The sequence below is a fragment of the Micromonospora kangleipakensis genome (genome assembly GCF_004217615.1).
In the GTDB taxonomy this organism is placed as follows: domain Bacteria; phylum Actinomycetota; class Actinomycetes; order Mycobacteriales; family Micromonosporaceae; genus Micromonospora; species Micromonospora kangleipakensis.
This window is the reverse complement of sequence record NZ_SHLD01000001.1, coordinates 6,529,841-6,642,517: the sequence shown is the minus strand read 5'-3', so window position 1 is coordinate 6,642,517 and position 112,677 is coordinate 6,529,841. Positions and strand designations below refer to the sequence as shown.

At 72.3% G+C, this 112,677-nt stretch carries 115 protein-coding genes, 2 pseudogenes and 1 riboswitch (2 of these 118 only partly in view); of the genes and pseudogenes, 78 read left to right on the top strand and 39 right to left on the bottom strand.

Going from position 1 to position 112,677, the window contains the following annotated elements; all coding sequences use genetic code 11:
• The 8 genes from EV384_RS31625 to EV384_RS31595 form a co-directional block, all read left to right on the top strand.
• Positions 1-1,540, top strand: the 3' portion of a protein-coding gene (locus tag EV384_RS31625) for a TIGR03960 family B12-binding radical SAM protein (protein WP_130339158.1). It extends 452 nt beyond the left edge of the window; the window shows 1,540 of its 1,992 coding nt (coding positions 453-1,992); the start codon falls outside the window, past its left edge; its stop codon occupies positions 1,538-1,540.
• A gap of 194 nt (positions 1,541-1,734) precedes the next feature.
• Positions 1,735-2,454 (top strand): TIGR03936 family radical SAM-associated protein, encoded by a 720-nt coding sequence (locus EV384_RS31620; RefSeq protein ID WP_130339157.1) that lies wholly within the window; start codon positions 1,735-1,737, stop codon positions 2,452-2,454.
• A gap of 132 nt (positions 2,455-2,586) precedes the next feature.
• Positions 2,587-5,640 (top strand): Rne/Rng family ribonuclease, encoded by a 3,054-nt coding sequence (locus tag EV384_RS31615; protein ID WP_130339155.1) that lies wholly within the window; start codon positions 2,587-2,589, stop codon positions 5,638-5,640.
• 118 nt (positions 5,641-5,758) lie between these two features.
• Complete coding sequence (locus EV384_RS35215; protein WP_165440123.1) at positions 5,759-5,908, top strand: hypothetical protein; 150 nt, start codon at positions 5,759-5,761, stop codon at positions 5,906-5,908.
• Between the two features lie 165 nt (positions 5,909-6,073).
• On the top strand, positions 6,074-6,388 hold the full coding sequence (gene rplU / locus EV384_RS31610; RefSeq protein WP_067312477.1) for a 50S ribosomal protein L21: 315 nt from the start codon (positions 6,074-6,076) through the stop codon (positions 6,386-6,388).
• Positions 6,389-6,399: 11 nt separating this feature from the next.
• The gene (rpmA, locus tag EV384_RS31605; protein ID WP_130339153.1) at positions 6,400-6,657 is read left to right on the top strand and encodes a 50S ribosomal protein L27; all 258 of its coding nucleotides are present in this window, start codon (positions 6,400-6,402) and stop codon (positions 6,655-6,657) included.
• Between the two features lie 90 nt (positions 6,658-6,747).
• Positions 6,748-8,235, top strand: coding sequence for a GTPase ObgE (gene obgE, locus EV384_RS31600; protein ID WP_130339151.1), 1,488 nt, complete (start codon positions 6,748-6,750; stop codon positions 8,233-8,235).
• Between the two features lie 70 nt (positions 8,236-8,305).
• Positions 8,306-8,755, top strand: a complete 450-nt coding sequence (locus EV384_RS31595; RefSeq protein ID WP_130339149.1) for a GNAT family N-acetyltransferase — start codon at positions 8,306-8,308, stop codon at positions 8,753-8,755.
• 34 nt (positions 8,756-8,789) lie between these two features.
• Here the strand turns inward: EV384_RS31595 and EV384_RS31590 are convergent, their stop codons facing one another.
• Both EV384_RS31590 and EV384_RS31585 read right to left on the bottom strand, forming a co-directional pair.
• A complete protein-coding gene (locus tag EV384_RS31590; RefSeq protein ID WP_130339147.1) occupies positions 8,790-9,449 on the bottom strand; it encodes a DUF6766 family protein in 660 nt (219 codons plus the stop codon).
• Between the two features lie 125 nt (positions 9,450-9,574).
• Positions 9,575-10,057 (bottom strand): DUF4383 domain-containing protein, encoded by a 483-nt coding sequence (locus EV384_RS31585; protein ID WP_130339145.1) that lies wholly within the window; start codon positions 10,055-10,057, stop codon positions 9,575-9,577.
• A 199-nt stretch (positions 10,058-10,256) separates the two neighbouring features.
• Between EV384_RS31585 and EV384_RS31580 the strand changes: the two genes are divergently transcribed.
• The 3 genes from EV384_RS31580 to EV384_RS31570 are packed head-to-tail and all read left to right on the top strand — an operon-like array spanning position 10,257 to position 12,194.
• A complete protein-coding gene (locus EV384_RS31580) occupies positions 10,257-11,048 on the top strand; it encodes a hypothetical protein (protein WP_130339143.1) in 792 nt (263 codons plus the stop codon).
• Positions 11,049-11,079: 31 nt separating this feature from the next.
• Positions 11,080-11,547, top strand: a complete 468-nt coding sequence (locus tag EV384_RS31575; RefSeq protein WP_130339141.1) for a phage holin family protein — start codon at positions 11,080-11,082, stop codon at positions 11,545-11,547.
• Entirely contained in the window at positions 11,544-12,194 is a 651-nt protein-coding gene (locus EV384_RS31570; protein ID WP_130339139.1) for a DUF3618 domain-containing protein, read from the top strand. The genes EV384_RS31575 and EV384_RS31570 overlap by 4 nt, the downstream gene beginning before the upstream one ends.
• Positions 12,195-12,223: 29 nt before the next feature.
• Here EV384_RS31570 and EV384_RS31565 read toward each other — a convergent pair whose 3' ends face one another.
• Positions 12,224-13,375 (bottom strand): glycosyltransferase family 2 protein, encoded by a 1,152-nt coding sequence (locus EV384_RS31565; protein WP_242624385.1) that lies wholly within the window; start codon positions 13,373-13,375, stop codon positions 12,224-12,226.
• A 216-nt stretch (positions 13,376-13,591) separates the two neighbouring features.
• Here EV384_RS31565 and EV384_RS31560 point away from each other — a divergent pair, with 216 nt between their 5' ends.
• The 4 genes from EV384_RS31560 to EV384_RS31545 are packed head-to-tail and all read left to right on the top strand — an operon-like array spanning position 13,592 to position 17,643.
• A complete protein-coding gene (locus tag EV384_RS31560) occupies positions 13,592-14,131 on the top strand; it encodes an SRPBCC family protein (RefSeq protein WP_207232522.1) in 540 nt (179 codons plus the stop codon).
• A 43-nt stretch (positions 14,132-14,174) separates the two neighbouring features.
• Positions 14,175-14,717, top strand: coding sequence for an HPP family protein (locus EV384_RS31555; protein WP_130339137.1), 543 nt, complete (start codon positions 14,175-14,177; stop codon positions 14,715-14,717).
• Positions 14,718-14,720: 3 nt separating this feature from the next.
• Complete coding sequence (locus EV384_RS31550; protein ID WP_130339135.1) at positions 14,721-17,183, top strand: molybdopterin oxidoreductase family protein; 2,463 nt, start codon at positions 14,721-14,723, stop codon at positions 17,181-17,183.
• Between the two features lies 1 nt (position 17,184).
• Complete coding sequence (locus EV384_RS31545) at positions 17,185-17,643, top strand: hypothetical protein (protein ID WP_130339133.1); 459 nt, start codon at positions 17,185-17,187, stop codon at positions 17,641-17,643.
• A gap of 7 nt (positions 17,644-17,650) precedes the next feature.
• Here EV384_RS31545 and EV384_RS31540 read toward each other — a convergent pair whose 3' ends face one another.
• Positions 17,651-18,898, bottom strand: coding sequence for a cytochrome P450 (locus EV384_RS31540; protein ID WP_130339131.1), 1,248 nt, complete (start codon positions 18,896-18,898; stop codon positions 17,651-17,653).
• A gap of 208 nt (positions 18,899-19,106) precedes the next feature.
• On the opposite strand from EV384_RS31540, the gene EV384_RS31535 reads away from it, so the two are divergent.
• Complete coding sequence (locus tag EV384_RS31535; protein WP_242624384.1) at positions 19,107-19,514, top strand: hypothetical protein; 408 nt, start codon at positions 19,107-19,109, stop codon at positions 19,512-19,514.
• 47 nt (positions 19,515-19,561) lie between these two features.
• On the opposite strand, the gene EV384_RS31530 is transcribed toward EV384_RS31535, so the two are convergent.
• Positions 19,562-19,780 carry a DUF397 domain-containing protein gene (locus EV384_RS31530; protein WP_130339129.1) on the bottom strand — a complete coding sequence of 73 codons (219 nt, stop codon included), beginning with the start codon at positions 19,778-19,780 and terminating at the stop codon, positions 19,562-19,564.
• Between the two features lie 66 nt (positions 19,781-19,846).
• On the opposite strand from EV384_RS31530, the gene pepN reads away from it, so the two are divergent.
• The 11 genes and pseudogenes from pepN (at position 19,847) to EV384_RS31480 (ending at position 36,107) form a co-directional block, all read left to right on the top strand.
• Positions 19,847-22,363 (top strand): aminopeptidase N, encoded by a 2,517-nt coding sequence (pepN, locus tag EV384_RS31525; RefSeq protein WP_130339127.1) that lies wholly within the window; start codon positions 19,847-19,849, stop codon positions 22,361-22,363.
• Positions 22,364-22,483: 120 nt separating this feature from the next.
• Entirely contained in the window at positions 22,484-23,080 is a 597-nt protein-coding gene (nadD, locus tag EV384_RS31520) for a nicotinate-nucleotide adenylyltransferase (protein WP_130339125.1), read from the top strand.
• Positions 23,081-23,190: 110 nt separating this feature from the next.
• Complete coding sequence (gene rsfS, locus EV384_RS31515; RefSeq protein WP_130339123.1) at positions 23,191-23,595, top strand: ribosome silencing factor; 405 nt, start codon at positions 23,191-23,193, stop codon at positions 23,593-23,595.
• Positions 23,592-24,221, top strand: a complete 630-nt coding sequence (locus EV384_RS31510; RefSeq protein WP_130339121.1) for a histidine phosphatase family protein — start codon at positions 23,592-23,594, stop codon at positions 24,219-24,221. Before rsfS ends, EV384_RS31510 begins: the two co-directional genes overlap by 4 nt.
• A 47-nt stretch (positions 24,222-24,268) precedes the next feature.
• On the top strand, positions 24,269-25,147 hold the full coding sequence (locus tag EV384_RS31505; protein WP_130339119.1) for a DegV family protein: 879 nt from the start codon (positions 24,269-24,271) through the stop codon (positions 25,145-25,147).
• Between the two features lie 484 nt (positions 25,148-25,631).
• Complete coding sequence (locus EV384_RS31500) at positions 25,632-26,426, top strand: ComEA family DNA-binding protein (RefSeq protein WP_130340927.1); 795 nt, start codon at positions 25,632-25,634, stop codon at positions 26,424-26,426.
• Positions 26,423-28,876: a ComEC/Rec2 family competence protein gene (locus EV384_RS31495; RefSeq protein WP_242624383.1), complete on the top strand. Its 2,454-nt coding sequence runs from the start codon at positions 26,423-26,425 to the stop codon at positions 28,874-28,876. The genes EV384_RS31500 and EV384_RS31495 overlap by 4 nt, the downstream gene beginning before the upstream one ends.
• A pseudogene (locus EV384_RS36595) lies at positions 28,792-29,118 on the top strand (recombinase family protein); the annotation flags it as partial. The gene EV384_RS31495 and the pseudogene EV384_RS36595, both read left to right, overlap by 85 nt.
• The gene (locus EV384_RS36590; RefSeq protein WP_341273661.1) at positions 29,092-30,234 is read left to right on the top strand and encodes a recombinase family protein; all 1,143 of its coding nucleotides are present in this window, start codon (positions 29,092-29,094) and stop codon (positions 30,232-30,234) included. The pseudogene EV384_RS36595 and the gene EV384_RS36590, both read left to right, overlap by 27 nt.
• Before the next feature lie 118 nt (positions 30,235-30,352).
• The gene (locus EV384_RS31485) at positions 30,353-33,370 is read left to right on the top strand and encodes a BPTD_3080 family restriction endonuclease (protein ID WP_130339115.1); all 3,018 of its coding nucleotides are present in this window, start codon (positions 30,353-30,355) and stop codon (positions 33,368-33,370) included.
• A 7-nt stretch (positions 33,371-33,377) separates the two neighbouring features.
• A complete protein-coding gene (locus EV384_RS31480; RefSeq protein ID WP_130339113.1) occupies positions 33,378-36,107 on the top strand; it encodes a site-specific DNA-methyltransferase in 2,730 nt (909 codons plus the stop codon).
• 117 nt (positions 36,108-36,224) lie between these two features.
• On the opposite strand, the gene EV384_RS31475 is transcribed toward EV384_RS31480, so the two are convergent.
• The gene (locus EV384_RS31475) at positions 36,225-37,274 is read right to left on the bottom strand and encodes a restriction endonuclease (protein ID WP_130339111.1); all 1,050 of its coding nucleotides are present in this window, start codon (positions 37,272-37,274) and stop codon (positions 36,225-36,227) included.
• Positions 37,275-37,472: 198 nt separating this feature from the next.
• A complete protein-coding gene (locus EV384_RS31470; RefSeq protein ID WP_130339109.1) occupies positions 37,473-37,985 on the bottom strand; it encodes a hypothetical protein in 513 nt (170 codons plus the stop codon).
• Positions 37,986-38,369: 384 nt separating this feature from the next.
• On the opposite strand from EV384_RS31470, the gene EV384_RS31465 reads away from it, so the two are divergent.
• From EV384_RS31465 to EV384_RS31445, 4 genes are all read left to right on the top strand, one after another.
• Positions 38,370-38,591 carry a hypothetical protein gene (locus EV384_RS31465; RefSeq protein ID WP_130339107.1) on the top strand — a complete coding sequence of 74 codons (222 nt, stop codon included), beginning with the start codon at positions 38,370-38,372 and terminating at the stop codon, positions 38,589-38,591.
• A 738-nt stretch (positions 38,592-39,329) separates the two neighbouring features.
• Positions 39,330-39,983: a hypothetical protein gene (locus EV384_RS31455; protein ID WP_130339105.1), complete on the top strand. Its 654-nt coding sequence runs from the start codon at positions 39,330-39,332 to the stop codon at positions 39,981-39,983.
• Between the two features lie 47 nt (positions 39,984-40,030).
• A complete protein-coding gene (locus EV384_RS31450) occupies positions 40,031-40,795 on the top strand; it encodes a hypothetical protein (RefSeq protein ID WP_130339103.1) in 765 nt (254 codons plus the stop codon).
• Between the two features lie 439 nt (positions 40,796-41,234).
• Positions 41,235-41,759, top strand: coding sequence for a hypothetical protein (locus EV384_RS31445; protein WP_130339101.1), 525 nt, complete (start codon positions 41,235-41,237; stop codon positions 41,757-41,759).
• Between the two features lie 193 nt (positions 41,760-41,952).
• On the opposite strand, the gene EV384_RS35210 is transcribed toward EV384_RS31445, so the two are convergent.
• On the bottom strand, positions 41,953-43,314 hold the full coding sequence (locus EV384_RS35210) for a pentapeptide repeat-containing protein (protein WP_165440122.1): 1,362 nt from the start codon (positions 43,312-43,314) through the stop codon (positions 41,953-41,955).
• A gap of 84 nt (positions 43,315-43,398) precedes the next feature.
• Between EV384_RS35210 and EV384_RS31435 the strand changes: the two genes are divergently transcribed.
• On the top strand, positions 43,399-44,217 hold the full coding sequence (locus tag EV384_RS31435; protein ID WP_130339099.1) for a hypothetical protein: 819 nt from the start codon (positions 43,399-43,401) through the stop codon (positions 44,215-44,217).
• Positions 44,218-44,277: 60 nt separating this feature from the next.
• Here the strand turns inward: EV384_RS31435 and EV384_RS31430 are convergent, their stop codons facing one another.
• The 6 genes from EV384_RS31430 to EV384_RS37490 all read right to left on the bottom strand — a co-directional run bounded on the left by EV384_RS31430 (position 44,278) and on the right by EV384_RS37490 (position 47,119).
• Complete coding sequence (locus tag EV384_RS31430) at positions 44,278-44,685, bottom strand: hypothetical protein (RefSeq protein WP_130339097.1); 408 nt, start codon at positions 44,683-44,685, stop codon at positions 44,278-44,280.
• Positions 44,682-44,819, bottom strand: coding sequence for a hypothetical protein (locus EV384_RS35205; RefSeq protein WP_165440121.1), 138 nt, complete (start codon positions 44,817-44,819; stop codon positions 44,682-44,684). The genes EV384_RS31430 and EV384_RS35205 overlap by 4 nt, the downstream gene beginning before the upstream one ends.
• 218 nt (positions 44,820-45,037) lie before the next feature.
• A complete protein-coding gene (locus EV384_RS31425; RefSeq protein ID WP_130339095.1) occupies positions 45,038-45,259 on the bottom strand; it encodes a hypothetical protein in 222 nt (73 codons plus the stop codon).
• Positions 45,260-45,666: 407 nt separating this feature from the next.
• Positions 45,667-45,843 (bottom strand): hypothetical protein, encoded by a 177-nt coding sequence (locus EV384_RS35200; protein ID WP_165440120.1) that lies wholly within the window; start codon positions 45,841-45,843, stop codon positions 45,667-45,669.
• The gene (locus tag EV384_RS36585; protein ID WP_242624382.1) at positions 45,840-46,550 is read right to left on the bottom strand and encodes a DUF2637 domain-containing protein; all 711 of its coding nucleotides are present in this window, start codon (positions 46,548-46,550) and stop codon (positions 45,840-45,842) included. Before EV384_RS36585 ends, EV384_RS35200 begins: the two co-directional genes overlap by 4 nt.
• Positions 46,547-47,119: a helix-turn-helix domain-containing protein gene (locus EV384_RS37490; RefSeq protein WP_423202977.1), complete on the bottom strand. Its 573-nt coding sequence runs from the start codon at positions 47,117-47,119 to the stop codon at positions 46,547-46,549. Before EV384_RS37490 ends, EV384_RS36585 begins: the two co-directional genes overlap by 4 nt.
• Before the next feature lie 269 nt (positions 47,120-47,388).
• On the opposite strand from EV384_RS37490, the pseudogene EV384_RS31410 reads away from it, so the two are divergent.
• Both EV384_RS31410 and EV384_RS31405 read left to right on the top strand, forming a co-directional pair.
• Positions 47,389-47,625: pseudogene (locus EV384_RS31410) on the top strand (hypothetical protein); the annotation flags it as partial.
• A 23-nt stretch (positions 47,626-47,648) separates the two neighbouring features.
• Positions 47,649-47,858 carry a helix-turn-helix transcriptional regulator gene (locus EV384_RS31405; RefSeq protein ID WP_130339089.1) on the top strand — a complete coding sequence of 70 codons (210 nt, stop codon included), beginning with the start codon at positions 47,649-47,651 and terminating at the stop codon, positions 47,856-47,858.
• Between the two features lie 44 nt (positions 47,859-47,902).
• Here the strand turns inward: EV384_RS31405 and EV384_RS31400 are convergent, their stop codons facing one another.
• The gene (locus tag EV384_RS31400) at positions 47,903-49,000 is read right to left on the bottom strand and encodes a hypothetical protein (RefSeq protein WP_130339087.1); all 1,098 of its coding nucleotides are present in this window, start codon (positions 48,998-49,000) and stop codon (positions 47,903-47,905) included.
• 544 nt (positions 49,001-49,544) lie between these two features.
• On the opposite strand from EV384_RS31400, the gene holA reads away from it, so the two are divergent.
• Positions 49,545-50,525, top strand: coding sequence for a DNA polymerase III subunit delta (gene holA / locus EV384_RS31395; RefSeq protein WP_130339085.1), 981 nt, complete (start codon positions 49,545-49,547; stop codon positions 50,523-50,525).
• Complete coding sequence (locus tag EV384_RS31390) at positions 50,522-51,001, top strand: hypothetical protein (RefSeq protein ID WP_242624380.1); 480 nt, start codon at positions 50,522-50,524, stop codon at positions 50,999-51,001. The genes holA and EV384_RS31390 overlap by 4 nt, the downstream gene beginning before the upstream one ends.
• 132 nt (positions 51,002-51,133) lie before the next feature.
• Here EV384_RS31390 and rpsT read toward each other — a convergent pair whose 3' ends face one another.
• Together rpsT and EV384_RS31380 are read right to left on the bottom strand one after the other, a co-directional pair.
• Positions 51,134-51,400, bottom strand: coding sequence for a 30S ribosomal protein S20 (gene rpsT / locus EV384_RS31385; protein ID WP_130339083.1), 267 nt, complete (start codon positions 51,398-51,400; stop codon positions 51,134-51,136).
• A gap of 112 nt (positions 51,401-51,512) precedes the next feature.
• Positions 51,513-52,505: a phosphotransferase gene (locus EV384_RS31380; protein WP_130339081.1), complete on the bottom strand. Its 993-nt coding sequence runs from the start codon at positions 52,503-52,505 to the stop codon at positions 51,513-51,515.
• Positions 52,506-52,583: 78 nt separating this feature from the next.
• Here EV384_RS31380 and EV384_RS31375 point away from each other — a divergent pair, with 78 nt between their 5' ends.
• The 7 genes from EV384_RS31375 to EV384_RS31345 all read left to right on the top strand — a co-directional run bounded on the left by EV384_RS31375 (position 52,584) and on the right by EV384_RS31345 (position 59,640).
• Positions 52,584-53,120 (top strand): DUF4240 domain-containing protein, encoded by a 537-nt coding sequence (locus EV384_RS31375; protein ID WP_130339079.1) that lies wholly within the window; start codon positions 52,584-52,586, stop codon positions 53,118-53,120.
• Positions 53,121-53,239: 119 nt separating this feature from the next.
• The gene (gene lepA / locus EV384_RS31370) at positions 53,240-55,117 is read left to right on the top strand and encodes a translation elongation factor 4 (RefSeq protein ID WP_130339077.1); all 1,878 of its coding nucleotides are present in this window, start codon (positions 53,240-53,242) and stop codon (positions 55,115-55,117) included.
• A 318-nt stretch (positions 55,118-55,435) separates the two neighbouring features.
• Positions 55,436-55,723: a GlsB/YeaQ/YmgE family stress response membrane protein gene (locus EV384_RS31365; protein ID WP_130339075.1), complete on the top strand. Its 288-nt coding sequence runs from the start codon at positions 55,436-55,438 to the stop codon at positions 55,721-55,723.
• A 296-nt stretch (positions 55,724-56,019) separates the two neighbouring features.
• A complete protein-coding gene (locus tag EV384_RS31360; RefSeq protein WP_130339073.1) occupies positions 56,020-56,304 on the top strand; it encodes a GlsB/YeaQ/YmgE family stress response membrane protein in 285 nt (94 codons plus the stop codon).
• Positions 56,305-56,537: 233 nt separating this feature from the next.
• Positions 56,538-57,830, top strand: a complete 1,293-nt coding sequence (locus tag EV384_RS31355; RefSeq protein WP_130339071.1) for a sugar ABC transporter substrate-binding protein — start codon at positions 56,538-56,540, stop codon at positions 57,828-57,830.
• Positions 57,827-58,813, top strand: a complete 987-nt coding sequence (locus tag EV384_RS31350; protein WP_130339069.1) for a carbohydrate ABC transporter permease — start codon at positions 57,827-57,829, stop codon at positions 58,811-58,813. Before EV384_RS31355 ends, EV384_RS31350 begins: the two co-directional genes overlap by 4 nt.
• Positions 58,810-59,640: a carbohydrate ABC transporter permease gene (locus tag EV384_RS31345; RefSeq protein WP_130339067.1), complete on the top strand. Its 831-nt coding sequence runs from the start codon at positions 58,810-58,812 to the stop codon at positions 59,638-59,640. The genes EV384_RS31350 and EV384_RS31345 overlap by 4 nt, the downstream gene beginning before the upstream one ends.
• Positions 59,641-59,668: 28 nt before the next feature.
• On the opposite strand, the gene EV384_RS31340 is transcribed toward EV384_RS31345, so the two are convergent.
• Complete coding sequence (locus tag EV384_RS31340) at positions 59,669-59,983, bottom strand: winged helix-turn-helix domain-containing protein (protein ID WP_130339065.1); 315 nt, start codon at positions 59,981-59,983, stop codon at positions 59,669-59,671.
• Complete coding sequence (locus EV384_RS31335; protein ID WP_130339063.1) at positions 59,980-60,459, bottom strand: hypothetical protein; 480 nt, start codon at positions 60,457-60,459, stop codon at positions 59,980-59,982. Before EV384_RS31335 ends, EV384_RS31340 begins: the two co-directional genes overlap by 4 nt.
• 121 nt (positions 60,460-60,580) lie before the next feature.
• Between EV384_RS31335 and EV384_RS31330 the strand changes: the two genes are divergently transcribed.
• On the top strand, positions 60,581-61,225 hold the full coding sequence (locus tag EV384_RS31330) for an MOSC domain-containing protein (RefSeq protein ID WP_130339061.1): 645 nt from the start codon (positions 60,581-60,583) through the stop codon (positions 61,223-61,225).
• Positions 61,226-61,255: 30 nt separating this feature from the next.
• On the opposite strand, the gene EV384_RS31325 is transcribed toward EV384_RS31330, so the two are convergent.
• On the bottom strand, positions 61,256-62,119 hold the full coding sequence (locus tag EV384_RS31325; RefSeq protein ID WP_207232521.1) for a hypothetical protein: 864 nt from the start codon (positions 62,117-62,119) through the stop codon (positions 61,256-61,258).
• A 117-nt stretch (positions 62,120-62,236) separates the two neighbouring features.
• On the bottom strand, positions 62,237-63,046 hold the full coding sequence (locus EV384_RS31320) for an enoyl-CoA hydratase-related protein (RefSeq protein WP_130339057.1): 810 nt from the start codon (positions 63,044-63,046) through the stop codon (positions 62,237-62,239).
• A 19-nt stretch (positions 63,047-63,065) separates the two neighbouring features.
• On the opposite strand from EV384_RS31320, the gene hemW reads away from it, so the two are divergent.
• Positions 63,066-64,289: a radical SAM family heme chaperone HemW gene (hemW, locus tag EV384_RS31315; protein ID WP_207232520.1), complete on the top strand. Its 1,224-nt coding sequence runs from the start codon at positions 63,066-63,068 to the stop codon at positions 64,287-64,289.
• 43 nt (positions 64,290-64,332) lie between these two features.
• Here hemW and EV384_RS31310 read toward each other — a convergent pair whose 3' ends face one another.
• Positions 64,333-64,950, bottom strand: a complete 618-nt coding sequence (locus EV384_RS31310) for a DUF4870 domain-containing protein (protein WP_130339053.1) — start codon at positions 64,948-64,950, stop codon at positions 64,333-64,335.
• Positions 64,951-65,182: 232 nt separating this feature from the next.
• Between EV384_RS31310 and hrcA the strand changes: the two genes are divergently transcribed.
• The 3 genes from hrcA to EV384_RS31295 all read left to right on the top strand — a co-directional run bounded on the left by hrcA (position 65,183) and on the right by EV384_RS31295 (position 68,160).
• On the top strand, positions 65,183-66,205 hold the full coding sequence (gene hrcA / locus EV384_RS31305; protein WP_130339051.1) for a heat-inducible transcriptional repressor HrcA: 1,023 nt from the start codon (positions 65,183-65,185) through the stop codon (positions 66,203-66,205).
• A 73-nt stretch (positions 66,206-66,278) separates the two neighbouring features.
• Positions 66,279-67,424: a molecular chaperone DnaJ gene (gene dnaJ / locus EV384_RS31300; RefSeq protein WP_207232699.1), complete on the top strand. Its 1,146-nt coding sequence runs from the start codon at positions 66,279-66,281 to the stop codon at positions 67,422-67,424.
• A 1-nt stretch (position 67,425) separates the two neighbouring features.
• On the top strand, positions 67,426-68,160 hold the full coding sequence (locus tag EV384_RS31295) for a 16S rRNA (uracil(1498)-N(3))-methyltransferase (protein ID WP_130339048.1): 735 nt from the start codon (positions 67,426-67,428) through the stop codon (positions 68,158-68,160).
• Between the two features lie 37 nt (positions 68,161-68,197).
• Here the strand turns inward: EV384_RS31295 and EV384_RS31290 are convergent, their stop codons facing one another.
• Positions 68,198-68,959: an SDR family oxidoreductase gene (locus EV384_RS31290; RefSeq protein ID WP_130339046.1), complete on the bottom strand. Its 762-nt coding sequence runs from the start codon at positions 68,957-68,959 to the stop codon at positions 68,198-68,200.
• 69 nt (positions 68,960-69,028) lie between these two features.
• On the opposite strand from EV384_RS31290, the gene EV384_RS31285 reads away from it, so the two are divergent.
• The 8 genes from EV384_RS31285 (at position 69,029) to EV384_RS31250 (ending at position 76,616) form a co-directional block, all read left to right on the top strand.
• Positions 69,029-69,379, top strand: a complete 351-nt coding sequence (locus EV384_RS31285; RefSeq protein ID WP_130339044.1) for a histidine triad nucleotide-binding protein — start codon at positions 69,029-69,031, stop codon at positions 69,377-69,379.
• Between the two features lie 35 nt (positions 69,380-69,414).
• A complete protein-coding gene (locus tag EV384_RS31280) occupies positions 69,415-70,791 on the top strand; it encodes a serine hydrolase domain-containing protein (RefSeq protein ID WP_130339042.1) in 1,377 nt (458 codons plus the stop codon).
• A gap of 135 nt (positions 70,792-70,926) precedes the next feature.
• Positions 70,927-71,985 carry a PhoH family protein gene (locus tag EV384_RS31275; RefSeq protein WP_130339040.1) on the top strand — a complete coding sequence of 353 codons (1,059 nt, stop codon included), beginning with the start codon at positions 70,927-70,929 and terminating at the stop codon, positions 71,983-71,985.
• Positions 71,986-72,002: 17 nt separating this feature from the next.
• Positions 72,003-72,476: an rRNA maturation RNase YbeY gene (gene ybeY / locus EV384_RS31270; protein WP_130339038.1), complete on the top strand. Its 474-nt coding sequence runs from the start codon at positions 72,003-72,005 to the stop codon at positions 72,474-72,476.
• Positions 72,452-73,861, top strand: coding sequence for a hemolysin family protein (locus EV384_RS31265; RefSeq protein ID WP_207232697.1), 1,410 nt, complete (start codon positions 72,452-72,454; stop codon positions 73,859-73,861). The genes ybeY and EV384_RS31265 overlap by 25 nt, the downstream gene beginning before the upstream one ends.
• A complete protein-coding gene (locus EV384_RS31260) occupies positions 73,854-74,240 on the top strand; it encodes a cytidine deaminase (RefSeq protein WP_109804788.1) in 387 nt (128 codons plus the stop codon). Before EV384_RS31265 ends, EV384_RS31260 begins: the two co-directional genes overlap by 8 nt.
• Positions 74,237-75,145, top strand: a complete 909-nt coding sequence (era, locus tag EV384_RS31255) for a GTPase Era (protein WP_130339034.1) — start codon at positions 74,237-74,239, stop codon at positions 75,143-75,145. Before EV384_RS31260 ends, era begins: the two co-directional genes overlap by 4 nt.
• Positions 75,146-75,326: 181 nt before the next feature.
• The gene (locus EV384_RS31250; RefSeq protein WP_242624379.1) at positions 75,327-76,616 is read left to right on the top strand and encodes an acyltransferase family protein; all 1,290 of its coding nucleotides are present in this window, start codon (positions 75,327-75,329) and stop codon (positions 76,614-76,616) included.
• Here EV384_RS31250 and EV384_RS31245 read toward each other — a convergent pair.
• A complete protein-coding gene (locus EV384_RS31245) occupies positions 76,603-77,412 on the bottom strand; it encodes a DUF4097 family beta strand repeat-containing protein (protein WP_130339032.1) in 810 nt (269 codons plus the stop codon). The genes EV384_RS31250 and EV384_RS31245 overlap by 14 nt on opposite strands.
• A 101-nt stretch (positions 77,413-77,513) precedes the next feature.
• On the opposite strand from EV384_RS31245, the gene recO reads away from it, so the two are divergent.
• From recO to EV384_RS31220, 5 genes are all read left to right on the top strand, one after another.
• Positions 77,514-78,356, top strand: coding sequence for a DNA repair protein RecO (gene recO, locus EV384_RS31240; RefSeq protein ID WP_130339030.1), 843 nt, complete (start codon positions 77,514-77,516; stop codon positions 78,354-78,356).
• 32 nt (positions 78,357-78,388) lie between these two features.
• Positions 78,389-79,165 carry an isoprenyl transferase gene (locus EV384_RS31235; protein WP_207232519.1) on the top strand — a complete coding sequence of 259 codons (777 nt, stop codon included), beginning with the start codon at positions 78,389-78,391 and terminating at the stop codon, positions 79,163-79,165.
• A gap of 67 nt (positions 79,166-79,232) precedes the next feature.
• Positions 79,233-79,418, top strand: a complete 186-nt coding sequence (locus EV384_RS31230) for a hypothetical protein (protein ID WP_109943664.1) — start codon at positions 79,233-79,235, stop codon at positions 79,416-79,418.
• Positions 79,419-79,566: 148 nt separating this feature from the next.
• Positions 79,567-79,788, top strand: a complete 222-nt coding sequence (locus tag EV384_RS31225) for a thioredoxin reductase (protein ID WP_130339026.1) — start codon at positions 79,567-79,569, stop codon at positions 79,786-79,788.
• The gene (locus tag EV384_RS31220; protein WP_242624378.1) at positions 79,785-80,552 is read left to right on the top strand and encodes a pirin family protein; all 768 of its coding nucleotides are present in this window, start codon (positions 79,785-79,787) and stop codon (positions 80,550-80,552) included. The genes EV384_RS31225 and EV384_RS31220 overlap by 4 nt, the downstream gene beginning before the upstream one ends.
• Before the next feature lie 60 nt (positions 80,553-80,612).
• Here the strand turns inward: EV384_RS31220 and gndA are convergent, their stop codons facing one another.
• Together gndA and EV384_RS31210 are read right to left on the bottom strand one after the other, a co-directional pair.
• Positions 80,613-82,055, bottom strand: coding sequence for an NADP-dependent phosphogluconate dehydrogenase (gene gndA / locus EV384_RS31215; RefSeq protein ID WP_130339022.1), 1,443 nt, complete (start codon positions 82,053-82,055; stop codon positions 80,613-80,615).
• A 108-nt stretch (positions 82,056-82,163) separates the two neighbouring features.
• The gene (locus tag EV384_RS31210) at positions 82,164-82,460 is read right to left on the bottom strand and encodes an MTH1187 family thiamine-binding protein (protein WP_130339020.1); all 297 of its coding nucleotides are present in this window, start codon (positions 82,458-82,460) and stop codon (positions 82,164-82,166) included.
• 270 nt (positions 82,461-82,730) lie between these two features.
• On the opposite strand from EV384_RS31210, the gene EV384_RS31205 reads away from it, so the two are divergent.
• On the top strand, positions 82,731-82,979 hold the full coding sequence (locus EV384_RS31205; RefSeq protein ID WP_130339018.1) for a hypothetical protein: 249 nt from the start codon (positions 82,731-82,733) through the stop codon (positions 82,977-82,979).
• Between the two features lie 81 nt (positions 82,980-83,060).
• On the opposite strand, the gene EV384_RS31200 is transcribed toward EV384_RS31205, so the two are convergent.
• The 3 genes from EV384_RS31200 to EV384_RS31190 all read right to left on the bottom strand — a co-directional run bounded on the left by EV384_RS31200 (position 83,061) and on the right by EV384_RS31190 (position 86,181).
• On the bottom strand, positions 83,061-83,861 hold the full coding sequence (locus EV384_RS31200; protein WP_130339016.1) for an energy-coupling factor transporter transmembrane component T family protein: 801 nt from the start codon (positions 83,859-83,861) through the stop codon (positions 83,061-83,063).
• A 190-nt stretch (positions 83,862-84,051) separates the two neighbouring features.
• A complete protein-coding gene (locus tag EV384_RS31195; RefSeq protein WP_130339014.1) occupies positions 84,052-85,467 on the bottom strand; it encodes an ABC transporter ATP-binding protein in 1,416 nt (471 codons plus the stop codon).
• Between the two features lie 132 nt (positions 85,468-85,599).
• Entirely contained in the window at positions 85,600-86,181 is a 582-nt protein-coding gene (locus EV384_RS31190) for an ECF transporter S component (protein WP_130339012.1), read from the bottom strand.
• A gap of 72 nt (positions 86,182-86,253) precedes the next feature.
• Positions 86,254-86,359, bottom strand: a riboswitch (TPP riboswitch).
• Between the two features lie 97 nt (positions 86,360-86,456).
• On the opposite strand from EV384_RS31190, the gene EV384_RS31185 reads away from it, so the two are divergent.
• The 5 genes from EV384_RS31185 to EV384_RS31165 all read left to right on the top strand — a co-directional run bounded on the left by EV384_RS31185 (position 86,457) and on the right by EV384_RS31165 (position 91,681).
• Positions 86,457-87,281: an alpha/beta fold hydrolase gene (locus tag EV384_RS31185; RefSeq protein ID WP_130339010.1), complete on the top strand. Its 825-nt coding sequence runs from the start codon at positions 86,457-86,459 to the stop codon at positions 87,279-87,281.
• Positions 87,278-88,090, top strand: a complete 813-nt coding sequence (locus EV384_RS31180; RefSeq protein WP_130339007.1) for an AAC(3) family N-acetyltransferase — start codon at positions 87,278-87,280, stop codon at positions 88,088-88,090. Before EV384_RS31185 ends, EV384_RS31180 begins: the two co-directional genes overlap by 4 nt.
• Positions 88,087-88,836 carry a sugar isomerase domain-containing protein gene (locus EV384_RS31175; RefSeq protein WP_130339005.1) on the top strand — a complete coding sequence of 250 codons (750 nt, stop codon included), beginning with the start codon at positions 88,087-88,089 and terminating at the stop codon, positions 88,834-88,836. The genes EV384_RS31180 and EV384_RS31175 overlap by 4 nt, the downstream gene beginning before the upstream one ends.
• Before the next feature lie 134 nt (positions 88,837-88,970).
• On the top strand, positions 88,971-89,474 hold the full coding sequence (locus EV384_RS31170; RefSeq protein WP_130339003.1) for a DUF6328 family protein: 504 nt from the start codon (positions 88,971-88,973) through the stop codon (positions 89,472-89,474).
• A gap of 257 nt (positions 89,475-89,731) precedes the next feature.
• The gene (locus EV384_RS31165; RefSeq protein ID WP_130340926.1) at positions 89,732-91,681 is read left to right on the top strand and encodes an acyl-CoA dehydrogenase family protein; all 1,950 of its coding nucleotides are present in this window, start codon (positions 89,732-89,734) and stop codon (positions 91,679-91,681) included.
• 162 nt (positions 91,682-91,843) lie between these two features.
• Here the strand turns inward: EV384_RS31165 and EV384_RS35195 are convergent, their stop codons facing one another.
• Genes EV384_RS35195 through EV384_RS31130 form a run of 8 tightly spaced genes read right to left on the bottom strand, consistent with a single transcriptional unit; the run spans position 91,844 to position 96,283 of the window.
• Positions 91,844-92,011, bottom strand: a complete 168-nt coding sequence (locus EV384_RS35195) for a hypothetical protein (RefSeq protein WP_165440119.1) — start codon at positions 92,009-92,011, stop codon at positions 91,844-91,846.
• A 9-nt stretch (positions 92,012-92,020) separates the two neighbouring features.
• On the bottom strand, positions 92,021-92,626 hold the full coding sequence (locus EV384_RS31160) for a hypothetical protein (protein ID WP_130339001.1): 606 nt from the start codon (positions 92,624-92,626) through the stop codon (positions 92,021-92,023).
• Between the two features lie 48 nt (positions 92,627-92,674).
• The gene (locus EV384_RS31155) at positions 92,675-93,067 is read right to left on the bottom strand and encodes a Fur family transcriptional regulator (protein WP_130338999.1); all 393 of its coding nucleotides are present in this window, start codon (positions 93,065-93,067) and stop codon (positions 92,675-92,677) included.
• Positions 93,064-93,363 (bottom strand): ArsR/SmtB family transcription factor, encoded by a 300-nt coding sequence (locus tag EV384_RS31150; protein ID WP_109803252.1) that lies wholly within the window; start codon positions 93,361-93,363, stop codon positions 93,064-93,066. Before EV384_RS31150 ends, EV384_RS31155 begins: the two co-directional genes overlap by 4 nt.
• Before the next feature lie 43 nt (positions 93,364-93,406).
• Positions 93,407-94,273 carry a metal ABC transporter permease gene (locus EV384_RS31145; protein WP_130338997.1) on the bottom strand — a complete coding sequence of 289 codons (867 nt, stop codon included), beginning with the start codon at positions 94,271-94,273 and terminating at the stop codon, positions 93,407-93,409.
• Between the two features lies 1 nt (position 94,274).
• A complete protein-coding gene (locus tag EV384_RS31140; RefSeq protein ID WP_130338995.1) occupies positions 94,275-95,036 on the bottom strand; it encodes a metal ABC transporter ATP-binding protein in 762 nt (253 codons plus the stop codon).
• Positions 95,033-95,971, bottom strand: coding sequence for a metal ABC transporter substrate-binding protein (locus tag EV384_RS31135; protein WP_130338993.1), 939 nt, complete (start codon positions 95,969-95,971; stop codon positions 95,033-95,035). The genes EV384_RS31140 and EV384_RS31135 overlap by 4 nt, the downstream gene beginning before the upstream one ends.
• A gap of 54 nt (positions 95,972-96,025) precedes the next feature.
• Entirely contained in the window at positions 96,026-96,283 is a 258-nt protein-coding gene (locus tag EV384_RS31130; RefSeq protein WP_130338991.1) for a DUF6703 family protein, read from the bottom strand.
• 27 nt (positions 96,284-96,310) lie between these two features.
• Between EV384_RS31130 and EV384_RS31125 the strand changes: the two genes are divergently transcribed.
• The 4 genes from EV384_RS31125 (at position 96,311) to dusB (ending at position 99,967) form a co-directional block, all read left to right on the top strand.
• Positions 96,311-96,652, top strand: a complete 342-nt coding sequence (locus EV384_RS31125; protein ID WP_130338989.1) for an antibiotic biosynthesis monooxygenase family protein — start codon at positions 96,311-96,313, stop codon at positions 96,650-96,652.
• Positions 96,653-96,677: 25 nt separating this feature from the next.
• A complete protein-coding gene (locus tag EV384_RS31120; RefSeq protein ID WP_341273647.1) occupies positions 96,678-97,238 on the top strand; it encodes an Rv0361 family membrane protein in 561 nt (186 codons plus the stop codon).
• A 113-nt stretch (positions 97,239-97,351) separates the two neighbouring features.
• Entirely contained in the window at positions 97,352-98,731 is a 1,380-nt protein-coding gene (locus EV384_RS31115; protein WP_130338987.1) for a glycine--tRNA ligase, read from the top strand.
• A 63-nt stretch (positions 98,732-98,794) separates the two neighbouring features.
• Positions 98,795-99,967 carry a tRNA dihydrouridine synthase DusB gene (gene dusB, locus EV384_RS31110; protein ID WP_130338985.1) on the top strand — a complete coding sequence of 391 codons (1,173 nt, stop codon included), beginning with the start codon at positions 98,795-98,797 and terminating at the stop codon, positions 99,965-99,967.
• Between the two features lie 78 nt (positions 99,968-100,045).
• Here dusB and EV384_RS31105 read toward each other — a convergent pair whose 3' ends face one another.
• Both EV384_RS31105 and EV384_RS31100 read right to left on the bottom strand, forming a co-directional pair.
• On the bottom strand, positions 100,046-100,699 hold the full coding sequence (locus tag EV384_RS31105) for a C39 family peptidase (RefSeq protein ID WP_130338070.1): 654 nt from the start codon (positions 100,697-100,699) through the stop codon (positions 100,046-100,048).
• Between the two features lie 866 nt (positions 100,700-101,565).
• Positions 101,566-103,416 (bottom strand): beta-N-acetylhexosaminidase, encoded by a 1,851-nt coding sequence (locus EV384_RS31100; protein ID WP_423202930.1) that lies wholly within the window; start codon positions 103,414-103,416, stop codon positions 101,566-101,568.
• A gap of 273 nt (positions 103,417-103,689) precedes the next feature.
• On the opposite strand from EV384_RS31100, the gene ppdK reads away from it, so the two are divergent.
• The 7 genes from ppdK to EV384_RS31065 form a co-directional block, all read left to right on the top strand.
• Positions 103,690-106,398, top strand: a complete 2,709-nt coding sequence (gene ppdK / locus EV384_RS31095) for a pyruvate, phosphate dikinase (RefSeq protein WP_130338982.1) — start codon at positions 103,690-103,692, stop codon at positions 106,396-106,398.
• 145 nt (positions 106,399-106,543) lie between these two features.
• Positions 106,544-106,897 carry a VOC family protein gene (locus EV384_RS31090; protein ID WP_130338980.1) on the top strand — a complete coding sequence of 118 codons (354 nt, stop codon included), beginning with the start codon at positions 106,544-106,546 and terminating at the stop codon, positions 106,895-106,897.
• 58 nt (positions 106,898-106,955) lie between these two features.
• Positions 106,956-108,206, top strand: coding sequence for a deoxyguanosinetriphosphate triphosphohydrolase (locus EV384_RS31085; protein WP_130338978.1), 1,251 nt, complete (start codon positions 106,956-106,958; stop codon positions 108,204-108,206).
• 58 nt (positions 108,207-108,264) lie between these two features.
• On the top strand, positions 108,265-109,101 hold the full coding sequence (locus EV384_RS31080) for a siderophore-interacting protein (protein ID WP_130338976.1): 837 nt from the start codon (positions 108,265-108,267) through the stop codon (positions 109,099-109,101).
• Between the two features lie 96 nt (positions 109,102-109,197).
• The gene (locus tag EV384_RS31075; protein WP_130338974.1) at positions 109,198-110,835 is read left to right on the top strand and encodes a BCCT family transporter; all 1,638 of its coding nucleotides are present in this window, start codon (positions 109,198-109,200) and stop codon (positions 110,833-110,835) included.
• 92 nt (positions 110,836-110,927) lie between these two features.
• A complete protein-coding gene (locus EV384_RS31070) occupies positions 110,928-111,902 on the top strand; it encodes an ABC transporter ATP-binding protein (protein ID WP_130338972.1) in 975 nt (324 codons plus the stop codon).
• Positions 111,899-112,677, top strand: partial view of an ABC transporter permease gene (locus EV384_RS31065; protein ID WP_130338970.1) — the 5' portion only. Its footprint extends 73 nt past the window's final position; 779 of the gene's 852 nt are visible here — the first part of the coding sequence; the start codon lies at positions 111,899-111,901; its stop codon lies beyond the right edge, outside the window. The genes EV384_RS31070 and EV384_RS31065 overlap by 4 nt, the downstream gene beginning before the upstream one ends.

Below are 112,677 nucleotides of genomic sequence, written 5' to 3'. Positions count from 1 at the left end.
CGCCGACCCGGTGATCGTGGCCGGCGGGCACGCCGCGTTCAACCCGGAGCCGATCGCCGACTTCATCGACGCCGCCGTGCTCGGCGACGGCGAGGAGGCGGTCCTGGAGATCACCACGATCGTCCGGGAGTGGAAGGCCGAGGGCTCCCCGGGCGGCCGGGACGAGCTGCTGCTGCGGCTGGCCCGCACCGAGAGCGTCTACGTGCCGCGCTTCTACGACGTCGACTATCTGCCCGACGGCCGGATCCAGCGGGTCGTGCCGAACCGGGCGGACGTGCCGTTCCGGGTGCACAAGCGCACCACCATGGACCTGGACGCCTGGCCGTACCCGAAGAAGCCCCTCGTGCCGCTCGCCGAGACGGTCCACGAGCGGTACGCGGTGGAGATCTTCCGGGGCTGCACCCGGGGTTGCCGGTTCTGCCAGGCCGGCATGATCACCCGCCCGGTCCGGGAGCGGTCGATCACCACCGTCGGCCAGATGGTCCGCGACGGCCTGGAGTTCTCCGGCTTCCACGAGGTGGGCCTGCTGTCGCTGTCGTCGGCCGACCACTCCGAGATCGGCGACATGTGCTCCGGCCTCGCCCAGCAGTACGAGGGCACGAACGTCTCGCTCTCGCTGCCGTCGACCCGGGTGGACGCGTTCAACATCGACCTGGCCCAGGAGCTGTCCCGCAACGGCCGGCGGACCGGCCTGACCTTCGCCCCCGAGGGCGGGTCGGAGCGGATCCGCAAGGTGATCAACAAGATGGTGTCCGAGGAGGACCTCATCCGCACCGTGGTCACCGCGTACACCAACGGCTGGCGGCAGGTGAAGCTCTACTTCATGTGCGGCCTGCCCACCGAGACCGACGAGGACGTGCTCCAGATCGCCCGGATGGCCCACGAGGTCATCAAGGCCGGCCGGGCCGCCACCGGCTCGAAGGACATCCGCTGCACGGTCTCCATCGGCGGGTTCGTGCCGAAGCCGCACACCCCGTTCCAGTGGGCGGCGATGGCGCGGCCGGAGGTCATCGACCGCCGGCTCAAGATGCTCAAGCAGGAGATCAACTCGGACCGTTCGCTCGGTCGGGCGATCGGGTTCCGCTACCACGACGGCGAACCGTCGCTGATCGAGGGCCTGCTCAGCCGCGGTGACCGCCGGGTCGGCGCGGTGATCCGCAGGGTCTGGGAGAACGGGGGCCGGTTCGACGGCTGGAGCGAGCACTTCTCGTACCAGCGCTGGGTGGACGCCGCCGCCGAGGTGCTGCCGACCTTCGGCGTGGACCTCGACTGGTACACCACCCGGGAGCGCGACGAGCTGGAGGTCCTGCCCTGGGACCACCTCGACTCGGGTCTGGACAAGGACTGGCTCTGGCAGGACTGGCAGGACTCCCTGTCGGAGTACGAGCAGGACGACTGCCGGTGGACCCCGTGCTTCGACTGCGGCGTCTGCCCGTCCATGGACACCGAGATCCAGATCGGCCCGACCGGGAAGAAGCTCCTCCCGTTGACCCCGATCGGCGGTTCCGGCCTGAGGGTCCCGTCCGGCGCCCAGCAGTGACCGTTTTCCCGCAGTGACCGCGGCGGCCGGCGATCCGACCGCCCGCCAGCGTTGATCATGAAGTTGTTGTCACCGGCACGGCGTGTCGTCGACAATAACTTCATGATCAACCGGTCCTGACCTCGAGGAGCACGACGATCAGCAAGAAACCACAGCCGGAGGGCGGGCAGGCGCCCGTCGTCCAGCGCGTCCGGATCCGGTACGCCAAACGCGGACCGCTGCGGTTCACCTCGCACCGGGACTTCGCCCGAGCCTTCGAGCGCGCGCTGCGCCGGGCCGGCGTACCGATCGCCTTCTCCCAGGGATTCACCCCCCACCCGAAGATCTCGTACGCCAGCGCCGCGCCCACCGGGGTGGCGAGCGAGGCCGAGTACCTGGAGATCGGTCTCCGGGAGCCGGTCGACCCGGACCGGTTGCGCGCCGCGCTGGACGCCGCGCTCTCGCCGGGACTCGACGTGCTCGACGCGGTGGTGGCCGGGCCCGGCAGCCTCGCTGACCGGATCGAGGCCTCGCACTGGCAGATCGAGCTGCCCGAGGTCGACCCGGCGGTGCTGGCGCAGGCGGTCTCCGCCTTCGCCGCCGCCGAGGAGATCCAGGTCGAGCGGATGACCAAGCAGGGCCGGCGGACCTTCGACGCGCGCGCGGCGGTCATCAGCATCGATGCCGTACCCGCGTCCGAGACGCCTTCCGGGGCGTCGGCCGTACCGTGTGCGATACTCGAACTGGTCGTGCGGCAGGTCACCCCGTCCGTACGACCCGATGACGTCCTTTCCGGCCTCCGCGTGGTGGCCGCCCTGGAGCCGCCGGTCTCCCCGAGGGTGATCCGGCTGGCGCAGGGCACGCTGACCGCGCAGGGCGAGATCGTGGATCCGTTGGATGCGGATCGCGACGGGACAGCCATCGGTGAACACTGACCGACGGTCAGTGTTCCAAGCAGGCAGACTTCGGCGGTCGCGCACCTCGCGCGCCCGGCGGAAACACTTTTGCGGCGACCCTGCGTGGCAGCGCTCACCCGCGCCCGGGGCAGCCAGAACTGGAGAACGTCCATGCTCGAGAACGAGCCCGAGGGCGGCGAACGGACCGGTTCACAGCCGGCCGGCGAAACCGCCGACACCAGCACCACCGACAGCACCACCGAGCCCAAGGCGCCGGCCCGCAAGCGGACCAGCCGCCGCCGGGCCGCCCCGCTGAACCAGCCGGAGCAGACCAACGCGCCGGCCGAGGCGCCAGCCGATGCCGGCACGACCACCGGCGAGGCGCCCCAGGCCGAGGTGTTCGCCCCGGTCGCGGGTGAGCTGGAGGCCGCCCCGAAGACCCCCCGGCGCCGCCGCAAGGCGACCACCGCCAAGGAGGCCGAGGAGCCCGTGGTCGCCGCCGCCGCCGAGGAGGCCTCCGAGGAGGTCGTCCCGCCGGTCAAGGTGACCCGCACGCGGCGGAGGAAGGCCGTCCCGCCGGCCGCCGAGCCGGAGGCCGTGGCCCCGGCCGCCGAGCCGACGGTCGAGCCGCACGCCGTCGCCGAGCCGCAGGCGGACACCGCGCCGACCCCGGCCGAGGAGACCGCCGAGGAGGAGGTCACCCCCGAGGGGGAGGCCGAGGAGACCGCGCAGCGGACCCCGGTGGCGGAGAGCGCCGCGGAGCCGACGCCGACCGCCTCGGGTGCCGCCGAGATCCCGCCGGCCGCCGAGGGCGCCACCGCGCCTCGGGCCGAGGACCGCACCGGCGACGTCGCCCCTGGCGCGGCCGTTCCGGGTGAGCAGCCGGCCGAGCAGCCGGAGCCGCGTACCCGCCGGCGGCGGGCCGCGCTCTCCGCGCCGACGGTGCTCTTCATGGCGCCGCAGCCGGAGGAGGCGCCCGTCGTCCGGGCCGCCGCGCCCGCGCCGGCCGCCGAGGAGCCGGTCGAGGAGCCCGTCGAGACCGGACGCCGTCGTCGGCGCGCCCGCCGCGAGGTGGAGCCGGCCGAGGTCGAGGTCGAGGTCGACGAGGAGCCCGCCGTCGAGGCCGAGGAGATCGGCGAGGCGGAGGACGAGGACGAGGAGAGCGCCGCGGCCCGTCGCCGCCGCCGTCGCGGCCGCCGGGGTCGCGGCCGGGGCAAGGGCGGCGCGGAGGACGCCGAGGACGAGGAGGCCGAGGAGGCCATCCAGGCCGAGAGCGCCGAGGCCGAGGCCGAGGAGGCCGAGGAGGCCGAGGAGGAGGGCGAGGGCGACGGGCTGACCCGCCGCCGGCGCCGCCGCCGCCGTCGGGGCGCCGGTGACGTGGAGGGCGGCGCCGAGGACGGCGTGCCCACCGTGGTCAAGATCCGTGAGCCGCGCCGGGCCGTCGACGAGGTGCAGGGCGTCTCCGGCTCGACCCGGCTGGAGGCCAAGCGGCAGCGCCGCCGGGACGGCCGGGAGCAGCGGCGTACCCGGCCGCCGATCCTGAGCGAGTCGGAGTTCCTGGCCCGCCGGGAAGCGGTCGACCGGGTGATGGCGGTCCGTCAGCGCGGCGACCGCACCCAGATCGCGGTCCTCGAGGACGGCGTGCTGGTCGAGCACTACGTCACCCGCAACTCCTCCGGCACCATGGCCGGCAACGTCTACCTGGGCAAGGTGCAGAACGTCCTGCCCAGCATGGAGGCGGCCTTCGTCGACATCGGGCGCGGCCGCAACGCCGTGCTCTACGCGGGCGAGGTCAACTGGGACACCACCGGCCTGGAGGGTCGGGCCCGCTCCATCGAGCACGCGCTCCGCTCCGGCGACTCGGTGCTGGTGCAGGTCACCAAGGACCCGATCGGGCACAAGGGCGCGCGGCTGACCAGCCACATCGCGCTCTCCGGCCGGCACCTGGTGTACGTGCCCAACGGCAACGCCTCCGGCATCAGCCGGAAGCTGCCGGACACCGAGCGCAAGCGGCTGCGCGACGTGCTCAAGAAGCTGGTTCCGGACGGCGCGGGCGTGATCGTGCGGACCGCCGCCGAGGGGGCGAGCGAGGACGAACTGGCCCGCGACGTCAAGCGGCTCCAGGCGCAGTGGGAGGACATCCAGGCCAAGGCGGCCGAGGGTGGCGCCCCGGTGCTGCTCTACGAGGAGCCGGACCTGGTCATCCGGGTCGTGCGGGACCTCTTCAACGAGGACTTCCGCGAGCTGGTGATCGAGGGCGAGCAGTCGTACGACATCGTCGAGTCGTACCTGTCGCACGTCTCGCCGGACCTGGTCGCCCGGCTGCGCCGGCACGCCGGCACCACCGACGTCTTCGCCGAGTACCGGATCGACGAGCAGATCCTCAAGGGGCTCGACCGCAAGGTCTTCCTCCCCTCGGGCGGTTCGCTGGTGATCGACCGGACCGAGGCGATGACGGTCATCGACGTCAACACCGGCAAGTACACCGGCTCCGGGGGCAATCTGGAGGAGACGGTCACCCGGAACAACCTGGAGGCGGCCGAGGAGATCGTCCGCCAGCTCCGGCTGCGCGACCTCGGCGGCATCGTGGTGATCGACTTCATCGACATGGTGCTGGAGTCGAACCGGGAGCTGGTGCTGCGCCGGCTCACCGAGTGCCTGGGCCGGGACCGCACCAAGCACCAGGTCACCGAGATCACGTCGCTCGGCCTGGTGCAGATGACCCGCAAGCGCATCGGCGCGGGCCTGCTCGATTCGTTCAGCGAGACCTGCGAGTGCTGCAAGGGTCGCGGCCTGATCATCCACACCGAGCCGGTGCCGGAGAAGCCGCGGGCCGGCGGCGCGGGGGAGAAGGTCAAGGCGGTCGCCTCGGCCGTCACCACCCCCGCCGCCGAGCAGGGCGGCACCGCCTCGTCGCGGCGCCGAGCCCGCAAGGCCGCCACGCCGGAGAAGACCGTGGCCGAGGTGACCGAGGCCACCGACACCGAGGTGCCGACGGAGCCGGACTACCACGACACGATGGGCTACGACCTGTCCCGGTACGAGAGCGAGACGCCGGCCGCCCCGGCGGTCGCCGACAGCCAGGAGGGCGAGTCGGCCCGGCTGGCCGCGGCGGACGATCCGGACGCGCTGGGCGACGGCGAGGCCGACGAGGAGGGCGCCGAGGGCGGCACCGGCCGGCGGCGCTCCCGTCGCGGCGGCGCCCGTCGGCGTACCCGGCCGTGAGGCGCTGACCTGCGCGAAGTCTGACAGGGCCCCTTCCCCGGCAACAGTGTCCGGTGGGAGGGGCTCTGCCGTCCCCACGGCCCCCGGCCCGACGGCGGCTCCTCGGACAGGAGGAGACATGCGTCGCCCGCTCGCGGCCACGATGGTGGCCGCCGTCCTGCTGACCGGCGCGGGCTGCGCCGACGGGAACGACTCCGACCCCTTCGGAGTGGGCTTCGCCTCGTTCGACCGCCTCCAGCAGCGCCTCGACGAGCTCTGCCCGCGCTGACCAGCGGCCCGGTTTGGGCGGCGGGCCGGGTATGGCGTACGCTTGCCTGCGGCGCACTTTGGTGTGCCGAGTTCCCGCGTGCCCGCGCCGCCGGTGTCACTGCTACCCGGCGAGTTGCCGTGGGAACGACCGCCAGCAGCCTCAACGACAGGGAGTCCGCCTCCGATGTACGCGATCGTCAAGACCGGCGGCAAGCAGTACAAGGTCGCCGAGGGCGACGTGATCGAGGTCGAGAAGCTCACCGGTGCCCCCGGTGACGCGGTGAAGCTCACCGCGGTGCTCCTCGTCGACGGTGACGACCTGGTGACCGACGCGGCGAAGCTTGCCAAGGTCGCGGTGTCCGGCGAGATCGCCGCGCACACCAAGGGCCCGAAGATCCGGATCCACAAGTTCAAGAACAAGACCGGCTACCACAAGCGCCAGGGTCACCGCCAGCCGCTGACCCAGGTCAAGGTGACCGGCATCTCCAGCGGGAAGTAGGTCGTCCTCCAATGGCTCACAAAAAGGGTGCGTCCAGCTCGCGTAACGGCCGTGACTCCGCGGCCCAGCGACTCGGCGTGAAGCGCTTCGGTGGTCAGGTCGTCAGCGCGGGTGAGATCCTCATCCGTCAGCGTGGCACCAAGTTCCACCCCGGTGACCTGGTCGGCCGTGGCGGCGACGACACGCTGTTCGCGCTGGCTGCCGGCTCGGTCCAGTTCGGCACCAAGCGCGGTCGCAAGACCGTCAGCATCGTGGTGCCGCAGCAGTAGTTCTCCGGCGAAGCGGGCCGCGGACCTCGTGTCCCGGCCCGCTTCGTCTTTTCTCACGCGGGGGTGGACCCCGCTGGAAGGATTGGCGTCGTGACGACGTTCGTTGACCGGGTCGTCCTGCACATGCAGGCCGGCGACGGCGGGCACGGCTGTGTCTCCATCCACCGGGAAAAGTTCAAGCCCTTCGGCGGGCCCGACGGCGGCAACGGCGGGCACGGCGGCAGCGTCTCGCTGGTCGTCGACGCGCAGGTGACCACGCTGCTCGACTTCCACTTCCGCCCGCACCTCAAGGCCGAGAACGGCAAGGGTGGCGCCGGCTCGAACCGGGACGGGGCCAACGGCCACGACCTGATCATCAAGGTGCCGAACGGCACCGTGGTGCAGAGCCTCGACGGTGAGGTGCTGGCCGACCTGGTCGGCGCGGGCACCACCTTCGAGGTGGCCCGCGGCGGGCGCGGCGGGCGGGGCAACGCCTCGCTGGCCAACGCCCGGCGCAAGGCCCCCGGCTTCGCCGAGCTGGGTGAGCCCGGTGACCGGCTGGACGTGGTGCTGGAGCTGAAGAGCGTCGCCGACGTCGGCCTGGTCGGTTTTCCGTCGGCCGGCAAGTCCTCGCTGATCTCGGTGATCTCCGCCGCGAAGCCGAAGATCGCCGACTACCCCTTCACCACCCTGGTCCCGAACCTCGGCGTGGTCCGGGTGGACAACCACACCTTCACCGTCGCCGACGTGCCGGGCCTGATCCCGGGCGCGGCGACCGGCAAGGGCCTGGGGCTGGAGTTCCTCCGCCACGTCGAGCGCTGCGCCGTGCTGGTGCACGTGGTCGACACGGCGACGCTGGAGCCCGGCCGGGACCCGCTCGCCGACATCGACACCATCGAGGCGGAGCTGTCCGAGTACGGCGGCCTGGCCGACCGGCCCCGGCTGGTGGCGCTCAACAAGATCGACGTACCGGACGGGCGGGACCTCGCCGAGATCGTCCGGCCGGACCTGGAGGCGCGCGGTTTCCGGGTCTTCGAGGTCTCCACGGCCACCCGCGAGGGGCTCAAGGAGCTGATGTTCGCGATGGCCGAGGTGGTCGAGCAGGCCCGCAGGGCGGCGCCGCCGGCCGAGCCGACCCGGATCGTGATCCGCCCGAAGGCGGTCGACGACACCGGCTTCACCATCGAGGTGGAGGAGGACGGCTCGTTCACCGTCCGGGGCGTCCGGCCGGAGCGCTGGGTGCGGCAGACGAACTTCGACAACGACGAGGCCGTCGGCTTCCTGGCCGACCGGCTGGCCCGCCTGGGCGTCGAGGAGAAGCTGGCCAAGGCCGGCGCCGACCCCGGCGACCTGGTGCGGATCGGCGAGCGGGAGTTCGACTGGCAGCCGACCCTCTACGCCGGGGTGGACTTCGTCCCGGGCAACCGGGGCACCGACATCCGGCTGGAGGAGAAGTCGACCCGCGCCTCGGCGGCGGAGCGGCTGGCCGCCCGCAAGGCCCGCCGGCGGCGTCCCGAGGACGCGCTGGAGGCCGGCGGCCTCGACGCGGACCTCTCCGACGACCTGGACGACGACGACCTGGACGACGACGACGAATAGCTCGGCTCCGTCCGTGTTCGGGTCGTTGGCCGGAAACCTCCGCGAAATCCGCCCGGCTTAACGTGACGTGATGCTGATCGAATCCCGTCCCGCCACCGATCCCGAGATCGCCGCCCTGGTCACGGCGCAGCAGCGCGAGCTGCGGGCGGCCGACGGCGGGCTGGACGGGCAGGCGACGCTGACCCACGACGACATCCACTACCTGGCGGCGGTGGTCGGCGGGCGGGCCGTCGGCTGCGGTGGCCTCCAGGCCCTGGACGGCGACACCGGGGAGCTGAAGCGGATGTACGTCCGCCCGGCGTACCGGGGGCGGGGCATCGCGCGCCAGCTGCTGGCCGCCCTGGAGGAGCTGGCCTTCCAGCGCGGACACGCCGTGGTCTGCCTGGAGACCGGGACGTACCTGCCGGCCGCGATCGGGCTCTACAGCTCCTGCGGGTACGAGCCCATCCCGGTCTACGGCGAGTACGTCGGCAACCCGTACAGCGTCTGCTTCGCCAAGCGGCTGCCCGTCGCCGCCTGACGGCGGCCGACCGGGGCGGCGGTGGCGCCCCCGGTCAGGCGCCGGTCTGGGCGTGGGCGGCGGTGACCGGCTTCGACTCGGGGCTGGCGTGCTGCCGCAGCACGATGCTGAGCAGGATCAGCACGCCGACGGCGAGGAACTCGCTCTGCCAGTTCTGCATGGACTGGAACCAGAAGTCGCTGGTGGAGAGGAACTGCCAGGCGCTGATCGGGGCGGCCCCGCTCTCCAGCGCCTGCTCCTGGTTGTACTCCGCCACGCCGCCGAAGAGGTGGCCGAGGAACGCCCCGGCGAAGATCAGCAGCAGCGCCAGGGAGAGGCTGTTGCGGTAGACGGCGAGGGGGAGCCCGCCGACGCGGACCGGCCAGGGCGAGTCCGGCTTGGCCCGGCGCGCGTCGTCGTCGGGCCGGTCGGTCTGGCCCTCGGGCTTCGACTCGGCCGAGCCCTTCTGCACCAGGTACGCGGTGAGCAGCACGTAGCCGCCCATCTGGAGGAACTCCGACTCCCAGTTCTCGAAGACCGCCTCGGCGAAGTGCCCGGTGCCGAGGTACGCCCACCAGCTCAGCGGGGCCGCGCCGTACTGCGCCAACTCCTCGTTGTGGACCTGCCAGCCGAACACGCTCTGCATCACCAGGAAGATCAGGAACGCGCCGAGCATCGCGGCCGTGAGCGCGTTCTCCCGCAACCACCGTGGCATGGCAGGGCCTCCTCGTCCGTCGGGGTCAACCCCGTGGTGACTCTCCGTTGCCCCAGGCGAGGATTAGGCAAACTCTGTGCCCGGCGTGTCGGGTCATTGATCACCCGGCCGGGTGAAGGCGCAGGTCAGGGGCGGTCGATCGGGGTGTCCAGCCGGCCGCCGGTGCCGACGTCGTTGGAGAGCAGCAGCCCCACCACGAGCATCCCGAAGCCGAGGAACAGGTGCAGCCAGTTGTCCGCGTCGTTGAAGGGCACGAAGTTGGCCGCGGTCTCCCGGTCGATCGCGAAGCCGTACAGCCAGAGGCCCAGGTAGACGGCGCCGCCGCCGGCCAGGAAGAGCCGGGCCCCGGCGATCCGACGGGCGAGCACCAGCCCGACCAGGCCGGAGAGCAGGTGCAGCAGGTTGAGCAGGATCGACACCTGGAACAGGCCGAGCAGCTTCGCCTCCGAGTGGTGCCCGGCGAAGGCCAGGTCACCGTAGTGCGTGGTGACCCCGGGGATGAACCCGAGCACGCCGAGCAGGACGAAGAGGGCAGCCACCGCGGCGGCGACCGCCTGGATCCGGGGCTTCGGGCCGGCCGGGGCGCGTCCGCGCACGTCACGTGCCATCGCTGTCACCTCCGTGGAGCAGCCGCCGCCCGGGACCGGACGACCCTCCATTGTGTGATCGCGGCGGGGCACTTCCGCAGAGAAATGACGAATCAGGCATGGACCCGGCGACCGGGGGTAGGTGAAAGGTCACGCCGACAGCACGTCGGCGTGATCCCCCCAGCACAACCGCTACGACCATCCGAGCGGAAGGGTAGTCATGACTTACGATCTCTCACCCACGTCCTCCACCTACGGGCAGGAGTCGACCAATGGCGGCGTCCGCGACCAGGCCCGCCAGGTCGGCTCGGAGGCCGCGAACGCGGGCGGCGCGGTCGCGCAGACCGCCAAGGAGCAGGGCAGGGAGGTGGTGGGCGAGGCGAAGCGCCAGGCCCGCAACCTCTACGGCGAGGCCCGCAACCAGGTCGCCACCCAGACCAGCCAGCAGCAGCAGCGCGCCGCCGGCGGGCTCCGCTCGCTGGCCGAGGAGATGCGCTCGATGGCGCAGAACAGCGGTCAGCCCGGCCCGGTGACCGAGCTGGCCCACCAGGCCGCCGACCGGGTGCACGGCGTGGCCGGGTGGCTGGAGCAGCGCGAGCCGGGCGACATCCTCAACGAGGTGAAGGGCTACGCCCGCCGCAACCCGGGCACCTTCCTGGTCGGCGCCGCCGTCCTCGGCGTGCTCGCCGGCCGGCTGACCAAGAACATCGCCGCCACCGGCGACAACGACGCGTCCCGCCGGGCGTACGGCCCGGGCTACGACCCGGACCGGACCGCGGTCATCCCGACCTCGCGCGCGGTGCCGGAGGCCGTCCCGCCGGGCGGCTACCTCGACCCCACGCCGGGCAGCTACGCCGACCCGCAGACCGGCTACGCCGAGCCGGGCGGCTACACCGATCCGACCCGGGGTGGCTACGCCGACCCGCAGACCGGCACCGGCCAGCCGCTGCCGCCGGTGAGCCAGACCGACCCGCTGCCGGGTGTGCCGTCGAGCGGCGTCACCCGTCCGTGAGCGGCCGATCCGTCAGAAGGGAGGCGACGGCATGACCATGCCGACGCAGGGGTCCGGACTGGACTCCGGTTACCACGCGGAGACGGGCGCGCCGCACACCGCGGACGAGGTCCGGGGGAGCTCCCTCGGTGAGCTGATGCGCTCCGTCACCACCGATCTCTCCACGCTGATGCGGCAGGAGGTCGAGCTGGCCAAGGCGGAGATCCGCCAGGAGGGCAAAAAGGCGGGCAAGGCCGCCGGGCTCTTCGGCGGCGCGGGCTTCGGCGGTTACATGGTGGCGCTGTTCCTCTCGATCGCGCTCTGGGCCGGGCTGTCCAACGTGATGGACGCCGGCTGGGCCGCGCTGATCGTGGCCGTCATCTGGGCGGTCATCGCCGCGGTCCTCTACTCCATGGCCAAGAAGAACGCCGAGCGGATTCGCGGCCTCAAGCAGACCAACGACAGCGTGCAGCGCATCCCCGACGCGCTCAAGCCGCACCCGGAGGGAGTCACCCGATGAGCACCGACCCCGACCAGATCCGCCGGGAGATCGAGGCCACCCGTAACAGCCTCAGCTCGGACGTGGACGCGCTGGCGTACAAGGTCAGCCCGAGCCGCATCGTCGACGACCGTAAGCAGCGGGCGCGCAACGCGCTCCAGAATGTGAGGGACAAGGTCATGGGAAGCGCCTCGGACTACGGCCACAGCACCGGTCACGCCGCCCACTCGGTGGCCGACCACGCCTCCTCGGCGGCCTCCAACGTCGGCGACAAGGCGCACGCCGCCGCCTCCACCGTCGGCGATGCCGCCCAGCGGGCCCCCCAGGTGCTGCGGGAGAAGTCGGAGGGCAACCCGCTGGCCGCCGGCCTGATCGCGTTCGGCGTCGGCATGCTGGCCTCCTCGCTGATCCCGGCCACCCGCCGCGAGCAGCAGGTGGCGACGCAGGTCAAGGAGAAGGCCGGCGAGCACGCCGGCGCGGTGAAGGAGAAGCTGGGCGAGGTCGCCGGCGAGCTCCGGGACGAGCTGCGCGAGCCGGCCCAGCACGCCACCGAGTCGGTGAAGTCCACCGCCCAGGACGCCGTGCACGCGGTCAAGGACGACACGAAGTCGGCCGCGCAGGACGTCAAGGACACCGCACAGCAGTCCCGCGACCAGGTCCGGTACTGACCAGGCTCCTCGTACGCCGCAGCTCGCGGTCACTCCCGGTCCGCCGGGGAGTGGCCGCGAGCTGTCGCGTGTGCGGGGACATCTCGCCCGCCGGCCTCCACCCACAGCGCCAGGTCACCGGGGCCGTTCCCGGCCAGCCGGCGGCGCAGCGTCCGGCTGGAGTGCGCGGCGTCGCGCAGCCGCGCGTCCGCGTAGGGCACGCCGCCGCGCCACCGCCGGCCCAGCGCGAGCCAGGAGCAGAGCCCGCGCTCCAGCAGCCAGAGCGGGGCGGCCAGCGTGGTGTGCGCCGGGAAGACCCGGGCGCCGCCGGCCCGCCGGCGGCCCAGCTCGGCGACGGCCACCGTGGCGACGGCGGTGCGCAGCAGCAGGCCGGGCCGGCGGGCGGCCAGCGCGGCCACCACGCCCGGCAGCACCGCCAGCGCGGCCACCAGCCGGAGCGGCTGGGCCTGGTCGTCGTACGCCTGCCGGATCCGCTGCGCGCGGAAGTGCCCGGCGGTCGGCGGGAGCCGGCGTACGTGCAGCCAGGCGGGGGTCGCCGTGCCGCCCCCGTACGCCCGCACGGTGCGGACCAGCTCCAGGTTCTCGAAGAGGACGTCCGGGTCGTACCCGCCCATGGCGCGGAAGGTGCTCCGGCGCACCGCCACGGTGCCCGGCCAGTCGCCGCCGAACGCCCGGTTGAGCAGGGTCCGGCCGGTGTCCCACCAGGCGTGCCAGGGCAGCGGGTCGAAGTGGTTCTGCGGCCGGACCAGGTCGACCCGGTCCAGCAGCGCGTGCACCGCGCGCAGCCCGGCCTCGTCGTACCGGACATCGTCGTCGGCGATCACCACGTGTTCGTGCCGGGCCAGGCCGAGCCCGGTCAGCACCCCGAGCGCCTTGCCGTTGGCGCCGCGCAGCGCGGGGTCGGGCGGGACGTGCCGGACCAGGTCCCGCCAGGCGGCGGCGTGCCGGGCGAAGAGCTCCGGCGGGGAGCCGTCGACCACGGTGACGTCCACCAACAGGGCGAGGTCGCGCAGGTGGTCGGTCAGCCCGGTCAGGCCGCTGTCGTCGGACCGCCGCAGCGGCAGGACGTACTCGACGGGGAGCCGACCGGGCCGCGGGCCGCCGCCCGGCGCGGTGGCCGCGGGACCGGCGACCGGGGCCCGCGCGATCCCCGCGTGCTGGTCGCGGGCCGGGGCGCTCACGCCGCACCCGGGGCGGACGGGGCGGTCGCCCGGCGGCCGGCGTGCTGGCCGGGTCCACGGTGATCGAAGGTCATGCTGCCTCCCAGAGGAACGCGGGGACGGGGCCGGCGGATGCCCTAATTTCCGCCAATCAAACCGATTTGTCGTTTCGACGCCTCCGTGCCGGGTAGCGGGGTGCGGGCGGCCATTCCTGGACGTCCGGGTGGAGGAGACGTGATGACCAGCAGAGGAACGAGGTGGGCGCTGGCGGGCGCGGCCGTGGCGGCCGCGGTCGGTGTCGGCCGGATGGTGGCCCGGCGGCGGCGTCCGCTCCAGGCCGAGCGGGCGGACGGCTGGTACGTGGTCCAGCGGGGGATCACCGTGGACCGCCCGATGGACGCCGTGATCGGCTTCTGGACCGACCGGGAACGGCTGGACCGGGCGTTGGCCGAGTGGGCGACCCTGGAGCAGCTCGACGACAACCGGTGGCGCTGCGTGGCGAGCGACCCGGCCGGCGGCGGCACCGAGTGGCGCGCCGAACTCACCGTCGACGGCCCGGGCCGGCTGAGCTGGCGGGTCATCGAGGGGCCGGTGGTCCAGCAGGGGCAGGCCGAGCTGGTCCCCGCCCCGCAGGACCGGGGCACCGAGATCCGGGCCGAGCTGCGCTGGCGGTCCAACCCGGTCCGCCGGGCCCTGGGGCGGACCACCGGCCACGACCCGGAGGTGGGGCTGCGGGACACGCTGCGCCGGATCAAGTCGCTGGTCGAGGCCGCCTGACGCGGTCGATTCGTTCGCGGGCGGCGGGGGTACAGCAGTCGTCATGCCCGCGCAGAACGAGGAGAACCCGTCCCGTGCCGGCACCGCCAGCAGAGCCTTCGCCGGCAGCGGCGTCGCCCTGGTGGTGGCCGGCACGGTCGCCCTGTTGACCCGGCAGCCGTGGCTCTTCCCCAGCCTCGGCCCGGCGGTCATGCTGCACGTCGAGCAGCCCGACAAGCCCGAGTCGTCACCGCGCAACACCGTCATCGGGCACCTGGTGGCGCTGCTCGCCGGGTACGCCCTGCTGGTGCTGACCGGGCTCGCCGACCACCGGTCGGCGCTCCAGGAGGGCGTCTCGGTGCCCCGGATCATCGCGGCCGCGGGCTCCCTCGCGGTCACCGCCGCGGTGCTGGTGCTGCTGAACGCCGCGCACCCGCCGGCCGGCGCCACCACCCTGATCGTCAGCCTGGGGCTGCTGCGTACCCCCACCCAGCTGGTGACCGCGTTCGCCGCCGTGCTGCTGGTGACCCTGGTCGACTGGCTGTTCAACCGGGCCACCGGCCGGCCGGCGCCGCCGTGGCGGGCATCGTCGTTCAAGGAGGGCTGAGCGATGGTGGACCGGATCGCGGACCCGTGGGGGCCACGCACCCCGTACGGGCCGGGTGACCGGTGGCCGGTGCGGGTGGACAGCTTCCTCGCCGACGGCCACACCGAGGCGGACGTGCAGCGCTGGGTGCCGTCCGCGTCGATCCTGCACTCCAACGGCGACGCGATGGACATCGCGGTGGTCGACGACCGGATCGTCGGCGTCCGGGGCCGGGCCGGCGACCGGATCAACCACGGCCGGGTCGACCCGAAGGACCTCTACGGCTGGCAGGCCAACCACAGCCCGGACCGGCTGCGCCGGCCGCTGGTCCGCGAGGGCGACCGCCTGGTGGAGACCGACTGGGACACCGCGATGGGCCGGATCGTGGCCCGGTCGAAGGAGCTGCTGGACGGCCCGGGCGGCTGGGGACACTTCGGGTTCTACACCAGCGGGCAGCTCTTCCTCGAGGAGTACTACACGCTCGGGGTGATCGGGAAGGCGGGGCTCGGCACCCCGCACATGGACGGCAACACCCGGCTCTGCACCGCCACCGCCGCCGCCGCGCTGAAGGCGTCCTTCGGCACCGACGGGCAGCCCGGGTCGTACACCGACGTGGACCACTGCGACGCGATCGCGCTCTGGGGGCACAACGTCGCGGAGACCCAGACCGTGCTCTGGATGCGGATGCTGGACCGGCGGCGCGGGCCGAACCCGCCGGCGATGCTCGCCGTCGACCCGCGCGCCACGCCGGTGGCCCGGGAGGCCGACGTGCACCTGGCGCTGCGCAACGGCACCAACCTGGCGCTGCTCAACGGCCTGCTCCGCGAGCTGATCCGCCGCGGCTGGTACGACGAGGAGTACGTCCGGGCGCACACCGTCGGCTTCGACGAGCTGTGCAAGGTGGTGGAGGACTACCCGGTCGCCAAGGTGGCGGAGATCTGCGACCTGCCGGCACGGCAGATCGAGCAGGCCGCCGAGCTGCTGGGCCAGTCGCAGCGGCTGCTCTCCACCGTGCTCCAGGGCTTCTACCAGTCCAACCAGGCCACCGCCGCGGCCTGCCAGGTGAACAACCTGCACCTGATCCGCGGCATGATCGGCCGGCCCGGGGCCGGGATCTACCAGATGAACGGCCAGCCGACCGCGCAGAACAACCGGGAGTGCGGCGCCGACGGCGACCTGCCCGGCCTGCGCAACTGGGAGAACCCGGAGCACGTCGCGGAGCTGGCCCGGCTCTGGAACGTCGAGGTGGACACCATCCCGCACTGGGCGCCGCCGACCCACGCCATGCAGATCTTCCGGTACGCCGAGCAGGGTTCGATCAAGCTGCTCTGGATCTCCGCCACCAACCCGGCGGTCTCCCTGCCTGACCTGGCCCGGGTCCGCCGGATCCTGACGAAGCCGGAGCTGTTCCTGGTGGTGCAGGACCTCTTCCTGACCGAGACCGCCGAGCTGGCCGACGTGGTCCTGCCGGCGGCCACCTGGGGTGAGAAGACCGGCACCTTCACCAGCGTCGACCGGACCGTGCACATCTCCGACAAGGCCGTCGACCCGCCCGGTGAGGCCCGCCCCGACCTGGACATCTTCCTCGACTACGCGCGCCGGATGGACTTCCGTGACTCCGACGGGGCGCCGCTGATCAAGTGGTCCGATCCGGAGTCCGCGTTCGAGGCGTGGCAGGAGTGCTCGCGGGGTCGGCCCTGCGACTACACCGCGATCACGTACGAGCGGCTGCGCGCCGGCGGCATCCAGTGGCCGTGCACCGAGGAGCGCCCGGACGGCACCGAGCGGCTCTACACCGACGGGGTCTTCAACACCGACCCGGACTACTGCGAGTCGTACGGCCACGACCTGGCCACCGGGGCGGAGCTGCTGCCCGACGAGTACCGGGCCAAGGAGCCGCGCGGGCGGGCGTTCCTGCACGCGACGCCGTACCAGCCGTCGCCGGAGGTGCCGAGCGACGACTACCCGCTGCTGCTCACCACCGGCCGCACCGTCTACCAGTTCCACACCAGGACCAAGACCGGGCGCGCACCGCAGCTCGCGCACGCCGCGCCCGAGGCCTGGGTGGAGCTCAGCCCGGCCGACGCCGGGCCGCTCGGTGTCGGGGAGGGGGACCTGGTCCGGGTCGAGTCACCGCGCGGCGCCGTCCGCGCCCGGGCCCGGATCTGCGGGGTACGCCCCGGCGTGGTCTTCCTCCCCTTCCATTACGGCTACTGGGACGCCGCCGGCCCCGCGGGGCCCGGGCCCGGCGCTGCCGGCGGCGGCCGGCACGACCGGGCCGCGAACGAGTTGACCGTCACCGCCTGGGACCCGGTCTCCAAGCAGCCGATCTTCAAGGTCGCCGCGGTGCGGGTGGTGAAGGAGGCGGACTCCGGGGGCCGCCCCTCGCCCGCGCCCACCGTCGGCGGCTCCGCGCCGCCCGAGGGATCGGGCATCCCGGCCACCGTCGGCGGGCCGGCCGCCGAGGCACCGTCGAGGGGGGAGTGAGATGCACCTGTCGCACTATCTCGGGCTGCTGCACAAGGCCCAGGCCCGCCTCGGCGACGCCTTCACCGAGGTCGGCGCGGCGCACCGGGACGAGCCGGACGTCTTCCACACCTGCGGGCGGCTGGCCGCCCAGTGCCGTGAGCACGCGGAGAAGCTGGCCCCGTTCGCCCGCCGGTACGCCGAGGACGCCCCGGCGGAACCGGACCGGCTGCACTCGGAGCTCTTCTCCGGCACCCGCTCCGGCGGGCTCGGGCTGCTCCGCGACCTGCAGGACCTCTACCTGATGGCGGCGGAGTGCGACATCTGCTGGACGGTGGTCGGCCAGGCCGCGTACGGGGCCCGGGACACCGACCTGCTGGCGGTGGTGAAGTCCTGCGAGCAGGAGACGGCGATCCAGCTCAAGTGGCTGCGTACCCGGATGAAGCAGGCCGCCCCCCAGGCGCTGGTGGTGGCGGAGTGAGCCCGACTCACGCGGTGCGCCGGACGCCGTCGATCAGAAAGCCGCTCGGCGGCAGGGCGGGCATCCGGCTCAGGCTGAGCGCCAGGTCCTGCGGCGGCACCCGGTAGCTCATGGCGGTGGTCAGGTTGGTCACCGCGCGCTTCATCAGCTCGATGGTGATCCACTCCCCGGCGCAGCGGTGGCCGGTGAGGTGGTCCCCGCCGCCCTGCGGGACGAGGCTGAGCGGGTCGCCGCGCCAGCCGGCGAACCGGTCGGGCCGGAACTGCTCCGGCCCCGGCCACAGCTCCGGGTGGTGGTTGGTGCCATAGAGGTCGAGCAGCACCCGCCGTCCCTGGGGGAAGTGGTGCCCCGCCCACTCGAAGGGGCGCCGGACCCGGGCCGCCGCCACCGCGAAGAAGGGGTAGTAGCGGCGTACCTCCTGCACGAAGCTCTCGGTGGCCGCCTCGTCGCCGCGGACCCGCTCCCGCCACCCGGGGTGGTCGTGCAGCGCCAGCGCGGCGAAGACCACGAAGCGGCCCACGGCGACGGTCGGGCGGATGACGTTCAGCAGGTCGACCGCGGCGATCCGGCGGGGCAGCGGGAGGCCCCGGTCGTCCCGGTGCTCGGCGATCACCCGCAGTGCGCTGCCCTCCGGGGCGGGCAGGGTGCCCGCCCGGGCGCGGTCGACGACGTCGCCGGCCCACCGTTCGCCGTGGCGGCGGCCGAGCAGACCCCGCCAGTACCGGGGGCCGACCGCGGCCGGTGCCTCGATCATCGCGTGCAGCTCGGCGGTCCGCCGGGCCACGTCCGAGTCGGCCAGCGGCACCCCGGCCCAGGCGCAGACCGCGCGGGTGAGCATCCGGGCGACCTCGTCGTGGAGCACCACCGGGCCGGAGCGTTCCCAGGCCGGGATCCGGGCCCGCCACTCGTCGTCGATGAGCTGGCCGAGCTGGCGGATCGCGACCGGCGTCATGACCGACATCAGCATCGCCTTCCGCGCCCGGTGCGCGGCGTCGTCCAGCCCCTGCACCCCGCCGACCCCGGTGAGCGTCCGCTGCGCGCGCATCGGCATGGCCCCCCGCCGGCGGAAGCGCTCGTTGTCGTAGAAGAGCTCCGCGGCGGGGCGGCCGCGCAGGCAGATGGTCGGTTCCAGCAGCAGCCGGGTCTGGAAGATGTCGCTGCCGTACCGCTCGCAGCGGTCGCCGATGAACCGGTAGCCCTCCCGGAGGAACGCCAGCGTGCTGTCCGGGCTGCGGTCGACGGGAATGCTGCTCATCTGCTGCTCCTGACCTGGTCGGCAGCGGCTCGGCCGCCTGCGTCTACCCACGCACAGCCGGCTGAACCGCCCATCATCACCGAATTCACAACCCCTGGGAGGGGCCAGTCGGCGCTCGTCGCGCTGGCCCCTCCCAGGGCGACGGAAACCTGTTTGGCTGCCGGAACGAGAGGCCGGCCGCGGGGCCGGACCGACGACGGGAGGACGGATGCGGGAGAACAGGGCGCCGTACCGGCGGCGGCGGATGGTCGACGCGCTCGGTGCCGGGCTGGACCGGGGCGGGGTGGGCGGACCGGACGTGCCGCTGCTCGTGCCGCCGCGCCGCGGGCCGAGGCCGCCCCGGCACTTCACCGTGCACCTCGGCTTCCATGCCGACGACGCCGACCGGGCCCGGGAGCTGGCGGTGGCGTACGCCGAGGCGCTGAGCCTGCTCCGCCCCGAGCTGGCGCTCGGTGCCGCCGCGCTCTCGCCCGCCGATTCCTGGCGGCGGGCCGAGCGGCTGTTCTGCGGCGCGGTCGGGCCGGACGGCGAGCGGTGCGTCGACGTCGCCGGCCACCCGGGCTTCCACCACGCCCCCGGCCCCGGCGGTCTCGGCTGGGGCGGCGGCGATCCGTGAGCGCCGCCGGGATGTGGGCTCACCACCCCGACGGCGGAGCGCCGCGGTCAGTCCAGGTCGAACTCGCCGTCCTGGGCGCCCGCGACGAACGCGTCCCACTCGGCCTGGGTGAAGACCAGCACCGGTCCGTCCGGCTCGGCCGAGTTGCGCATGCCGATCAGGTCGCCGACGAAGGCCACCTCGACCGCGCTGTCGGAGGTGTCGCCCTCGGCCCGCTGCCAGACCGCCCGGGTGAGGTCGAAGTCGCCCTTGGGGTGCTGACCCATCGTTGTGCCTCCATCGCCAAGCGTCACGGGGAGCCGCTCCGGATCCCCATCGGGCAGGATAAGCGGATGCCGAGCCTGAGCCGTGTAGAGGCGACCGCGCGTGGCGCGTTGATCACCGTCGAGTCCTACCAGGTGGACCTCGACCTGACCAGTGCCGGCGAGCGGTTCCGCTCCGCCGTCACGATCCGGTTCCGGGCGACCCCCGGCGCCGAGACCTTCGCCGAGGTCAAACCCGCCAGACTCCTGGCGGTACGCCTCAACGACCGGGACCTCGACCCGGCCGCGCTGGCCGACGACCGGCTGCCGCTGACCGGCCTGGCCGAGGAGAACACGCTGACCGTCGAGGCCGAGATGGCGTACTCGAAAACCGGCGAGGGGATCCACCGCTTCGTCGACCCGGCGGACGGCGAGACGTACCTGTACGCGATGTCCTTCCTCGACGACGTGCAGCGCATCTTCGCCGCGTTCGACCAGCCGGACCTGAAGGCGCCGGTCACGCTCTCGGTCACCGCCCCGCCGGAGTGGACGGTCGCGGCCAACGGCCAGCTCGCCGCCCGCCCCGCGCCCGGGCGCTGGGAGTTCGCCCCGACCGCGCCGCTGGCGACGTACTTCGTCACGCTGATCGCCGGCCCGTGGCACGTCCGGCACGACGAGCACGACGGCATCCCGCTCGGCGTCTACTGCCGGCGTTCCCTCGCCGCCCACCTGGACGCCGACGCGGACGAGATCTTCACCGTCACGAAGCAGTGCCTCGACCGGTTCCACCAGCTCTTCGCCGAGCGCTACCCGTTCGGCAAGTACGACCAGGCGTTCGTGCCCGAGTTCAACGCCGGCGCGATGGAGAACCCGGGCCTGGTCACCCTCCGGGACGACTACGTCTTCCGCTCCGCGGTCACCGACACCCAGCGGGAGCTGCGCGCCACCACCATCGCCCACGAGATGGCGCACATGTGGTTCGGCGACCTGGTGACCATGCGCTGGTGGGACGACCTCTGGCTGAACGAGTCCTTCGCGGAGTACCTGGGCACCCGGGTGACCGCCGAGGCCACCCGCTTCGACCAGGCGTGGACGACCTTCGCCATGCGCCGCAAGGCCTGGGGGTACGCGGCCGACCAGCGGCCCTCCACCCACCCGGTCGCGCCTGAGGAGGTCGCGGACGCCGCGCAGGGGCTGCTCAACTTCGACGGCATCTCGTACGCCAAGGGGGCCAGCGTGCTGCGGCAGCTCGTCGCCTGGCTCGGCGACGACGTCTTCCTCGCCGGGCTGAACGCGCACTTCGCCGCCCACCGGTTCGGCAACGCCACCCTGGCCGACCTGCTCGGCAGCCTCAGCGCCGCGAGCGGGCGGGACCTCGCCGACTGGGCCGAGCGCTGGCTGCGCCGCCCCCAGGTGAACACCCTGCGGATGGAGACGGCGGTGGACGCCGACGGCCGGTGGACCGAGGCGGCGGTGGTGCAGACCGCGCCGGACGAGTACCCGGTGCTGCGGCCGCACCGCATCGGCGTCGGCCGGTACGCCGCCGACGGGACAGCGAGCCGGTTCGAGGTGGACCTCGACCCGGACGTCGACAAGGGTCGTACCGAGCTGACCGGGCTGGTCGGCGAGGCCGCCACCGGCCTGCTGCTGCCCAACGTCGGTGACCTGACCTTCGCCAAGATCCGCCTCGACCCGGCCTCCGCCGACGCGGTGCCGACGGTGCTGCCGGGGCTGGCCGACCCGCTGGCCCGGGCGCTGCTCTGGGGTGAGGCGCTCGACGCGGCCACCGACGGCGAGCGGCCCGTCGCCGCCGTGGTGGCGCTGATCGCGGCGGCGTTGCCCGGCGAGACCGAGGTGATCATCGCGGAGGACGTGCTCACGCTCAGCCGCGGCCTGATCGACCGCTACCTGGACCCACTGGCCCGGGACGCCGCCCTGCTCCGGGTCGCCGGGGCCTGCGCCACGCTGCTCGCCGGGGCGCCGGCCGGCGGGTCGCTCCAGCTCGCCGCGGCCCGGGGCCTGATCTCGTCGACCACCGACGCCGCGCTGCTCACCGGCTGGCTGGCCGGCGACGGCGTGCCGGAGGGGCTCGCCGTGGACGCCGACCTGCGCTGGGCGCTGCTGGTGCGCCTGGTGGTGCTCGGCGCGGCCGGCGAGCCGGAGATTGCCGCCGAGGTCGCCGCCGACCGCAGCGCCACGGGGGCGGAACGGGCCGCCAGCTGCCGCGCCGCGCTGCCCGACCCGGCCGCCAAGCGGGCCGCCTGGGAGATCGTCACGGTCAACGCCGAGCTCTCCAACCGCCTCGTGGAGGCCACCGCGGAGGGCTTCTGGCAGCCGGAGCAGGCCGAGCTGACGGCCCCGTACGTCGAGCGGTACTTCGCCGACATGCCGGCCGCCGCGCGGCTGCGTACCCCCTGGACGGCCGACCGGGTGGCGACCCTGGCCTTCCCCCGCTACGCCGTGGCGCAGCCCACCCGGGAGCTGGCCGCGGCCCTGCTGGCCCGCGACGACCTCACCCCAGGGTTGCGCCGACGGGTCACCGACATGGACGACGACCTGCGCCGCGCGCTGGTCGCCCGGACGGCGGTGGCCGCCGCGGGGGCCTGACCGGGGTCGGGGTCGGGCTCGCCGGGAGCCCGGCCCCGGCGTGGCCCGGATGCGACCGGTGATCGGGACGCTCCGGCGGCCCCGCCTGGCGCCCGCCCGGCACCGGCCTACGATCGCGGGGTGGAGGAAGACATCCGGCGGATCGGGATCATGGGCGGGACGTTCGACCCGATCCACCACGGGCACCTGGTCGCGGCCAGCGAGGTGGCGGACCGGTTCGAGCTGGACGAGGTGGTCTTCGTCCCCACCGGCCAGCCGTGGCAGAAGGCCGACGAGCCGGTCAGCCCGGCCGAGGACCGCTACCTGATGACGGTCATCGCCACCGCCTCCAACCCCCGGTTCCAGGTCAGCCGGGTGGACATCGACCGGGGCGGGCCGACCTACACCGTCGACACGCTGCGCGATCTGTACGCCGAGTACGGCCCGAAGGTGCAGCTCTTCTTCATCACCGGCGCCGACGCGCTGGAGCGGATCCTCTCCTGGAAGGACCTGGACGAGATCTTCGAGCTGGCCCACTTCATCGGGGTGACCCGGCCGGGCTTCGAGCTGTCGGACAAGCACCTGCCCGCCGACACGGTGAGCCTTGTGCAGGTGCCGGCGATGGCGATCTCCTCCACCGACTGCCGCGCCCGGGTCGCCCGGGGCGAGCCGGTCTGGTACCTGGTGCCGGACGGTGTGGTGCAGTACATCGCCAAGCGGCGCCTCTATCAGGAGTGATGCCGCCCGGAATGTGGTCGCATGTCCGCGTAATCGACCAGAACTGACAAGTCGTCGCCCGGCCGGGTGTGAGAGGCTTGGAGGGTCGGACGGTTGATCGAAGGAGAACGGTGACAGTTTCCGAACGCGCTCACGAGCTGGCGATGGCCGCCGCCCAGGCCGCGGCCGACAAGAAGGCGCAGGACATCGTCATCATCGACGTGGGCGACCAACTCGCCATCACCGACGCGTTCGTCCTCGCCGCGGCCCCCAACGAGCGTCAGGTGCTGGCCATCGTCGACGCCATCGAGGAGCGCCTGCTCGAGCTGCCGGAGAAGGCCAAGCCGGTCCGGCGCGAAGGTCAGCGGGGCGGCCGCTGGGTGCTGCTCGACTACGTCGACATCGTGGTGCACGTCCAGCACACCGAGGAGCGCGAGTTCTACGCCCTCGACCGGCTCTGGAAGGACTGCCCGCAGATCCCGTTCGTGGACCGGGACCTGGCCGACTCGGCCGCCGGCACCGCCGCCGCGGAATGACCCGCCTGATCATCTGGCGGCACGGCAACACCGACTGGAACGCCGCCAACCGGGTCCAGGGGCAGACCGACGTACCCCTCAACGACCTCGGCCGGGAGCAGGCCCGGACCGCCGCGCCGCTGCTCGCCGGGCTGCGCCCGGACGCCATCGTGGCCAGCGATCTGTGCCGGGCGGTCGACACCGCCGCGGCGCTCGCCGCGCTGACCGGGCTGCCGGTGCGCACTGACGCCCGGCTGCGCGAGCGGCACTTCGGCGAATGGCAGGGCCTCGCCCTTACCGAGGCCGCCGAGCGGTTCCCCGAGGAGTACGCCCGCTGGCGGGCCGGCGACCCCGACCCGGGCGCCGGGATCGAGAGCCTCCACGACCTCGGCAAGCGGCTCGGCGCCGCCTTCCAGGACGCGGCCGACCTCGCCGTCGGCGGCACCGTGGTGGTGACCACCCACGGCGGCGGCGCCCGGCAGGGCGTCGGGCACCTGCTCGGCTGGGACCACGCGGTGCTGCGCAGCGTCGGCTCCCTCTCCAACTGCCACTGGACCGAGCTGCGCCACGACGACGCCCGGGGCTGGCACCTGCGCGCCCACAATGTCGGCCTGATCACGCAGCCGGCGCTGACCGAGGCGGTCTGACCGAACGGCCCCGGCACGCCGCGACGACATCGGCTAGCGTGCCGGGCATGCCCGTCGCGGTCGTCACCGACTCCACCGCCTACCTCCCGCCCGAGCTGGTGCTGGCGCACCGGCTCACCGTCGTCCCGCTGACCGTCGTGCTCAACGGGGCCGAGGGGCTGGAGGGGGTGGAGACCTTCCCGGCCGACGCCACCCGCGTGCTGGGCGGGCGGCGCGTCTCGGTGAGCACCTCCCGGCCGTCACCCGAGCAGTTCGCCCAGGTCTACCGTTCGCTGCTCGCCGAGGGCGCCGACGGGGTCGTCTCCGTGCACCTCTCCGCCGAGCTCTCCGGCACGGTCGAGGCGGCCGGGCTGGCCGCGGCCGAGATCGGCGACCGGGTCGCGGTGGTCGACAGCCGCTCCACCGGGATGGGCCTCGGCTTCCCGGTGCTCGCCGCCGCGGCGGCCGCTGACCGCGGCGCCGACCTCGCCGCCGTACGGCAGGCCGCGCTGGACACGGTCGACCGGACCACCATCTACTTCTACGTCGACACGCTGGAGTTCCTGCGCCGGGGTGGCCGGATCAACGCCGCCGAGGCGCTGTTCGGCACTGCCCTGTCCGTCAAGCCGATCATGCACATGCCGGACGGCGCGATCGTCGTCAAGGACAAGGTACGCACCGCCAGCCGGGGCGTGGCCCGCCTGGTGGACCTGGCCGTCGAGGCGGCCGGCGACGCCGACGTGGACCTCGGGGTGCATCACCTCGCCGCACCGCAGCGCGCCGAACAACTGGTCGCGGCGCTCACCGACCGGCTCGGCGACCACCTCCACGACACGTACGTCTCCGAGGCCGGCGCGGTGGTCGCCGCGCACGCCGGACCGGGCCTGGCCTGCGTGGTGGTCCACCGCCGGCCCGCGCCGGACGCGCCGCCCGCCGCCGAGGGCTGACCGGCGGGGTCGCGCCCGGCCTGGACCCGGAGGCGAGGTGAGGGAGTCCTTCGCCCCGGTCATCCTCCTGTGCGGCTCCGTCGTGCATCCCGTAGCACATTCGCAGCATGATCAGGTGGTTGTCCACAGGGGACCCCGTCGTCCACAGGAGCCGCGCTCAGGGCCTGAGTGGGACTTGGGTCCGCCCTAGCCTCGCGGCGTGTCAGATGACGAGGAGAGCCGGGTGCGGCGGCGGCTGTCCCGGCTGTTCGAGCCGCCGGCGATGTCGACGGCCGATCGGCCGGCGCCGTCCACCGCCAGTCCGCCGGCCCGTCCGGGTCCGTCCACCGCCGGCCCGCCGACCCGTCCGGGCCCGCCCACGGCTGCGGCCGCCCGGCCTCCGGGCCCGGCGGTCGGAGCCGAGCGCCGTGCGTCCAGCTTCGACCCGGCGGTCGAACCTCGCCGGTGGCCGGATCCGGTCGAGCCCGACTGGCCGACGTTCGACCTGCTTCCGCCCGCGCGGTCCGCCCGCCCGACGCCGGATCCGGCTCCGCGGGCCGAGCCCGCGCAGCCGCCCGGGCCGGCCCGCACGGCTCGGCCCGAACCCTCGGCCCCGGTCGCCACACCGGGCGACGAAGGTCCCGCCCGCCGGATGTCCCGCCTGCCCGGCCCCGGCGCGTTCGACCCCGGTCGGCGCGGGGTGCGGGCGCTGGCCGTCGTCGCCCTGGCCGTGGTGCTCGGCGCCGGGCTCTGGGCCTGGCGGTCACGGCCACATCCCGAGCCGGTCCGACCGGTGTCGACGATCGCCGCGCCGGAGCCGTCCTCCGCCGGCCCGGCCGAGGCGGCGAACGGTCAGCTGGTGGTCGCGGTCGCCGGCAAGGTACGCCGCCCCGGCCTGGTCCGGGTGCCGGCCGGCTCCCGGGTCGCCGACGCCGTCGAGGCGGCCGGTGGCGCGCTGCCCGGCGTGGACGTGGCCCTGCTCAACCCGGCGCGCAAGGTCACCGACGGTGAGCTGATCCTGGTGGGTGTCGCCGCCCCGCCCGGCCCCGCCGGGCAGCCCGGGGCCAACGGGGCGGCGGGGCCGGCGGTCGGTGGGGCGGCGCCGGGCGGGCCCGTCAACCTCAACACCGCCACACTGGCCCAGCTCGATGCCCTGCCCGGGGTCGGCCCGGTGCTCGCCCAGCGGATCCTCACGCATCGCGAGCAGCATGGCGGCTTCCGGTCGGTGGCGGACCTGCGCCAGGTCGAGGGCATCGGCGACGCCCGGTACGAGCAGCTCAAGGACCTGGTGACGGTGTGACCACCCGCCGGAACGCCGCCGCTCCCCGCCTGGGCGGCCTGCCCGCCGGTGACGGCCCGGAGCGGTTGGTCGACGCCGCCCCGGAGCCGCCGGTCGGGGCCGCGACGGGGGAGACGGTCCCGGACCTGCGGTTGGCCGGGCTGGCGGTGGCCGCCTGGCTCGCCGCGCTGGCCGGACTGCACCTCACCGCGGCGGCGACGGCCGCGCTGGCCGCGGTCGCCGCCGGCCTCGCCGCCCTCGTCGCCGTCCACCTGCTCGGTGTGCTCGGGCGTCCGGCCGCCCCGGTCCGCCGGCACGGCTGGGCCGTCGTCGCCGTGCTGATCGGGGTGCTCTGCGGGGCGAGCGCGACCGCCGCCCGCCTGGCGGTCCGCGACGCGGCCCCGGTCCGGGCGCTGGTCCACGAGCGGGCCATGGCCACCGTGGAGCTGGTCGTTCGGGACGACCCGCGGCCCGTCCGGGGCGCCGCCGGCCGGCCGGCGACCCTCCTGGTCCGGGCCGACCTGGAACGCCTCACCGCTCGGGACGGCGGGCGGGTGGCCGGACCCGTCCGCGCCCTGGTGCTGGCCACCGACCCGGCCTGGCGAGGGCTGCTCCCCGGGCAGCGGGTGGGCGCGCAGGGAAGGCTGACCGCGCCGCGCGGCGGTGACCTGACCGCCGCCGTCCTCACCGTGACCGGCCCGCCCACGCCGCACGGTCCGCCGCCGTGGCTCCAGCGTGCGGCCGGCACGCTCCGCGCCGGGCTGCAACGCGCCTGCGAGCCCCTCCCGGACGAGCCGGGCGGACTGCTGCCCGGGCTGGTCGTCGGCGATACCAGCCGGCTGAGCCCCGCCGTCGAGGCGGACTTCCGGGCCACCGGCATGACCCACCTGAACGCGGTCTCCGGCTCGAACGTCGCCATCGTCGTCGGCGCTGTGCTGCTGCTCGCCCGCTGGGCCCGGGCCGGGCCCCGGGCGGCCGCCGTGGCGTGCGCGCTGGCCCTGATCGGCTTCGTCATCCTGGTCCGACCGTCGCCGAGCGTGGTCCGGGCCGCCACCATGGGGGCGATCGGCCTGGCCGCGCTCGCCGCCGGTCGACCCCGGGCCGCGCTGCCCGCCCTCTGCGCCGCGGTCACCGTGCTGGTGCTGGTCGACCCGGAGCTGGCCGGCGACGCCGGCTTCGCCCTCTCCGTGCTCGCCACCGCCGGGCTGCTGCTGCTCGCCCCCGGCTGGCGGGACGCGCTGCGCCGGCGGGGCGTACCGGTGGGGCTGGCCGAGGCCCTGGCGGTGCCGGCGGCCGCCCAGCTCACCTGCGGCCCGGTGGTCGCCGGCATCTCCGGGACGGTCAGCCTGGTCGCCGTGCCCGCCAACCTGCTGGCGGTGCCGGCCATCGCACCGGCCACCGTGCTCGGCGTCGCCGCCGCCGTGGTGTCGCCGGTCTGGCCGGCCGGCGCCGAGTTCGCCGCCTGGCTGGCGAGCTGGCCGGCGCGCTGGCTGGTGACCGTGGCCGGGCACGGCGCGGGGTTGCCGGCCGGGACGCTGCCCTGGCCCGGCGGGGTGACCGGGGCCCTGCTGCTGGCCGGGCTCACCGTGGCGCTGCTGCTCGCCACCCGGCGACCGCTGGTCCGACGGCTCGTCGCGGTCTGCGCCGTCGCGGTGGTGCTCGGCACGCTGCCGGTCCGGCTGCTGGCCGGCGGCTGGCCGCCGCCCGGCTGGGTGGTGGTCGCCTGTGCGGTGGGGCAGGGGGACGCGCTGGTGCTCCCGGTCGCCGCCGGTCGGGCGGTGGTCGTCGACGCCGGCCCCGACCCGGCCGGGGTGGACGGCTGCCTGCGCCGGCTCGGCGTGCGCGAGGTGCCGCTGCTGGTGGTCAGCCACTTCCACGCCGACCACGTCGGCGGGGTCGCCGGGGTGTTCCGGGGCCGGCGGGTGGCGGGTGTGCTGACCCCACAGTGGCCGGAGCCGGCCTTCGGGGCGTACCAGGTACGCGGCGCCGCGCTGGGCGGTGCGGCGGGCCTGCGTACCGCGCCGGTGGGCTGGCGCTGGCGGGCCGGGGGAGTGGAGCTGGTCCTGCTCGGTCCGCCGTACCCGGTGCGGGGCAGCCGGTCGGACCCGAACAACAACTCGCTGGTGCTGGCCGCCACCGTGGCCGGGGTGCGGATCCTGCTGCTCGGCGACGCCGAGACCGAGGAGCAGCGGGCGTTGCGGGAGGCGCTGCCGTCCGGCGCGTTCCGGGCCGACGTGCTGAAGGTCGCCCACCACGGCTCGGCGTGGTGTCGCATGCTACCGTCCTTTTCCACTCATCGGCAACCGGGAGCGGACGGGGCATGCGAGCGGCAATCTACCTGCGAATCTCCAAGGACAGGACCGGCGAGGGTGAGGGGGTCGAGCGCCAGGCGGAAGACTGCCAGGCGCTCGCCGAGGCCAAGGGCTGGACAGTTGTCGAGACCTTCACTGACAACGACACCTCCGCCGTGACCAGCCGCCGCAGGAAGGGTTTCGACGCACTCATTCAGGCGATCGAGCGGCGCACGGTTGACGTGATCGTGACGTGGAACGCTGACCGTCTGTACCGGACGCCCGGGGACAGGCTCCGCGTGGTCGAGGCATGCCGAGCCCACGGCGTCTCACTTCACCCGGTCCGCGGTACGGGTATCGACATGACGACCCCGAATGGCCGGATGGTTGCCGGCATGCTGGGCGAGATGGCCTGGGCTGAGGTCGAGAACAAGTCGGAACGCCAGCGACGGGCCAACCGACAGGCAGCCGAGAAGGGCAAGCCGTGGATGACCGGCCCACGGCCGTTCGGGTATGAGCGTGCAGGTGGCATGCTCGTGCCGCATGAGAAGGAAGCTTCGGCGCTGCGGGATGCCTTCGCCATGTTGACGTCGGGTAGTTCTCTCTACTCGGTTACGAAGATGCTCAACGACTCCGGCTTCACATCCACTCTCGGGAACGAGTGGCGGCACAACAACGTCCGCGTGATGCTGTTGAACCCGCTGTACGCCGGACTGCGGGCGTACGCCGAGATGCCACCGTTGGGATCGAACAGATCCGCCCGTTCCCGTCCCAACTACGAGGATCGGACGTTGGTTGCCGGCAACTGGGAGGCACTGATCTCCGAGGATGTGTGGCGAGCATCCGTCTCGATCCTGCGAGACCCCGGGCGCAAGACGAACGTCGGGAACCTCTCGTCGGTCCGCTGGCTGGGCAGCAACCTCTACGGCTGCCTCCGTTGCGAAGGCGAGCAGGGCACGGAGGCGGACCTCAAGCGAACGGGTGTGCCGTTTATGGCGGTCAACTGGACCAACCCGAGGCGGGACGGCCAGCGAGGTCGGCGAATCTACAAGTGCAAGCGGTGCTTCATGACCCGACGCGCGGACCCCGTAGACGGCCTTGTAGAGGACATGATTGCCGAGCGGCTGAACCGCCAGGACGGTGCCGACGTGCCGCCCACGGACTCCTCTGGCCGTGCCGACCTTGACGTCCTGCGCAGGGAGGCCGGCGAGGTGCGGGCGAGGCTTGACGTTCTCGCGGACAGCCTTGCCGACGGCGAGATGACGAAGGACCAGTTCGCCCGAGCGAACCGGCGCGCGAGCGACAGGCTCGCGGCGATCGAGGCTGAGCTGGCCGAGGCTGGCCGCACCGATGTGCTCGCGGGCCTTCGCGGGCCGGGAGCGGGGCAGCGTTGGCTCACCTCTGATGACATCCGGTGGCGTCGCGCCGTGCTCGCAGCCGTGGCCGACGTCCTGCTGAGCCCTGCCAAGACCGGACGCCCGAAGAAGGGCGAGGTGATGGACCCGACTAGCGTGATCTTCCGGTGGCGCACTAGCTGACACCCTGAGCTATCGAATCTATACGCGGGCAGGCCGATTCGTGCCCCAACAGCCTTGAGCCGAGGCACTAGTCTGGCGGCCTCAGACATGATCGGCTCGGCCCGGGGAGGTGGAACGCATGGCGGATCGAGTGATCGAAAATCCGATCCTGAACAGTCCGTTCGACCGCCCGTCGCGGCACTGGAAGTTTGACGACGACGGCATCACGGACACGGTGATGGAGGGCCGGAGGCCGAGCGCCTATTTCGTCCCGGTTCCCGCGTCGAGGCGGCGCGGCGGGCAGCTTTCCTTGCCGATGGAGTGGACCAGCGACCGTCTGCGGCCGAATGACCAGGTGAATCAGATCCGGCCGAAGGTCGACCGGTGGCGTGATGCCGGCTACCCCGGGGTAACGAACACGACGAAGGCCCTCCTAGCGCACTGGAGTTCGCCTGAACGTGCCCGGCGGTTGTTCTTCGGTCAGCGCGAAGCGGTCGAGACGGCGATCTGGACGACGGAGGTTGCCGCGAAGACTGATCCGTGGGTCGGGAACGCGCTCGCGGATCAGAACATGACGTACAGCGGGGGCCTTCCCCGGGTCGCACACAAGATGGCAACCGGCTCGGGCAAGACCGCTGTCATGGCCATGCTGATCGCCTGGCACGCACTGAACAAGGCTGCGAACTCGATGGATCGCCGCTTCTCCGATCGGTTCCTCGTGGTTGCGCCCGGGATCACGATCCGCGACCGCCTGCGAGTGCTGCTGCCCACCGACCCTGACAACTCCTACGAAGTGCTGGACCTGGTGCCGGCCGATCTGCGGTCCGCGCTGGAGGGGGCGAGGGTGGCCGTCGTCACCTTCTGGGCCTTCGGCCTACGGGAAACCGGTCCTGCCGCCGGCCGACTCACGAAGCAGATCCTCACCGCTGGGGAGCCCGAGACGCCGTTCACCGAGTCGCCAGACCAGATGGCTCGCCGGGTGTGCCGCGAGCTTGGCCTGTCGTCTGGGCGCAGGGGCGGCGGAATTCTTGTCCTCAACGATGAGGCGCACCACTGCTGGCAGGGGCCTCCTGTGCCCCAGGAGGAGGAGAAACTAACTGGGGAGGAGAAGCGCGAGGCCGCCGACCGGTCCCGCGAGGCCCACCTGTGGATCAGCGGCCTCAAAGCGATCCAGGCGAAGTACGGCATCCGGCAGGTGTACGACCTATCCGCGACCCCGTTCTTCCTCAAGGGGTCCGGCTACGGCGAAGGTACTCTGTTCCCCTGGGTCGTCTCTGACTTCTCGCTCGTCGACGCGATCGAGGCGGGGATCGTGAAGATCCCGCGGCTACCGGTCGCGGACAACCAAGCCGACTCGGACATGCCGGCGTTTCGTAGCCTGTGGCCACGGATCAGGGAACACCTACCTCGCAAGGGGCGCAAGAACGCGGACGTAGGCGCCGAGCCGGCCCTGCCCGACGAGTTGCAAGCGGCGCTGCACTCCTTGTACGGGAACTACGAGAAGTCGTACCGCCGTTGGGAGGACACCTCGGCCGGCACCGGGTCGACGCCCCCGGTGTTCATCGTCGTGTGTAGCAACACGACGGTGTCCAAAATGGTCTACGACTGGATCGCCGGATGGGACAAGACGTTCTCCGACGACACGACAGTCGTTCAGACGGGCAACCTGGCGCTGTTCCGCAACGATGACGAACGCGGGAGCTGGCTGGACCGCCCACGCACGATCCTGGTGGACTCCGAGCAGTTGGAGTCCGGGGAGGCGATGAGCGCCGATTTCAAGGCGGTCGCCCAGCGCGAGATCGAGGAGTTCAAAGCCGAATACCGGCAGCGGTTCCCGGGCCGGTCCGCGGAGGCCCTCACGGAGGAAGACCTGCTCCGAGAGGTGATGAACACCGTCGGCAAGCCGGGCAAGCTCGGCGAGCATGTCCGGTGCGTCGTATCGGTGTCGATGCTCACCGAGGGCTGGGACGTGAACACCGTGACCCACATTCTGGGCGTGCGCGCGTTCGGCACTCAGTTGCTGTGCGAGCAGGTCGTAGGCCGTGGCCTTCGCCGTCGCTCGTATGCCCTCGATCCTGAGACTGGCCGTTTCGAGGCCGAGTACGCCGAGGTGTATGGGGTCCCATTCAGCTTCATTCCCGCCGCAGGCACCACGAAGGACCCCAAGCCTGTCCGGCCAGTCATGCACGTCCGGGCGCTGCCTGAGCGAGCGCACCTCCGTATCGAGTACCCGCGAGTGGTCGGCTACCGCTACGACCTGCCCGACCGGCGGCTCGACGCCCGGTTCGACAACGACACGGTGCTGGTCTTGTCCAACGCTGACGCCCCGACCGAAACCGAGATCGCCGGGGTCGCCGGTGAGATCGAGATTCACACGCTGGACGACTTGCGCAAGGTGCGCTCTCAGACGGTCGCCTACCTTCTTGCCGAAGGCGCGCTTATCCGGTTCCGCGACCCGGCCGGCAACGCCAAGCCCTGGCTGTATCCCCAGTTGCTTCGTATCTGCCGGGACTGGCTCGACGCACAGTTGGTATGCAAGGACGACGCGTTCCCGGCGATGGTGCTGCTCGGACAGCGGAAGGCCGAAGCCGTCGAACGCATCTACCGTGCCGTTGTTCGAGGCACCACCGGTGATGGGCCCTCCCCACATCTCTTGCCGATGTATCGCTCGTTCGACCCAGTCGGGTCTACTGACGTGGTCGAGTTCGACACGACCCGTGCCTGCTACGAGACCAGCCCCGACCGCTGCCATGTCAGCCACGTCGCCCTCCACTCCGGATGGGAGCAGAAGGTCGCGTACGAGATCGAGGCCACCAAGGGCGTCGCTGCCTGCGTGAAGAACGACCACCTCAGCTTCCGCATCCACTACGCCTACGAAGGCGAACAGCACGACTACGAACCCGATTTCCTCCTCCGTCTCGCCGCTCCCGACGGAGCCCCGCCGCAGACCGTCATCGTCGAGGTGTCCGGTGAGAGGAGAGCCGACAAGGCCGCCAAGACCGCAGCCGCCCGGAACCTGTGGGTGCCGGCAGTGAACAACGACGGCCGGTACGGGACATGGTCATTCCTGGAGATCACTGACCCGTCCAACGCCCGGACCATGCTTCGAGAGACCGTCGAAGGCCTGCTCGGCCAGACTCCCAACGGGAAGAGATAGGACAGCGATGCCGCCCCGCAAGCGCACTCCCGGAAAGTCGGCCGCGCCCATCCCGGTCCAGTCCGTTCATCATCTGGCCGCGAAGCGCAGCAACATCCCCACCGCTGACCTCCAGAGCTTCGTCGCCGACGACGAGAAGTCCCCGAAGACAGTGGAGTACCCTCGCCCGCTGCTCTACCCGCGCGATCCGGACGCCGACCCGCAGCTCGTGTGGCGCGGCAAGGACGACCAGGACGCCGAACCGCTCACTGTCGCCTCCGTCCCGGTCTACATACAGGAGAAGATCGAACCGCAAGCCCTCATCGAGAATCTTCGGGACACCGCCGGAGGCGGCGCAGCCGAGCCCGAACTCACGTTGTTCGACGACTTCGACGGCCTGAACTTCACCGAACTCGTTGACTTCTACCAGCACAACGCGAACTGGTCCAACCGCCTGGTTCTCGGCGACAGCCTCCTCGTCATGACCAGCCTGGCGGAGAAAGAGGCACTCGCCGGCAAGGTCCAGATGATTTACATGGATCCGCCGTACGGCATCAAGTTCAACTCCAACTGGCAGGTATCCACGCGGAAGCGTGAAGTCCAAGACTCAAAGCAAGCCGACCTCACCCGTCAGCCCGAGCAGATCCGTGCTTTCCGTGACACATGGAAGCGCGGTGTCCACAGTTTCCTCGCCTACGTGCGCGAAAGGCTCGTTGTTGCACATGATCTGTTGAACGAGTCGGGCAGCGTGTTCGTGCAAATCGGGGACGAGAACGTTCATCTTGTTCGATCAGTCCTCGATGAGGTGTTCGGTGGGGAAAACTTCATCTCGCTGATTACGTTCGCGAAGACAAGCGGTGCGACCGGGGAGTTTCTCGGAGGTGTCTCTGATTACTTGCTCTGGTACGGGAAGGACCGGTCGCAGACCAAGTACCGGCAGCTCTACCTAGAGAAGTTTCTTGGAGGCTCGGGGGCAGGGGAGTACAACTGGGTCGAGCTTGCTGATGGAACTCGACGGGGGCTGACAGCGGCTGAGCGAGCGGGCGCCGAGACGTTGCCCGCCGATGCCCGGCTATTCCGCTTCGATAATTTGACGAGTGCGAGCATCGGTCGCGAGAAGGGCGAGGGGGCAGCCTCGTGGTTTGCCGTCAGCCTAGAAGGCAAGGAATACCGCCCCGCAAGCAACAGGCGATGGTCTACGAATGAGGACGGCATGGAACGGTTGAGGCTCGCCGGGCGCCTCCATCCTCGCGCTAACTCGGTGGCCTACGTTCGATACCTCGACGACTTCCCCGCATACCCAATTTCAGATCTCTGGACAGACACTGTGATCGCTGGAAGGCCCGGCGAGAAGGTCTATGTGGTTCAGACGAGCCCCAAGGTCGTTGAGCGATGCCTCCTAATGACGACCGACCCCGGAGACCTTGTTCTCGATCCCACCTCCGGTTCAGGCACGACTGCATTTGTTGCGGAACAGCACGGGAGGCGCTGGATCGCTATCGATACCTCCAGGGTCGCAATGACTCTCGCCCGCACTCGGCTGATGTCGGCCCGGTTCCCGCATTACCTGCTACGGGATAGCACTGAGGGGGCCGCAAAGGAGTCGGAGCTCACCGGGTACTACGTTGAACCCACCAGCGGGCACGACGTGCGCCGGGGATTCGTGTACAAGCGGATTCCTCACGTGAGCCTCAAGTCCATCGCACAAAACCCGGCGATCAAGGACGGTATGACGCGGGACCAAGTCCGCCGGTTGATCGAGCAACACGCCGACCAGGAGCTGCTCTACGCTCAGCCATACGAGGACGCACGCAGGGTCCGAGTCGCCGGGCCATTTACGGTGGAGTCCCTGGCTCCGCATCGGGTCATCGATCCGGACGAGGACCGTCCGGTGAGCCAGCAGACCGCTGAAGGGGAACTGAGCGAAGGCTACGAGCAGACGATCCTCGAAAACCTTCGCAAGGGCGGGGTGCAGAACACGGTCAAGTCCGAGCGGTTGGTGTTCGACCGGCTGGAGGCATTCGCCGGATCCTGGCTGCAAGCCGCCGGCGAGTACACGACCGAGGATGGGCTGACCCGTCGCGTCGCCGTGTCGCTCGGACCGCAGTACGGCACGGTCGGGCCGGACCAGATTAAGGAAGCCGCCATCGAAGCGGTGCGGGGCGCAGGGTTTGACATGCTCCTCGTGCTCGGATTCGCGTTCGACGCGCGAGCCGCGGAGATAGCCAAGGAGTTCACGCCAGCCGAGGAGGGCACATTTTCCACTCAGGCTGAGCTGAAGATGGGCCGCCTTCCCGTGTCCCTTGTCCGCATGAACCCTGACCTCGTCATGGGAGACGCGCTTCTGAAGAACACCGGGGCAGGAAACCTGTTCATGGTGTTCGGCGAACCTGACGTGGAGATGCGTCGAGCCGACCAGCCCAACCACCTCCAGGTGGAAATCCACGGTGTCGACGTGTTCGACCCGACCACGGGCACAGTCCGGTCGCACAGCACCGACGACATCGCATGCTGGTTCATCGACACGAACTACAACAGCGAGTCGTTCTTCGTCCGCCACGCCTACTTCACAGGAGCGGACGAGCCGTACAAGCGGCTCCAGCAGGCCCTCCGCGCCGAGATCGACGAGGATGTCTGGGCGTCTATGTACTCGACCGTGAGCCGGCCGTTCCTGAAGCCGACGACCGGCAAGATCGCTGTCAAGGTAATCAACCACTTCGGAGATGAGGTGCTAAAGGTCTACGAGGTAGGGGGGTAATCTCGCGTCTCCGCGCCCTCGGCTCTTGCCAGCGGGCTGCGGAACGGATAAGCGCGGAGCGCCTTCTGATTTGCCTGCCGACGTGCGCCTACTTGGCCATCGCCGCGAACCACAATCTCAGGATTGGTGCCAGTCTGAAGCGTCGTATACCAGCTTGAAGATCCGCACGTCACCTTCGTCTGAGTATACGATAGTAATATCGGATAAGAAGGCATTCTTGAAGGCTGCCCGCCGTGCACGATACTCATCGGGATCCGCCATGATCCAGCTTTCGATTCGGTCGGGTAGTGTGAACCGAAACTCAACACGTCCGTCTTGCGACGAAGCGACCCAAGTGCCGGCAGTATCGGTGGCGCCCACATGACGTAGCCGGACATGCTGGACTGGATTCTCCGATAGCGCTGCGATGGCGGCATCTATAGCCGGAACAAACATCGCAAGGACTATTGGAGCGGCAGGAAATCCCAACAACATTTTTGCTCGCCAGTCCTCGATGACAAATGAAACGAGCTCCTCGATCGTGTTGTGGAGATTGACAGCCAAGGGCAGCTGCGGCCCTTGGTCTCTGGCGAAGCTGGCAGTACCCAAACGGCTCCGAATCACTGCTCGCACTGCTGTGAGGGGAAACTCCGCGAGGTTATCGCTGCTGGCGGCCTCCAACATCTCGCTACTGGCGCTTGTTAACCTTCTTCTTAGTCGAGCGAAGGCGGGAGCCGACAGATCGACCAGAACCAGCTGGTGTGCCTGCGCGTATTCCTGAGCGGCCGCCGTGAACCCAGACGTGGAAAAAAGGGAATAGAGGTAATGGTATCGTTGCCGTGGTCGACCCGTGCGGTGTGACGCCGCCCAGTTCTGATTAACGTCATGGATAACGCCGTGAGCGTTCCGCACCTCTTTTAGCCCTACCGGTGTGGACCTGTAGCACTTCGCTTCGACAAACATGCGAAGCGGCAATGAGAATGGCGGCACGTAGGCGAGTTCACCGAGCACGTCTGCTTGATGTTCGGCCCCACGGCCACGGACTCGGAGGCCATTTGAACCGTTGACCAACTCGATTTCGTCCTGGCTGCTGTTTGTAAGCAGTCGGTAGCCGCTGCTCTGGAGCATCCACGCGACGACCTCTTCGAGGAGGTATCCGCGTAGTTGTCCGGGACTCAAACCGATCATCTGGTCAGATTAAGGGCTGCTGCGACCGGATGCCAGATGTAGAACGTCAGCATCGGCACGTGAGGGAGCGCAACGATCGCCAATAGATGGAGCGCCAAGCGGCGTCCGACAACAGTGGGCAGGGAACCTGCGGCGGAGTGAGCCGGCCCTGCCTTCCGCGGTCTCTCCGACGCGCTCAGCCGATGGACTGGGGTGTCGTTAGAAGTTGCCTCGTCGCTGACGCGCTACCCGCAGCCGGGTCTTGAGGGTGTCCTTCGGGATCCCCATTACCTTCGCCAAGATATTCAGCGGCTCCGGATAGCCCATTTGTATCACTTCTTCGAAAAGGTCCAGTAGCTCCCTGTAGTAGACGTCCCCAGCCTTGCGAGGGCTGTCGGGAAGCCGCGCGACCCGTTCCTCCACGTGCTGGAGCACCTTGGTTGCGAAGGCCGTCGCGCCCGATACCTCGCGGATTTCGTCACCCATGTCGCTCAGGTGCCGCTCCAACCTGCGCATGACTCCCGAGTTGACCCCTCGCTGCCGCACGTCCCGCGGGGCGTCATCACTCAGACGGATGACCACTTCGCGAGGACCGTCAGAGGCGGGCTCCCCAGCCTCTCCCCACCAGCGTCCCGTGATGATCCAGCCCGCGTCTTCACGCGTGGTCTCGATCGCCCAATCAGGCGACTGCTGTAGGTCGGCGATCCAGCCCGCAGGCTTCTTCTGTGCCATGCATAGAGTCTGATCCCGCCACCCAGGCCTGTCAACTCCGGGCTGCCAAACCCGGGCTTGACGCACCGGGGTTGGATGCACTAGCTTGAAACACGTCGGCGGGAGCCACCCGCCCATGCGACCTTGCTGCCCAGCACAGTCAGCGAGACCACCTTCGGAAGGAGGCCCATGAGGGGCTATCCCTGGCCCCCACTACAGGGAGGAGCACCACTCAGTGCAGCAACACGGATCTACCTGCGCTCGCGAGCGCGGCAAACGAAGCACGCCCAACAGCGCCGACTGGCACGCCCACGTGCGGCGCATCGTCGATGAGGCGCCGCCGTTCACCCCGGAGGTTAAGGCTCGCTTGCGCGGGCTGTTCGCGGGCACCAGGCACGGTGACCGATGAGCGTTGGCCTGCCGACACCCGACATGACGAACGCCGAGATCGCCGAGCATTTCCGCGAGGCGGGGCTGAGCATCCTGCACCTGGCCGCCGTCTCCCTCTGGACCATCCCCGACATCCTCACCGCGTGCATCACGGAACCGGAGGCGCTCGCCGAGGGGTACAGGGCGGGTCTGGAGGAGGCCCTCTCCCAGATGCTCGACGACGTGGAAGGCGTCTAGCCGTGTGGGGGGCATCGACTTCGGCTCGGGTCGACCCTGGGGGGCTATCAACCAGGTCGAGTACCAGCGCATGGCGAAGGACCATCGGCACCCGCTCACCTCTCGGATCCACTTCGCCGCGTTGGGTTGGGCGAACCGGATCGGGCACGCGGAGTTCTCTGAGGGGAGCCTGGGCGTGATCCTCGGCGACGAGGGGGGCAGGCCCCTTGGACGGTCGAGCGTGTCCAACGCCATCGCGAGAGCGAAGCGGCTCGGACTCGTCGCGCTGTCCTCGAACGTGCGGTGCCTCGTTCTACCCCGCCACCACTTTCAGAAGGAGGGCAGGGGGACCGGCTTCTGCCGGGCCCACGGGCTGAGGGTGGCCGGCGAGGTGCGGACTTCACGTGTGGCGTGAAGCCATTTCACGTGGCGCGTGAAGTCATAACGCCGTGACCAGCGGAAACGCCAAGTTGCTCTCTATCTAGTTATGGGGAGCGGAGCCACTGGCATGTCCCTTTCGGGACGGGCGTAGCTGCGGCGGCGGAAGGACAGGTCAGGTCATCCAGATGTGACCAAGCCGCTTCGTCTGAGACGGGGCCGAAGGCCCCCTTCGGATCAACCAGTAACAGCCAACCGAGGACCCAACCTGCGTGCAGGTCAGGCCCTCTGCTTCCTCACGCCTACGGACGGGCGGTGAGGCGAACAACCAGACCGGCGGCCGACCGGGCGCCGCGTACATCAGAAGGAGTTACCCCAGCAGTGGCTACGACGAAGAAACCCACCAGCAACTCCGCCGCCGCCAGCAAGGCGAAGAAGGATCGCATCGCCGCTGAGCAGAAGCACACCGAGACCGTCCAGGCTCACGCCGATGCGCAGGCCAAGCTCGCCTCCCTCCACGAGGCGCTCGCCGGCGGAGATGCCTCGATCACGAGCGAGGCGCTGGCGATGGCGGAGCAGGAGATCACCAGGACTCGGCTCCTTGCCGACGCCGCCAGCAAGGCGCTTGCTGAGGCCTTGGAGATCGAGCGTCAGGCGGTCGCTACCCAGGCCGCCGAGGAGCTGCCCGAGCGGTTCGCCGCGGGGACGAGGACGAGGGAGGCTGCCGAAGCCCAGGCTCAGGCTGCCGTCACGAGCGCACTCACGGCCCTCCTGCGAGTTGTGGACCAGGACAACCAGGCGATCCGCCAGGCGGTGGGTGACGCCCGCGCGGCAAGGCTGATCGACGGGCAGTGCGATCCCCTGTGCCCGGTCATCGCCGGTCGGGAGCGCGTCGGCTTCACCAGTCGCGTCCGCGACTACATCGAGGTGTACGGAGAACGGTACGCGGAAGCGTCCCCGGCGCCGAGCGTGGAGACGGTTCTCCGAAAGGCGCTGGATGCCGCTGGCGTGAATCTCACGATTGCCCACAAGTGATCCACCCGAACTCCGAACAGACGACTACCCCAGGAGGTATGAGCCCAGTGAGCACCCAGACGCAGACCATCCCCACCCTCGTAACCGACCTGCTCTGGAAGGTCTACGGCGAGCGCGTGGCCACTATCGAGGTGGCGGACCCGAAGGGCTACATCACTCCACCTGCCGTCCTCCCCGTAGTCCGTGTTCGCCCTCGCGGGGCGGAGCGCATGGACATCATCAACGGGCAGGTTGACGGCGACGTGCAGGTGGTGGTGTACACCGATGAGGCGCACCCGTTGACCGTCGACCGGATGGACTTCGCGACCGGCCACGATGACCGCGTCGTCGAGAAGTACGCCTCGCACGGGTCCGGGGACTTGAGGTTCGTCAAGCATGGAGGCACGCCGAAGTCGAGCGCCCTCCATGGCGGCATCGTCGCCACGATGCATACCTGGACCATCGCTGGCGCGATCCTGCAAGTGCCCACCATCGTGGGCGATCCGGTGCCCGCGTCCCGCGTGAGCGCCCTCGTCAGGGCACTCGCGAGCAACGTCAGTGCGAGGGCCAGTGACTACAAGGTCACCCAGGCCCGCAACGGCGACACGGTGACCAGGACCGTGCAGGTGAACCTTGCCGTGGATCGCAGCGTGAGGATCCCTGCGGGTCAGCTCGCGAGCCTGACGACGGTCGGGGTCGAGAGGTACCGCGGCAAGGCGGTTGACGCCGTGGGTCGGTGCACCTCCGCGGAGGTGGTCAGCGTCGATCCGGAGGACCGCGGCGTTCACCTGACCGCCCGGCTCGTCTTCACCTCCCAGGCCCCGACTGCCTGACACACCAGATGCGAGGAGGCCCGCTCACCTGATGGGCGGGCCCCCTCGCCGGGAGCGATGACGAGTTGACGAAGACATGCCCGCGCTGCCAACGGGCAAAGCTCCAGCGTGACTACCAGCGGAACCGCTATCGGACGGACGGCCTACAGGTGTACTCCCGCGCCTGTCAGACCGCGATCCAACGCGCCTACGACCATGCCCACAAGGATCAGCGACAAAAGCGCAGGGCGCTACAGCGCCAGCACCTAACCGACGGCACGACCCTCTGACGAGGGCCGCGCGGGGGCGGGCAGAACTTGTCCGCCCCCCGGGCCTGATGTCGTACCCGGCTGACATAGTGGCCCGCGACCCGACAAGGGCGGCGACGGCTCACGACCGATCGCGGGCACGCGGACCCACTGGGCCGCACCCAATTGATGCACCACCGAGGAGAGACAGCTTGCGCAAGACCATCATCACCATCGCCGCGCTCGGGGTCACCCTGCTGGCCGCCGCGTGCGGGACCGAGGGCACCCCCGACCAGGCTGGCCCGGCTGCGACCGGCTCGGCTGCGGCCGTGGCTGCGAGCCCGGCGGCTGCTCCGAAGGAGCCTGTGACCGTGGAGGCGGCCAAGACTGCGGCCCAGAAGGAGTTCGACGCCTACGCGGCCGGCGATTGGAAGGGCGCGTGGGACCTGTGGACCGCCGAGGGCAAGGCCGCGATCTCGCGTGACGAGTACGCCCGCCTGCACACCGAGTGCAAGACCATCACCGGCCTGACCTTCGAGATCACCGGGACCCGGCTGGAGGGCGAGGGCAAGGCGGTGGTGACGTGGAAGCGGTCGATCGTCGCCGGCACGGCCGACATGCGGTACGAGGACGGCCAGTGGCGATACCAGCCGGACGCCGACTCGATGGCGGACTACGCCAAGGGCGTTGACAAGGTGCTCGCCGAGCGGCGGGCCGCGGGTAGCTGCGAGAAGTAGCGAGACCCGGGGAGGTGGGGACGGGTGTCCCCCTCCCTCTCTCTGGCCGGCATGAGACGGGCAGAAATGGCCCCCTTTTGCTCTTGTCTGAGCAGCATCAGCCCTGGTCAGGGTACAGATGCCCCCTTCAAATCGACTCTGGAACCGTGGCGCGATGGCAGGCGCTAAGACACGGCGGTGCGGCTTCCAAGGCTCAGGGGGTCACACCCCCCACGTCATCCGACGGAGACACCGGCGTGACACGGTTACCGAACATATAGTCCATCCAATCGGACGGACTCACCGGCATGACGCGGGTACCACCTCCGAACAGTTGGTCATCGTCCATCCAATAGGGCGGCCTGGGGACCAGCGTGCCGCGTGTTGGGTCGTCCTCGTCGGGGCGGAGGATCCACCCGCTGATGTTCCACTCGAACGCCGAGCCCTGTTCGACCCAGCCCTTGTTGAGGTCCAGCACGCGTGCCCCCTCGAACCAGACGGGGCGGCTGAAGGTCGTCCCGTCGAACCAGGGGCGGCCGCTGAAGGTCGCCTTGCCGAACAGGACGTCTCCGGTGAAGGTCGCCTCGCTGAAAGAGGTCCCTCCGGTGAAGGTCGCCTCGCTGAAAGAGGTCTCTCCGGTGAAGGTCGCCTCGCTGAACGACGTCTCTCCGGTGAAGGTCGCCTCGCTGAACGAGGCGTCGCCGCTGAAGGTTGCCCGGTCGAATCTTGCAACGACTACCGAAGCCTCGGTGAGGTCGAGGTCGATGAGCGCGGCACCGGTGAGGTCGAGGCTAATCTCCGGCCAGAAGGTCTCGTCAGGTGAGGGCGGGCGGTCCTGGGCGTCCCTCCCCGACACGCCTGAGGGGACGTGGAGGTGGTCGGCGAGGAGTCGTTGGGCGGTCAGGCGGACCTGAAGCTCCTGTGCAGCGTCACGCCTGATGGTGGGAGGGGCCGAGCCCGGAGGCGCGTAGGGCATGCCCAGGTAGGCGGACAGGACGTCGACGACGGTCTGGCGCAGATTGGGAGGGGCCGAGCCCGGAGGCGCGTAGGGCATGCGCAGGTAGGCGGACAGGACGTCGACGACGGTCTGGCGCAGATTGGGAGGGGCCGAGCCCGGAGGCGCGTAGGGCATGCGCAGGTAGGCGCACAGGACGTCGACGACGGTCTGGCGCTGATTCGGATTGGCCTGAGCGAGATGCACGAGGGAGTACAAGGCACCAAGCCGAACCGGGGCCTGGTCGTGGCCGAGCTGCTCGACCGCCTTGGTGTACAGGGCGTTGACCTGCTCACCCAGGCGAAGCGCATAGGTGCGGTCCTGCTCGACTTGGTTCTGTCTGAACGTGCGATAGGTGACGACCAGGCCGCCGGCGACGGCGAATCCGGCGAGGGCCTGCACGAGGGTGGTCCGGACATCGCTCATGGCCTTGAGCGCCTGCTCGGACGTCAGGCCCTTCTGTGGGTGTCGGGTGAGCAGCCACGGACCTACCACAAGCGCGAACGCGAGTAGGAGCACACCCACGAGGCCGCCAAGCGCCCACAGCCACGGGCGAACGACCCGTGTCCGTCGCTCTGCCATGGTTCTCCCAGATCCGTGTGGCGTCAGACTGTCCCATGTAGTCTTCAGCGGCGGTTGTCGGAGGCGTGCGGGATAGTCACAAGCATGACAAGCCTTCGTGCTGAAGAGCAGTGGGTCAAGGCCTGTATCGAGGGGGCGCTCCCAGGCGTTGAGGTCAAGCAGCACGACGACAACTCTGGGAGCAGCATGCACGACCTCGACCTCATCCGACTTGGCGAGCGGTTCGGGGCGGTTGAGGTGACAGCGGCTGCCGATGGTGAGTCGATCGCCCTGTGGAAGCTCATGTACCGGCCGGGCCAGCGGTGGATCGAGCCCGATCTGGCGGGTGGCTGGGCCGTCGCGTTGCTGCCGTCGGCTCGTGCGAAGAGGCTGCGCTCGGAACTCCCGATCTTGCTCGCCGAACTTGAGCGGCGCGACGTTCGCCAAGTTCCGAGATACCGCCACTCAACCGATCGGTTCTCCGCCTGGCTTGGCGAACTCGGCGTAGTTCACGCTCATCAAGCAGGGACGGACTACCCAGGGAGTATCTATATCAACATCGAACTCCCTCTTGAGAGGTCTGGCGGATGGGTTGCCGACACGGGAGACGCACTCCCTGAGTGGCTGAGCGGTTGGCTACTTGAACCCCACGAGGCCGACAACCTCCGGAAGCTTGAGCGATCCGGAGCAAGAGAGCGGCACCTCTTCGTGATCCTGCCGGGGTTCACCACCGCACCGTTCGCTGCCGCCGAACTCCTCATGCGGTCCGAAGCACCCCTGCCGACCGTGCCACCGACTCTGCCGCCCGCAGTGACGCACGTCTGGGTCATGAGCACATGGAGCGCCGCTCACGGCTTCCGTTGGTCACCGGGCGACGGCTGGAGCCGCTTCTCGAAGTTCGTCGACGTAGCCGAAGACGCCTGAACGGCGACCAGCGGGGGCGGCGCTGCCTCAGACCAACCCTCGCTCACCCCACCTCTGCGATCACCCTAACTCCGGGGCTTCGTTGTCCATGACGTGAATCCTGCTGGGCTCGGGCAGTCGGTAGATGTGCGCCCACCATCGGACGACACTGAGAGCGATCCGCTCGGCGACCGGCTTGTTGTCAGCCACCACCTCGGCGGTCATCCTCGTCTTGCTGGTGCCGTCCACGGTCGCCATCATCAACCGGCCCCTGCGCTCGTCGGGCATCGGGCCATCAGGCTCGGCGTACGGCTCGACCGGCACGGCGAGATACTCCACCACCACGATCCACGTCTCGCCCTCGTACATGACGTCAAGGTCGCTCTGGCCGCCCGGAAGGAACAGGCTCCGCACCCTGCGAACGAGGCCACGGCCGAAGGCCGGCGCACCTTGGATGATCTGCCAGGCGTCCTTGGTGACCTGGTTCATGGCGCTTCCTTTCGGACCGGGTGGGGGCCGCGCATCAGGTTGCGGATCTTGACGATCACTTCCTCGGGCATAGGCGGGGGCGGGTTGTCCCGCTCTTCCTGGCGGACGTTCTCGCGGATCTCTTCGGGGGTCATGGTCGAGATCATGGCACGCAGGTCAGACGAACCCGCGCTCCCGCCAGGTCAGTTCATCGCCACGCCAACGAGCATGCAGCACGGGCAGCCCAAGCAAGGTCCGAACCGAGGACTGAGCCTGCCCACGACTGATCAGCCCATGACAAGAGCCCCGGCGCTCTCGCATCGCGAGGGGGAGACCGGGGCTCTTCTGTCGTCTCTGGGCTCAGGGGTCCGCGCTAAAAGTTGCGTGCCTCTGGCGGGATTCTCTCCATCTCGGCGCGCATGAGGCGCCCCACTGCGTCGTCGCGCTCCTGCTCGGTGATGTCGCCAGCCTCGCATCGCCGCACCATCTCCTGGATCTTCGCCAGGTTGGAGTCTGGCGGTGGGGGCTCCGTCGAGATGGTGTAGCCGAGCATCGTCGCGTAGAAGTGGGCGGCCACGTCCTGGGGGTCGTCCATGTTCACCATCTCGGACCTACCCCCCCGTACTCATGGTGGCGGACAGGATCGAGCCCCCCATGTCGCCTAGCTCCGTTACGAGCTTGGCGAGCATCGGCGACGTCGCATCGTTGATGCGCCGGCCTAGCTCCCGGTCGGCTTCCTCGACAGTCTTGCCCTGAGCCTGAGCCCACGCCTCAACGTCTACGGCCACCGTGATTCGGATGCTCGCCCTGCCGGGCGGTGGCGGGGGAGGTGTCTCGGTTCCGGGGATGTAGTCCGCGTATCGCCGCTGGGGCGGCTCCTCGCGCTTCCGCTTCCGACGTAGCCACATGGCCTGCCCCTCCCGTTGGTGATCGTCAAGCAGCATCGGTGGTGCGGGCGCGGTCTGCAAGGTGCTCGAGGCGAAACAAGAGACCGGCTTCTTCTCAACTACGACGGCGGGGCTTGATCGGCCCGAGCAGGATTCGGACGGCGCGGATCTCGTCCTCCGTCAACGGCCGAGGCGGCTCGGCCTCGTACTTGCGGGCCCAGTGGTCCATGTTCTTCTGCGGGAGCCTTCTCACGGCCCCGGCGGACTCCGGGTGCCGGCCGTCTGATGTCATGCTGCCACCTCCGTGAGTTCGGTTTTGCGCCCGTTCATTGTGGACGTTTCCGCAGGTGATCGCACTGATGGTGACGGCACGGCGGCGGGTCGGGGCATGTAGCGACGGGCAGTGGACTCGCTGACGCCAGCCTCAGCCGCGATCTCCGCCGCCGTCGCCTTGCCCAGCTTGGCGGCAGCGGCCTCGACCTTGGCGGCGTTGGTGAGCACCTTCGGCGACGCGCGCTTGACGGGCTCACTGACGTCAGCCACCACGGGCTTGACGTCAGCCAGCTTGACTGGCGTCACCTGACTGGCCGGGTTACCGGCAGTCGCCTGCTTGGCGGGCGGGACCTTGCCGGACAGAACTAGCTTGGACAGCCCCATGAAGGCCAACGCCGGCACGGCAGAAAGGAGCCAGCCGGACGGGCCGGGCTTGGCGACTGCAAGCTGAGCGGCCAGGGAGAGGGCCACGGCGGACACGAGCAGGAACATGGGATAGCCGATAGTGCCGCCGGTCCGGCGGCGTTGTCGGATGGTCAGTAGTGCGGCGATGGGGACAAGTTCGGAGATGACAGCGTTAGCCCATCCGAACCACCCCGGCGTACCGGCCGGCGAGTTGGCCATCGTCCAGTCGTGCACGTGCGTGAAGCTGGCCGCGCCAGCGGCCACCCCGACGACGAGCAGGATGAGGACCAGGGCGAGGCGCTCGATTCGCTCGGCTCTCATGCCGCACCCCCGAGGGCCTCGCTGCGGCAGGGCCCGCAGTTGTCGGCAGGCGATCCCCGGTGTCGCGAGCACTGAGCGGCGCGGGGGTCGGTCGGTAGCGCGGCGCCGCCGCGAAGCGAGCGGGCGCGCGCAATAGGTTTTTGATGGTTCAAGGACGGTTTGTGCGACGTACGTGTCACCCCGCTCGGTCGTGTACGTCGCCCCGGTCGGTCGTCTACGTCGCCCCGGTCGGCAACCGGGATGACGTCTACGTCGCCCCGGTTATCCACAGCCTCGGGTACATCGGTCGAGCGACCCGACTGCGGCTCGGCGAACGGGTCGAGCGACGTCGGAAGCTCACGCCGACGCTCAAGGGCGAGATCCCACACAACCGGGCGGCGGTCTACGGGGACGTAGGCGACGTGCCGCTGATCGCCACGCCGGATGATGCCGAGGCGGGCAAGCTCAGTCAGGTCCCGCTGCACCGAGCGGACCGACTTGCGGGCGTAGTGAGCGAGGCGCTCCTGAGACGGGTACGCGCCACGGCCGTTGGCGTGCGCGTGGTTGGCGAGCCCGATCAGGACGGCCATGCACGACGGGGGTACGTCGGGCGCATCGTTGAGCGCCCACGAGACAGCCTCGACGCTCATCGCGAACCGCCGAGGGTAGTGAGGCTGCGTAGGTACTCAGAGAGGCCACGGGCAGGGCCGGCGTAGGCCACGACGAGACGAGGCGACGTGCTTGGGCGTGCATCGGTAGGGTGGGGCATGGGCCGGGGGTCCTTCCCGGTCAAGGCCCCGGTGCTGGCGCTGCGAACGCCGCCCGGGGCCCGCCGTCTAAGTCCGGTAGCCGGCGCTCTCATGCGTCGGCGTACCAGGACCCGGAGCTCCTCGACGCGGTCCGGCCGTCGGTCGCGCTGGTCCCGGTCGGCGCCGGCAACGACTACGGGCACCCCAACCCCGGGCTGCTGGCCCGGCTGTCCCGCGCCGGCGCCCGGGTGCTGCGGACCGACACCGACGGGGACATCGCGGTGGTCCGGGACCGGCGTGGACTGGCGGTGGTGACCCGCGGCACCCAACCGGGCCGGCAGCCCTGACGCCTCGAGCATGGCGTCGATCCATGGTCCGCAGGCTGTACGGCAGTGCAGAGCTACAGGAACGCCTCCAGGTGTCCCGCGCTCGGGTCGTACAGATCACCAGCCGGCCCGACTTCCCGGAGCCGTTCGATCGACTGGCTGGGGGAGCGGTGTGGCTCGTGGAGGACGTGGAAGCGTGGATCGCTGAGCACCGCCCGTGGCAGGCGCAGGGCGCGAACCCGGACGAGAGCTGAAACAGCCCGGACCTCCGCAGGGTCGGGCCGTTCGTCCAGGTGGCTCAGGCAGACGCCTTCGCCTTGCTGGCCTTCGCCGCGTGGCGCTCCAGCCCGGCCAGCGCCGTGGCCGCGCGCTCCCGGCTCCGCCGGGCCGCCTCCACGGCGTTACCGACGATCATGGATCCGGCGGAGAACAGGCGGCCGGAGTTGGCCTGCTCCACGGTTTGCCGCACCCGATCGATCTCTGCCAGGTTCTCCACCGCAGCCTCGAGCTCCGCCACCACAAGGTCCAGGCGCGCCAGCCCGGCCGCGGCCTGGCCGTGGAGGTAGGTGAGCCACTCGTCCCGGCGCTCCGCGATCCCGGCGGCCACCTCGCGGCGCACCTTGTCCACCGCGTCCCGGGTGCCGTCCGCCACCGCCTGCGCGGCTTCCGCCGCTTCCTGCCGCTCGCGGACCATCCGGGCCACCTCCGCCGCGTCCAGCGCCTTGCCGGACATGGCAGCCTCCGTCGCGAACCGCCGGACCTCCATGGGTCCCTGCGCCGCTGCGGCCTGCGCCTTGCGCGCCTCGCTGCCGAGCCGGGTGGCCTCCGCCGCGAGCGTGCCGAGCCTGGCCAGGTCCGCCCGGGTGGACGGGTGGACGTGCCGGTCCGGGATCACCCCGACCCCGGACACGGACAGCGGCTCACCCTGCCACGCGGCCGGAGCCTTGCTACCCGGCGCGGCCGGCTGGAGGGTGCCCGGCGCGGCCGGGAACGGCTCGGTGAGCGCGTACAGGTCGTCCCACCGGCCAGCCTTCGCCAGCTTGCGCGCCTGCCGCTGTCCGCCCGCGTCCGCGTGCGGGCACTGGTGCGCGTTACCCCGCTCCGGTGCCACGCCGTTCTCCGGCACGGTGCCGTGTCCGTACAGGGCGATTCCACCCTGCTGGCCGAGCCGGTGGACTCGCGCCGGGCTGGCGGTCACCCCGGTCATGGGGGAGATGCTGAAGGACTCCGGCGCGCAGGTGCACCCGTCCGGCATGTCCCCGGACTCGGTGGCGTAGACCGTCATGGCAGCCAAGAGTTGATCCGCGGCCACCGTGTGGCTCTCCTGCGTGTCCACGATCCAGACGGCCAGGGAGGGGGCGTACCGCACGCGCTTGTCGGTCGGGTAGATGGTCATCGGGAAGCCTCCATGAGTCGGGTCCAGGCGGCTTCCGCCGCGTCGGTGGCGCAGTCCGGGCAGTGGCCCCGGGTCTGCGCCTTTCGCTTGCCACGGGCGGCTCCGGGGCAGGCTCGCCCATCTGCTCCAGGTCCTCGCGAGCCTGTTCCGCCGCCTTGTCCAACGCCGCGGGCTCCGCGTCGGTCACCCGGGACGGGAGCATGGAGCGGCGGTGGGTCCGGCACTTCCCGAGCGCGCCGGAGCGGGCCACGTCCGGCCGCAGTAGCGGGCCCACTGGCCGGCTCCCTGCCGGTTCTGGTGGTGTCGGCCGGGGTGACGGCGGTCTGGAAGCGGCCCGGCATGGTCCGGGACCGGCGTGGGCTGGCGGCGGTGCCGGCCGGCCGGCCACCCGACCAGCGACGACCCGACGGAGTGGCCGACCAATCGGGGCGGCTTGTTGCGGTAGCGGGTGAACCGACTTAAATGTCGGGATTGGCGCTGAGTGCGGGCTGTGGCGTCACAGTCGCCGATGACCAGGCCTGATCCGGTCGAGGGCCGTGCGAATATGGGCGGCGTGACCCCCGCCAGCCTGCCCCCCATTCTGCTCGTCCTCGGCGACGAGGAGCTGCTCGCCACGCGCGCGGTCAGCGAAGCCGTCGCCAGGGCGCGCGCCGTCGACCCGGGCGTGGACGTCCGGGAGTACCAGGCCGGTGCCGTGGCGGTGGGGGAGATCGCCGAGATGCTCAGCCCGTCGCTCTTCGGCGGCCGGCGGGTGCTCGTGCTCCACGCCGGGCAGGACGCCCGGAAGGACCTGGTCGCCGCGCTGCTGGCGTACGCGAAGAACCCCGACCCCGAGGTGCAGCTCGTCGTGCTGCACCTCGGCGGTGCGAAGGGGAAAGCCTTCGCCGACGGGCTGCGCGCGGCCGGCGCGACCGTGGTGCCGGCGGCCAAGCTCAAGGGGCACCGGGACCGGGTCGCCTTCGTCCGGGACGAGATCCGCCGGGGCGGCGGCCGGTGCACCGACGACGCCGCCGAGGCGCTCATCGCCGCCGTCGGCACCGACCTGCGGGAACTCGCCGCCGCCTGCTCGCAGCTCATCGCCGACACCGACGGCCGGATCGGGGCCGACACGGTGGCCCGCTACTACCGCGGCCGGGTCGAGGTGACCGGCTTCACCGTCGCCGACGCGACCATGGTCGGTGATGTCCCTGCCGCGCTCGAGGCGCTGCGCTGGGCGCTGCACGTCGGCGTCGACCCGGTGCCGATCGCCGACGCGCTCGCCGACGGGGTGCGCACGGTGGCCCGGGTGGCCTCCGCCGGGCGGGGCAGCCCGTACCAGCTGGCCAGCAGCCTCGGCATGCCGGCCTGGAAGATCGAGCGGGCCCAGCGGCAGGGGCGGGGCTGGACGCCGGAGGGCCTGGTGCAGGCGATGCGCGCGGCCGCCGAGTGCAACGCGGCCGTCAAGGGCGGCGCCGACGACCGGGCGTATGCGCTGGAGCGGGCGGTCTTCTCGGTCGCCGCCGCCCGGCAGGGGGGCGCCCGGTGACCGGATCCCCCCGTATGGGCTGGGCGACGGTCCCCACCGACCAGGAGCGGTACCGGCCGCTGTACGCCCGGCTCCTCGGTCTGCGCTTCGTCAACCCGGGCGGGGTGCTGTGCTTCCTCTTCTTCGAGGGCTCGGTCGCGCTCGCCGTGCTGCTCGCCCTCGCCGAGCTGGTCAGCTGGTGGGCGGTGCTGGTGCTGCCGGCCGCGGTGGCGGCGATGGTGAAGCTCAACGACATGGTCGCCGAGGTGGTGGTCCGCACCGCGGCGCTGGTGCCGGAGCAGGAACGGGACCGGTTCCGTCGGCAGATGGAGCCGGTGGTCGGCCGGGCCCGCGTGCCGTCCGCCCCGCGCGCGCTCCCCGGGGTGGTCCAGGCCGCCGACCCGACGCTGCGAGCCGCCCGCCCCGGCGACCAGGTCGTCCGGTACGACGAGGGCGCCACGTGGGCGGACCCGGTCCGGCGCGACCCGATGCGCTGACCCGACCGGCGGGGTGGACCGGGCGCGGCCCGAACCTGGACAGCGGCGCCGGGCCGGGATTCGTCCGGAGACGCAGACAGCCGGAAGCCCCGGGTCAGTACCCGGGGCTTCCGGCAGATCTACAGGCGCTCGTCAGGCCGAGAACGAGGCGACGCGCTTGGCGATCGCCGACTTCCGGTTCGCCGCCTGGTTGCCGTGGATGACGCCCTTGCTGACGGCCTTGTCCAGCTTGCGGGCGGCGTCACGCATGAGAACGGTGGCCTGCTCGGCGTCACCGGCCTCCGCAGCCTCGTTGAACTTGCGGATGGCGGTCTTCAGCGACGACTTGACCGACTTGTTACGCAGCCGGCGCTTCTCGTTCTGCCGGTTGCGCTTGATCTGGGACTTGATGTTCGCCACGCGACAGCCTCGTCTTGATAGCTCGGTTTGGTCTGCTTCACGCGCGACGAGCATGCGTCATCGCTGCGCGAAGAGCCAGGTTACCAGGTCGGCCGGGACGAGCCAAAACGGCTCAGCGCCAGCCCCGCCGGGCGGCCAGCCAGCCGAGCGCCTGCTCGCCGCTCCACCGCTGGTGGGCGCGGATGTGCGGCGACGCGGAGGACGGGCCGGCGGCCGCGCTGGTGAGGAGGTAGCCGGAGAGCGCGGCCAGGGTCACGTCCAGCGCGTCCGGCGGCGCGCCGGCCGCCGCCGGGTGGGTGGCGAACGCCTCGTCCGCGTCCAGGCCGCTGGCATACGCGGTGATCAGCAGGCTGGCCAGGTCGAACCAGGCCGGCCCGTGGCAGAGCCAGTTCCAGTCGCAGATCCAGGCCCGGCCGGCGGCGTCGATCAGCACGTTGTCCACCCGCAGGTCGCAGTGGATCAAACCGGTCGGCGCGTGGGCGTCCGCGTACGCCGGGAGGCGGGACTCCAGGGCCACCAGCTCCGCCAGCCGGTCCCGCGCCCACGGCGGCAGCTCCGGCGCCGGCTCCCGGCCGGTCGCCACCTCGCCCCACCACAGGATGTCGTCCCGGGCCAGGTCGGCGAGGCGGGGCAGCCCGAGCGCCACCAGCTCCGCGGGCGGGTCGGCGAGCGCGGCCGCGACCTCGGCGTACGCGGTCAGGGTGGCGTCCAGCTCGGCCGGGTCCCAGGGCAGGCGGGGCGTCCGGCCGTCCACCGCGTCGAGGCAGAGCGCGTACCAGCCGGCCTCGCTCAGCGCCCAGCGCGGGCGGGGGACCGGCAGGCCGGCGGGGAGCCGGGCCAGGATCGCCGCCTCGTGCGCGTACCAGTCGACCAGGTGCGGCAATTCGGTCAGCGAGGCCGCCTTCAGGAAGGCCCGCGCGCCGTCGGCGGTCTCCAGCACCGCGGCGAAGCCGCGGGTGAAGCCGGCGCCGGCCACCCGTACCGCGACCGGTGCGCCGCCGAGCCGGGCCGCGACCGCGTCCCGCAGGCCGGCGGGCAGCGCTGCCCAGTCGGGGCGGACGGCGGTCGCCTCGTACGGCACCGGGGGCAGCGAGATCGCGGGCACCCGCCCATGCTGCCCGACCGGCGCCCGCCCGGTCGTGCCGGCGGTGCGGTGTCGGTCGGCTCTGCCAGACTGCCAGCCATGCGGACCGACGACTTCTGGCAGCTGATCGACCGGGCCCGGGAGGGCGGCGGGGGAGAGCCCGACGCCATCGCCGCCCGGGCGGTCGCCCTGCTGGCCGAGCGGGACCCGGACGACATCGTCGGGTACGCCCACCACCAGCGGCGGGTGCTCGCCGCGTCGTACCGGGTGGACCTGTGGGGCGCGGCCTATCTGATCAACGGGGGCGTCTCCGACGACGGCTTCGAGTACTTCCGCGGCTGGCTGATGGCCCAGGGCCGGGCGGTGTTCGCCAGGGCGGTCGCCGACCCCGACTCCCTCGCCGAGCTGCCCCGGGTCCGGTCCGCCGCGCTCAGCGGCGAGGAGTTCCAGTGCGCGGACATGCTCGCGGTGCCGTGGGAGGCGTACCGGAAGGCGACCGCGACCGAGCTGCCGGCAGACCGCGACCCGGTGCCCGTGCCCGACCTGAACGACTTCTGGGACTTCGACGACGAGGAGGAGGCCCGGCGCCGGCTGCCCCGGCTCGCCGCCCTCTTCGTCGAGCCGCCGGAGGAGTGACCGGCCCGGGGTCCGGCGGCACCGAGGAGTGATCGGACCGCGTCCGGGGCGACGTGGGAGCATAGAGGGGGCCGGCGGCGTGCCGGCCCGCTCACGTCAGCCGACCAGAACGGACCGCTGTGCCACCGACGCTCGATCCCGGCGCGAACGCTCCTGGTGCCACCGACCCGGCGCGCATCAGGAACTTCGGCATCATCGCCCACATCGACCACGGAAAGTCGACGTTGGCCGACCGGATGCTGCAGCTCACCGGCGTGGTCGACCCCCGGCAGATGCGTGCCCAGTACCTCGACCGGATGGACATCGAGCGCGAGCGCGGCATCACCATCAAGAGCCAGGCCGTCCGCATGCCGTGGACCATCCGGGAGGGTGACCGGGCCGGCGAGCAGGCCGTGCTCAACATGATCGACACCCCGGGCCACGTCGACTTCACCTACGAGGTGTCCCGGTCCCTGGCGGCCTGCGAGGGCGCGATCCTGCTGGTGGACGCCGCGCAGGGCATCGAGGCGCAGACCCTGGCCAACCTCTACCTGGCGCTTGAGAACGACCTGCGCATCATCCCGGTGCTCAACAAGATCGACCTGCCGGCCGCCCAGCCGGAGAAGTACGCCGAGGAGCTGGCCCACCTGATCGGCGGCGACCCGGCCGACTGCATCAGAGTCTCCGGCAAGACCGGCGAGGGCGTGCCGTACCTGCTCGACGAGATCGTCCGGCAGTTCACGCCGCCGGTCGGCGACGCCGACGCGCCGGCCCGGGCGATGATCTTCGATTCGGTGTACGACGTCTACCGGGGCGTGGTCACCTACGTCCGGGTGATCGACGGCCTGATCAGTGCCCGGGACCGGATCAAGATGATGTCCACCGGTGCGGTGCACGAGCTGCTGGAGATCGGGGTGATCTCGCCGGAGATGCAGAAGGCCGGCGCGCTCGGTGTCGGTGAGGTGGGCTATCTGATCACCGGCGTGAAGGACGTCCGCCAGTCCCGGGTCGGTGACACCGTCACCATCAACTCCCGGCCGGCGACGCAGGCCCTGGGCGGGTACAAGGACCCGAAGCCGATGGTCTACTCCGGCCTCTACCCGATCGACGGGTCCGACTACCCGAACCTGCGCGAGGCGCTGGACAAGCTCAAGCTCAACGACGCCGCGCTCGACTACGAGCCGGAGACGTCGGGGGCCCTCGGCTTCGGCTTCCGCTGCGGCTTCCTCGGCCTGCTGCACCTGGAGATCATCCGGGAGCGGTTGGAGCGGGAGTACAACCTCGACCTGATCTCCACCGCGCCGAACGTGGTCTACCGGGCCAACACGGAGGACGGCCAGGAGATCGTCGTGACCAACCCGAGCGAGTACCCCACCGGCAAGATCGCCGAGGTGTACGAGCCGACCGTGCGGGCCACCGTGCTCACCCCGAACGACTACGTGGGCGCGGTGATGGAGCTGTGCCAGGGCCGCCGGGGCAGCCTGCTCGGCATGGACTACCTCTCCGCGGACCGGGTGGAGCTGCGCTACACGCTGCCCCTCGCGGAGATCATCTTCGACTTCTTCGACCAGCTCAAGAGCCGGACCAAGGGCTACGCCTCGCTGGACTACGAGCCCTCCGGCGAGCAGGCCTCCGACCTGGTCAAGGTCGACATCCTGCTGCACGGCGAGCCGGTGGACGCGTTCAGCGCGATCGTGCACAAGGACAAGGCGTACAACTACGGCGTCAGCATCGCGGCGAAGCTGCGCAACCTGATCCCGCGCCAGCAGTTCGAGGTGCCGATCCAGGCCGCCATCGGCAGCCGGGTGATCGCCCGGGAGACCATCCGGGCGATCCGCAAGGACGTGCTCGCGAAGTGCTACGGCGGTGACATCAGCCGGAAGCGCAAGCTGCTGGAGAAGCAGAAGGAAGGCAAGAAGCGGATGAAGATGGTGGGCCGGGTGGAGGTCCCGCAGGAGGCCTTCATCGCCGCCCTCTCGTCGGACTCCGGGGACGGCAAGGCCCCGGGCAAGAAGTAGCCCCGCTCCGTTCGCACCAGTACGGCCGGCGCCCCGCCGGAGCGACCCGCACCCGGGTCCTCCGCGCGGGGCGCCGGCCGTTCGCGGTCGTACCGCCGAAGATTTTTGCCGGTCCCGGGCGCCCGCGCCGGACCGGCCGGCACCCCCTTCCACCTGCGAGATGCCGCTCGCGACCCGAACCGACGCGCGATCCGGACATTGACGTCGCACAACCTCGGCGCGATTGAGTCGGTTTGGATTTCCGGCCGGTCGGGCACTTAACCGTCACGACAGGAACCACACAGACCGTGTGAAAACTTCTTGAGAAGGAGGGCGACCGTGGAGCTCACCGTGTGGGGCATCATCACCGCCATCGTTGTTGGTCTCATCGTCGGCGCTCTGGGCCGCCTGGTCGTTCCGGGCCGTCAGAACATGCCGATCTGGCTGCACATGCTGATCGGTATCGGCGCCGCGCTGCTCGGTACGGTCCTCGCCCGGGCGCTGGGCATCGCCACCGAGACCGCCGGTATCGACTGGATGGAACTGCTGGTCCAGGTCGTGCTGGCCGCCATCGCCGTGGCCCTCGTGGCCGGCGTGGGTCGTCGCCGGAGCGTCTCCCGGTACTGACACACCCTGAACCACTGGAGCGGGCGCCCGACCGGAAGGTCGAGCGCCCGCTTCGCGTCCTGACCGGGCCCGTCCGCCCCGCGCCCCGGCTGCTGCGTGGGCCGGCCCGGTCGCCACTCAGCTGGCCGGACCCCGACCGCGCCGATGGCCGCGAAAAAGGGGTGTCCGACGGATTCGACAGCCGAGAAAGCGTTCGTCACCGAAGTCGGTTTGGTTTTCCGGCCGGTCGGGCACATAGCGCTCACGACAGGAACCACACGACACCGTGTGACTCGATTACTGAAAGGGGAGCGACCGTGGAGCTCACCGTATGGGGCATCATCACCGCGCTCATCGTCGGTCTCATCGTCGGCGCTCTGGGCCGCCTGGTCGTACCGGGCCGTCAGAACATGCCGATGTGGCTGCACATGCTGATCGGCGTCGGCGCCGCGCTGCTCGGCACGATCGTCGCGCGCGCCTCCGGCTTCGCCGACACGGCCGGCATCGACTGGCGGGAGCTGCTGCTGCAGGTCCTGTTCGCCGCCATCGCCGTGGCCCTGGTGGCCGGCCTGGGTCGTCGCCGGAGCGTCTCCCGGTACTGACCCGCACCTCGTTCGCTGACGCGGGCGCCCGACCCTCCGGTCGGGCGCCCGCGTCGTGCGTGCCGCCCCTGATCCCGCGAGCTGCCCGTCCGGCACGCTTGCCCCCGCCCCCGCCCCCTGCGATACCGTCGCCTCGCTCGGGCCTGCCCGGCTACCCCCTGTCGTAAAGGATTTTTTCCTACTAAGGTGCGGCGGAGAAGGTTAGTGCCAGACGGCGCGAGGGAGATATGGGCGTGAACAGGTGGAAGCAGCTGGCGCCGGTCACCGCCATCGTGGCCTCGGCCGCGATGGTGCTCGCCGGCTGCGGTGGCTCGGCTGACGACGACAAGGCCGCGGACAACAGCAAGCTGACGGTCTGGATGATGGGTGAGGGCGGCGACGCCCAGACCACGTTCCTCGACGGAGTCGAGGCCGAATTCAAGAAGAAGCATCCCGAGACGGACGTGGTCGTCCAGTACATCCCGTGGCTCGAGGCGCCGAAGAAGTTCCAGGCGGCGCTCGCCGGCGGCGAGGGACCGGACGTCACCGAGCTCGGCAACACCGAGACCCAGGGCTGGGCGGCCCAGGAGGCCCTCGCCGACGTCACCGAGAAGTTCAACGGCTGGTCCGAGGGGAAGGACATCCTTCCCGGCCTGGTCAAGAACGCCCAGCTCGACGGCAAGCAGTACGGCGTGCCGTGGTACGCCGGCGTGCGGGCCGTCTACTACCGCACCGACTGGTTCGCCGAGGCCGGCGTGAAGCCGCCGACCACCTGGGACGAGCTGGTCGCCACCGCGAAGGCCGTCCAGGCCAAGAAGCCGGGCACCTACGGCATCGCCCTGCCCGGCAACTCCGAGCTGCCGTTCTACTCCTTCCTCTGGGCCGCCGGCGGCGAGATCGCCACCAAGGACGGCGACACCTGGAAGTCCGGCTACAACACGCCGGAGGCGCAGAAGGCGGTCAAGTTCTGGACCGACCTGGTGACCGTGCACAAGGTCGCCCCGCCGGCCGCCGCCGGCTGGAACGAGGTCGACGCCCGCACCCAGTTCGCCACCGGCAAGGCGGCGATGGCCTTCGCCGGCAGCTGGCAGGGCGGCGCCATGAAGAAGGACAACCCGGAGATCGAGAAGGTGTGGGGCACCTTCCCCATCCCCGGCCCGGACGGCAAGCCGGCCCCGGCCTTCGCGGGCGGCTCCGACATCGCCCTCTGGAAGGACAGCAAGCGGCAGGACCTGGCCTGGGACTACCTGACCGTGCTGCTGAGCAAGCAGAAGGACCAGGAGTTCGCCAGCAGCTTGAACTTCTTCCCGGTCTACCAGGATCTGGTCGGCGGCGGTAACTACGCCAACGACAAGGTGATGGCCGCGTTCGCCACCACCATGCAGAACACCAAGCTGACCCCGCTCACCCCGAAGTGGGTCGAGGTCAGCCGGACCAAGACGGTGACCCAGGCGATGAACAGCTCGGTCATCAAGGGTCAGAAGACGGTCGAGAAGGCCACCGCCGACGCGGCCACCGAGATGGAAGGCATTTTGAACAGCAAGTGAGCTTACTGACCAAGAGCACCGGGACGGCCGCCGCGCGGGAGACCCCCGCGCGGCGGCGGCCTCGCGTGGACCGCCTGCCGTACCTGCTGCTCCTGCCCTGCCTGGTGATCATCGGGGTGCTGCTGCTCTGGCCCCTCGGCCAGGTGGTGGGCATGTCCTTCTACAAGCTGGACAGCGTTCGGCAGCTGCGCGGGGACCGCGAGTGGCCCTGGGTGGGGTTCGCCAACTACGCCCAGATCCTCGGCGACCCGTTCTTCCGTACGGTGCTGCGCAACACGGTGCTCTTCGCCGCGGCCAACGTGGTGCTGACGATGATCCTCGGCACCGTGGTCGGGCTGCTGCTCAACCGGCTCGGCAAGCGGATGGCCACCTTCGTCGCCAGCTGCGTGATGCTGGCCTGGGCCACCCCGGCGCTGACCGGCACCATCGTCTGGAAGTGGATCTTCGACGACACCAGCGGCCTGGTCACCTGGCTGTTCAACAAGCTTCCCGACGGGCTCTCCACCGCGCTCTTCGGGCGCAGCGACTGGACCGGCTACGGCTGGTTCAACGACCCCCTGCTGTTCTTCTCGATCCTGACCCTGGTGGTGGTCTGGCACTCGTTCCCGTTCATCGCGGTCAGCGTGCTGGCCGGTCTGAAGAGCGTGCCGAGCGAGCTGCAGGAGGCCGCCCGGGTGGACGGGGCCGGCCCGTGGCGGGTCTTCTGGTCGGTCACCTTCCCCGCCCTGCGACCGGTCTTCGGCATCCTGGTGGTGCTCTCCACGATCTGGGACTTCAAGGTCTTCACCCAGCAGTTCGTGCTGGCCGGCGGCACCCAGGACCGCTCCACGTTCATGCTCTCCATCTACTCGTACGCGGAGGCGTTCTCGCCGCCGCCGAAGTACGGCCTCGGGGCGTCGATCGCGGTCATCCTGACCCTGATCCTGCTCGTGGTGACCGGTGTCTACGTCCGGATGGTGCTCCGGCAGGAGGACGAGTCGTGAAGAAGTTCGCCCTCAACGGCGCCGGCCTGCTGGTCGCGCTCTTCGCGGCCTTCCCGGTCTACTGGATGATCGCCACCTCCCTGAAGCCGAACCGGGAGATCTTCTCGGCCACGCCGCGCCCGGTGCCGGCGGAGCCCACCCTGGAGCACTACCGGGAGATCCTCACCGGCAACCTGATCCCGGGCGTGACGTTCGCCGACTTCTTCCTCAACAGCGCCCTGGTCGCGCTGGCGACGGTGCTGCTCAGCGGCCTGGTCGCGCTGCTCGCGGCGACCGCGGTGGCCCGGTTCCGGTTCCGGCTGCGCACCACGTTCCTGATCCTGCTGCTGGTGGTGCAGATGATCCCGCTGGAGGCGCTGGTCATCCCGCTCTTCCTCATGATCCAGCGGCTCGGGCTCTACAACACGCTGCCCAGCCTGATCCTGACCTACCTCGGCTTCTCGCTGCCGTTCGCCGTGTGGATGCTGCGCGGCTTCGTGGCGGCGGTGCCCAAGGAGCTGGAGGAGGCGGCGGCGATCGACGGCGCGAGCCGGGCCCAGACCTTCCGGCGGATCCTCTTCCCGCTGGTCGCCCCGGGGCTGGTCGCCACCAGCATCTTCTCCTTCATCACCGCCTGGAACGAGCTGATCTTCGCGCTGACCTTCATCAACGACCAGGACCGGTACACCCTCCCGGTGGCGATGACCTACTTCTTCGGGCGGGACGACACCGCCTGGGGGTCGGTGATGGCGGCCTCGACGCTCTTCACCCTGCCGGTGATCGTCTTCTTCCTGCTGGTGCAGCGCCGGATGGTCTCCGGCCTGGTGGCAGGCGCCGTCAAGGGCTGAGCCACGACGGGAGCCCGGGTGGCTCCCGTCAGGTCCCCGGCAGGACGCTCGCGCCGGCCTGCGCCACGATCTGCTGCAACGCCGCGACGTGCCCGTCGAACGCGCCGCGCCCGCGCCGACTCAGCTTGATTGAGGTACGCGGCCGCTTGCCCACGAAGCTCTTGCGCACCTCGACGTAGCCGGCCTGTTCCAGAATGCTGAGCTGCTTGGACAGCGCCGAGTCGGAGAGCCCGAGCTGCTCGCGCAGGTAGCGGAACTCGGCCCAGTCGATGGCGGCGAGCAGGCTCACCAGGGCGAGCCGGGTGGGCGCGTGAATCAGCTCGTCGAACCGGGGTGCGCTCACCGGCCGCCGCCGATCGGGCGGGAGGTCATCACGCCGCGAAGGTATCCCATCAGGGACTGCCCGCTGGCGGTCATCGCCCCCGCCGTGGCCGCCGTGCCGAGCGTCGCCGGCCAGGCCAGCCCGGCCGACTCGGCGGCGAACCCGGTGACCAGGCCGAGGGCGACCAGGCAGAGCACGTAACCGACGATGGCCGCCGCGCCGCGGACACCGAGCAGGGAGCCGTGGACCTGGGCCCGGTGCCGCAGCGCGACCCGCGCGACCAGGGTGCCGAGGCCGACCGCGTACCCGACGGAGCCGACCGCGACGACCCACGGCCGGTGCGTCTCGACGGCGGCGGTGAAGGCCACCATCAGGCCGCCCAGGGCGGGCCAGTACCAGCCGGGGACGAGGGCGACGGTGACCGCCTGGTCGCGCCGGGTGTGGATCTCGACCAGCGCGTCGGCGGCCGCAGCGGGGCTGATTCTCGGCTCGGACATGGCGTCCCCCTTGCTAGTGGGGCGAGTACTTGCCTACAAGGAAAGTAAACGCTTCGCTTTCCTTGTAGGCAAGTACTTTCCGGGACGACGCCGCGCCGGGCCGGCGACTAGGCTGACCGCCATGACGGGCAGGCTGGCGGCGGTGAACCTCGCAGTGGTGACCGAGGCGGAGTGGGCGGGCGACCCGAGCGGTCGCACGGGCATCGACAAGCGGCCGGTCGCCGGGCCCGTGCTGCTGCGCGTCGACGGGGTGGCCGGCGACTTCATCGGCGAGCGGGCCCACCACGGCGGCCCCGACCAGGCCGTCTACGCCTACGCCGAGGAGGACGCCGACTGGTGGTCGGCCGAGCTGGGCCGCGGCGTCCGGCCCGGCGGCTTCGGCGAGAACCTCACCACGTACGCGGTGGACGTCACCGGGGCGGTCATCGGCGAGCAGTGGGCCATCGGCGACGCGCTGCTCCAGGTCACCAAGCCCCGCACGCCGTGCACCACCTTCGCCGGCTTCTGGGGGATGCCCGACCTGATCAAGCGGTTCACCGCGCGGGCCACGCCGGGGGCGTACCTGCGGGTGCTGCGGGAGGGTGAGGTCGGCGCCGGCGACCCGGTCGAGGTGGTGACGCGCCCGGAGCACGGGGTGACGATCGGCCAGGTGTTCCGGGCGATGAGCCTGGAGCCGGAGCTGCTGCCCCGGCTGCTGGACGCCCCGGAGCTGCCCGAGCCGATCCGGGAGAAGGCCCGCCGCCGGCTCTCCGGCAGCCGCCCCTGACCCCGGCCGCGCGTCGGGCCGCGGGCCGGCCTACGTGTCCGCGAAGACCTCCGCCAGCACCTGGGTCGGGGCCGCCCGCCCGTTCGCCACCTTGGCCCAGGTGCCCTGCTCGGCGGTCCACTCCAGGCCGCCGAAGCGGACCCGCTTCACCCCGTGGTCGTCGGCGTGCGACACCAGCCAGTGGGCGTACCGCCAGCCGTTGCGGCTGTCCGGCGCCGACACCGCCAACCCGGTCAGGTCGGTCGGCGAGGCGACGCCCGGCAACCCCCAGTCGAGGGTCAGCCCCTGGATCAGCGCGGTCGCGGCGGCCTGGCCGCGCATCGCCGGCGTCGGCCCGACCGTGCAGGCCACCGCGCCGGTCGCGTGGCCGAGCAGCGCGCGGGTGAGGACCTGCGACTCGTCCGCCCACTTCTGGTACGCCTCGGGATAGGCCGACCGCTGGACCCGCTGGGCGGCCTCGGTGACCCGCATGTCCTCCCAGCCCTTGACCTTCTTCAGCGCCGCGTAGAACCGGTTCGCCGCGTAGCGCGGGTCCTGGATCTGCTCCGCGGTGCCCCAGCCCTGGCTCGGGCGTTGCTGGAACAGGCCGAGCGAGTCCCGGTCGCCGTGGGCGAGGTTCTTCAGGTGCGACTCCTGGTACGCGGTCGCCAGCGCCACCACCACGGCCTGCTCGGGCATCTGCCGCTGCACGCCGATCGCCGCGATGGTGGCCGCGTTGGCCATCTGGTCGGCGCCGAGCACGACCCGGCCGTCGGCCTGGACGGTGCAGGTGCGGCTGGCCGTCGGGAGGTGGATCTGGTGCCCGACCTGCCGGGCCACGAACCAGATCCCGAGGAGGGCGACGACGGCCACCACCACACCGGCTGCCCCGATTGCCCGAGTTCGCACCCGCACCTCCTGTTCGACAGTCCGCCAAGCGTACGTCCCCCCGAGCGCCGGTCGGGTCGTCCGACCGGTTGCCTCCCGTTCCGTCACCACCCGGCCACCGGGAGCACCTGTCGGTGACGGTTCCTAGCTCGCACCCTCTCCCGGACCACCGTCCAGAGCGGCCACCCAGCCGGCCAACCTTTTTTCGCGGAAGGCGAGCACGCCCTCCCGGCCCTCGTCGGAGAGGAAGTAGCCGGTGGAGAGGGTGGCCAACTCGGCGATCTCGGCGCGCAGATCGGTGGCGGCCGGCCGGCGCAGCAGCTCCTTGGCGCCCGCCAGGGCCCGCGGCGCGCCCCGGACCAGCGAGTCGCAGTAACGCGCCACCGCCGCGTCCAGCCCGTCCGCCGGCACGGCCGCGGTGACCAGGCCGATCTCCGCGGCGCGGCGGCCGTCGAAGCTGTCCCCGGTCAGGTACAGCTCGGCGGCGGCCCGGGGGTGCAGCCGGGGCAGCACAGTCGCCGAGATGACCGCCGGGATCACCCCGATCCGTACCTCGGTGAAGGCGAAGGTCGCCTCCTCGGCGCAGACCGCCAGGTCGGCCGCGGCGATCAGCCCCAGCCCGCCGGCCCGGGCCGGCCCGGCCACCTTCGCCAGCACCGGCTTCGGGCACTCCCGTACGGCGACCAGCACGTCGCCCAGCATCCCGGCCGGCACGCTGCCGCTGGCGTACGCGGCGGCGGTCTCCTTCAGGTCCGCCCCGGAGCAGAAGACCGGGCCGGTGTGGTCCAGCACGACGGCCCGGACCGCGTCGTCGGCGACCGCCGCAGCCAGCCCGGCCAGCAGCTCGGTCATCAGCGGGGTGGAGAGCGCGTTGCGGTTGTGCGGGCTGTCCAGGGTGAGGGTGGTCACCCCACGGGCCGTGGCGACCCGCACGAGAGCGTCCGGAGAGGTCATGCCGGGCACACTAGTTGCCATGCCCGGCGCTCTTCCAGAAGGTGAATCCGTCCCGCGTGACGGGTCGCTGCCCGCTGCCGCCATTCGCGCGGTCGGCGCGCGCGGTTTCGGCGTGTACGTGCACGTCCCGTTCTGCGCCAGCCGCTGCGGCTACTGCGACTTCAACACGTACACCGCGGCGGAGCTGGGGGGCGGGGCCAGCCGCGAGTCGTACGCCGACACGGTGCTGGCCGAGCTGGCCCTGGCGGGCCGGGTGCTGGGCGACAGCCCGCCGCCGCGGGTGGACACCGTCTTCGTCGGTGGCGGCACGCCCACCCTTCTCCCCGCCGACGACCTGGCCCGCATCCTGGAGGGGATCGACCGCGTCTGGGGGCTCGCCGCCGACGCCGAGGTGACCACCGAGGCCAACCCCGAGTCGGTCACGCCGGAGTCGCTGAAGACGCTGCGGGCCGCCGGTTACACCCGGATCTCGCTGGGCATGCAGTCCGCCGCGCCGGGGGTGCTGGCGATCCTCGACCGCAAGCACAGCGCCGGCCGGGCCACCGCCGCCGCCCTGGAGGCGCGCGACGCCGGGTTCGACCACGTCAACCTCGACCTGATCTACGGCACGCCGGGGGAGCGCGCCGAGGACTTCGCCGCCTCGCTGGACCAGGTGGTCGCGGCCGGGGTCGACCACGTCAGCGCGTACGCCCTGATCGTGGAGGACGGCACCCGGCTGGCCGCGCGGATGCGGCGCGGCGAGCTGCCGTACCCGAGCGACGACGTGGCGGCGGACCGCTACCTGGCCGCGGAGGCGGCCCTCGACGCGGCCGGTTTCTCCTGGTACGAGGTCTCCAACTGGGCCCGCTCAGCGGCGGCCCGGTGCCGGCACAACCTGCTCTACTGGACCGGCGCGGACTGGTGGGGCCTCGGGCCGGGGGCGCACAGCCACGTCGGCGGGGTGCGCTGGTGGAACGTCAAGCACCCGACGACGTACGCCGAGCGGCTCGCCGCCGGGGAGTCGCCCGGCCTGGCCCGGGAGCTGCTCACGCCGGACGAGGCGCACATGGAGGACGTGATGCTGCGGCTGCGGCTCGCCTCCGGGCTGCCGCTGGCCGTGCTCGACGACGCGGGGCGGGCCGGGGCCGAGCGTGCCCTGGCCGGCGGGCTGCTGGCCGCCGACGAGTACGCGGCCGGCCGGGCCGTGCTCACCCTGCGCGGCCGGCTGCTGGCCGACGCGGTGGTCCGCGACCTGCTGCCCTGACCGCCGGTCGCCCGGCCGACCCCTGGGCCGGCCGGGCGGGGCGTCACTTCACCAGGCTGATGCTCATCGGATAGCGGTAGAACTGACCCTCGTTGGCCTTGACGCCGGCGAGGATGCCGAACACGACGCCGAGGATGACCGCCGCGCCGACCGCGAGGAAACCGATCGCGATGCAGGCCAGGGCCCAGCCGACCAGGCCGACGATCGACCAGAGCAGCTGGAAGTTGAGCGCCGCGACCGCGTGCTGGCGCACCGTCGGCGACTGGTTGCCCCGGGCCAGCATGGCGACCAGCGGCGGGAGCCAGCCCAGCACGCCGCCGCTGACGAACATCGCCGCCGCGCCGCCGAAGTGCGCGATCAACGCCCAGGTCTTGTCCTCGTTGTTGGCCCAGCCGCTCGGGGCGCCGTACGCGCCGCCGGTCGGATAGCCGACGCCCGGCGGCGGGTAGCCGCCCGGAGGGGGGTAGCCACCCGATGGCGGCTGACCGCCGGAGGGCGGCGGCGAGCCGCCGGGCGGGGGATAGCCGCCCGCGCCCGGCGCCCCGGACAGTGGTGCGGTGGGCGGCTCGTCCGCCGACGAGCCGTACGGTGCCGACGGCGGGGTCGGGTCCGGCTGGGCGCCGGCGTCCCCCGCTCCGGGAGGGCGAGGTGGTTCAGTCATGGACGTCACGGTAGGGGTTGCCCGCAAGGCGGCACCAGAGCGACATCGCCCGGGATGTCCGGCTGATCGGCCCTGGCGCAGAGGCTTCGTGGCGGCCCGCACCCCTGGTCCGTCGGTGATCATCGCGTCGGGGGTGGCGCCGACGTAGACTGGCACTCGCTACAGTCGAGTGCCAGGTGCCCGGCCGCTGCCGTGCCGGCGGCGGGTCGAGGGTGCTTCAGGAGGTGGGGAGATGGGTCTCGACGACCGCAAGCTCGCCGTGCTGCGCGCGATCGTCGAGGACTACGTCGCCACGCAGGAGCCGGTGGGCAGCAAGGCCCTGGTCGAGCGGCACCAGCTGGGCGTCTCCCCGGCGACCGTGCGCAACGACATGGCGGTGCTGGAGGAAGAGGGCTACATCCGGCAGCCGCACACCAGCGCGGGCCGGGTGCCCACCGACCGCGGCTACCGGCTCTTCGTCGACCGGCTCTCCCGGGTCAAGCCGCTCAGCCCGGCCGAGCGCCGGGCGATCGAGCGCTTCCTGGTCGGGGCCGTCGACCTGGACGACGTGGTGCACCGCACCGTCCGGCTGCTGGCCCAGCTCACCCGGCAGGTCGCCGTGGTCCAGTACCCGAGCCTGGCCCGCTCCTCGGTGCGCCACCTGGAGCTGGTGCCGATCTCCACCACCCGGCTGATGCTGGTCATGATCGCCGACACCGGTCGGGTCGAGCAGCGGCTGGTCGAGCTGCCCGCGCCGATCCCCGCCGACGACGTCACCGACCTGCGCCGGCTGGTCAACGAGAAGCTGGTCGGCAGCCGGCTCTCGGAGACCCCGCCGCTGGTCCAGGCGCTGGTCGACGAGTCGGCCCCGCATCTGCGCGGCGCCATGACCACGCTCTCCACCGTGCTGCTGGAGACGCTGGTGGAGCGGCACGAGGAGCGGATCGCGCTGGCCGGCACGGCCAACCTCACCCGCGGCGGACTGCTCGACTTCCAAGGCTCGCTGCGCCCCATCCTCGAGGCGCTCGAGGAGGAGGTCGTGCTGCTCAAGCTGATCGGCGAGGCGGAGCCGAGCACCACCCGGGTGCTGATCGGCGACGAGAACGAGATCGACAACCTGCGGGCCGCCTCGGTGGTGAGCACCGGTTACGGCCCGGGGGCGAACATCGTCGGCGGTCTCGGCGTGCTCGGGCCCACCCGGATGGACTACCCCGGCAACATCGCCACGGTGAGGGCCGTGGCACGCTACGTGGGCGAGCTGCTGGCCCAGAACTGACCAGTCAGGGCCGACGGCCGGCTCCGGCCGCCGACCGGCGCAACGCGAGACGAACATGAGGACACGGAACGCAGTGGCCAGGGACTACTACGGCATTCTCGGCGTGAGCCGGGAGGCCTCCGACGACGAGATCAAGCGCGCCTACCGCAAGCTGGCGCGGCAGTTCCACCCGGACGTCAATCCGGACCCGGAGGCACAGGAGAAGTTCAAGGACATCAACGCCGCGTACGAGGTCCTCTCGGACGATCGGAAACGGCAGATCGTCGACCTGGGCGGCGACCCGCTCGCGCCGGGCGGCGGGGGCGCCGGCGGCCCGGGTGGTCCCGGCGGGGCCGGCCCGTTCGTCGGCTTCCAGGACATCATGGACGCCTTCTTCGGCGGCGCCGCGGGCGGCGCCCGGGGGCCGCGCCCGCGGACCCGGCCGGGCGCGGACGCGATCCTGCGGCTGGAGCTGGACCTGCACGAGACCGCGTTCGGCGTCGAGGCGCCGATCACCGTCGACACCGCCGTGCTCTGCACCACCTGCGCCGGCGCCGGCACCGCGGCCGGCACCCACCTGGCCACCTGCGAGGCGTGCGGCGGCCGGGGTGAGGTGCAGTCGGTGCAGCGGACCTTCCTGGGACAGGTGGTCTCCGCCCGGCCGTGCACCGTCTGCCAGGGCTACGGCACCACCATCCCGCACCCCTGCCCGACCTGCGCCGGCGACGGCCGGGTGCGGACCCGCCGCTCGCTGACCGTCAAGATCCCGGCCGGGGTCGAGGACGGCATGCGGATCCGGCTGGCCCAGCAGGGCGAGGTCGGCCCGGGCGGCGGCACCGCCGGCGACCTCTACGTGGAGATCCACGAGCGGCCGCACGACGTCTACTCCCGCAAGGGCGACGACCTGCACTGCCGCGTCACCGTGCCGATGACCGCCGCCGCGCTCGGCACCCGGCTGACCATCAAGACTCTGGACAGCGAGGAGACCGTCGACGTCAAGGCGGGTACCCAGCCGGGCAGCACGCTGCGGCTGCGCGCCCGGGGCGTGCCGCACCTGCGCGGCACCGGCCGGGGTGACCTCTACGTCCACCTGGACGTGCGGACGCCGACCAAGCTCGACGCCGACCAGGAGCGGATGCTGCGCGACTTCGCCAAGACCCGGGGCGAGGAGGTCGCCGAGCTGACCAAGCAGGGCGGCTTCTTCTCCCGGATGCGCGACGCCTTCAACGGGCACGCCTGAGGTGTCCGCGCCGCTGTTCCTGGTGGAGGCGCTGCCCACCGGTGACGCGCTGACGCTGGACGGTCCCGAGGGGCACCACGCCGCGAACGTGCAGCGGCTGCGGGCCGGCGAGGAGCTGCTGCTCGCCGACGGTCGGGGCGGCACGGCCGCCGCCGTGGTCACCGCCGTCGGCAAGGGCACCCTCGACCTCCGGGTCACCTCCCGGGGGTACGTCGACGCCTCCGTCCCGCGGCTCGTGGTGGTGCAGGGCATCGCCAAGGGCGACCGGGGCGAGCTGGCCGTACAGGCGATGACCGAGGTCGGGGTGGACGAGATCGTCCCCTGGGCGGCGTCCCGCTCGGTGGCGCAGTGGCGCGGCGACCGGGGCGTACGGGCCCGGGAGAAGTGGGCGGCGACCGCCCGGGAGGCGGCCAAGCAGGCCCGCCGGGCCTGGCTGCCGGTGGTGGCCGGGTCTCCGGACGAGTCCACCCAGACGGTCGTCCGGCGGATCGCCGGGGCCGCCGCCGCGTTCGTGCTGCACGAGGAGGCCGACGAGCGGCTGACCACCGCCGAGCTGCCCGCCACCGGGGAGATCGTGCTGGTGGTCGGTCCCGAGGGCGGCATCGCCCCGGCCGAGCTGTCGGCCTTCCGCGAGGCCGGCGCAAGCCCGGTGCGGCTGGGACCGTCCGTGCTCCGGACGTCCACGGCCGGCGTGGCGGCCCTCGCCGTCCTCGCCACCCGCCTCGCCCGCTGGTGACCCGCCCTCCCGCAGCCGCCCGCCGTCGGCGCCGGGATCAGGTGCGCAGGTAGGAGGCGCCGTTCAGGTCGACGATGGTGCCGGAGGCCCACTCGGCCTCGGGGCTGGCCAGCCAGTGGACGGCGGCGGCGATCTCCTCCGGGCGGGCGACCCGGTTGAACGGGCTCTGCGCGCGGATCGCGTCGCCGCCCTCGCCGGTGAGGTGTTCGGTGGTCATGTCCGTCTCGACGAACCCGGGGGCGACGGTCGCCACCGCGATGCCGTACGGGGCCAGGGCCAGCGCCAGCGACTGGCCGAGCGCGTTCAGTCCCGCCTTGCTCGCCCCGTAGGCGGGCTGCTGCGGCTCGCCCCGGAACGCGCCCCGGGAGGAGACGTTGACGATCCGGCCGCCCCGCTCCCGCATGTGCTGGGCGGCGCACCAGGTCACGTTGGCGGCGCCGGTCAGGTTGGTCTCCAGCACCAGCCGCCACTGCTGGCGCCACTGCTCGTAGGTGTTGCCGAAGACCGGGTGGGGCAGGTCCCGCGGTCCGTACACGCCCGCGTTGTTGACCAGGACGTCCAGCCCGCCGAGGCGTTCCGCGGCCTCGTCCACCATCGCCCGCACCGCGTCCGGGTCCGCCAGGTCGGCGCGGACCACCACGTGGCCCTCGCCGGGCAGCTCCTCGCGGAGCCGTTCGGCCAGCTCCGCCGAGTTTCGGTGGTGGATCGCCACCCGGTCCCCGCCCGTCGCGAAAGCCCGGGCCACCGCGCGTCCGATGCCGCGCGAGGCCCCCGTCACCAGTACCGCCCGAGAAGTCACGCCGGACATCATGCCCGGCCCGCCCGGTAACGGCGCGGCGCGGTCCGGCCCAGCGCTTAGCATGCCCGAATGGGAACCGACTGCCTGTTCTGCCGGATCGTCGCCGGGGAGATCCCGGCCACCATCGTGCGGGAGACCGCCACCACCCTCGCCTTCCGGGACATCGACCCCAAGTCGCCCGTCCACGTGCTGGTCATCCCTAAGGAGCACTACGCGGACGTGGCCACCCTCGCCCAGGGCGACCCGGCCCTGGCCGGTGAGGTGCTGGCCACGGCCGCCGTCGTGGCCGAGGAGGAGGGGTTGCTCGCCGACGGCTTCCGGCTGATGTTCAACACCGGGGCGTACGCCGGTCAGGAGGTCTTCCACGCGCACGCGCACCTGTTCGGCGGTGCCCCGCTCGGTCCGATGCTCGCCCGCTGAGGGCGGCCCCGCGGCCCGCTTCCTACACTGCCTGCATGATCGCGGTTAACGACCGGCTCGGCCGGATGGTGCGGCAGGCGCAGGCCCGGGGCCGGGTGCCGGCGATCTCGGCCGCCCTGCACCGGGCCGACCGCCCGCTCTGGACCTGCGCGGTGGGCGACACCGGCAACGACACCCCGCTCGGCCCGGAGTCGGTGTTCCGGATCGGTTCGGTCACCAAGACCTTCACCTCGGTGCTGGTCATGCAGTGCCGGGACGACGGCCTGCTGGACCTGGACGACCCGATCGGGCGGCACCTCGACCTGCCGGCGCACGGCGAGCTGACCGTACGCCGGCTGCTGTCGCACACCGCGGGCCTGCAACGGGAGCCGCACGGCGACGTCTGGGACTCGCTGCGCGCGCCCGGCGTGGACGAGCTGCTCGCCGACCTGGTCCGGGCCGAGCGGGTGCTGCCGACCGGCCGGCGCTACCACTACTCCAACCTCGGCATGGCGCTCCTCGGCGAGCTGGTCGGTCGGCTGCGCGGCGGCACCTGGGTCGAGGTGCTGGCCGAGCGGGTGCTCGCCCCGCTGGGGCTGACCGCCACCGGGCCGATGCCCGGCGACCGGGCGGCGACCGGGTTCCTGGTCGACGCGTACTCCGACGAGGCCCACCCCGAGCCGCCGACCGACTTCGGCGCGGTGGCCCCGGCCGCCCAGCTCTGGAGCACCGCCCCGGACATGGCCCGCTGGGCGGCCTTCCTCGCCGACCCGGCGGCGCTCGACCTGGCCGGCGCGGTGCTCGCCCCGGCCACCCTCGACGAGATGCGCTGGCCGCTCACCACCACCGACGAGACGCTCTGGGCGGCCGGCTTCGGGCTCGGCCTGATCCTGGTGCCGCAGCCGCAGCGGGTGGTGCACGTGGGGCACGACGGGGCGATGCCCGGTTTCCTGGCCGCCGTCTACGGCCGGCGCGGCGGCGACGGCACCGCGGGGGCGATGGGCTGCGCCGTGCTCGGCTCCTCCGGCACCGGTGTGGCGGTCTTCGATCTGCCGCACCAGTTGCTCACCGCCGCGGTCGAGCACGATCCGGCCGACGTCGAGCCGTGGCGGCCCGGCCCGCCCGCCCCCGACCACCTGCGCGGGGTGCTCGGCCGCTGGTGGGGCGAGGGCTTCGAGTACGTCTTCTCCTGGCACGACGGCGCGCTGCGGGCCCGGGGCGCGGACGACCCGGCCGGCCGGCCCCCGGCCGTCTTCGTGCCGCTGCCGGACCGGTCGGATGTGTTCCGGACCGTCGCCGGCCGGGAGGTGGGCGAGCTGCTCCGGCTGACCCGGGACGAGCGTGGCGTGGTGGTCCGGATGCACTGGGCCACCTACCGCTTCACCCGGGCCCAGGAGACCTTCGACGGGTACGACTTCCGTGCGGGGAGATGATCACGGACCACCCGAAATGGGCGGGGTGCGTCCGGTGTTGACCAGATACGATGGGTAGAACGTCCGCACGCCGCGCCAGCAGGGCCCGGCGCCGAAATCGGAAGCAGGTGGCGCAGGGCCCGACGGGCCCGATCTATGACCGGCACCCCACCTCCCGGCCTGCCCCGGGTGCAGACCAGGATCACGGTCCCCGACCCGAAGATCATGGTGAACCTGCTCGGCGCGGGCGACGAGATCCTGCGACTCGTCGAACGCTCGGTCAACAGCGACGTCCACGTGCGTGGCAACGAGATCACCATCACCGGCGCCCCCGCGGACAACGCCCTCGCCGAGCGCCTCTTCACTGAGCTCCTCGAACTCATCGAGAAAGGCGAGACCCTGACCACTGACGCCGTCCGGCGTACCGTCGGCATGCTCGAGCAGGGCAGCGCGGAGCGGCCCGCCGAGGTCCTGACGCTCAACATCCTCTCCCGGCGCGGTCGCACCATCCGACCCAAGACCCTCGGGCAGAAGCGTTACGTCGACGCCATCGACTCGCACACCATCGTCTTCGGCATCGGCCCGGCCGGTACCGGCAAGACGTACCTGGCCATGGCCAAGGCGGTCCAGGCGCTCCAGGCCAAGCAGGTCAACCGGATCATCCTGACCCGGCCGGCGGTCGAGGCGGGGGAGCGGCTGGGCTTCCTGCCGGGCACGCTCAACGAGAAGATCGACCCGTACCTGCGTCCGCTCTACGACGCGCTGCACGACATGCTCGACCCGGAGACCATCCCGAAGCTGATGGCGGCCGGCACCATCGAGGTGGCGCCGCTGGCCTACATGCGGGGCCGTACGCTGAACGACGCGTTCATCATCCTGGACGAGGCGCAGAACACCACGCCCGAGCAGATGAAGATGTTCCTCACCCGGCTCGGCTTCGGCTCCAAGATCGTGGTCACCGGTGACGTCACCCAGGTGGACCTTCCCGGTGGGACGACCAGCGGCCTGCGGGTGGTCCGGGACATCCTGGAAAACGTCGAGGACGTGCACTTCGCCCAGCTCTCCAGCTCCGACGTGGTCCGCCACCGGCTGGTGGGGGAGATCGTCGACGCGTACGCCCGCTGGGACGCCGAGCGGGAGAACCAGCAGGCGCAGAGCGTGCACGCCGTGCCGGGGCGGACCGCCCAGGGCGGTCGGGCCGGCCGGCGCCGCTAATCATCAGAGGAAGACAGTTGTCCATCGAGATCGCCAACGAGTCCGGTATCGAGGTCGACACCGACGCCGTGCTCGCCGTCGCCCGGCACGCCCTCGACGAGATGGGGGTCAACCCCCTCGCCGAGCTCTCCGTGCTGCTGGTCGACGTCGCCTACATGACCGAGCTGAACCATCGCTGGATGGGCGGCGACGGCCCCACCGACGTGCTCGCCTTCCCCATGGACGAGGGCAGCGTCGACCACGGCCCGGGTGAGACCGCCCCGGCCGGCGGCGAGCCGGCCCTGCTCGGCGACATCGTGCTCTGCCCCGAGGTGGCGGCCAAGCAGGCGGCCACCGCCGGCCACTCGTCCGCCGACGAGCTGCACCTGCTCACCGTGCACGGCGTGCTCCACCTGCTCGGGTACGACCACGCCGAGCCGGAGGAGGAGCGGGAGATGTTCGCGCTCCAGGCCCGACTGCTGGCCAGCTGGCGGTCGACCCGATCCCGGTGATGACCACCCTGGCGGCGGGCCCCACCGCCGGCCTGCCCGATCTTCAGCTCATCGTCTTCGCGGCGGGGCTGGTGGTGCTCGCCGGCCTCATCGCGATGACCGAGGCCGCGCTGGCCGCCGTCTCCCCGGCCCGGGCCGCCGAACTGGCCCGGGACGGGGCGCGCGGCGCGCGCGCCCTCCAGGTGGTCGCCGGGGACGTGGTCCGCCACCTCAACCTGTTGCTCCTGCTCCGGCTGCTGGCCGAGTTGACCGCCACCACCCTGGTGGCGCTGGTCGCCGTGGACAGTTTCGGCGCCGGCTGGCGGGCCGCCCTGGTCACCGCCGGCGCGATGACCGTGGTCAGTTTCGTGGTGGTCGGCGTCGCGCCGCGGACCATCGGCCGGCAGCACGCGTACGCGGTGGGGCGCGCGGTCGCGCCGCTGGTGCGCTGGCTGGGCCGGGCGCTGAACCCGCTCGCCTCGCTGCTGATCCTGATCGGTAACGCGGTCACCCCGGGGCGCGGCTTCCGGGAGGGGCCGTTCGCCACCCAGGTGGAGCTGCGCGAGCTGGTCGACCTGGCCGAGCAGCGCGGTGTCGTGGAGCACGGCGAGCGGCAGATGATCCACTCGGTCTTCGCCCTCGGTGACACCATCGCCCGCGAGGTGATGGTGCCGCGCACCGAGATGGTGTGGATAGAGGAGGGCAAGACGCTCTCCCAGGCGCTGGCGCTCTTCCTCCGGTCCGGTTTCTCCCGCATCCCGGTGATCGGCGAGAGCGTCGACGACGTGCTCGGGGTGCTCTACCTGAAGGACCTGATCCGGCGTACCCGGGGCGGGGACCCGCGGGCCGAGGAGCTGCCGGTGGAGGAGCTGATGCGCCCGGCGACCTTCGTGCCGGAGTCCAAGCCGGTCGACGACCTGCTGTCGGAGATGCAGGCGGCCCGCAACCACCTGGTCATCGTCGTCGACGAGTACGGCGGCACCGGCGGCCTGGTCACCATCGAGGACATCCTCGAGGAGATCGTCGGCGAGATCACCGACGAGTACGATGTCGAACGCCCGCCGGTCGAGCGCCTGAACGACGGGGCGGTCCGGGTCACCGCCCGCCTCCCGGTGGAGAATCTGGGCGAGCTCTTCGACACCGAACTCCCCACCGACGAGGTGGAGACGGTCGGCGGTCTGCTCGCCCAGTCGCTCGGTCGGGTCCCGATCCCCGGGGCCGAGGCCGAGGTGGCCGGGCTGCGGCTGATCGCCGAGGGCACCACCGGTCGGCGCAACCGGATAGACACCGTGCTGGTGAGCCGGATCGAGCCGACCGACGCACACGACAGCGCGGGGCGTGGCGAGCACGCCGAGTCCCGCGGCAACCAGAACCGATCCGAGGAGAGGCAACCCGCCGATGCCTGAGTCACCCGCCGTGCCGGCGGCCCGGCCCACCCCGTCCGATCCGGCCGAGCTGAGTGCCGAGGACGGCAAGCTGGTCATCCTGGCCCGGGGCGCGCGCGGCCGGGTCGGCGCCGTGGAGGGCGCGGCGGTCCGCGACCAGGACGGCCGGACGTACGCCGCGGCGAGCGTGGCGCTGCCCTCGCTCACCCTGACCGCGCTCCAGCTCGCGGTCGCCTCGGCGGTGGCCGCCGGCGCCAGCCGGCTGGAGGCCGCCGTGGTGGTGACCGAGGCGTCGACGCTGGATGGCGCCGGGCACGCCGCGGTCCGCGACCTCTCCGCCGACGCGCCGATCCACGTGGCCGCGCCGGACGGCACCGTCCTCGGCACGGTGGTCGAATGACCGGCGTGCGGGACCCGGAGGCGCCCCGTCCCTACCGGGCCGGGTTCGCCTGTTTCGTCGGGCGGCCGAACGCCGGCAAGTCGACGCTGACCAACGCGATCGTCGGTACGAAGATCGCGATCACCTCGAACAAGCCGCAGACCACCCGGCACATCATCCGCGCGGTGCTGCACCGCCCCGACTCGCAGCTGGTGCTGGTCGACACGCCCGGGCTGCACCGTCCCCGGACGCTGCTCGGCGAGCGCCTGAACGACCTGGTCCGCTCCACCTGGAGCGAGGTCGACGTGATCGGCCTCTGCATCCCGGCGGACGAGCCGATCGGCCGGGGCGACCGGTTCATCACCGGCGAGCTGGCCGAGCTGAAGGCGACCGTCCTCGCCGTGGTGACCAAGACCGACCTGGTCGACAAGAAGAGGCTGGCCGAGCAGCTGCTCGCGGTGAGCGAGATGGGCGAGTTCGCCGCCGTGGTGCCGGTGAGCGCGGTCTCCGGGCACCAGGTGGACACCCTGGTCGACGTGATGACCGGCTACCTGCCCGAGTCGCCGCAGCTCTACCCGGACGACATGCTCACCGACGACCCGGAGCAGGTGCTGGTCGCCGAGCTGATCCGGGAGGCGGCCCTGGAGGGGGTCCGCGACGAGCTGCCGCACTCCATCGCCGTGGTGGTGGAGGAGATGATCCCCGAGGGCCAGGTCATGAAGATCTACGCCGACGTCTACGTCGAGCGGCCCAGCCAGAAGGCGATCGTGATCGGACACCGGGCCAGCCGGCTCAAGGCGGTCGGCACCACCGCCCGTCGGCAGATCGAGGAGCTGCTCGGCACCCGGGTCTACCTGGACCTGCACGTCCGGGTCGCGAAGGACTGGCAGCGCGACCCGAAGCAGCTGCGCAAGCTCGGCTTCTGATCGTACGTCCGGCCGCCGGCTCCCGCGTGGGGGCCGGCGGCTCGGCGTTTCGGTCGGCAATGGTCCGGATCGGTCGCAGATATGGCAGGTTTCACTTTTCGCCCTGCCCGCTCGTCGGTTCGGCCGGCCGGGTCGGAGGGTAGGGGACGGTTACCCCCGCCCCCGACATAGATGCAGGCTGATGCGCAATCGATACCTCGATCTGCTCCGATCCCTGGCCATCGTCCGAGTCGTCGTCTACCACGTCACCGGTTGGGCGGCCCTGACCCTGATCTTCCCGGCGATGTCGGTGATGTTCGCGCTCGCCGGCTCGCTGATGGCCGCCTCCCTGGACCGGACCGGCCCGGCGGCCGTCCTGCGCCGGCTGCGCCGCCTGCTGCCGTCGCTCTGGGTGCTGGCGGCGGTCTTCGTGCCGGCCATGCTGCTCACCGGGCTGCCGCTGACCCCGAAGGTGCTGCTCTGGCTCCTCCCGCTCAGCGACCCACCGGCCAACGGCTGGGGGGCGGTGGCGCTGAGCGTGATCTGGTACCTCCGGGACTACCTGTGGTTCGTGCTCGCCTCGCCGCTCGCCCGATGGCTGTTCCGCCGCGCCCCGCTGCCCACCCTCCTCGCCCCGTACGCCCTGCTGGCGGTGATCGAGATCGGCCTGCTGCCGGCCGCGCCCGCCGTGCTGCGCGAGTTCGGCCTCTACTTCGGTGCCTGGCTGCTCGGCTTCGCCCACCACGACGGCCTGCTGCGCCGGCTGGGCGACCGGGTGCTGGTGCCGGTCGCGCTGGCCCTCGGCGCCGCCGGGCTGACCTGGATCTTCACCCACCCCGGCCCGCGGGGCTACGACCTCAACGACATCCACCTCGGCAACGCCCTCTGGTCGGCGGCGTTCATCCTGGTGACGATCGGCCGGGCGCCGGCCCGCGCCGAGTGGGTGGACCGCAACGCCGTCGTCGGCCGGGTGGTCACCGTGCTGAACCGGCGGGCGCTCACCGTCTACCTCTGGCACATGCCCTTCGTGGTGGCGCTCACCCCGCTGGTGGACGTGGTCGGCTGGTCCCACCGGGACCCGGTCGGCCTGGCGGTCCGGGTGGTGCTGGTCTTCGCCCTGCTGGGCGTGGTCACCGTGCTGTTCGGCTGGATCGAGGACGTGGCCGCCCGGCGGGCGCCGGAGCTGCTGCCCGGCGGGTTCCGTGCGACGCCGGCCGGCCGGGCCGCCGCCGCCCCGGCCAGCCCCGCCCCGGCGGGCGCCGATGCCGAGCCGGTCGCGGTCGGCGTGGGGGCGACCGCCCCTCAGTTCTTCGACGGCGCGCCGGCCGCGGCGCGGTCCCTGACCACGCCGGCCGCGAGACGGTCGCCGACCGCGCCGGCCGTGACGCGGTCGCCGACCATGCCGGTGTCCCGGGGCGGCCCGGCCCGCGGCCGGGTCCCCGCTCAGCGGGGCGTCCGGGAGGCCACCGGCACGGAGATCAGCGCTGGGTGAGCGTCACGTTCCCGCTGCCGGTGCCGACGTCGAGCACCAGGGAGGCGGTCGGGTCGTCGGTGACCCCCAGTTCGGCGTCCCCGGAGCCGGTGCTGGACCGGACCCGGTACCGGCCGGCCGGCACCGTCAGCTCGACGTCGCCGCTGCCGGCGTGGACCCGGGCGGAGGCCGGCCGGTCCAGCTCCACGGTGACGTTGCCGGAGCTGGCCTCCGCGTCCACCTGGTCGCCGAGCCGCCGCGCGCTGATGTCGCCCGAGGAGGCGTGCAGGTCCGTCCGGCCGGCCACGTCGACCACCTCGATGTTGCCGGAGCCGGTCTCGGCGCGTACCGGGCCGGTGGCGCCGGTCACCCTGATGTCGCCGGAGCCGAGCTTGATCTCCACCGGGCCGACCCGGGTCAGCTCCACGTTGCCGGAGCCGGTCTCACCCCGGACCGTCACCCCCTCCGGGGCGGTCACCTCGTACGAGATGCTGCACCGGTCACCGCAGTCCGTGTCCAGCACCAGCTCGTCGCCCTTGATCTCGTACCGCGCGTCGGGCTGGCCGCCCTGGTAGCGCAGCATCCGCTTGATCCGTACCTCGGCGGTGGCGCCGGACGCGCGAACCGTCACGTCACCGGACCCCGGCAGCACCGTGATCCGGCTGATCTTCACCGCCTCGGTGTTGTCGAAGTCGAGCCGGCGGAACGAGAGGGTGTCACACCCGGCGAGGAGGATCAGAGCGGCGGCCGTCGCGGCGGCGACCCCCGTGCGCCCGGCGACGGCAGTGGTGGCGGTGGTGGTCCGGTGCAGAGCCATGGCCAGCACGCTACGACCGGGGTCGGCCGGCGCACATCCGGGTTCCTCCGCCCGTCCACCCCGAACCGACCCTGAGATCGCACCCCGAGGAGAATGACCGGATGGCCGGGTACCGCCGACAGCTCTACCGCGACGACGCGGTGGTCCTGCGTGTGCAGAAGCTCGGCGAGTCCGACCGGATCATCACGCTGCTCACCCGCCGGCACGGCCGGCTGCGCGCGGTCGCCCGGGGGATCCGGCGCACCACCAGCAAGTTCGGCGCCCGGCTGGAGCCGTTCGGCCACGTCGACCTCCAGCTCGCCGGCGACCCGAAGGGCGAGTACGGCAGCTCGCTGCACACCATCAGCCAGGTCGAGGGGATCGACCTGTACGGCAAGCGGTTCCTCGGCGACTACCCCCGCTACACCGCGGCCAGCGCGATCGCGGAGACCGCCGAGCGGCTCACCCCGGTCGAGCGGGAGCCGTCGCTGCGGCTGTTCCAGCTCACCCTGGGCGCGATCAAGTCCCTGGCCCGGGGCGAGCACGCCACCACGCTGGTGCTCGACGCGTACCTGCTGCGCGGGATGGCGCTGGCCGGCTGGGCGCCGGCGCTGACCGCCTGCGCGGTCTGCGGCACGCCGGGGCGGCACCGGGCGTTCTCCGTACCGGCCGGGGGCGCGGTCTGCCCCGACTGCCGGCCGCCCGGCGCCGCCCACCCCGCGCCGGCCACCATCGACCTGATGTCCGCGCTCACCACCGGCGACTGGGTGCTCGCCGACGCCACCGAGACCGGCGTACGCCGGGAGTGCAGCGGCCTGGTCGCGGCGCACCTGCAGTGGCACCTGGAGCGCGCGCTACGCTCGCTGCCGCTGGTCGACCGGGGTGCCCCGGCGGCCACCGCGGTCCCGCCGCAGGTCGGTGGGGTCGCGGAGGCGGACGGTGTGAACAGGGAGAAGACCGAGTGATCCGATCGACGAGGGCCGGCCGGCGTGCGCCGGTGCCACCGACTCCGCACCCGTCGGGTGCCCGGCCCCCGGCGCTGCCCGCCGACGCGGTGCCGAAGCACGTCGCCGTGGTGATGGACGGCAACGGCCGGTGGGCCAAGGAGCGCGGCCTGCCCCGCACCAAGGGTCACGAGCAGGGGGAGCACTCCCTCTTCGACACCATCGAGGGCGCGATCGAGCTGGGCATCCCCTACCTGTCGGCGTACGCCTTCTCCACCGAGAACTGGCGGCGCTCGCCGGACGAGGTCCGCTTCCTGATGGGCTTCAACCGGGACGTGATCCGCCGCCGCCGCGACCAGCTGGTCGACCTGGGCGTCCGGGTGGTCTGGTCGGGTCGGGCCGGCCGGCTCTGGAAGAGCGTCATCTCCGAGCTGCAGACCGCCGAGGAGATGTCCCGGGGCAACTCGACGCTGACCCTCCAGTTCTGCGTCAACTACGGCGGCCAGGCGGAGATCGGCGACGCCGCCGCCGCGATCGCCCGCGACGTGGCCGCCGGCCGGCTCGATCCGGGCAAGGTCACCGAGAAGACCATCGCGAAGTACCTGTACCACCCGGAGGTCCCCGAGGTGGACCTCTTCCTGCGCCCCTCCGGCGAGCAGCGCACCTCCAACTTCCTGCTCTGGCAGAGCGCGTACGCCGAGCTGGTCTTCCTCGACACCCTCTGGCCGGACTTCGACCGCCGCCACCTCTGGTACGCCTGCGAGCTCTACGCCAAGCGGGACCGGCGCTTCGGTGGTGCGCTGCCCAATCCGGTCGCGCCGCGGATCTGAGTCACGCTTACCGACGGGGCGCGCTGGGTATCAATCGGACAGCAGCCAATCGCGGAGGTGAACCCACATGATTCAGAAGCGGATTGCCCAGTGGGCGGTCATGGCGGTCGCCGTGCCGCTGGCGGCGGCCGGCGCCCGTCGGCTCAGCCACACCCTGGAGGCCCGGCGTGGTCCGTCCGGGGTGAGCCGACTGCTCACCAAGGGCGCCGACATGCTGCGGCCGCAGAAGGCCAAGCGTCGTCGGTTCTGGTGACGTCCACGGTCGGCGCCGCAGCGTCGCGGCGCTGACCGGGCCCGCGGTCCACGCCCCGCATCCGGCTTTTCCGGCCGGAGGGCGGGGCGTCCGCGCGTACGATCGGCGCAGGGCGCGCCGCCGGGACGCGCCCGCCACGGGGGTGGGCATGCCGGATCTCCGGTACAAGATGATCATGGCGTTGAACGCGGCCGACCTCGGCAGCCCGATCTGCGAGCAGGTCGCCGGGATCTGCGCGGAGATCGCCGAGCAGCACTGCGCCGAGCTCGGGCACACGCCGAGCGTGCGCTCCGGCGAGATCGCCGAGCTGGCCACCGGCGAGCCGGCGCTGACCTGGGCGCCGACCGAGACCGGGCAGCGTGCCTGGTGACGGCGCTGGCACCGACGCCCGCCGTGGACGTCCGTCGGGCCGAGGACCGGTTCGCCACCCGGCTGTCCTGGCTCGACTCGAAGCACTCGTTCTCGTTCTCCCGGCACTACGACCCGGCCAACATCCACCATGGGCTGCTGCTGGTCAACAACGACGACGTGGTGCACCCGGGCACCGGTTTCGAGACCCACCCGCACCAGGACATGGAGATCGTGACCTGGGTGCTGCGCGGCTCACTGGTGCACCAGGACTCCACCGGCCACACCGGCGTCATCTACCCCGGACTGGCCCAGCGGATGAGCGCCGGCACCGGCATCCTGCACTCGGAGAAGAACGACTCCTGGCGGCTCGCCGGCACCACCCCGCACACCGACCCCGTGCACTTCGTCCAGATGTGGGTCGTCCCGGACACCGACGGCGTCGACCCCGGCTACGAGCAGCTGGAGATCGGCGACGAGCTGCTCCGCGGCGGCCTGGTCCCGGTCGCCTCCGGGATGGACCGGTACGACGGCGCGTCCGCGATCCGGATCCGCAACCGGTACGCCACCCTGCACGCCGCCCGGCTCGCCCCCGGCGACGAGGTGACCCTCCCCGACGCGCCCTTCCTGCACCTCTACGTGCCGACCGGCGCCGTCACGCTGGAGGGCACCGGCCGGCTCGGCGAGGGCGACGCCGCCCGGATCACCATGACCGGCGGCCAGCGGGTGGCCGCCACCGACCCGTCCGAGATCCTGGTCTGGGAGATGCACGCGACCCTCGCCTGAGCGCCCGACCCGGCCGACCGGCTCGGCCGGCGGCTGGCCGGACTGCTGGGCGGCTGAGCCTCACGCCTCCGCTTCAGAGCGGTCGCCGGCCCAGAGCGTGTGGAACGAGCCCTCCCGGTCGACGCGGTGATAGGTGTGCGCGCCGAAGTTGTCCCGCAGCCCCTGGATCAGCGCGGCCGGCAGCCGCTCGGCGCGCAGCGCGTCGAAGTAGGCCAGCGACGACGAGAACGCCGGGGTGGGCACGCCCGCCCGGGCCGCGTCGGCCACCACCCGCCGCCAGCTCGGCACCCCTGCCCCGACCTGGTCGGCGAACCACGGGGCCACCAGCAGCGTCGGCAGCTCCGGCTCGGCGTCGTACGCCTCCCGGATCCGGTCCAGGAAGCGGGCCCGGATGATGCAGCCGCCCCGCCAGATGGTGGCGGTGCCGCCCAGGTCGATGTCCCAGTCGTACTCCCGGCTGCCGGCCCGGATGTGGTCGAAGCCCTGCGCGTACGCGATGATCTTGCTGGCCAGCAGCGCGCGCCGCACGTCCTCGACGAACGTCTCCCGTTCCTCGACCTGCCACTTCTCGCCCGCGTCGCCGAAGGCGCGGCGGGCGGCCGCGCGCTGGTCGGCGTGGCCCGACAGGGACCGGGCGAAGGTCGCCTCGGCGATGCCGGTGATCGGGATGCCGAGGTCGAGGGCGCTCTGCACGGTCCAGCGGCCGGTGCCCTTCTGCTCGGCCTGGTCGAGCACCACGTCGACGAACGGCTTGCCGGTCGCGGCATCGGTGTGCGCCAGCACGTCGGCGGTGATCTCGATGAGGAACGACTCCAGCTCGCCGCCGTTCCACTCCCGGAAGATCTCCGCGATCTCCGCCGGACTCGCCGACAGCCCGGCCCGCAAGAGGTCGTACGCCTCGGCGATGAGCTGCATGTCGGCGTACTCGATGCCGTTGTGGACCATCTTCACGAAGTGGCCGGCGCCGTCCGGGCCGATGTGCCGGCAGCACGGGACGCCCTCGACCTGCGCGGCGATCTTCTCGAAGATCGGGCCGAGCTTCTGATAGGACTCCGCCGAGCCGCCGGGCATGATGCTCGGGCCGCGCAGCGCCCCCTCCTCGCCGCCGGAGACGCCGGTGCCGACGAAGTGCAGCCCGTGGCCGCGCAGCGCCTCCTCGCGCCGCCGGGTGTCGGCGAAGTGCGCGTTGCCGCAGTCGACGACGATGTCCCCCTCCTCCAGCAACGGGACCAGCTCGTCGATCACCGCGTCGGTCGGCGCGCCCGCCTTCACCATGACGATGACCGCGCGGGGCCGCTCCAGCGAGGCGACGAAGTCGGCGAGGGACTCCGACGGCACGAAGGCGCCCTCGTCGCCGTGCTCGGCCACCAGGCTGCGGGTGCGCTCCGGCGAACGGTTGTGCACCGCCACGGCGAAGCCGTTGCGGGCCAGGTTCCGGGCCAGGTTGCGGCCCATCACCGCCAGACCGGTCACGCCGATCTGCGCCGTCGCCTGCTGTGCCATCCGTACCGCCACCTCTCGTCGGACTGCCCGTCCTGCGACCGTATCGCGGTCGCCGGGGCGCCGGGCCGGGTCATCGACGCCCGGTGAGGGTGGGGTGGCGGTCGGTCCTCAGCCCTCGGCCAGGCGGGCCTCGACGTGGGCGACCTTCGCGTGCATCGCGTCGGTGACCCCGGGCCGGATGTCGGCCTTGAGCACCAGGCTGACCCGGGGCGCCTGGGCGGCGACCGTGTCGACCGCCCGTTTCACCACCGCCATCACCTCGTCCCACTCGCCCTCCATGGTGGTGAACATGGCGTCGGTGCGGTTCGGCAGTCCGGACTCGCGGACCACCCGGACGGCGTCGGCGACCAGATCGCCGACGGACTCACCCACGCCGAGCGGGGTGATGGAGAACGCGATCAGCATGCCGCCGATCGTGCCAGTAAAACGGGTGCGGGTCGGCCCGGCGGTCGGTTAGCGTGTCGGCATGCGTAACTGACGCCCCAGCTGAAGAGCCTGGTCCGCCGCCTGTGGCCGCGGGCCTGTCCGCTCCCGGGCGTCCGCAGCTCTCCGCCGCCGTCAGCGCGGCAGCTCGTCGGACCCTCGGCTGGGCGGACCCCGTCCGTGCCCGTCCGACCGGGCCGCCCTTCGGTGGCCGGTCCCCAGCGGCCGGTTCCCGGCCCAAGGAGGCAGCGTATGCCCGCCAAACGCAGTCCGAAGAAGTCCCGCAAGCCGTCGGCGAAGCCGTCCCTGGCGGACGTGACCCCGCCCGACCTCGACACCCTCGCGGTGGCTCCGGCCGTACCGGTCGACCTGCCGGTGCTTCCGGCGGCCGAGACGCCGCCGCCGCCGAAGGCCGGCCCGCCGCCCGGCCGCGACCCGCGATTCGCCGGCCGCACCCAGCCCGCCGGGCAGGCCCGCCGGTACGCCTTCCGCCGCAGCTGACCGGACCGGGTGCAGTTGTTGTCGCTCCAGCGACGACAACTGCACCCGAAGGGGGCCGCCCGGGGGCAGGGGGGCCGGCGGTCAGCCGATCAACGGGCGGAAGGTGCCCAGCAGGACGCTGACCGTCAGCGCCGCGCCGGCCAGCACCGCCGCCCCGACCACCAGCAGCCCGTCGGCGGTGTTGAAGCGCTGCCGCCGGGCGACCGTACGCGGGACGCTGGCGTCGAAGCCGCGGGCGTCCATCGCCACCGCCAGCCGGGTGCCGCGCCGGATCGCACCGACCAGCAGCGCGAACGCGGTGGAGACGAAGAGCCGCAGCCTGCCCAGCGGGTTGCGGCCGGCGTCCACGCCCCGGGCCCGGCGGGCCATGCTGATCATCTGCCACTCCTGGCCGAGCAGCGGCACCAGCCGGAACGCGGCCAGCGCGCCGAGGGCGAACCGGGCCGGCGCCTTCGCGTTCTGGATCAGCGCGTCGGCCAGGTCCGTGGGGTCGGTGGTGGCGAAGACGATCATCCCGGGCAGGGCCACGGCGAGCAGCCGGAGCACCAGGCCGAGCGCGGTGACCAGCACCCCGGAGGTGACCAGCAGCGGCCCGGCGTCGAGGAGCACCCGGCCGGAACGGTCGGCGGCGAAGAGCACCAGGGTGACCAGGATGCCGGCGGCGCTGGCCAGCAGCGGCCAGGCCCGGCGGGCCAGCACCCGGTAGCGGATGCCGAAGAGCGGCAGCACGGCCAGCTCGACGGCGATGGCCAGCGCCGGGGCCACCGGGTCCAGGGTGGCGATCAGGATGAACGAGAAGACCAGCGCGGCGGCCAGCTTCGCCACCGGGTTCCGCCGGGCCAGGGGTGCGCCGGGCGCGGCGACCGGCTCGATGCTGATCACCGCCGCGCTCCTCTGTCCGCGGGCACGGACGTCCCGGCGTCGGCCGTCGCGGGCATTCCGGCGTCGGCCGTCGCGGGAGCCCCGGAGGGGCAGGTCACGGCTGCGCCGGAGCCGACGCTCGCAGGCACGATGCGGGCCGCCGTCGCGGGGGTGGCGGTCCGGCCGGTCGCCGGGGCGTGGCGGGTGGCGGTCACGGGCGCTCCAGGGTGACGGTCCGGTCGGCGAGCGCGGCGACGAAGTCCGGGTCGTGGGTGACGGTGACGACGCCGTGCCCGGCGTCGCGCAGCTCGGCGAAGAGGTCGACCAGCTCCAGCCAGGTCCGTCGGTCCTGGCCGAAGGTGGGTTCGTCGCAGATCAGCAGGCGGGGCGCGGTGGCCAGGGCGGTCGCCACGCTCAGCCGCCGCGCCTCGCCGCCGGAGAGGGTGTACGGGTTCGCGCCGGCGAGCTTCGCCAGTCGGAGCCGGTCCAGCAGCGCGTCCACGGTGGTCTGCACCGTCGCCTCCGACCGGCCCGTCCGGCGCGGACCGAGCGCCAGCTCGTCGAAGACGGTACCGGTGACGAACTGGTGTTCCGGGTCCTGGAAGACCGAGCCGATCCGCCGGGCCAGGGCGGGCGCCCGCCAGCGGTGCGGGGGGGTGCCCGCGTCGCGGCCGGCGAGCGCGGCGGTGGCGGTGGCCGTGCCGGTGCCGGGGCGGAGCAGGCCGCCGAGGAGCAGGGCCAGGGTGGACTTCCCGGCGCCGTTGGGGCCGAGTACGGCGAGCGCCTCGCCGGCGCGTACGGCAAGGTCGGTGGGGGCCAGCCGGGGCGGCAGGCCGAGCCGGTCGGCGGTGATCAGCGGCTCGCCCGCCGGGGCGGTCGCGCGCCGGGGCGGCACGGTCCGACCCGGCACCCAGACGCCCTCGGCGGCGAGCGCGTCGCCGTGCGCGGCGAAGACCGCGGCGGGCGGTCCGTCGGCCCGGACCCCGCCACCCGGTTCGAGGACGACCACCCGGTCGACCAGCGGCAGCGCCTCGGCGACCCGGTGCTCGACCAGGATCAGCGTGGTGTCGGCGTCGAGGGCGTCCGCGACGGCCCGCCGGACCAGCGTCGCGCCGGCCGGGTCGAGGTTGGCGGTCGGCTCGTCGAGCAGCAGCAGGGTCGGCCGCAGGGCCAGTGCCCCGGCCAGGGCGAGCCGCTGCTGCTCGCCGCCGGAGAGGGCGGCGGTGGGCCGGTCCCGGTGGTAGGGGAAGCCGACCCGGCGCAGCGCCTCGTCCACCCGGGGCCAGATCTCGTCGGCCGGTACGCCCCGGTTCTCCAACCCGAACGCGACGTCGTCGCCGCAGCGGGCCATCACCAGCTGGGTCTCGGGGTCCTGGAAGACGATGCCGACCCGTTCCCGGGCCTTGCGCGGGTCGAGCCCGTCGACCTCGACGGTGCCCTCCTGCTCGCCGGAGTCCTCCGGCAGCAGCCCGGCCAGCGCGGCCAGCAGCGTGCTCTTCCCGGCCCCGGACGCCCCGAGCAGCAGCACCCGCTCACCCGCCTCGATGCGAAGATCCACCCCCCGCACCGCCCAGCGCAACCGCCCGGCATGCCGCCACCCGAACCCCCGCAGCTCCACCCCACTCACCCCCGCCCCACCCCCATCCCGCCGGCCGTCCCTCCGGCCGTCCGTCCGCTGATCATGAAGTTGTTGTCGCGACACGCCGCGCCGGATGACAACAACTTCATGATCAACGCGGGTTCGGGTGTGGGGTGGCGGTCAGATGGCGGCGCGTTCGCGGCCGGCGGGGAAGCGGTCGAGGACGCCGGTGCCCGCCAGGGCGCGGGTCAGCGCGACGCTGCCCAGGCCGGCCACGACCAGGGAGCTGACCGCGGTGATCAGGATGTACGGCAGGCGGAAGCTGCCCCACGCGGTGCCCGGGTACCAGATGAAGACGTCGTAGATCGAGGCGGCGAGCCCGGCGAGCGTGGCCGCCAGCAGGGCCACCGGCAGCCGGTAGCTGCGGTAGCCGAAGGCCGCGAAGGCGAGCTCCGCCGCCGCCGCCTCCAGCGGGCCCTGCACGACCAGCGTCCAGCCCCAGCTGCTGCCGAGCGCCACGGAGACCAGTGCGGCGAAGGTGAGGGTGAAGAACGCGGCGCCGGGCTTGCGGATGATCAGCGCGCCCAGCACGGCCGGCACCAGCCAGACGCCGTACAGGACGGCCCGGCCGGGCAGCGGGATAGCGTCCGCCGGCCCGTTCCACAGCAGGCCCCAGGCCCAGAAGATGACGCCGAAGGCCACTCCGAGCACCGAGGCGATGACGATGTCGATGGTGCGCCAACGGTTGGCGGTGTTGTCCATGGTTGCTCCCAGTCCAGTGAACGAACCAGGAGAAGACGCACGCCGCGCCCGGTGTCACCGGACGGCGGCGCGGCTGGAGGTCGACCGAACTCCCTGCGCTGGCATTACCCAGATCAGGTTCGAGGGTCTGCGGGCGGTGCCCGCACTCTCAGCGCTGTGCGCTCCCCTGTCGGATGTGAAGTTGTCTCCGCAGACGCTAGCACCGACGTGGGGTGGTGGCCCAGCAGGCGGTCGCGGTCCGGCCCCGGCCCGGCCCGCTGGGTAGGCTGCCGATCATGCGGGTCGACGCGCGAGGTCTGACGTTCGAGGTACGCACCGGCGGTCCCGAGGACGGCGCACCCGTCCTGCTGCTGCACGGGTTCCCGCAGCACGGCGGCGAGTGGGACGACGTGGTGCCCGCGCTGCACGCCGCCGGGCTGCGCACGTACGCGCTGGACCAGCGGGGCTACGCGCAGGGCGCACGGCCGGCGGCGGTCGAGGCGTACCGGATCCCGGAGCTGGTGGCCGACGCGGCCGGCGTGCTCGACGCGCTCGGGGTGGAGTCCGCGCACGTGGTGGGACACGACTGGGGCGCGATCGTGGCGTGGGGCCTGGCGGCGGCGCACCCGCGGCGGGTCCGCACCCTCACCGCGGTCTCGGTGCCGCACCCGGCCGCGATGGCGCACGCGCTCGCCACCGACCCCCAGCAGAAGGCCCGCTCCGCGTACATCGCGCTCTTCCGCAAGCCGGGCAAGGCCGAGAAGGTGCTGCTCGCGCTCAACGCCACCGCGCTGCGCAAGCTGCTCGGCGGGGTGGGCGACGCGGCGCGGGTCGCCCGCTACGCCGACCCGATGCGGGAGCCGGGCGCGCTGACCGCCGCGCTGAACTGGTACCGGGCGATGTCGGGGACCGACATGAAGGCCGTCGGCCCGGCGACCGTGCCGACCACCTTCGTCTGGAGCGACAAGGACATCGCGATCGGCCGGACCGCCGCCGAGGCCTGCGCGACCCACGTGACCGGCGACTACCGCCTCGTCGAACTCTCCGGCGTCACCCACTGGATCCCCGACGAGGCGCCCGGCCCGCTGGCCGAGGCGATCCTCGCCCGGGTCGCCGCGTGATCGCGACGCCCGCGCCGGCCCGGCCCCACACCCGCGCGTCGCTCGCCGCGCACCTCCACGACCTCGGCGTACGCCCCGGCGGTGTACTCCTGGTGCACGCGGCGCTGCGCCCGCTCGGCTTCGTCTGCGGCGGCCCGCAGGCCGTGGTGCTGGCCCTGCGCGACGTGCTCGGGCCGGACGGCACCCTCGTCGTGCCCACCCATACCCCGGAGAACAGCGACCCGGCGGGCTGGAACAACCCGCCCGTGCCGGCGGACTGGTGGCCGGTGATCCGGGCGGAGCTGCCCGGCTTCGACCCGGCGCTGACGCCGAGCCGGTTCATGGGCACGCTCGCGGAGCAGGTGCGCACCTGGCCGGGCGCGCTGCGCAGCGACCACCCGCAGGTCTCCTTCGCCGCGCTCGGCCCGGCCGCCGGGCGGATCGTCGCCGACCACACCCTGACCGACATGCTGGGTGAGGGCTCCCCGCTGGCCCGGCTCCACGACCTCGACGCCGACGTGCTGCTGCTCGGCGTCGACCACGGCTCGAACACCTCCCTGCACCTGGCGGAGTACCGCTGGCCGGCGGCGCCGAGGGCGCGGGTGGGGGCCGCCGTGCTGACCGGCGACGGCGGCCGGGAGTGGGTGTGGTGGGACGACGTGGACCTGGACGAGAGCGACTTCGCCCGGCTCGGCGCCGACTTCGAGGCCACCGCCGCGGTGCGGGTGGGCGCGGTCGGCGACGGGACGGGCCGGTTGATGAGGCAGCGGGCGGCGGTCGACTTCGCGGTGGAGTGGCTGGCCCGCAACCGACGGACGGAGGAAGCATGACGGTGAGCGCCGAGGCGTACCTGGCGGTGGTGACCGAGACGATGGCCCGGGTGGCCGCCGGTCAGCGCGAGGCGGTGGGTCGGGCCGCCGACCTGATCGCCGAGGCGTTGCGCGCCGACGGGGTGGTGCACGCCTTCGGCACCGGCCACTCCGAGGCCCTCGCGATGGAGATCGCCGGGCGGGCCGGCGGACTGGTGCCCACCAACCGGATCGCGCTGCGCGACCTGGTGCTCTACGGCGGTGAGCCGGCCGACGTGCTCGGCCCGAAGCTGGAACGCGACCCGGCCGTGGCGCACCGGCTCTACGAGCTGGCCCCGGTACGCCCGCGGGACGTCTTCGTGCTCGCCTCCAACTCGGGCGTCAACGGCGCCATGGTGGAGTTCGCGTCCCTGGTCAAGGAGCGGGGGCACGCCCTGGTGGCGATCACCTCGGCCGAGCACTCCGGCCGGATGACCTCGCGGCACCCGTCCGGGCGCAAGCTCGCCGACTTCGCCGACGTGGTGCTCGACAACGGCGCCCCGTACGGCGACGCCACCCTGCCGCTGCCCGACGGCGGCGCGGTCGGCGCGGTCTCCTCGATCACGGCCGCGCTGCTGGCCCAGCAGATCGTGGCGGAGGTGGTGGCCCGGCTGCTGGCGGCGGGGGAGCGGCCCCCGGTCTACCTGTCGGCCAACATCACCGGCGGCGACGAGCACAACGCCGAGCTGGAGGCCCGGTACGCCGGCCGGATCCGCCGGGGGGCGTGACCGGTCCGCCGGCCCGGTCGACGGGCGTCGGCGCGGTGATCGCGAGGCGGTTTCGCGGAACGCCCGACGGGGCAGAAGCTCTGCTGCCGACGGGGTGCTCCCCGCCGGCGGTACCGTCGTCGCGGAGGTAGCGCGTGTCCAAGGAAACCGAGAAGCAGCGCTGGCAGCGCAACTTCGCCGACCTGCTGCAGGAGCTGCGGGTGGCGCAGACCGGGGTGCAGATCCTCTTCGCGTTCCTGCTCACCCTGCCGTTCAGCAACGGTTTCACCCGGATCACCGAGTTCCAGCGGGACGTCTACATCGTCGCGTTGCTGGCCGCCGCGGCGGCCACCGCGATGATCATCTCGCCGGTAGCATTCCACCGGGCGCTGTTCCGGCAGGGCCGCAAGCCGGAGCTGGTGCGGTTCGCCCACCGGATGGCCAGCGGCGGCCTGGCCTTCATGCTGATCTCCATGGTCAGCGCGGTGCTGCTGATCACCGACTTCGTGCTCAGCCGGCCGGTCGCCTTCCTGCTCAGCGCGGTCACCGCGCTCTGGTTCCTGGCCTTCTGGGTGATCCTGCCGTTCGCCCGGCGCGGCTGGGGGGACGACGAGATCGACGACGATGACGACGACCCGCAGGTGCTCGCTGGCGACTGAGCCCCGCTGGCGTCCCGCCAAATCGGACGTGCCAAGAACGCTACCCCCGGGTGTTACCCGGGGGTAGCGTCGTCTTTGTCGAGCACGTTGACGCAGCCGGACCGAGGTTCGAGGGGGCAGCCGTGACCACGACACAGAACAACCGACCGGACGGAACGCAGGGCACGGGCGGCCCCACCGGACGGGTGGCGCCGATCGACGACCCCGACACCGGTCCCGCGGCCTCGGCGGGCGAGGCGGCCGCAACCGCCGCCGCGATCGACGAGGCCGGCGGCGCGGGGCCGCTGCCCGCCGAGGCGGGACAGGTCTCCGAGAAGGAGGCCCGCCAGGTCGCCGAGGCGGCCCGGGAGTCGGCCTGGGACCGGCCCAGCTTCGGCAAGGAGCTCTTCCTCGGCCGGTTCCGGCTGGACCTGATCAACCCCTGGCCACGGTCCGATCCGGACGACGTCACGCGGGCCGAGGAGTTCCTCGGCGCGCTCGGGGCGTATCTCGACTCCGAGGTGGACGGCGCGGCCATCGAGCGGGAGGCGTACATCCCGGACGAGGTCTTCCACGGCCTGGCCCGGCTCGGCGCATTCGGCATGAAGATCGACCGGAAGTACGGCGGGCTCGGGCTGAGCAACCTGCACTACTGCCGGGCGCTGATGCGGGCCAGCTCGATCAGCCCGGCCATCGGGGCGCTGCTCTCGGCGCACCAGTCGATCGGCGTGCCGCAGCCGCTGAAGATGTTCGGCACCCCGGAGCAGAAGCAGCGGTTCCTGCCGCGGCTCGCCGCCGGTGAGGTCTCCGCCTTCCTGCTCACCGAGCCGGACGTCGGCTCCGACCCGGCCCGGTTGGCCACCACCGCCGAGCCGACCCCGGACGGCAAGGGGTACCGGCTCAACGGGGTGAAGCTCTGGGCCACCAACGGCACGGTCGCCACCCTGCTGGTGGTGATGGCCCGGGTGCCGGCGACCGAGGGCCGGCGCGGCGGGATCACCGCCTTCGTGGTGGAGGGCGACAGCGAGGGCATCACGGTGGAGCGCCGCAACGCCTTCGTCGGCCTGCGCGGCCTGGAGAACAGCCTCACCCGCTTCCACGACGTCTTCGTGCCGGCGGAGAACGTGATCGGCGGCGAGGGCAAGGGGTTGAAGATCGCCCTGACCACGCTGAACACCGGGCGCCTCTCGTTGCCGGCGACGTGTGTCGGGGCGGGCAAGTGGTCGCTCAACGTGGCCCGGGAGTGGGCCGCCGACCGGGTCCAGTGGGGCCGGCCGGTCGGCGAGCACGAGGCGGTCGCCAAGAAGCTGGCCTTCATCGCCGCCACCACCTACGGCATGGAGAGCACGCTCGACCTCTGCTGCCTGCTCGCCGACGACGACCGCAACGACATCCGGATCGAGGCGGCGCTGGTCAAGCTGTACGCCAGCGAGATGGCCTGGAAGATCGCCGACGAGCTGATCCAGATCCGGGGCGGGCGCGGCTACGAGACGGCCGACTCCCTCGCCGCCCGGGGCGAGCGCCCCGCCGCGGTCGAGCAGATCCTTCGCGACCTGCGGATCAACCGGATCTTCGAGGGCTCCACCGAGATCATGCACCTGCTGATCGCTCGGGAGGCGGTGGACGCGCACCTCTCGGTGGCCGGCGACATCATCGACCCGGACGCCAGCCTCGGCCGCAAGGCGAAGGCCGGCGCGCGGGCCGGCCTCTTCTACGCGAAGTGGCTGCCCACCCTCGCCGTCGGCAAGGGCCAGACCCCCAGGGCGTACGCGGAGTTCGGCCCGCTCGCCGGGCACCTGCGGCACGTCGAGCGGACCTCGCGCAAGCTGGCCCGGTCGACGTTCTACGCGATGTCCCGCTGGCAGGGGAAGATGGAGCGCAAGCAGGCGTTCCTCGGCCGGGTGGTGGACATCGGCGCGGAGCTGTTCGCGATGTCCGCGGTCTGCGTCCGGGCGTACGCCGAGCGGGACACCCGTCCGGAGAACGTCGAGCTGGCCGACCTGTTCTGCCGGCAGGCGCGGCTACGGATCGAGGAGCTGTTCACCGGCCTGTGGTCCAACACCGACTCGCTCGACGTGGCGGCGGCGAAGCGGATCCTCGCCGGCCGGTACGCCGCCGTGGAGGAGGGCGTGTCGACGCCGCCGGCGGACGCGCCCTGGGTCGCCCGCTGGACCCCCGGCCCGTCCACGGCGGAGGACGTCCGCCGCCGCATCCCGCCGGCGCACTGACCCCGCCGATTCCGGCCGGGCGCGCCGCCCGACCATCGCCAGACCGCTCCGCCGGAGGTTCGGCGGGGCAGGCAGTGCCGAGCGGTATGCCTGCGAGTCATATTTGTGCCTCTCAGGCATGTCGCTGGTCGGGCAGATGCAGCCGGGAGCCGGGAGCCGGCGTCAGCGGGCGATGGCCCAGGCGATGACGGCGGCCAGGATGAGCCCGTTGAGCAGGGCCAGCACCAGGTACGCCTGCGGCGGGATCTTGCGACCCTTGCGGACGAAGCTCACCAGGACGCCCGCGTACGCCAGCAGCAGCACGGCGACGACGATCAGGAAGTACAGCACCGCCACACCCTAGCGGCCCGCCCGCAGCCCCAGGCTGCGCAGCTCCAAGGCGGCGAGCGCGTCGACGGTGGCGTCGTCGCCGCGGCGCCACGCCTCGGCCACGTCGGGCGCGATCCGGGTGAGCCTCCCGAGCGGCTGACCCGCGAGGGCCCGCAGCGCCAGCAGGTCGCGCCCGGCGGGGGCGGCGGCGAGGGCCTTCGCCGCTCCGGCCCGGCGCATCCAGCGCACCCGCAGCGGCAGCCAGCCGAAGAGCACCAGGCCGAGCGGGAAGACCAGCACCGCGATGCTGAGCGCGAGGGCCAGCTGGCCGACCAGCTCCTGCTGGTCGCGGCCCGCCTCGGCGACGGACCGCGCGGCGTCCGCGGCCCGGTTGAAGGGGGCGGTCAGCTCGTCGCCGACCAGCGGCACCCGGCCGACCTTGCCGCCGGCCTCGGCCAGGTTGTCGGCGAGGCCGCCGCCGGCCCCCTCCAGCTTCTGCCCGGGTACGGCCAGCTTCTGCACCAGGTCGTGCAGCCAGAGCGCGAAGCGGATCGCCGCGTAGACCCAGACGACGACGAGGAGGTCGGTGAGGAGCTGACGGAGGGCGGTGGGAAAACGGTCGGCGTAGATCTTCACGCCGGACAGCGTGCCACGCTCCGGCCGCCGGGGCACGGGGGAGAATTCTCAGCCGGTGCAGGCCGGGCAGGTCCCGAAGATCTCCAGGGTGTGGCTGACCTCGGCGTACCCGTGCTGCGCGGCGACCCGCTCCGCCCAGCTCTCCACCGCCGGCCCGGCCACCTCCACCGTCCGCCCGCAGGCCCGGCAGACCAGGTGGTGGTGGTGACCCTCGCTGCACCGCCGGTAGAGGTGCTCGCCGCCGGGCGGGCGCATCACGTCGATCTCGCCGGCGTCGGCGAGCCCCTGCAACGTCCGGTAGACGGTGGTCAGCCCGACCCGCTCGCCCCGCTGGCGCAGCATCGCGTACAGGTCCTGCGCGCTGTGGAAGCCCTCCACCTCGGCCAGCAGCGTGCTCACGGCCGTCCGCTGGCGCGTGTTCCGCAACGTCCCCTCGGTCACGGTCCCTCCCCGGCGTGGCTGACCGCGTCCGCCACGATGTGTGCGACGTGCTCGTCCACGAGGGCGTACGCGATCTCCCGACCGCGCCGGGAGCCACGGACCACGCCGGCGCCGCGGAGCACCCGCAGGTGCTGGGAGACCAGCGGCTGCGGTGCGCCCAGCTTCTCCACCAGCTCGTGCACGCACCGTTCACCCTGCGCCAGCTCGGTCACGATCGCCAGCCGGATCGGTGCGGACAGCGCACGCAGCAGGTCACCCGCACCCTCGAAGGCGTCGTACCCGTTCGTGCCCGTCATCCCGTAACGGTAACCAATGCCAGCAGGACCGCTCGGGGGTGGCTCACCGCAGCACGACCTCGTGCGGCTCGGGGGCCGGCGCGGCCGCCGGGCGGGTCCGCCGGCGCATCGCCCGCCAGCCGGCCGCGGCGAGCGCGACCACCAGGAACGAGGCGATGGCCAGCAGCACCACCGAGGCGCCCGGCGCGGTGTCGGCGGTGGCGGCCACCCAGATGCCCGCCCCGGCGGCGAAGAGCCCCAGTGCCATGGCTGCCGCCATCGTGCTGCGGAAGCCCCGGGTGACCTGCTGGGCGGTGGCCACCGGCACCACCATCAGTGCGCTGATCAGCAGCACGCCGACCGCCCGCATGGCGATCGTCACGGTCACCGCGGTGGTCACCGCCAGCAGCAGGTTGAGCGCCCGGACCGGCAGCCCGGAGACCCGGGCGTACTCCTCGTCGTGGCAGACCGCGAAGAGCGCCGGACGCAGCGCCAGCATGATCGCTCCGACGGCCAGGCCGAGCACCAGGATCGTGGTCAGGTCGGCCGGCGACGTGGTGGTCAGCGACCCGAACAGGTACGAGTTGAGCGAGGCGCTGCTGGCGTCGGAGAGCCCGACCAGCAGCACGCCGCCGGCGATCCCGCCGTAGAAGAGCAGCGCCAGGGCCAGGTCGCCGGAGGTACGGCCGCGGGAGCGGACCAGCTCGATGACGATCGCGCCGAGCGTCGCGGCGATCACCGCCACCAGCACCGGGGAGCGGTTCAGCAGCAGCCCGGCGCCGACGCCGGTGAGCGCCACGTGCCCGATCCCGTCGCCGATCAGCGCCAGCCGCCGCTGCACCAGGTAGATGCCGAGCGCCGGCGCGGCCAGCCCGATGACCAGCGCGCCGACCAGGGCGCGCAGCATGAAGTCGTACTGGAAGAGGTCCATGTCAGATGCTCCACAGCCCGGCGGGCTCCTCGTCGCAGTGCGGGTGCACGTGGTCGTGGTCGGGCTCCGCGTGGTGCCCGGCCGGCTCCGGCACCGCGCCGTCGTGGCAGATGCCACCCTCGTGCACGACGACCGCCCGGCTGATCAACGGTCGCAGCGGACCCAGCTCGTGGGCGACCAGCAGCACGGTCCCGCCGCCGGCGAGGAAGCCGCGCAGCGCCGCGGCGAACGCCTCCTGGCTCTCCGCGTCGACCCCGGCGGTCGGCTCGTCCAGCACCAGCAGCTCGGGTTCGCCGGCCAGGGCCCGGGCGATCAGGGTGCGCTGCTGCTGGCCGCCGGAGAGGGTGGCGACCGGGTCACCGGCCCGGTCGGCGAGCCCGACGGCGCGCAGCGCGGCGGCCACCGCCTCGCGGTCCGCGCGCCTCGCCGGCCGCAGGACGCCCCGGCGGGCCAGCCGCCCCGAGGCCACCACCTCGCCCACCGTGGCCGGTACGCCGCTGCCGGCGCCGAGCCGCTGCGGGACGTACCCGATCCGGTGCCACTGCCGGAAGCGGCGCTGCGGGGTGTGGAAGAGGGTGACCGACCCGGCGCTGAGCGGGACCAGCCCGAGCACCGCGCGGATCAGGGTGGACTTGCCGGAGCCGTTGGCGCCGAGCACGGCGACCACCTCGCCGGCGGTGACGGTCAGCGAGACGTCCCGCAGCACGGGGCGGCCGTCGTAGCCGACGGCGGCGTGGTCGACCTGGATCACGGGTGCGTTCATGAGCAGTCCAACGCGGTTCGCAGGGTCTGGAGGTTGGCGCGCATCGCCGACAGGTAGTCCCCGTCGGCGGGTGGGCCCTCGATCGGGTCGAGCACGGCAGTCTTCGCCCCGACCTCGCGGGCCACGGTCTCGGCGACCTTCGGGCTGACCAGGGTCTCGAAGAAGATGGTGGTGGCGCGGTGCTCCCGGGCCTCCCTGGCCACCTCGGCGAGGCGCTGCGGGGAGGGCTCGCTGTCCGGGGTGAGGCCGGTGATGCCGACCTGCTCCAGCTGGTAGTGCGAGGCCAGGTAGCCGAATGCGGTGTGGCTCGTCACGATCTCCCGGCGCTGGCAGGTCTTCAGCCCCTCGGTGTACTCGGTGTCGAGCTTCGCCAGGTCGGCGCGGAAGTCCTTCGCGCGGGCGGTGAAGTCGGCGGCCCGCTCCGGGTCGGCCCGGCCGAGCCGCTCGGCGAGCCGGTCGCCGACGGTGGCCAGCCGGGTGGGGTCGAGCCACAGGTGCGGGTCCTTGCCGCCGGTCTCCTCCTCGTGCCCGGCCTCGCCCTCGTGCTCGTGCCCGCCGGCTGCCGCGTCGAGCAGCGGCTGCACGGTCGTCACGTCGAACGCCCGGTCGCCGCCGCTCTGCTCGACGGCCTCGTCCACCGCCGGCTGGAAGCCCTTGAGGTAGACGACCAGCTCCGCGTCGCTGATCTGGCCGACCTGGCGCGGGTTGAGCTCCAGGTCGTGCGGCTCGGCGCCGGGCTTGGCCAGGTTGGTGACCTTGACCGCGTCGCCGCCGATCCGCTCGGCGAGGAACTGCAGCGGGTAGAAGGCGGCCACCACGTCGACCCGGTCCGGGTCGGCGCCCGCGCCGTCGGCGGAACAGGCGGCGACGCCGCCCAGCGCGAGCAGGGGGGCGATGGCGACGGCCAGGACGCGGGAGGTGAAGCGGATGGTCATGACGACCACTGTCCGCGATAACGAAATTGATTGTCAAAAACGCATGATTGCATGTCAGAGCAGCTTGGTCATGGCCACCGCGATCAGCAGGGTCAGCATCACCAGGCGGATCACCCGGGTCGCCGGCGCCTGCACCGGCCAGGTGGTGACCATCAGCCACACCAGCACCGTGGCCAGCGCCAGCAACAGCAGGCCGCCCACCGGACCGGGCGCGAAGAGCGCCACCAGCACGAGGACCAGGGTGGCCAGGAACACCGTCGTCGGGTTGACCCGGGCCAGGCGGGCCAGCAGGGGGCTCTGCGTACGCTGCATCCCACAGACTCTACGAGGAGGACGCCGGTGCTGGTGACCAACCGGTTCGTGGTGGACGCCGAGGTCGCGCCCGACTTCACCGAGCGGGCGCACGCCGCCCTCGCGGCGCTCGCCGCCCGCCGCGGCTACCTGCGCGGGGAGTTGCTGCGGGCGCTGGACGACCCGACGCACTGGTGCCTGCTCACCGAGTGGGAGTCCGTCGGGGCGTACCGGCGGGCGCTGGGCGGCTTCGACGTGAAGATCACGGCGGTGCCGCTGCTGGCCCAATCGGTCGACGAGCCGTCGGCGTACGAGACGCTCGCCAGCGCCGCGCCGGACGGGGAGATCGTCATCGTCGCCAGTGATCGGGCTGCAGGTCCTTACCGCTGACCCCGGTGGCACTACCCTCTGGCGTATGACCGCTCCCGGACCGGCATCCCCACCCCCTCACCCCGTGCTGTCCGGCGCAGGCGGCGCGCCGCCGGTCCCGGAGCCGCCGTCCGAGCCGGGCGTCCCCGCCGGCCCCGGGGCCGCCCCGCCGTTCGCCGCCCCGCCCACCGAGGGCGGTCGCCGCCGGCTCTGGCTCGGCCTCGGCGTCGGGGCGCTCGCCGTGCTGCTCTGCTGCGGTGGGGGCGGCGCGGCCATCGTCGGACTGGCGGTGAGCAACGTCCAGGCGATCGAGGAGCAGGGCCGGACGGTCACCGACGACTACTACCAGGCCCTGGTGGCGAAGGATTGGTCCAAGGCGTACGACAGGCTCTGCGACGACGCCCAGCGGCGTGAGTCCCGGCCGGACTTCGAGCAGCGGGTCGCCGCCGAGCCGCAGATCTCCGGCTACCGGGTGGGCAAGGTCGACGCGCAGACCCTCACCGTGCCGGTCGACGTGACCCTCAGCGGCGGCAAACAGGAGGCCCAGCAGGTGACCCTGGCGCCGGATCCGCAGACCGGTGGCATGGAGGTCTGCGGGGTGAGCTGACGGGCCCCCCGGTATTCTGCTGGGCTCGGGACTCCGGTAGCCGTACCGTTGTCCCGAACTGACCGTTCCATCCACATCGCCCCCGCCGACCGCCAGCCGGCGTAGGAGGAAACATGCCAGCCGACCGTATCGACGCCGTCGTCAGCCTCGCCAAGCGCCGAGGCTTCGTCTTCCCCTCCAGCGAGATCTACGGGGGCACCCGGTCGGCGTGGGACTACGGTCCGCTCGGCGTGGAGCTCAAGGAGAACGTCCGCCGGCAGTGGTGGAAGACCATGGTCCAGCAGCGTGACGACGTCGTCGGCCTGGACTCCGCGGTCATCCTGGCCCGCCAGGTCTGGGAGGCCTCCGGCCACATCGCCGAGTTCGTCGACCCGCTGACCGAGTGCCAGTCCTGCCACAAGCGGTTCCGCGCGGACCACCTCGAGGAGGCGTTCGAGGCCAAGCACGGCCGCCCGCCGGTCTCGCTGTCCGAGATCAACTGCCCGAACTGCGGCAACAAGGGCACCTTCACCGAGCCGAAGATGTTCAACGGCCTGATGAAGACCTACCTCGGCCCGGTGGAGAGCGAGGAGGGCCTGCACTACCTGCGCCCGGAGACCGCCCAGGGCATCTTCGTGAACTACAAGAACGTGGAGACGGTCGCCCGCAAGAAGCCGCCGTTCGGCATCGCGCAGACCGGCAAGTCGTTCCGCAACGAGATCACCCCGGGCAACTTCATCTTCCGTACGCGTGAGTTCGAGCAGATGGAGATGGAGTTCTTCGTCGAGCCAGGCTCCGACGAGGAGTGGCACGAGTACTGGCTCCAGCAGCGCTGGAACTGGTACCTGGACCTCGGCCTCTCCGAGGAGAACCTGCGCTTCTACGAGCACCCCAAGGAGAAGCTCTCCCACTACTCGAAGCGCACCGTCGACATCGAGTACCGGTTCCAGTTCGGCGGCACCGAGTTCGCCGAGCTGGAGGGCATCGCCAACCGGACCGACTTCGACCTCTCCACGCACAGCAAGCACTCCGGCGTCGACCTGTCGTACTTCGACCAGACCAAGGGCGAGCGCTGGATGCCGTACGTGATCGAGCCGGCCGCCGGCCTGACCCGCGCGGTGCTCGCCTTCCTGCTCGAGGCGTACGACGAGGACGAGGCCCCGAACACCAAGGGCGGCGTGGACAAGCGCACCGTGATGCGCTTCGACCCGCGGCTGGCCCCGGTGAAGGTGGCGGTGCTGCCGCTGTCCCGCAACGAGGCGCTCTCGCCGAAGGCGAAGGGTCTCGCGGCGGACCTGCGCAAGCGCTGGGTGGTCGAGTTCGACGACTCGCAGGCGATCGGCCGCCGCTACCGCCGACAGGACGAGATCGGCACGCCGTTCTGCGTGACGGTCGACTTCGACACCCTGGACGACAACGCGGTGACCGTGCGGAACCGGGACACCATGGCCCAGGAGCGCGTCTCGCTGGACCAGGTCGAGCGCTACCTGATCGAGCGCCTGCCCGGCTGCTGAGCTGTTCACGGGGGCTCCGGCCGGCGCGGAAAGGCGCCGGTCGGGGCCCCGTACACTTGTCCGGTGACCGCCCCGACCCTGCCCGCACTGCGCCCGTTGACCCTCGGGCGGCACCAGGTGTGGCCGCCGGTGGTGCTGGCGCCGATGGCGGGCATCACCAACGTCGGCTTCCGGCGGCTCTGCCGAGAGCAGGGCGGCGGTATCTACGTCTGCGAGATGATCACCACCCGGGCACTGGTCGAGCGGAACCCGAAGACGCTGCGCATGATCGCCTTCGGCGCGGACGAGCAGCCGCGCAGCCTCCAGCTCTACGGCACCGACCCGGAGATCACCGCCGCCGCCGTGCGGATCGTGGTGGAGCGCGACCTCGCCGACCACATCGACCTCAACTTCGGCTGCCCGGTGCCCAAGGTGACGCGGCGCGGTGGCGGTTCGGCCCTGCCGTGGCGGCGCCGGCTCTTCGCCCGGCTGGTGAAGGCCGCGGTGGAGGCCGCGTCGCCCGCCGGGGTGCCGGTCACGGTGAAGATGCGCAAGGGCATCGACGACGACCATCTGACGTACGTCGAGGCGGGCCTCGCCGCGCAGGACGCGGGCGTCGCGGCGGTCGCCCTGCACGGGCGTACGGCCGCGCAGCGCTACTCGGGCACCGCCGACTGGGACGCGATCGCCACCCTGAAGCAGGCCCTCGACGTCCCGGTGCTCGGCAACGGCGACATCTGGGAGGCCGACGACGCGCTGCGGATGGTCGCGCACACCGGCGTCGACGGCGTGGTGATCGGGCGCGGCTGCCTGGGCCGCCCGTGGCTCTTCGCCGACCTGGAGGCCGCGTTCAACGGCCGGCCGGAGCGGCGGCTGCCCGGCCTGGGCGAGGTGGCGGTGACCATGCGCCGGCACGCCGAGCTGCTGGTCGACCAGTTCGTCGCGGGCGCGCGCAACCCGGCCCGGGGTGAGCGGGACGGCTGCACCGACTTCCGCAAGCACGTCGCCTGGTACCTCAAGGGCTTCCCGGTCGGCAGCGAGCTGCGCCGCTCCCTGGCCATGATCGACAGCCTGGCGCAGCTCGACGACCTGCTTGGCAAGCTCGACCCGGCCGAGCCGTTCCCGGTGGCCACCCTCGGCCAGCCGCGCGGCCGGACCAACTCCCCGGGCAAGGTCTTCCTGCCCGACGGCTGGCTGGCCAGCCGGGACGACGACACCGTGCCCGACGGCGCCGAGCTGGACGACTCCGGCGGCTGAGCGCGCCACGTACGCGCAGACGACGAAAGGGCCGGCCCCCGGGTGGGGGTCGGCCCTTTCGCGTGTGGTGCTGGTGGGTCAGGAGGCGGTGTAGCCGCGGGTGGCGATCCAGTCGGCGAGGTTGTCGACGCTCATCCGGTAGGAGGCCATGTTCGGGTCGGCCGAGTCGGCGATCGTCACCGTGTGGCCGCCGTCGCGGTAGCCCACGACGCTGATGTAGTGGCCGCCCTCGAAGGAGTGGGTGTTGCCGTCGGTGTCGACGGCGGTGCCGGCGATGTTGGCGACCACGGCCCGGCCGTTGTCCACGGTGTGGACGATGTCGGCGCGCAGGGTGTCGGTCTGCTTGTCGTCGGCCTTGGCGTCGCGGATTTCGACGCTGTGGTAGACGTCCTTACCGGTTTCCTTGTTCAGGACCGGGGTGATGTCGTTGACGCTGTTGGTGCCGGCCTCGGTGGTGCCCATCTCCTTGGCCATGGCGTCGACGTCGATGGCCTTGCCCTGCACGGACAGGGCGTTGCGGGTCGCGGCGGGGCCGCAGTAGTAGAAGTTCGGCTGCGCCTCGTAGCGGACGTTGAGTTCCCGCTCACCGCCGTGCTTACGGTCGGTCTGCACCTGCGCGGCGGGCTTGGCCTCGGCGGCGTGGGCGGCGATCGCGGGGCCGGCGATGCCACCGGCGGTGGCGGCGAGGCCGGCAGCGGTCAGGGCGGTCTTACGGATCAGATCGGTACGCATGATGGCGTGCTCCTCTGCTCGGGGGTACACGACACACCGCAGGGGGGTGCGGTGGTGTCGCGTGAAAAAGGGGGGGGGAAAGTCTTGGGGGATCTGCCCGGCGGCTGGGCCTGCTCGGGTGTCCCGGGGATGTAACCACCCGGGCCGGCGACGCATTCCAGGCTCACGGGTTCCGGCCGCGGGGGCCGGGGTTCCGGGGGGATGTAACCGTCCCGGCCGGCCGGGTGTTCCCACGGCCGCGGCTCCGGGCTCTACCACCCGCGGGTCCCGCGGTGGTATGCCATGTTCAACGCCCCGGCCCCGGCCGCCATTCCACCGCCGGGGTGGCCCCGACCACCGGACACCCCACCACGAACCGGACACCCCACCCACCCGGGCGCACCGCGACCCGGACACCGGACCCAGCACGCCCCGGGCCGCCCGATGTCAAGATCCGCGCACTTTCGGGGAAGATGCTGCCTCCCGACGTGCCGAGGCCGCACTCTCCCCGTTCACGCGACAGCGCGCGACCGGCCGCGACCCCAGGTTCGGGCCCGGGGCGGCGTGGCTTCTGGCCGGGGCGACCCGGACGGGACGTCCGCCCCAGGCTTGACCGCCTCGCCGCTTACGGACGGTGAGCCTCAAGCGTGTGGCCGACCATCCCATCGCCTCCTTTGCTCTACTTCACCATGGGCAACAGGCGCGGAAGGTAACTGTTGCGTCCGCTGAAGCAAAGCAAAGGGGGGTGGGTAGTGGTCGCCGGTGCGAGCGGCCGGGCAGGAGATGCCTGGTCAGGGGGCCTGCGCCGGATCGGGCGGGCGAGGAGTGGCCGGCGTCCTCGGGAAACCGGTCACTGTGCGTATGGCGGTCGGTTTGGCCGCGGGTTGTCACACTCCGTTCGCGGCGGGCGGAGGTGCGGGCGCCCCGGCCGGGTCGGGGTGGACCTGGCCGGAGGTCCGATCCGTCGTCTCGGCGGTCGGTTGCCGCGGCACCGCCGGCTGCGCCGGCTCCGCGGGCCAGGGGACCTCCGGGGACCGGTGGAACGCGATCCCGGCCCGGTCCCAACGCGGGCCGTGGCCGGCCAGCCGGTCCCGGAACCCGGCCCAGTCGTGGGTCGCCCGGGGTGACCAGGCCAGCTCGGCGAGGGCGGGCAGCCGGGGCAGCAGCATGAACTCGATCTCCGCCAGCGAGGTGACGGACTCGGTCCAGAGCGGCGCCTCGACGCCGAGCACCGCCTCCGCCGGCACGTCGGCGACGTGCGTCCCCGGGTCCCAGTCGTACGACCGCCGCACGTCGATCAGGCCGGCCCAGTCGTGCCCGATCGGGGTGTCCGGGGCGTACTTCATGTCGAGGTAGGAGTGGTTGCCGGGGGAGAGGATCAGCCGCGCGCCCCGGCGTACCGCCTCCGCGACCACCGGGTCGTCGCCGTTGGTTCCCCACCACTGGAGCACCCGCCCGTCGAGGTGCGCGGCCGGGGCGAGCTGGTGCCAGCCGACCACGGTCTTCCCGGTGGCGGCGACGATCCGCTGGGCCCGCTCGACGAAGCCGGTGTACGCCTCGCCCTTCACCTTGAACGCCTCGTCGCCCCCGATGTGCAGCCACGGTCCGGGGGTGAGCGCGGCCACCTCGCCGAGCACGTCCGACACGAAGTCGTACGTCCGCTCGTCGGCCGGGTTCAGGTAGCTGAAGCCGACCTCGGTGCCGGTGTACGGCGGCGGCGCGACCTTGTCCGGCGCCAGCTCCGGGTACGCGAGCAGCGCCGCGTTGGTGTGCCCGGGCAGGTCGATCTCCGGCACGACGGTGACGTGCCGGCGGGCGGCGTACCGGACGATGCGGCGGTAGTCGGCGGCGGTGTACCAGCCGCCGAGGCCGCCAGCCACCTCGGTGGCGCCCCCCATCGGGGCGAGCCGGGGCCAGGAGTCGACGGCGATCCGCCAGCCCTGGTCGTCGGTGAGGTGCAGATGCAGGTGGTTGAGCTTGTACCGGGCCAGGTGGTCGATCACCCGCAGCACGTCGGCGACGCCGAAGAAGTGCCGCGCCACGTCGAGCATCGCGCCCCGGTAGGGGAACCGGGGCCGGTCGACGATCAACCCACCGGGCACCACCCAGCGGTCGGCGACCGGGGCCGGGCTCTCCACCGCGGTTGGCAGCAGTTGGCGCAGCGTCTGCACGCCGTGGAAGAGGCCGGCCGGGGTGGCGGCGACGATCCGGACCTCGGCGGAGGTGACGTGGAGGCGGTAGCCCTCGTCCCCGAGCCGGTCGGCCGGGGCGGAGTCCCCCGCCGAAGTCGAAGCCGGAGCCGAAGCCGCGAGGCCGGACAGGGTGAGCGCCAGCTGCCCGTCGGTCCCGTCGTCGGCCACCTCCGCGACCAGCAGCGGATAGCCGGTCGCCGGGCGGAGCAGCTCGGCGAGCTGCTCGGCGACGTCCCGGGCAGCCGGGCCGCGGCTGACCCGGATCGCCGCGTCCTCGGGGAGCACGAAGTCGGCCGTCGGGTCCGGCGCCACCCGCTCGGGGGCCGGGATCACGTCGCCCAGCCGGACCGGCGCCGGCGGGGCGAGCAGGTCGCCGGCCGTCCGCGCGGCGGCCCGGGCGAGGTCGGCCGCCGCCGGCTCGTGCGTCGGCAGGACGGCCGGGTCGGCCGCGTCCGGGCCGAGCGGGTCCGGGCCGGTGGCGGGGGTGGCGGAAGGGATGGGCGGCACGGCGACGGCTCCGGGGTGTATTCGCGAGGGATATGGCAAAAGTCAGGTTCAGCAGAACCAGTGCCGTCAAGAGTACGAGGGGAGCCGGGATTGCGTGATCGTGCGCGTGGAAGCGTTCCCAGAAACCACCGCGAACGCGGATAGTCGTCATGGCTGTGCCTATTGTCACCGAATGGTCCCAGGCCACTCGATGTTCGCTTAACCTTCGCCCACCGATCGCTGATGACGCCGGGATTACCGGCGGTCGGCCCCGGGGTATGAGGCAACTGAACCTTCGTTAAGTGTCAAATCCGGCGCGCGTGGGAGGCTCTGGTGGCATCGCAAGATTCGGTCGATCACAAGTACGTCTACGACTTCGCCGAGGGCAACAAGGAGCTCAAGGACCTGCTCGGCGGCAAGGGTGCCAACCTGGCCGAGATGACCAACCTCGGCCTGCCGGTACCGCCCGGCTTCACCATCACCACCGTGGCCTGCAAGGCGTACCTGGAGACCGGCCGCGAGCCGGACGGGCTGGCCGGTCAGATCGAGGCGCACCTGGAGTCCCTGGAGCGCGAGATGGGCCGCAAGCTCGGCGACCCCCAGGACCCGCTGCTGGTCTCCGTCCGCTCCGGCGCCAAGTTCTCCATGCCCGGCATGATGGAGACCGTCCTCAACGTCGGCCTCAACGACCGCAGCGTGGTCGGACTCAGCGCGCAGGCCGGCGGGAACGACCGCTTCGCCTGGGACTCGTACCGCCGGCTCATCCAGATGTTCGGCAAGACCGTCTGCGAGGTGCCCGGCGAGGAGTTCGAGCACGCGCTCGACGAGGCCAAGCGCGCCAAGGGCACCGATCTCGACCTCGACCTCGACGCGGACGACCTGCGTGGACTCGTCGACGCGTACAAGAAGATCTTCGCCAAGCACACCGGGCGGGAGTTCCCGCAGGAGCCGCGGGAGCAGCTCGACCTGGCCATCCGCGCGGTCTTCGAGTCGTGGAACGCCGAGCGCGCGGTGGTCTACCGCCGGCAGGAGCGGATCCCGGCCGACCTGGGCACCGCGGTCAACGTGGTGGCCATGGTCTTCGGCAACCTCGGCTCCGACTCCGGCACCGGCGTCGCCTTCACCCGGGACCCGGGCAGCGGCGCGCAGGGCATCTACGGCGACTACCTCGCCAACGCCCAGGGCGAGGACGTGGTCGCCGGCATCCGCAACACCGTGCCGCTGCAGGAGCTGGAGCGGATCGACAAGAAGTCCTACGACGAGCTGCTCGGGTACATGGCCCGGCTCGAGGAGCACTACAAGGACCTCTGCGACATCGAGTTCACCATCGAGCGCGGCAAGCTCTGGATGCTGCAGACCCGGGTCGGCAAGCGGACCGCCGCCGCGGCGTTCGTGATCGCCGGGCAGCTCGTCGACGAGGGCCTGATCGACCTGGACGAGGCGCTGCACCGGGTCAACGGCGCGCAGCTCGCCCAGCTGATGTTCCCCCGGTTCAAGCTCGACCACGAGTTCGAGGCGGTGGCCAAGGGCATCGGCGCCTCGCCGGGCGCCGCGTCCGGCAAGGTGGTCTTCACCTCCGCCCGCGCGGTCGAGCTGGCCGCCGAGGGGGAGGCGGTGATCCTGGTCCGCCGGGAGACCAACCCCGACGACCTCAACGGCATGATCGCCGCCAAGGGCATCCTCACCTCGCGCGGCGGCAAGACCAGCCACGCCGCCGTGGTGGCCCGCGGCATGGGCAAGACCTGCGTCTCCGGCGCCGACGAGCTGGACGTCAACATCCCGGCCAAGAAGTTCACCGTGGCCGGGCAGACCGTCAACGAGGGCGACATCGTCTCCATCGACGGCACCACCGGCAAGGTCTACCTCGGCCAGGTACCGGTCATGCCGTCCGAGGTGGTGCAGTACTTCGAGGGCAGCCTCGACCCGGAGCACATCGACAACGCGCTGGTCCGGGCCGTACACCGGATCATGACCCACGCCGACGCCAGGCGGCGGCTCGCGGTCCGGACGAACGCCGACACCGGCGCCGACGCCGCGCGGGCGCGGCGGTTCGGCGCCGAGGGCATCGGGCTGTGCCGCACCGAGCACATGTTCCTCGGCGACCGCCGGGAGCTGGTCGAGCGGCTGATCCTGGCCCGCAGCGACGACGAGCGGGAGTCGGCGCTCGCCGCGCTGCTGCCGTTGCAGCGGGCCGACTTCGAAGAGATCTTCCGGGAGATGGACGGCCTGCCGGTCACGGTGCGGCTGATCGACCCGCCGCTGCACGAGTTCCTGCCCCCGCTGGAGCAGCTCGCCGTCAACGTCGCCGTCGCCCAGGAGCGCGGCGAGGACGTCGCCAAGGAGGAGGCGCTGCTCGCCGCCGTTCGGCGGATGCACGAGGAGAACCCGATGCTCGGCCTGCGCGGTGTGCGTCTCGGCCTGGTCATCCCCGGCCTCTTCGCCATGCAGGTTCGGGCGATCGCCGAGGCGGCCGTCACGGTCGCCCGCGGCGGCGCGGTGGCCAAGCCGGAGATCATGGTCCCGCTGGTCGGCGCGGTGCAGGAGCTGGAGACGGTCCGCGCCGAGGCCGAGAAGATCATCGCCGAGGTGGTCGCGGACAGCGGCGTCGAGGTGCTGATCGGCACCATGATCGAGGTGCCCCGGGCGGCGCTGACCGCCGGGCAGATCGCCGAGGCGGCGCAGTTCTTCTCCTTCGGCACCAACGACCTGACCCAGATGGCCTGGGGCTTCTCCCGCGACGACGTCGAGGGCGCGTTCTTCTGGCGCTACCTCGAGCTGGGCATCTTCGGCATCTCGCCGTTCGAGTCCATTGACCGGGAGGGCGTCGGCCGGCTGGTCCGGATCGCCGCCGAGGAGGGCCGGGCGGCCCGGCCCGAGCTGAAGCTCGGGGTCTGCGGTGAGCACGGCGGTGACCCGGACTCGGTGCACTTCTTCCACGAGGTCGGGCTGGACTACGTCTCCTGCTCCCCGTTCCGCGTCCCGGTCGCCCGCCTGGAGGCCGGCCGCGCCGTCGTGGAGACCGACGGCTCCGACTCCCGCTGATCCGCGTCGGACACGGGGTCGTCGGCCTTCGCACCGGCGGCCCCGTGGCCGTTTTCGACCCGGCCCGCGTGACGCCCGGCGCGCCGATCGACCCGGGCGGGCGTAACCTGGGCGCACTGTTCGATCAACCGGGAAGGGTGGCCGCATGACCAGCGTCTGGGAGAGCCTGACCGTCGACGCCCAGGACCCGTCCCGGCTCGCCCACTGGTGGGCGGAGGCGCTCGGCTACCAGGTGATCAGCGACCGGCCGGACGAGGTGGAGATCCGCCGGGCGCCGGACCAGACCCCGGGCATCGTCTTCGTCCCGGTCAGCGACGACAAGATCACCAAGAACCGGCTGCACATCGACCTGCGCCCGGCCAACCAGGAGGCCGAGGTCGAGCGGCTGGTCGACATGGGCGCCCGGCACGTCGACGTCGGTCAGGGCGGCGTGGAGTGGACGGTGCTGGCCGACCCGGAGGGCAACGAGTTCTGCGTGCTTCGTGAGCGCGAGGAGTGAGCCGGGTTTGCGAGCCCCGCAGTCGCGAGCAGAGGCGGTGCGGCAGCGGGGATAACGGTTGAGCGGTCGGTGGGACGACGCGGCGCGCCTGATCGACGAGGCGCCCAAGGACACCGGGTACGGGCGGTCGCCGTACGAGCGGGACCGGGCGCGGGTGCTGCACTCGGCGGCGTTCCGCCGGCTGGCGGCGAAGACCCAGGTGCACACGGCGGGCACCGACGACTTCCTGCGTACCCGGCTGACCCACTCGCTGGAGGTGGCGCAGATCGCCCGCGAGATGGGGGCGCGGCTGGGCTGCGACCCGGACGTGGTGGACACCGCGGGGCTGGCGCACGACCTCGGCCACCCGCCGTTCGGGCACAACGGCGAGGACGCGCTGGACGCGCTCGCCGCCGACTGTGGCGGCTTCGAGGGCAACGCGCAGACGCTGCGGGTGCTCACCCGGCTGGAGGCGAAGGTCCTCGACCCGGACGGCCGCTCCGTCGGGCTCAACCTCACCCGGGCGTCGCTCGACGCGGTCAGCAAGTACCCGTGGCCGCGCCGCCCGGGGCAGCGCAAGTTCGGCGCGTACGCCGACGACCGCCCGGTCTTCGAGTGGCTGCGCGCCGGCGCCCCACCCGGCGCCCGGCGCTGCCTGGAGGCGCAGGTCATGGACTGGGCCGACGACGTCGCGTACTCGGTGCACGACGTGGAGGACGGCATCCACGGCGGGTACGTCAGCCTGCGCCCGCTGCTGGAGGACGCCGACGAGCGGCGGGCCCTCTGCGTCGACGTGGCGGCCGCGTACTCGGGGGAGTCCCCGGACGACCTCGGTGAGGTGCTGGTCGAGCTGGTCGCCGAGCCGGCGCTCGCCCCGCTCGCCGCGTACGACGGCAGCCACCGGGCCCAGGCGGCGCTGAAGGCGACCACCAGCGTGCTCACCGGCCGGTTCGTCTCGACCGTGGTGGCCGCCACCCAGGAGCGCTTCGGTCCCGGCCCGCACCGCCGGTACGCCGCCGACCTGGTGGTGCCCCGCCGCATCCGGGCGCAGTGCGCGCTGCTCAAGGGCATCGCGCTGCGCTACGTGATGCGGCGCCCGGCCGCAGGTCCCCGGTACGCCAGCCAGCGGGAGATCCTCGCCGAGCTGGTCGCCGTCCTGGTCGACCGCGCGCCGGACGCGCTGGACCCGGTCTTCGCGCCGCTGTGGCGGGACGCCCGGGACGACGCCGCCCAGCTGCGGGTGGTGGTCGACCAGGTCGCCTCGCTCACCGATCCGGCGGCGCTGGCCTGGCACGGCCGCCTGGTGGGCGCCCGGCCCGGGCTGGGCTGAGCGGGCTCCGACGGCGGCCCGGTGGGGGACGGGCGCGACTTAGGCTAGCCTAAGCAGCATGAGTGAGCGCCCGAAGAAGGTCACCGCCGCGAAGGTCCTGCGGACCGAGCGGCCCACCCCGCACCTGATCCGGCTCGTCCTGAGCGGTGCGGAGCTGACCGGCCTGCCGGTGGGCGCGTACACCGACCACTACATCAAGTTCGTCTTCCCGCCGGCCGGGGTCAGCTATCCGCACCCGGTGGACCTGACCAGCCTGAAGCGGGACCTGCCCCGCGAGCAGTGGCCGCGGCTGCGGGCGTACACGGTCCGGGCCTGGGACGCGACCGCCGGCGAGCTGACCGTCGACGTGGTGCACCACGGCGACGAGGGGCTGGCCGGACCGTGGGCCGCCGCCCTGTGCCCCGGCGACGAGGTGCTCTTCACCGGCCCCGGCGGCGCGTACGCCCCGGACCCGGCCGCCGACTGGCACCTGCTGGTCGGCGACGAGAGCGCCCTGCCGGCGATCGCCGCAGCGCTGGAGCGGCTGCCGGTCGGCGCGCCCGCCAGGGTCTTCGTCGAGGTCGACGGCCCGGCCGACGAGCTGCGGCTGGCCAGCCCCGGCGCGGTGGAGCTGACCTGGCTGCACCGGGCCGGCCGCCCGGTCGGCGAGGCGCTGGTCGAGGCGGTCCGCGCGCTGGACTTCCCGGCCGGCGCGGTGCACGCCTTCGTCCACGGCGAGGCCACGTTCGTCAAGGAGCTGCGCCGGCTGCTGCGGGTCGAGCGCGGCCTGCCCCGGGACGCCCTCTCCATCTCCGGCTACTGGCGGCGCGGCATGGACGACGAGGCCTGGCGCTCCACCAAGGCCGCCTGGACCGCCCAGGTCGAGGCGGAGGAAACCGCCACCCTCCACGCCTGACCCCCTCCGGCCGGTGGTGGTCGGCGGTGCGGTCCAGGCAGGTGGAGATGCGCGGTATCAGTCCTGCCGGGTCCGTCGGCCGACCAGGATTGGGCCATGGCGGAGCAGGTGGGGGAGAGTCCGGCCGGCGCCGGGCGCACCGACCGGGTGGTCCTGACGGCGGGGGTCGTCGGGGTGCTGGCGGTGGTCGGCTGGGGCGTGTTCGGGGGCGGCTCCCTCGCCGGGGTCGGCAAGGCCGGGCTGGGCTGGGTGATCAGCACGTTCGGCTGGTTCTTCGTGGTGGCCGCGGACGCCTTCCTCGTCCTCTCCGTGGTGCTCGGGGCGTCCCGGTTCGGCCGGATCCGGCTCGGCGCGGACGACGACGAGCCGGAGTTCAGCACGCTGGCCTGGGTGTCGATGATGTTCAGCACCGGCATGGGCATCGGCCTGGTCTTCTACGCCGTCGCCGAACCGATCCAGCACTACGCGTCGCCGCCGCCGGCCGCCGGGGTGCGGCCGCAGAGCGCCGAGGCCGCCGCGGTGGCCATGCAGTACACGCTATTCCACTGGACGCTGCACCCCTGGGGGATCTACGCGATCGCCGCGCTGGCACTCGCGTACTCGACGTTCCGCAAGGGGCGCGGCAGCCGGATCTCGGCCGCCTTCGAGCCGCTGCTCGGCGCGCGGGCGTACGGTCCGATCGGGCGGGCCATCGACCTGCTCGCGGTCTTCGCCACCGTCTTCGGCTCGGCGACCAGCCTCGGGCTCGGCGCGCTCCAGGTGGCCGCCGGCCTCGACTCGGCCACCGGGGTGCCGGACAGCGTCGCCGTCGAGCTGGTGGTGATCGCGGCGCTCACCGCCGCCTTCGTGGTCTCCGCGTTCACCGGGCTGCACAAGGGGATCAAGTGGCTGTCGACCAGCAACGTGGTGCTGGCCGTCGGGCTGATGGCCTTCGTCTTCGTGGCCGGCCCGACGATCTACACGCTGGAGGTGCTGCCCGCCTCGGTCGGTGACTACCTCAATAACCTGGTGGTCATGTCGACCCGGACCGGGGCGTTCAGCGACCCGGCCTGGCTGGGCTCCTGGACGATCTTCTACTGGGCGTGGTGGATCTCCTGGGCGCCGTTCGTCGGGATCTTCATCGCCCGCATCTCGCAGGGGCGGACGGTCCGGGAGTTCGTCACCGGCGTGCTGCTGGTGCCCAGCGGGGCCAGCGTCGTGTGGTTCGCGATCATGGGTGGGACCGCGCTGCGGGTGCAGCGGACCGGCGCCCGGGACCTGGTCGGCGACGTCGGCGCGAGCGTGGAGAACGCCCTGTTCGGGCTCCTGCAAGCGCTGCCGCTGGCGACGCTCACCACGGTGCTGGCGGCGGTGCTGGTGGCGCTCTTCTTCATCACCGGCGCGGACTCTGCCGCGCTGGTGCTCGGCTCGCTGAGCTCCCGGGGCGCGCTGCGGCCGCACCGGGGCGTGGTGGTGCTCTGGGGCGTACTGATCGGGGCGGTGGCGGCGGCGCTGCTGCTCGCCGGCGGCCTGGCCGCGTTGCAGCAGGCCACCATCCTGGTCGCGCTGCCGTTCGTGGTGGTGATGCTCGGCCTGGCGGTCGCCCTCGTCCGGGAGATGGCCACCGACCCGGCGGTCCACCCGCGGGCCCGGCCCCGCCGTTCCGGCCTGGCCGCCGCCGTGCGCGCCGCCCGGTCGTACGAGGAGGAGGATCCGCCGCCGGTCACCCGCTGGCTCCACCGCCGCCCGCGCTGACCGACGCGTCCCGCCCGAGTGGGTGTACCTCAAGATGTAGTAGAGGTGCTACATTTCGCGGTACTGATCGGATCAACCATCGGGGGACGGCCATGACCGCGGTCGAACTGCCGGGAGTCAGTGCGACTCCCCACCCGCCCGACAGCGACCTCGTCCTCGACGTCCGCGACCTGCGGATGCGATACGGCAGCGTGGACGTGCTGCGCGGGGTCGGCTTCACCGCCCGGCGCGGCGAGGTGCTCGCCCTGCTCGGGCCCAACGGCGCCGGCAAGACCACCACCATCGAGATCCTCGAGGGCTTCCGGATGCGCTCGGCTGGCGAGGTCAGCGTCCTCGGCGTGGACCCGGGCCGGGGCGACGAGCGGTGGCGGGCCCGGATGGGGGTGGTGCTCCAGTCCTGGCGGGACCACGGCCGGTGGCGCGTCCGGGATCTGCTCTCCCACCTCGGCGCCTTCTACGCGCCGTACTCCACCGAGCGAAGCCGCCGCCCCTGGCCGGTCGCCGAACTGCTCGACACGGTCGGCCTCACCGCCCACGCCGACAAGCGGGTCCACCAGCTCTCCGGCGGACAACGTCGGCGGCTGGACGTCGCGGTCGGCATCGTCGGGCGTCCGCAGCTGCTCTTCCTGGACGAGCCGACGGTCGGCTTCGACCCGGCCGCCCGGCGGGAGTTCCACGAGCTGGTGCACCGCCTCGCCGACCTGGACGAGACCACCATCCTGCTCACCACGCACGACCTGGACGAGGCGGAGAAGCTGGCCGACCGGATCCTGATTCTGGCCGGCGGCCGGATCATCGCCGACGGCTCGCCGGACGAGCTGGCCCGCCGGGTGGCCGGGGACGCGGAGATCCGGTGGAGCCGCGACGGGGAGCGATTCGTCCACTCCGCGACGGACGCCACCCGCTTCGTGCGCGAGCTGCTCCGGCAGCACGGTGACGCCGTCGAGGAGCTGGAGGTCCGGCGGGCCAGCCTGGAGGACGCCTACATGGCGCTGGTGTACGAGCAGGAATCCGGTACCCGGACCGGCGCGGCGGCCCGGGTGTGGCAGCAGGGGAGCGACAGATGAGCCCGACCAGAGCCGCCGTCGCGACCGGCCTGCAGCGCGGCGGGATCGAGCTGCGCAACACCTTCACCAACTACCAGGACCTGTGGAACTACTTCTTCCCGACGGCGGTCCTGCTGGTGGCGATGTTCTTCATGCGGGGTTCGACCGTGCCGGGCACCACCTTCTCCCTCGGCGCCCGGACGCTGCCCAGCGCGCTCGGCATGGGGCTGGCCTTCGGCGGGATGCTGGTCCTGGCCCAGCAACTCGTGGTCGACCGGGAGGACGGCACCCTGCTGCGGGCCAAGGCCACCCCGAACGGCATGCTCGGCTACCTGATCGGGAAGATCACCCTGATGTCGGCGGTGGCGCTGATCAGCATCGCCATCCAGCTGACCCCGGCGCTGTTCTTCCTCGACGGGCTCCGGCTCAGCGACCCGGCCGCCTGGTTCACCCTGGCCTGGGTGGCCGTGCTCGGCCTGGTCGCCACCCTGCCGATGGGGGCTGTCCTCGGCTCGCTGATCGAGAACCCGCGGAACCTGGGCCTGGTCATGCTGCCGACGATGGGGCTGGTGGCACTCTCCGGCATCTTCTACCCGATCAACGGCTACCCGGGCTGGCTCCAGGCCGTCGCGCAGGTCTTCCCGATCTACTGGCTAGGGTTGGGCATGCGCTCGGCGCTGCTGCCGGACGGCATGGCCGCCGTCGAGCTCGGCGGATCCTGGCGGCACCTCGAGATGTTCGGCGTGCTCGGGCTCTGGGCCGTGCTCGGGCTGACCCTGGCCCCGGTGGTGCTGCG

Coding starts and splice junctions, on each gene's coding strand:
- EV384_RS31425 (WP_130339095.1), bottom strand. CDS start 45,259: ATGGACGACCCCCAGGACGTGGCCGCCCACTTCTACGCGACGATGCTC.
- EV384_RS31250 (WP_242624379.1), top strand. CDS start 75,327: ATGCGCAATCGATACCTCGATCTGCTCCGATCCCTGGCCATCGTCCGA.
- EV384_RS31335 (WP_130339063.1), bottom strand. CDS start 60,459: ATGTCCGAGCCGAGAATCAGCCCCGCTGCGGCCGCCGACGCGCTGGTC.
- EV384_RS31465 (WP_130339107.1), top strand. CDS start 38,370: ATGAGCGTTGGCCTGCCGACACCCGACATGACGAACGCCGAGATCGCC.
- EV384_RS31205 (WP_130339018.1), top strand. CDS start 82,731: ATGCCCGCCAAACGCAGTCCGAAGAAGTCCCGCAAGCCGTCGGCGAAG.
- EV384_RS31480 (WP_130339113.1), top strand. CDS start 33,378: ATGCCGCCCCGCAAGCGCACTCCCGGAAAGTCGGCCGCGCCCATCCCG.
- EV384_RS31560 (WP_207232522.1), top strand. CDS start 13,592: ATGACCAGCAGAGGAACGAGGTGGGCGCTGGCGGGCGCGGCCGTGGCG.
- EV384_RS31130 (WP_130338991.1), bottom strand. CDS start 96,283: ATGCAGCGTACGCAGAGCCCCCTGCTGGCCCGCCTGGCCCGGGTCAAC.
- EV384_RS31470 (WP_130339109.1), bottom strand. CDS start 37,985: ATGGCACAGAAGAAGCCTGCGGGCTGGATCGCCGACCTACAGCAGTCG.
- EV384_RS31175 (WP_130339005.1), top strand. CDS start 88,087: ATGACGGTGAGCGCCGAGGCGTACCTGGCGGTGGTGACCGAGACGATG.
- EV384_RS35210 (WP_165440122.1), bottom strand. CDS start 43,314: ATGGCAGAGCGACGGACACGGGTCGTTCGCCCGTGGCTGTGGGCGCTT.
- EV384_RS31375 (WP_130339079.1), top strand. CDS start 52,584: ATGCGGACCGACGACTTCTGGCAGCTGATCGACCGGGCCCGGGAGGGC.
- EV384_RS31555 (WP_130339137.1), top strand. CDS start 14,175: ATGCCCGCGCAGAACGAGGAGAACCCGTCCCGTGCCGGCACCGCCAGC.
- EV384_RS37490 (WP_423202977.1), bottom strand. CDS start 47,119: ATGGCCGTCCTGATCGGGCTCGCCAACCACGCGCACGCCAACGGCCGT.
- recO (WP_130339030.1), top strand. CDS start 77,514: ATGGCCGGGTACCGCCGACAGCTCTACCGCGACGACGCGGTGGTCCTG.
- hrcA (WP_130339051.1), top strand. CDS start 65,183: ATGGGTCTCGACGACCGCAAGCTCGCCGTGCTGCGCGCGATCGTCGAG.
- EV384_RS31405 (WP_130339089.1), top strand. CDS start 47,649: ATGGTCCGCAGGCTGTACGGCAGTGCAGAGCTACAGGAACGCCTCCAG.
- EV384_RS31210 (WP_130339020.1), bottom strand. CDS start 82,460: ATGCTGATCGCGTTCTCCATCACCCCGCTCGGCGTGGGTGAGTCCGTC.
- EV384_RS31590 (WP_130339147.1), bottom strand. CDS start 9,449: ATGCCACGGTGGTTGCGGGAGAACGCGCTCACGGCCGCGATGCTCGGC.
- EV384_RS31570 (WP_130339139.1), top strand. CDS start 11,544: ATGAGCACCGACCCCGACCAGATCCGCCGGGAGATCGAGGCCACCCGT.
- EV384_RS31530 (WP_130339129.1), bottom strand. CDS start 19,780: ATGGGTCAGCACCCCAAGGGCGACTTCGACCTCACCCGGGCGGTCTGG.
- holA (WP_130339085.1), top strand. CDS start 49,545: ATGGGCGGCGTGACCCCCGCCAGCCTGCCCCCCATTCTGCTCGTCCTC.
- EV384_RS31230 (WP_109943664.1), top strand. CDS start 79,233: ATGATTCAGAAGCGGATTGCCCAGTGGGCGGTCATGGCGGTCGCCGTG.
- EV384_RS31190 (WP_130339012.1), bottom strand. CDS start 86,181: ATGGACAACACCGCCAACCGTTGGCGCACCATCGACATCGTCATCGCC.
- EV384_RS31310 (WP_130339053.1), bottom strand. CDS start 64,950: ATGACTGAACCACCTCGCCCTCCCGGAGCGGGGGACGCCGGCGCCCAG.
- EV384_RS31330 (WP_130339061.1), top strand. CDS start 60,581: ATGACGGGCAGGCTGGCGGCGGTGAACCTCGCAGTGGTGACCGAGGCG.
- EV384_RS36585 (WP_242624382.1), bottom strand. CDS start 46,550: ATGAGAGCCGAGCGAATCGAGCGCCTCGCCCTGGTCCTCATCCTGCTC.
- EV384_RS35200 (WP_165440120.1), bottom strand. CDS start 45,843: ATGACATCAGACGGCCGGCACCCGGAGTCCGCCGGGGCCGTGAGAAGG.
- EV384_RS35205 (WP_165440121.1), bottom strand. CDS start 44,819: ATGACCCCCGAAGAGATCCGCGAGAACGTCCGCCAGGAAGAGCGGGAC.
- EV384_RS31120 (WP_341273647.1), top strand. CDS start 96,678: ATGACCGCTCCCGGACCGGCATCCCCACCCCCTCACCCCGTGCTGTCC.
- EV384_RS31540 (WP_130339131.1), bottom strand. CDS start 18,898: ATGAGCAGCATTCCCGTCGACCGCAGCCCGGACAGCACGCTGGCGTTC.
- EV384_RS31485 (WP_130339115.1), top strand. CDS start 30,353: ATGGCGGATCGAGTGATCGAAAATCCGATCCTGAACAGTCCGTTCGAC.
- EV384_RS31550 (WP_130339135.1), top strand. CDS start 14,721: ATGGTGGACCGGATCGCGGACCCGTGGGGGCCACGCACCCCGTACGGG.
- EV384_RS31585 (WP_130339145.1), bottom strand. CDS start 10,057: ATGGCACGTGACGTGCGCGGACGCGCCCCGGCCGGCCCGAAGCCCCGG.
- EV384_RS31580 (WP_130339143.1), top strand. CDS start 10,257: ATGACTTACGATCTCTCACCCACGTCCTCCACCTACGGGCAGGAGTCG.
- EV384_RS31275 (WP_130339040.1), top strand. CDS start 70,927: ATGACCGGCACCCCACCTCCCGGCCTGCCCCGGGTGCAGACCAGGATC.
- EV384_RS31320 (WP_130339057.1), bottom strand. CDS start 63,046: ATGACCTCTCCGGACGCTCTCGTGCGGGTCGCCACGGCCCGTGGGGTG.
- EV384_RS31225 (WP_130339026.1), top strand. CDS start 79,567: ATGCCGGATCTCCGGTACAAGATGATCATGGCGTTGAACGCGGCCGAC.
- EV384_RS31510 (WP_130339121.1), top strand. CDS start 23,592: ATGACCCGCCTGATCATCTGGCGGCACGGCAACACCGACTGGAACGCC.
- EV384_RS31080 (WP_130338976.1), top strand. CDS start 108,265: ATGAGTGAGCGCCCGAAGAAGGTCACCGCCGCGAAGGTCCTGCGGACC.
- EV384_RS31075 (WP_130338974.1), top strand. CDS start 109,198: ATGGCGGAGCAGGTGGGGGAGAGTCCGGCCGGCGCCGGGCGCACCGAC.
- EV384_RS31505 (WP_130339119.1), top strand. CDS start 24,269: ATGCCCGTCGCGGTCGTCACCGACTCCACCGCCTACCTCCCGCCCGAG.
- EV384_RS31105 (WP_130338070.1), bottom strand. CDS start 100,699: ATGCGTACCGATCTGATCCGTAAGACCGCCCTGACCGCTGCCGGCCTC.
- EV384_RS31140 (WP_130338995.1), bottom strand. CDS start 95,036: ATGAACGCACCCGTGATCCAGGTCGACCACGCCGCCGTCGGCTACGAC.
- EV384_RS31150 (WP_109803252.1), bottom strand. CDS start 93,363: ATGACGGGCACGAACGGGTACGACGCCTTCGAGGGTGCGGGTGACCTG.
- EV384_RS31115 (WP_130338987.1), top strand. CDS start 97,352: ATGCCAGCCGACCGTATCGACGCCGTCGTCAGCCTCGCCAAGCGCCGA.
- EV384_RS36590 (WP_341273661.1), top strand. CDS start 29,092: ATGCTGGGCGAGATGGCCTGGGCTGAGGTCGAGAACAAGTCGGAACGC.
- EV384_RS31260 (WP_109804788.1), top strand. CDS start 73,854: ATGCCTGAGTCACCCGCCGTGCCGGCGGCCCGGCCCACCCCGTCCGAT.
- EV384_RS31135 (WP_130338993.1), bottom strand. CDS start 95,971: ATGACCATCCGCTTCACCTCCCGCGTCCTGGCCGTCGCCATCGCCCCC.
- EV384_RS31245 (WP_130339032.1), bottom strand. CDS start 77,412: ATGGCTCTGCACCGGACCACCACCGCCACCACTGCCGTCGCCGGGCGC.
- EV384_RS31435 (WP_130339099.1), top strand. CDS start 43,399: ATGACAAGCCTTCGTGCTGAAGAGCAGTGGGTCAAGGCCTGTATCGAG.
- era (WP_130339034.1), top strand. CDS start 74,237: ATGACCGGCGTGCGGGACCCGGAGGCGCCCCGTCCCTACCGGGCCGGG.
- EV384_RS31575 (WP_130339141.1), top strand. CDS start 11,080: ATGACCATGCCGACGCAGGGGTCCGGACTGGACTCCGGTTACCACGCG.
- EV384_RS35215 (WP_165440123.1), top strand. CDS start 5,759: ATGCGTCGCCCGCTCGCGGCCACGATGGTGGCCGCCGTCCTGCTGACC.
- rplU (WP_067312477.1), top strand. CDS start 6,074: ATGTACGCGATCGTCAAGACCGGCGGCAAGCAGTACAAGGTCGCCGAG.
- EV384_RS31280 (WP_130339042.1), top strand. CDS start 69,415: ATGATCGCGGTTAACGACCGGCTCGGCCGGATGGTGCGGCAGGCGCAG.
- EV384_RS31070 (WP_130338972.1), top strand. CDS start 110,928: ATGACCGCGGTCGAACTGCCGGGAGTCAGTGCGACTCCCCACCCGCCC.
- EV384_RS31090 (WP_130338980.1), top strand. CDS start 106,544: ATGACCAGCGTCTGGGAGAGCCTGACCGTCGACGCCCAGGACCCGTCC.
- EV384_RS31185 (WP_130339010.1), top strand. CDS start 86,457: ATGCGGGTCGACGCGCGAGGTCTGACGTTCGAGGTACGCACCGGCGGT.
- EV384_RS31545 (WP_130339133.1), top strand. CDS start 17,185: ATGCACCTGTCGCACTATCTCGGGCTGCTGCACAAGGCCCAGGCCCGC.
- EV384_RS31145 (WP_130338997.1), bottom strand. CDS start 94,273: ATGGACCTCTTCCAGTACGACTTCATGCTGCGCGCCCTGGTCGGCGCG.
- pepN (WP_130339127.1), top strand. CDS start 19,847: ATGCCGAGCCTGAGCCGTGTAGAGGCGACCGCGCGTGGCGCGTTGATC.
- EV384_RS31400 (WP_130339087.1), bottom strand. CDS start 49,000: ATGACCATCTACCCGACCGACAAGCGCGTGCGGTACGCCCCCTCCCTG.
- EV384_RS31595 (WP_130339149.1), top strand. CDS start 8,306: ATGCTGATCGAATCCCGTCCCGCCACCGATCCCGAGATCGCCGCCCTG.
- EV384_RS31535 (WP_242624384.1), top strand. CDS start 19,107: ATGCGGGAGAACAGGGCGCCGTACCGGCGGCGGCGGATGGTCGACGCG.
- hemW (WP_207232520.1), top strand. CDS start 63,066: ATGCCCGGCGCTCTTCCAGAAGGTGAATCCGTCCCGCGTGACGGGTCG.
- EV384_RS31615 (WP_130339155.1), top strand. CDS start 2,587: ATGCTCGAGAACGAGCCCGAGGGCGGCGAACGGACCGGTTCACAGCCG.
- EV384_RS31285 (WP_130339044.1), top strand. CDS start 69,029: ATGGGAACCGACTGCCTGTTCTGCCGGATCGTCGCCGGGGAGATCCCG.
- EV384_RS31430 (WP_130339097.1), bottom strand. CDS start 44,685: ATGAACCAGGTCACCAAGGACGCCTGGCAGATCATCCAAGGTGCGCCG.
- rpmA (WP_130339153.1), top strand. CDS start 6,400: ATGGCTCACAAAAAGGGTGCGTCCAGCTCGCGTAACGGCCGTGACTCC.
- gndA (WP_130339022.1), bottom strand. CDS start 82,055: ATGGCACAGCAGGCGACGGCGCAGATCGGCGTGACCGGTCTGGCGGTG.
- EV384_RS31475 (WP_130339111.1), bottom strand. CDS start 37,274: ATGATCGGTTTGAGTCCCGGACAACTACGCGGATACCTCCTCGAAGAG.